Here is a 115,343-nt window from a genome sequence, read left to right on the forward strand (position 1 = left end):
TCCTCATCGTTCAGTTTTCAAAGTTCGTCATTTCTTTCGCGTCGTATTAGCGACTTCAATAGATTAACAGGTTCTTATGATTACGTCAACCATGTTTGAGAAAAAGATTTTTCAGCCCCAACAAACCGTTTATAAAAGGCGTCTCGCTGGAACATTTATTAATATAACAACAAAATTCGACAAACACAAGCATTATTTTAAAAAAACTTTACAAAGGATTTAAAAACCCTTTGTAAAGGATTTAAAGTCTCAACATACTCATCATGGTAAATCCAATGTTAGCCGGTCGTTCCGCCAACCGTTTCATCAGATACGTATACCAGTCGACGCCATGCGGAACATAAATGACGACACGGAATCCTTCTTTCACTAATTCCTGTTGACGCTTCGGCCGCATCCCCTGAAGCATTTGAAACTCAAACTGTTCGGATCCGATGCTATGCTGGTGAACAAAGCGAACGACTTCCCGGATCATATCTTCGTCATGTGTCGCAACTTGCGTATAACAGCCTTGCAAAAGATTTTGTTTGACGAGTTGCAGATATGTTGCATCAACCGTTTCTTTCCGCTCAATATAAATATCTGCCGGGCCTGTATATGCTCCTTTAACGACACGAACTGTCGACTGCAATCGTTCAAGATCAAAGCGCGTCCGATATAGGTTGGCTTGCAAAGCAATCCCGACATTTGAAAAACGACCGTGCAACCGTTCAAAAACTTGAATGATCGCTTCACACACCGCTTCTTCTTCCATATTAACGGTCACACGCATGTCGAACAGTTCTGCCGTTTCCAAAATCCTTGTCATCTGCTTCTCCGCGATTTGCGGATTAAGCCGTAATCCGACTGATGTCAGTTTTAAAGAGACTTGGGCATTTAACTTTTCTTCCGCAATGCAGTAGATGACTTTGATGCATTCGTCAGCAATCCCGATTGCATCTTGTTCTGTTTCGATGAATTCACCGAGACAATCAACCGTTACCGCCCGTCCGTCTTTATTTAATTCCCGGACCGTTTGAATCGTTTCTTCCGTTTCCTGCCCTCCGACAAAAAAGGTTCCGCCTAACGGTAGACCGATTTTCCGTGCCGTCTGAATCAATCCATTGTGCTCGGCTAAATATTCAAAAACCGGACCTGTCGGGTTTTTCATCATACGAACACCTCCTCTTAATCCCCTTTCCCTCCTGCATAAAAAAAACGCCTCTCTTCTATATAGAAGAAAGACGTCATGAGCAATCAAAAAATTAATGTAACCAGATGAAGTAAGCCAGGAATCCGAGTGACATGGCGTACATGATCGGATGGACTTCTTTCGCGCGTCCTTTTGCAATCATCGTGATCGGATAGAACAGGAATCCGAAAGCAATCCCGGTTGCGATCGAATACGTCAGCGGCATCATGATGACTGTCAAGAAAGCCGGCACTGCATATTCGAACTTTTTCCAGTCGATCTGGAGAAGTGATGAAGCCATCAACACACCGACGATGATTAACGCTGGCGCCGTGACCGGTGCTGTGATAATCGCGAGCAACGGTGAGAAGAACAAAGCAAGTCCGAAGAATAATCCTGTCACGATCGCCGTCATACCTGAGCGACCACCTGCTGCAACACCGGCACTTGATTCAATGTAAGAGACTGTCGTTGACGTTCCGAGAATCGAACCGGCAACTGTTGCTGTTGAATCCGCAATCAAGGCACGACCGGCACGCGGGACTTTATTTTCTTTAATCAGTCCTGCTTGGTTAGCGACCGCAACGAGTGTTCCTGCTGTATCGAAGAAATCAACGAAGAAGAACGTTAAGATGACGACTGCCATTTGAACCGTAAAGATTTCGTTAAAGTGTAAGAACGCTTGACCGAATGTCGGGGCGATACTTGGCGGAGCTGAGACGATTTCACCGAGACTTGACGGCACCGGAATTAAACCAAAGATCATACCGGCGATTGCTGTGATGATCATTCCGAAGAAGATCGCCCCTTTAATGCCACGTGTCATTAAGATAGCTGAGATGACTAAGCCGAAGACAGCAAGTAATGTTGTCCCCTGACCAAGGTTACCGAGTGAGACGAGTGTCGCTTCGTTGGCGACGACGATGCCGCCCGTTTTTAAACCGATGAAAGCAATGAATAAACCGATTCCGGCAGCTACTGCCATTTTAAGAGGTTCAGGAATTGCATTGATGATGGTTTCCCGAATCCCAGACGCTGTTAACACCATGAAAACCAGACCGGATACTAAAACACCGGATAAAGCTGTTTGCCACGGGATACCCATTCCGATAACGACGCTGTAAGCGAAGAACGCGTTTAGTCCCATACCGGGTGCCAGGGCAATCGGATAATTGGCGAGTAAGCCCATCGTGACCGAACCGATGATCGCAACGAGTGCTGTTGCACCGAAGACCGCTCCGGCATCCATTCCCGCTTCTGCGAGTGTGTTCGGATTGACGAACAAGATGTAAGCCATCGCGAAGAACGTCGTCATACCGGCGATGAACTCTGTCCGCATATTCGTACCGAGTCCATTAAAGTCGAAGTAACGCGCAATCGCATTCTCCTTTTGTTTTGGTTGTTGCGGTTTCATCTGTGTGCTCATGGTTGCCCTCTTTCCAAATAAGCCGTCTCAAGAAACGAAAAAAACGGCAGTTACCTAAGCGGTAAAAGCCGTTTCTTTAAGCGCACACCGGAAATCAGTGCACGCCGTAGTAGGAACCTTTAAGGTGTTCCTGTAGAGACTTCCGGGCCATATCCCCAGAATTATACGGCATTATTTTTTGTTTTTTTAGTGGATGATTAAGATAAGAACAGACACATCGTAGCACGCTCTAAATCACCGGTCAACCATAAAAGCGAAATTTAGTCGTTTAAATAAACCGAACGTTCGGTTTTGGAAGCGTTTTTTCGATCAGCTGACATTTCCTAAGTTTTTTTGATTATGCTTGTCGTTCTTAAAAATAATCCGTGATAACTGAAACCGAAGCGGAACTCTCCCTAAGACCACTACAAGCAAGAATGCCAAAAACGGCAGGAGTAATACTCTCTCTACGGTAAGCTCATTAAAATATGCAGCGGCAACAAGTCCTTTGACGATGAATCCATGAAGAATATATATGGTCAACGTCTTTGTTCCAAGATGAGAAAATAAGAACGGTTTTCGCGGCACTAGTGTGAAGAACGCTACAATCATGACGCACTGCACCATATACAGAACAAGTCGTACGATTGGTCCTGTATCGGTTAATCCAATCTTGGAATACGAATTCGCTCCACTCAGCAAACCAAACTGAAAAAGGTTCGGCCAAATCCACATCATCAGAGCAACGATCATCATGACACTTACAGCTATTTTACGATTCGGGAATGCTTGATAGATTTTCCAACCTTGACTCTTGAAATAATAACCGAGTACAAAAAACGGAAAGAACACCAAAATCCGTGACAAACTGAACATCCAGCCGATCTGTTCGACGTAACCGGCAACTAAAGCAATCAGAACACTGATGACCACGATGTGTCCAACTCCGAGTTTAGTAAATCGCGCCAACTGAAGAACTGCTGGCAGCATTAAACTCCAAGCGAACATCGCAAACAAATACCAATAAATATAAGCCGGTTGGAAGGTCAAAAATTGATATTGATCCATTCCGATTTCCTTCATGACTGCCACAAATATCAGTTGAATAAGTACGAACAGTACGAGGTAATCAAAAAAAAGTTTTAGTCCGGTTCTGACGGTTAATTCCGCCTTTGAAAAATAACCGGAAATGAAGATGAAGGCCGGCATATGAAACACGTAAATAAAATTAAACACACCTTCTAGCATTCGGCTTTTCACAATAAAAGGTTCGATTAAGTGACCCAGAACCACCAAAAAAATCAAGGTCAATTTGGCGTGATCATAAACCGGATTTCGTCCGTTCATCTTCTTCCAACTCCTCTTTCTATCTGTTAATCATCGGACTCTTTTTTACGTTACTAAAATCTACACTTAAACACACGTTTTTTTAAAGAAAAGAAATAAAAACGCGATATATCGTATCGGATCAAAAAAAAAGAGAGTAGCTGATGAGCCACTCTCTTTTTAGCAATTAGCTATAGAATTATCTTCTATCTCCTTGATCAAGTCCGTTGTTTCGATCAAGATTGTTATCTCGTTCAAGTCTTTCATCTCGATTATTATCCCGATCAAGATTGTTTGTCGTATTCGTACCATCATCGATGTCTGCCTCTTCATGACGTACTGTTTCCGAGACAGTTTTAGTATCTTGAACTTTCCGTTTACCAACAACAATTTCTTCAGAAACAACATCTTGTTTTGAAACGACAACGCGTTCTTCAGAAAGCGGGACATGAATCGAGTCATTTTCATCTACAAACGCATCTGTTCTTGTTTCACTTTCATTGACAGGCCGACGTTCTACATACACTTCTTCACGCTCAATCGGGACTTCAATGGATTGCTGATCTTCGACTACACGTTTGCTGACATTTACTTCTCCAGTCTGTACTCTTTCTTTATCAACATTCAAACGTTCCTCATGCAGGCGAATCCGTTCTTCTTCTGTCCCGACATCTGGTGCAGTAGTAGATGTCCGATCCATTTCTGAAGAATTATTGTAATCTTGATTCCGGTCCACTCCTGAAGTTGCGCCGTATTTTTCATCCTCGTTCACATCCGAAGCAACGCCGTACCCTTGACCGTAACTCTGATTGTGTTTTTCGTAAGAATCCCCATAATCACTGTCTACATATAATACTAATTTGCCGTTTTGTACTTGACGACGGTACTCTTCCGATTCAGTACGATCAAGTCCCATACCACTGAATGCTTCCGTAGAAGAATCTTCAGAGAAGGCGGCCATGAATTTTCCCATGAATCCTTGATGCTGCTCTTCACCCGTAGTATCCACATGGACGTCTGTCTGGTCTTTTAACATAGAAAACGAATCTTTATCTTGTGCGACGACATACATATCGCTTTCATTATAACCCTGTGCCTTTAATTCATTCACTTTACTTAACACTTCCGCTTGGGTATTGAACACGTCGATAAATGTATTTTCTCTTCTACTCATGACCTTTTCCTCCTTTGGGATAAACAGCGTTTAAAATTCAGTTTTAAAATTGAATATCAAACGCTTACAAATAATTTTAAATGCCAACATTTTGAATTTCCCCTACTTCTTTTTCAATTAAACATTTTTTATGCATGTTTTAACAAAAAGAAAGTCCGCGCTGGTTTAGCGACAGACTTTCTTCTGGAATTCCATGTTTTTGATTAATCAACAAAAAAACTAATATTTCGTTTTAACCCTCTATACTTCTACACATTTTTTATACATCAGCTTTTACGTAAAAAAAGTAAGGATTAAAAACCATCTGGCATGTTAGCTAAATACACTTTTAAAGTACTCAGACAGTAGCCCTTCTCCTCTAAATTGATCTTCTAAAACAGATTTTACCTGCTTTAATTCATTCTTACGTGTTCCATAAGTATTCGGTAAAGATCCTAAGTAAGAATATTTATATACAGGTTCCTCAGGATACAATTCATAAGCACGTTTTAACATGGAATCCCCTTTTTCTTCCCACTGTTCATAGTCTCCAAAGTATTCGGGAAACATGGAAATCATATAACCAAAACACCAGAGAAAATCTTCCTCCGCCATAAAATGAGCCAAACCGAAATGTGTCACTTCAGTCAATATAGACTCTAATTCACCTGTGTCTATATCTGCATCTGTAATTCCCAGCGGTCCTTGTTCGACTACGACATACCAACAAAAAAAGCCAAGTCGTACAGTCATTTTTAAGTCCGTCGGTTTTTGTTGCCATGCTTTTAAAAGATATTCTTTTGCTTCATTCCAATTCTCTTGATGCTCTAATCGATCAACTTCAGGCCATATCCAATCAATCATAATAATTCGCCACCTATTCCATTTCATTACTCACTTCATACTATATCAAGTGTCCGACACCCAGTTCGATTTGTCTTATTTTCCTTCTTAGAAATTATTGTTTCAGTTTGACGTCACTCAACAGCTACATGATTTTGGTCACGAAAAAAAGCCCCCTTCCACTCACAAATCATGTGAACAAAAGAGAGCTTCGTTTTGAAATACAATTGTTGAAGGTGAAACAGACTTCCTTTCACCTGTCCCCTTTAACACGTTGGTAAGACAGGCTTCATGAGACGATTCCCCTCATCAAGTCTAATACTTATTCCCACTCAATCGTTGAAGGTGGTTTCGACGTCACATCGTACAGGACACGGTTGACGTTCTGAACTTCGTTGACGATCCGGACGGAAATCTTCTCGAGCACGTCCCACGGGATGCGTGCCCAGTCCGATGTCATCCCGTCGATTGACGTAACGGCACGGATTCCGACGGCGTAGTCGTATGTCCGCTCGTCACCCATGACACCAACTGAACGAAGTGGCGGCAAGACCGTGAAGTACTGCCAGATTTCGCGTTCGAGACCGGCTTTTTTGATTTCATCGCGGAGGATGAAATCGGATTCGCGGACGATTTCGAGTTTCTCGTCTGTGATTTCACCGAGGACACGGATCCCGAGACCCGGTCCAGGGAACGGTTGACGCCAGACGATTTCGTCCGACAAACCAAGTTCTTTTCCGAGTTCGCGGACTTCGTCCTTGAACAGCGTGTTGATCGGTTCGATCAACTTGAACTGCATGTCTTCCGGCAATCCACCAACGTTATGGTGCGACTTGATTGTTTGCGCCGTATCCGTTCCGCTTTCGATGATATCCGTATAGAGCGTTCCTTGAGCGAGGAAGTCCATATCCGTCAGTTTCGATGCTTCTTCATCGAAGACGTATACGAATTCGTTTCCGATGATTTTACGTTTTTCTTCCGGATCCGAAACGCCTTTTAACTTGTTCAGGAAACGGTCCTGTGCGTCAATCTTGATGACGTTCATGTGGAAGTGATCCGCAAATGTCTTCATGACACTTTCGGCTTCCCCTTTACGCAAGAGACCGTGGTCGACGAACATACATGTCAACTGGTCACCGATTGCCGCGTGAATGAGTGCTGCGACGACAGATGAGTCAACACCGCCTGAAAGGGCACAGAGGACTTTTTTATCGCCGACTTCTTCTTTAATTTTTGCAATTTCGATTTCGATGAAGTTTTCCATCGACCAGTCGCCCGTACACTGACAGACTTCAAAGAGGAAGTTCTTCAGGAGTTCTTTCCCGAACATCGTGTGGTTGACTTCCGGATGGTACTGGACGCCGTACATCTTCAGCTCTTCGTTTTTGATTGAAGCAATTGGGCACGAGACGTTTGTTCCATCGACGACGAAACCGTTCGGTACCGATGTGACCAGGTCACTGTGGCTCATCCAAACCGTTTGTTCGAGCGGCAGGTTCGTGTACATCGGTGATGGATCGTTGAGTGTCAACGTCGCTTTTCCGTACTCCCGGTGTCCGGCACGTTCGACCGTTCCACCAAAGTGTTGCGACATTAATTGCATACCGTAACAGATTCCAAAAATCGGAATGCCGAGGTCAAAGATTTCAGGATCACAGCGGTACGCGTCTTCCGCGTAAACACTGCGTGGTCCACCGGAGAAGATGATACCGGCCGGTGCGATGTCTTTTACTTCTGCTGCAGTGATCTTATGCGAATGCAGTTCACTGTATACTCCGAGATCACGGATGCGGCGTGTGATCAATTGATTGTACTGACCTCCAAAGTCGAGGACGAGGATCATTTCTTGGTCCAAATGTGCTTCCAAATCTATTCCCGCCTTTCCAATTTCATGCGTACCCTAATGAAAAAAGCCCGCTCTTCACCCATAAGAAAAATGGAAAAAGAGCAGGCCGCTTCACAAAAAGTGTATACGAAGGGTCTGCTCCTTCATAGTCAGGTCGTTTAAGGTGACCCGGTAGAGACTCTCACGCCATATTCGCGAGTATATACAAAGGAGATGCATGTATGATTTACGTTGTTCCCATTGTAACTGTATCAATTCGAAAATATCAACCCTCTATCCGTCGAATGATATTTTCGAAATATTCACGTTTTTTGTCGGCGGATAAGGATTCGCCGCCGTAGACCATCCGTTCATAGGCATCCGTCAACGGACGCATCGCATACGTTTCGTAATAGCCGTCGACCTCTTGCGCCAGTTCCGTCAAGGTCCGGCCATCTTCGTAGTGGAACCCTTGTTTATCGAGTCGGCGTAACAAGAAGCGGTACATCCGCTTAAATCCTTCCGGTCGACCGACTTGATTGCGGAAGAGTAAAATCGCCGCCGTCCGGATTAACGGTTTCCGGAACAGATAGAGGAAGACCAGTCCGACGATGGCAATGACGACCGGCCAAATTGGGAACGACTGTTGCTCGGTTTGCGCCGCTGTCGTCGTCTGTTCTTCATCGAGCAGATTTTCCTGCGGACGGTTCGGCGTTGCCGTTTCGGTATCTGTCTCCGTATCCCGTTGCGGATTGGCTTGTTCGGTTTGATTGTTCGTTTCCTGATCGATTGTATATTGCCCGGCTCCGTCAAAACTGACAGTCGGCTCAAGCGGAACCCAACCCGGACCTTCGATATACACTTCGACCCAGGAATGGGCATTTTTATTGCGGACCGTATAACTCGTCACGGCTGCCCCGATGACATCCGATTCACCGCCCGTAAATCCTTTTACCCAGCGGGCCGGCAGACCGGCGGCACGAAGCAGAACGGTCGCTGATGTCGAGAAATTATCACAGTAGCCGAGTTTCGTCTCGAATAAAAATTGATCGACATAATCCTGATTTTCTTTCGGGACAGCAACTTCTTCCGTATTGTATTCGAAGTTTTCCTGTTCGAAATAATTTTCAATTGCCTTCGCTTTATCCCACGGACTGTCCTCATCCGCGACAATCTCTGTCGCGAGATCGCGGACGCGGTTCGGCAACGTATCCGGTAACTGTAAATACCGGTCCTGCTCCATTTCGGTCAACGTAATCGGCTCATCCGTCTGAAGCAATTCCTCCGTAAATAACGGATAGGTGTATTGAATCTGATAATTTTGCTGACGTTCCGCGTCATCCAGGTACGAGACCTTTTGATTTTCCGGATCGATTAACAGGTTTTGGCGTTGTTTATCGACAGTCAACCGGACGTTGTCCCCGTTATATGGGACAAACGGTAACTCCCGTGACAGCTCAAATGTCGCCTGTTCCTCCCGTGTCTTGACATCGTCTCCGAAATGCGAGAAGAATCCCCGCGCATCGATTTCCGGTTCCGATTTCGACAGCACCCAGCCTTTGCCGGTATAGATGTCTTTTGTCTCGACACGCCAGTAGCGGCTGCCTTCACTTTCAACCTGGAAGACTTCCCGGTCGTCCATTTGGAACGGACCGCCGAGTTGCTCGTCGTTGTTGCCGTATCCGACTTTTTGGATCTGGCTCGACGACGTGCCTTCACTCTCAAAACCATCCGTCCAGTCGTACCAGCTGTCTTGCCATGTCGCCGTGATGACGGGACTCTGAACTGCGGCAACCACCGTCGCTCCAATGATCAGCAAGGCGCTGAACGGACGGACATACGATGCCATCGGCCGTTCACTGACTTCTGTCGCATATAACAAAAACAGAGCCAGCACAATCGGGTAGATGATGAACTGTTCGCCGGAGTAATCCGTCCACGTGTCGCAATAGGCAATGAACCCGATGACTCCAAGCGCCAGTCCGAAGACGAATCCGCGGTTTGGAAACGTCCGCCGCGCCAGATAACCGATCAGAAAACTGATCAGTCCAATCGAGAACGCAAATGCCGGACGTCCCGGTAACTCCCCGTTGATGACACGGTTGATGTCACCGGCAATTTCACGGAACAGGTTCCACGGTGCTTCGCCGGGAATCAAAATCAAATAGAACGAAACGAGCAATGCCAGTAAACTGCCGAGTAAAAACCAGCTGCGTCGGACATGCGACAGCAAAAGTGGTGTCAACAGAAGCGGCAGAAACGGAATGACACTCTCAAACGTCGTCAGCTCAAGCAGCGGCGGCATGAAACTCGCGAACAGCAGCCCGGCGAGCAGATTCCAAATCAGTCGTCGCATCATCCGGTCGTCCTCCTCTCTGGTGTATAGACATGAACGCTTGCTTCCTGCCGGATTTTCGAAATCCACATTTCATTGTTGGATTCAAGGTCCGGTGTGATGAACAGGACATTTCCGCTCAGTCGTAACGCTTTTGAAGAATATTCCCAGGATTCAATGAACGACCGGGTCCGGCTCGGTTGCGCCGTCATCAGGTAATGCGTCAGTTTTGCGCCTTCAAGCGGCAACGATAACGACTGGACGCCATGTCCGACAAGATGAATCCGGTAATTCAGATGACGTTTATTCAATTGATCCGTTGCGGCAGCCAGCATGGAAATACTTTTTTCGAAGTTCTCATCGCTGACGGTTCCTTCGTCAAAGACGATTGTCGTCTCGCGTTCCTGTTCCCGCTCAAACGTTTTCGTCATCAATCCTTGGCGTTTCGCGGTTGATTTCCAGTCAATCTGATTCATCCGGTCTCCGCTGACGTACTCACGGACACCGACGACCGTAAAGGAGGATTGCCGGAGATCCAGTGAAACGGGAGAAATCCCGCCGTCGCCGCGATCGTCTTCATGCGGCAGTTGGACCGCTAACCGAGCCGGTTCGACGGCCAGATACGTTTCGACCGGATAGAGTTTTTTCCGCATGAACAAGCCGAACGGATCACGGATTTCGAGCACACAGCCGGGAATTTGATACAGTCCCCGGCGGATGGAAGGAATCAGATAATCGATGTGCTCGACTTTCCGGTAATGTGCCCGGAGCGGATGCCGGATATCGAGCGGTTCTTCACTGAGTGTGTCCGGTACGGCTTCCGTGACATCGACGGCACCGATGAGAAACGGATATTTCCGCCGGACTCGAAGTGAAACCGGAAGATCGGTTCCGGCAATCAACATCTTATTTGAAACTTCCCGCGTCGCGATTGCTTGTGTGACCGGCCAGATCAAAAACAGCGTCCAGTAGACGGTTAACCCTGCCATGATATAAACCAACAGTGAAGCGACGTTTCCGCCGTCAATCCGGGCATAGATCCACAGAGCTGTGACTGTAATCAGCAAGACGGCGTAACGCCAACCGATTTGCCATTTTGTCATAAGGACTCCACGTCTTGCCGGATCGGCACGGCGACTTCTTTTTTCACTTGTTCCAGAATTCGTTCTGCCGTCTGCCCATGATAGCGGGCATCCGCCGTTAAGATCAAACGGTGCGAGAGTACGGGAGTCAGCAGTTCCTTGACGTCATCCGGTAAGACGAAGGACCGTCCTTCCATATACGCCCAAGCTTGTGCCACTTTCATCAGGGCAATCGAAGATCGTGGACTGGCTCCGAGATAAAGCGAGGCATGGGTCCGGGTCGCCTGAACCAAATGAACGATATATTTTTTGACCGGTTGCGAGACATGCACAGCCTTGACGTCTTCTTTCATCCGTAACAATTCGTCGCGTGTGATGACGGACTCCAGCGTCTCGATCGGTTCATCCCGCTCGAACCGTGTCAGCAGCTTCATCTCCTGTTGAAAATCGGGATACCCCATCTTGACCTTAATTAAAAACCGGTCGAGTTGGGCTTCCGGAAGCGGATAGGTCCCCTCGTGTTCAATCGGATTTTGGGTCGCCATGACAAAAAAGGGATTAGGAAGCGTGTGAATTTCTCCATCCACCGTTACGTTCGCTTCCGCCATCCCTTCGAGTAAGGCTGATTGTGTTTTCGGTGAGGTCCGGTTGATTTCATCTGCCAGGACAATGTTTCCCATCAAAGGACCCGGGCGATACTCAAATTGACTCGTCTTCTGGTTGTACATCGAAACCCCCGTCAAATCGGACGGCAGCAGATCAGGTGTGAATTGGACACGCTTAAATGTCAAACCGATCGAACGGCTGAATGCACGAACGAGCATCGTTTTCCCGACACCCGGTACGTCTTCCAGTAAGACGTGACCTCCGGCAAGTAACGCGGCTAAAGATTGTGTAATGACATTCTCTTTTCCGATAATGACTTTTTCTACGTTGTCGATGATCGCTTGAATCTCCTTCGTATATGTTCGCATTGTCTGGCCCCTTGCTGTTTAGTAGTTGAATTTTCTGACTTTTTATATCATCTCATATTTTTCAATGCTTTTAAAGGCATGGGGGTAGCTGAATACGCACAAAAGGGGGCGCCGCTGTTCGCGACTCCCCCTTCCTGCTTTCAGGAACGATCACATATCGTAAACCGTTCTTGAGCCGTGCAATCTGCACGTAAAACACGAATCACTTCGTGTCTATTGTCATGTTGCGTCCGTCAAGTCCGGTGATCCTCTTCTTCTCGAAGCGACATGCGATCGTTCCCTATACATTGATAATCATTCATGTGCATCACCATCCTTTCATATACTGAATATTACCTATTCTATTAGAACTTAAACCACTTTTTTTAATTTTTTTTGAAACGGTAATAGGTCGACGCCAAAGCAATCGCCAGGACGGCGCCTTTGATAATGTTCAAGGAATAATACGGGACCGATAACATGACGAGTCCATTCTCGAGAATTCCGACGAGACAGGCACCGACGAGTGTGCCGAGCGCATTCGGTTTCCCTTGGCCGGCAAATGAGGAACCGATGAAGGCTGCTGCGACAGCCGGCATCAAATAACCCGATCCGGCGTTAATTTGGGAAGAACCGACTTGTGACGCCAGTAAAATACCGCCGACGGCCGCCAGTAATCCGGCAATCAGATACGCGACTGCGCGATACCGGTTCACCCGGATTCCCGTCAGATGCGCTGCTTCCGGATTTCCACCGATGATATACAAAAAACGTCCGTGCCGTGTGTGGTTCAAAAAGACATGTGTCACCGCTACGACGACAAGCATTATGAGGATGATCCAAGGCGCCTGACTGATTTTTAAGAACGATTCCGGGATCAGTCCGACCGTTGGTGTCCCGTCAAGACGTGGCATCCCGGCACTGATCGAGCCGCCGCCGGTATACGTCATCGCGACACCTTCAAAAATGAACATCGTCGCAAGCGTTGCGAACAAATCCGGAATCTTGAACTTCACGATTAACAGAATGTTGACGAGTGCGACCGCCAAGGCAATCACGAGAGCCAGACCAATCGATACGCCGAGCGGCAGACTGTACCAGACAAAAAACGAGACGACTAGTGAACTGGCAAACGTCGCGGTCGAACCGACGGATAAGTCAAACCCGTTGACTGTCAACGAAACCGTCAAGCCGATGGCGATGATCGTCACAATTGAAATGCTTCGTAAAATATTGACTAGATTCGTCCCCTGTAAAAAGTTCGGTGCCGTCATGGAAAAAAACAGGATCAGTGCAAGAATCGCGAGGACGATGCCCCAGTCATTCAAGAAACGCAGCACCGGTTTTCCCGCTGCTGTTCGCGGCGCTTCCGGCTGTGCAGCCGGTTCGTGCAATACATCATTCATGTTGTTGTCCTCCTGTTGCATACCACAATAATTGTTCTTCGGTTGTTTCCGAAGTGGTCGCCTCGAATACGATCTGTCCATCATACATGACATAAATCCGGTCGGTCACTGCCAGCAGTTCATCCAGTTCACTCGAGGCATAGATGACGGCTTTCCGTTCTGCTGCCAGTTGATCAATCACTTGGAAAATTTCCGCTTTCGCCCCGACATCGACCCCTTTTGTCGGTTCATCCAATACGAGGATGGAAGCGTCGGCCAGCAACCATTTCCCGATGGCAACTTTTTGCTGGTTACCACCGGACAACTCAGCGGCACGTTGTCGGGTATCACTGACTTTAATCGACAGTTGCTGTACGATCCGGTTTGCCGCTGCCCGTTCTTTTTTCTTCTCTACAAACCCGAATCGGTTGACGAATTGTTTGAGGCTGGCCGCCGTCATATTTTGTTCAATTGGATCCGCGACCAAAATCCCTTCTTTCCGTCGTTCTTCCGGCACGAGTCCGATGCCCAGCCGAACCGCATCATACGCCGAACGGATACGCCGTGTTTCTCCCGCAAGACGCATCAATCCCGAAGTGACCGGAATCGATCCGAAAATCGTTTTACACAGTTCTGTTTTTCCGGCACCGACCAATCCGGCAATCCCGATTACTTCTCCGGCACGGACCGTTAACGAGATCTCGTCCAGTTGTCCCGCGACCGTGATACGGTCAAGCTCAAGTGAGGGGGCACCAGCCGGACGCGCCTCGCGGCTGCTTTTTTGCAAACGCCGGCCCAGCATCTGTTCGACGACCGTTTCTTTCGTTTGTCCGGCAAGAAGTTGCCGCGATACCAGCTTGCCGTCGCGCATGACGGAAATCGATCCACAAATCTCAAACAACTCCTGCAGACGGTGAGAAATGAAGATGACACCCAGATGTTCCTTCTCCGCCAACTCGCGAATGATCCGAAACAGTTGTTCCGTTTCCCGGCCGCTGAGTGGAGCGGTTGGTTCATCCAAAATCAAAAACCGGCTTTCCTGCACGAGGGCACGGGCAATCAGGACGAGTTGTTTCTCGGCCAACCGTAACTCACTGACCCGTTGGCGGACATCAATCGATGCTTTCAATTTTTGTAAAGCACGCTCGGCGATTTCTTCATACCGCCGGCGTCGGATGACTCCTTTCAACTGTCCGCTCGCCAGCATATCGAGACAGATGTTTTCGGCGACGGTCAAATAATCGACCAGTGCCGTATCGACTTCCTGATAGACGATTTCAATCCCGGCCCGTTTCGCGGCATTTGGTGAATCAATCGCAAGCGGTACACCGTCGAACAAAATCGTTCCTTCGTATGACGCATAGGCGCCGGCCAAGACTTTCATCAGCGTTGATTTACCGGCTCCGTTCGCTCCGACAAGCGCGTGGATTTCCCCGCGTTTCACGGAAAAGTGAACGTCATCCAGCGCCTTGACACCGGGGAATTCCATTGAAATCCCCCGCATTTCCAGTCGTTGTTCGTTCACCGGAGGCGTCATTTCCCGTCATTCGCTTTCCGCAACTGATCCATCCACGGCTCATTGAATTTTTCGGATGTACTCCAGCCTTTGATGATGGTATCGAGATTGTACATCGTCGTATCCGCCTTGAGTGCTTTTTGTTCGACCAGTTTGGCATCGAGATCAAAACTATCCGGTGTTTTTTCGCCGGCCAGCTTTTTCGCAAGCAGGCGCATATCCGTCTGCCCGATCAAATGCGGATCAACGGCACTCGTTGAGACCCAGTTACTGCCCTTTTCACGCATCAGATTGATGTCCTGATTCGAGACATCGATCGAAATCAGCGGAATTTCCTGACGCTTGTTGTCTTTTAAAGACTTATAAGCTCCTTTGGCGACTTCATCCCAGGCGCCCCAGACGGCATCGATGCTGCCCTTCGGGTACTTGGCGAGAATCGCGTTCATCTTCGTCGCAATATCCCCTTGGACATCCTGGAAGTTCGTGGGTCCGACGGTTTCAAGCGTCTTGATTTTGCCGTCCGCTTCATACGTTTTGTAGATTTCCTGCCGGCGGTCAAGCGGGGCAAATCCCGGACCAAACCATAGTTTGATGACACGGACCGGCTTGTCGTCCTTCAATTTCGTCACTTCATCGAGCGACAGCTGGGCCAGTTTATGGTCATCCTGGAATGTCTCTGTGATACCTTTTAATGTCTGATCTTTTTTCTTCGTCACCGTATCAAATGTCACGACTTTGATGCCTTTGTCGATGGCCGGTTTGATCATGTCATAGGCATAATCCTCTTTGCCGTGCGAGATGATCAATCCGTCATAATCCTGCTGAACGGCTTGGGCGACCAACTCCTTGAACTTGACGTCATTCCCTTCCGAGATGAACGTGTTGACTTGAAAACCAAGTGCTTCCCCTTCCGAGCGGGCGCCGTCCAAAAACTGTTTTGTATGGTCGTCGGAAGCAAGGTTACGGATAACGGCAATCTTGACATCACCCTGAACCCCTTCCGGTACACCGCTGATTTTTTTCACCGGTGTTGCTTCACTGTTCGCGCAAGCAGCCAGTAAGACCGCTGGTGCCAGTACAGCCAATGCTAATTTCTTCATCTCGATCTCTCCTGTCTGTTTAGTGTGTATGTTGTCCGATTGTCTGTTTGATTGTCTCCACATCCGGGTGTTCAATGACTCCGAGCTCCGTAATGATGGCGGTGATAAGGTCATGCGGCGTCACGTCAAACGCCGGATTAAAGACCGATACGTCTTCCGGTGCCGTCGCTTTTCCGGCAAGCTGTGTCACTTCACGGGCGTCGCGTTCTTCAATCTCGATCTCATCTCCTGACAGACTTGTAAAGTCAAACGTCGACAGCGGTGCGGCGACGTAAAACGGAATTCCGAAGGCACGTGCGAGTAATGCCAGCTGAAACGTCCCGATTTTATTGGCCGTATCCCCGTTCCGGGTAATCCGGTCTGCTCCGACGATGATGGCGGTGATCTGCTTTTCCTTGATCGTATGCGCGACCATATTGTCCGTGATCAAGGTGACGTCAATCCCTGCCCGTTGCAACTCCCATGTCGTCAAACGTGCACCCTGCAACAAAGGCCGTGTTTCCGACGCATAGACGGATAACGGGATGCCTTGCTCCTTGGCAAGATAAAACGGAGCGAGCGCCGTTCCGTAAGCTGCCGTCGCAATTGATCCGGCATTACAAATCGTTAGTACCCGGTCACCGGACTCGAACAATTCCAGTGCATGAACCCCGATTTGACGGGATGTTTTGGCATCCGTCTGATAAAGTTCCAGTGCCTTTTGTTCGAGACGTACCGGCAGTTCTTTCAGCGTCGTAGCGGAAACAATCAGCTGATTCAGCTCATCGAGGACATTTCGCAGATTGACGGCCGTCGGACGGGTCGCGAGTAATTGTGCCGACACCTCCAACAACTCCTGTTTTGCTTCAGCCAGCGTCCCTGTCGTCCGAAACGCTTCCTGAACTAGGACGAATCCGCCGAACAGACTGATGGCCGGTGCACCACGAACTCGCAATTGTTTGATGGCGTCAATCGCCTGCGCCAAGTCATGGATGATTTCATAATGTTCTTCTTCCGGAAGACGGGTCTGATCCAAAATTGTCACCGTCCGGTTTTCATAGATGATGCTCTGAACGAATTGGCTCATCGGCTGAGTTCCTCCGTCACGTCAAAATTCCGCAGATCGGTAAACGTCTTGCATTCCGTCCGGCGTTTAATCAAAGCAGCACCAAGCCGCAATGCATGGCGTTTTCGTTCAAGGCGAACGGTCGAATCCGAAATTTGCTCCAAGTCTGCAACTAATGCCAATCCAATCGTCCGGCGAATCAGTTCACAACCGGCAAATCCGAGTGCGTCCTGTAAAATCGTGCTAAGAACATCATCGACCAGTCCGTCTGCCGTCCGGAACGGCTCGACCGCTTCCCGTTCCCATAACGCTTTGAACGTCGAAGCAAACGTCAGCCAGAATGTATCGATATCCTTGATCCGCTCATCCCGCAACCGGTCATAGTCCGGATACGCGGCAAAAAACAGATGTGCGATAAATTGACCGACATCAAATCCGAACGGTCCATAAAACGCAAATTCGGGATCGATGACTTTCGTTTCTTCCGCCGAGGCAAAAATACTGCCTGTATGTAAGTCGCCGTGCAACAATGCGTCGCCCTTCGTGATGAACAAGGCTTCAAGCTTCGCGACTTCCCGTTTCAGTTCCGCGTCGTTCCAAATCCGGTCAACTTCCGCTTCGAGACCTGCTTCAATCGCATTCGTTTCTGCATCATAAAACGGATCCGTGAAGATTAGTTTTTCCGTGATATCGCACAGATCCGGATTGTAGTACTGACGGGCAATCTGTTTTTTCGCGACCGGTCCGACGGCAAAATCCGACGTATAAAACAGTGTCCGCGCCAAATACGAACCGATGTGTTCCGCGAGCAACGGATACTTTTCCCCTTCAAGCAGTCCGCCCCGGACGATTGTCAGATGTGACAAGTCTTCCATCACCGTGAACGCTTCTTCTTTGCTCGCATGGTAGACATGCGGGACAAACGGAACGGCGACTTTCGCGAATTCTTTTAAGGCCGATTGTTCAATCCAGGCCCGTTCGAGCGACAGCGGCCAGCTTTCCCCGACGACTTTTGCATAAGGTAACGCCTGCTTTAAAATCAGCCGTTTTTCCCCTGCCTGAATCCGGAAAACGAGATTTAAATTTCCATCTCCGATTTCCTCTGCCGTCACCGGTTCATTGCCGATCAATCCGAGTGTCCGGACCCGTTCAATCGCGTCCTGTACTGTAAATGCTTGATATCCCATTCTGTTTTCCTCCTTGGTGATCACACGAAAAAACGCCTCTTTTCGTCAAAGAAAAGAGGCGCGGTAGAATATTCCGTCCTCTTATCTCTCAGACGAATGTCTGTTGGATGTAGCACCGTGCCGGATGGTCGGTTGCTGCGGCGTCTTCGGGCCAATTCCCTCTGCCAACTCACGATAAGAGTCATATGTAGTTGTCGTGTGATTGATGTTGATTTGAATACTACGTGCGTTCCTGGGGGTCTGTCAATTCCATTTTTTAGTGAAACAGCTTCAAAAACGGAACCCTCTATAGAAGAAGTATTTTCAAAAAAATAAATTTTCAAAATATAGTTTGACAAGTGACGAATCTCATGTAAAAATTGCAATTAGATTTCACAATTTCATCCAATTCTTATCAAGAGCAGACGGAGGGACGAGCCCTACGATGTCGCAGCAACCGACCACTTGGCACGGTGCTAATTCTTGCAGCTATTACGCTGACAGATAAGAGTCCACGCGCAATTTTTCATGGTCTCTTGTCATTGACGAGGGACCATTTTTGTATTCTTCAACAAGGGAGAGACAGTCGATATGACGTATATTACCGCAACATACCAACTCGGAACGACGGATCAGTTACCAAAACGGGCAGAACAAATCGCGCTCGGCTTGACCGTTGGTTCGTGGACCGATTTAAATCATTTGGAGCAACAGCAGCTTGAATCGTTCAAAGGACAAGTCGTCCATACGGAAGAACACGACGGGAAAGGCTACATCACAATCCGTTATCCGGAACACAACGTCTCCCGTGACTTTGCAGCAATCTTAACGACCGTCTTCGGCAAACTGTCGCTCGACGGACAAATCAAATTAACGGATTTACAGCTTCCGGCTTCATTCACCACTGACTTCCCCGGTGCCAAATTCGGCATCGAAGGCGTCCGGCAGTTGATTCAAGTCCACGACCGTCCTCTGTTGATGAGCATTTTTAAGGGCGTCATCGGCCGGGACCTCACCTTTTTACGGGAACAACTCGAAGCGCAGCTTGCGGGCGGCATCGATCTCGTCAAGGATGATGAAATCTTGTACGATAATCCGTTAACACCGGCACTCGACCGGGCACGGATCGGACGTGAAGTCCTGAATGCCCATTATGAAAAAACCGGCAAACGGGCGCTTTACGCGATTACGTTGAGTGGTCCCGTCTTCGGCTTAAAGGATCAGGCGAAACGTTTGATTGAAGCCGGTGCGACTGCCTTCCTGCTCAATACGTTTACATATGGACTCGATGTCCTGCGCGAATTAGCGGCTGATCCGGACATTTCCGTTCCAATCTTTAATCATCCGGCCTTAAGCGGAGCCTTAATCGCAAGCCCGGAATACGGCATTGCAGCTCCTGTTTTACTGGGGACGTTACCGCGGCTGGCCGGTGCCGATTTGACGTTGTTCCCGTCGCCTTATGGGAACGTCGCCCTCGCCAAAGACTTGGCGCGCGGAATTGCCGTCGAAGCCACGCGAATCGGAGAAACAAAGACGATTCTTCCGGTTCCCTCGGCAGGCATTCATCCCGGTCTCGTCGCTCAGCTCGTTCGTGATTTCGGGACCGATTCCGTCATCAATGCCGGCGGCGGCGTTCACGGTCATCCGCAGGGCGCGGCAGCCGGTGTGCTTGCTTTCCGCCAGGCCCTCGACGCAGCACTTGCCGGCGAATCTTTGACGAGTGCCGCAACGCGGCAGGAAGAACTTCGGGTCGCACTCGACGCCTGGGGGATTACGAAATGACGATTCGGATTTTATGTGACTTTGACGGGACCGTGACCGAACACGACAACATCATTGCGTTGATGAAAGAATTCGCTCCCCCGGCAGCGTTTGAACCGTTGAAAAAAGGTGTCCTCGATCAATCATTGTCCATCCAGTCCGGTGTCGGACAGATGTTCCGGTTGCTCCCCTCGGATCGCAAACAGGACTATATTGATTTTTTGGAACAGCGGGCTGTCATCCGTCCCGGCTTTAAGACCTTACTCGCCTTTGCGAAATCAAACGGGATTGACTTTGCGATCGTCAGCGGCGGAATCGACTTTTTTGTCCAACCGATTCTTCAAGAGTTACTGACAGATGAAGCGATTTACTGCAACGGCAGTGACTTCAGCGGGGAGACGATTCGTATTGAGTGGCCGCACACTTGCGATGCAGCATGCAACAATCAATGCGGGTGTTGTAAAACGTCGATTGCCCGGAAGCTCAAGCAGGATGGCGATATTATCGTCGCGATCGGTGACTCCGTGACGGATTTTGAACTGGCGAAACAAGCGGATCATGTCTATGCCCGCGATTATCTGATTACGCTGTGCGAACAGCACGGGATTGCATACACACCATTTGAAACATTTTACGACATTGTTGATCATCTGCAGACAACGGAGGTGTACGCATGACCTTTTTGAAACGATACGAAGAACTCTGCGCCATCAAACAGGAGTTCGCAGCGCGGGACTGGTTTCCCGGTACAAGCGGTAACCTCGCTATTCGGACAAACAGCAGTCCGACGGAATTCCTTGTGACGGCAAGCGGGAAAGATAAACGGCAGGACACGCCGGACGATTTTGTCCATGTCGACGCGACCGGTCAATTGATCGGCGACGAGCAAAACGGACGTCCTTCCGCCGAGACGTTGCTGCATGTCGAAGTGTTTAACCGGACGACAGCCGGCTGCTCGCTTCATGTCCATACCGTCGACAACAACGTTATTTCGGAACTGTACGGAGACCGCGGGGAAATCCGATTCAGCGGTCAGGAAATCATCAAAGCACTCGGCCGCTGGGAAGAAGATGCGGAAGTCATCGTGCCGATCATCACGAATCATGCCGACATCCCGACCCTTGCCGCCGACTTTGCCAAACACATCCGGACTGAAAGCGGCGCCGTTTTGATTCGCAATCATGGCATCACGGTTTGGGCATCGACTGCTTTTGAAGCCAAAAAACAGTTGGAAGCTTTTGAATTTTTGTTCAGCTACACCTTAAAACTGCAAGCGTGCCGACAGGCGATTTATTAAAAGGAGGAATTTACAATGGCAACAGTACTTTTCCAGAAAACAAACGAACGGTATACGGATCAAAACGAGGTATCTGCTTTTCTCGCTTCACGTGGTGTCCTGTATGAACAATGGGATGTCTCGAAGCTTCCGGCTGAACTGGTCGACACATATACGTTGACGGATGCGTACAAACAAACGATTCTTGATACATTTCAACCGGAAATCACCGATGTTTCGGAACGACGCGGCTACCAGACGGCTGATATCATCTCCCTGTCTGACGCGACACCGAACTTGGATGAGTTGCTCGTCAACTTCCAAAAAGAGCATCACCACACGGATGACGAAGTCCGGTTTATCGTCAGCGGGCACGGTATCTTTGCCATCCAGGATGATGAAGTCGGCTATTACAACATTGAGTTGAATCCCGGCGACCTGATTTCCGTTCCCGTCAATACACGCCATTACTTCACGCTCCAAGAGGATCGAAAGGTTGTGGCGGTCCGGATTTTTGTGACGACGGACGGTTGGGTTCCGATTTACGAAAAGGATCCGATTGAAACAGCAAACTAAAAAAACATTTTGAAGACAGACGGTCCGGATCATCCGGCCGTCTGTTTTTTCGGTCCCATTCCTATCCTACAAACATACCGCTTGTTTCCCCTTCCTCCTATATAATGAAGAAAAGACTTATTTTAACTGGAGGTCACGTGTATGATGATTCGCCCTGTTAAGGAAGACGACTTAAAAGACATCCTTGCCATCTATAACGAAGGCATCGAAGACCGGATCGCGACGCTTGAAACGGATACGAAGGAATTGTCTTTCATGGAAGACTGGTATCGGGAACGGACACCCCGTTATGCCGGTTTTGTGGCGTATGAAGGAACAACGATTCTTGGCTTCATCTCACTTGACCCTTATAACCCTCGTCCCGTCTATCAATCCGTCGGTGAACTGTCGGTCTACATCACCCGGACCCATCGCGGACAGGGTATCGGGCGTCAGCTGTTACATGTCATCGAAGAACACGCGATTACACAAGGTTTCCATAAGTTGATTCTGTTTACGTTTCCCTTTAACAAAATCGGTCAAAAACTGTACATCCGGTCCGGCTTCCGGATTGTCGGAACGTTTAAGGAACAAGGTATGCTCAACGGATATTATGTGGACGTCCTGGCGATGGAGAAACTGCTCCCGAAAACCATCGACGATCAAATATGATTAACACGGCGTCTGAATGGGAAATGAACGAACAGTGAAACATTCCCAATCCGAAAGGAAGACTGCCCGTGGATATTCAACAGATTCGTAATGCAACACTCGTCGTTACCTACGCCAATCAAGTATTTTTGATCGATCCGTTTCTCGGTGAAAAAGGATCTCTTCCGCCGTTCGGAGAGACGCCGAACGCCGTTCCGAATCCGCTCGTCGACTTGCCCGTTGATGTCTCGACACTGCTTGATCCGGATGCGATTTTCGTCACCCACCTCCATGCCGATCATTTTGATGAAACAGCAAAAGAAATTCTTCCGAAACAGATTCCCTTGTATGCACAAAACCAGGCGGATGCGGCGACAATCCGCGAAGCCGGATTCACGAACGTCTCGTCGTTTGAAAACGGACTGGCGCTCGGTGATATCCACGTTTACCATACGTCAGGCCGGCACGGTGTCGGGGAAATCGGTCAACGGATGGGCACCGTCTCCGGTCTCGTCTTGACGCACCCGGACGAACCGACGCTTTACATCGCCGGTGACACGATTTGGTGTGAAGAAGTTGAGACGGCAATCGAGCAGCATGCGCCTGACATCATCATCGTCAACAGCGGCGCGGCACAATTTTTGACCGGCGAACCGATTACGATGTCCCAGCGTGATTTGCTGGCTGTTCATCAGGCGGCGGCTGAAGCGACCATCATCGTCTCTCACCTCGAGTCCGTCAACCACTGTCTGTTGCGCCGCGATATGATTGCCGATTTTTTGGCCGCCCACCATCTGTCTGCTCATTTCCTCATCCCGGATGACGGTGAAACCATTTCCTTTTAAACGAAACGAAGTCCACTCTCCCGAATATGACGGGGACAGTGGACTTCGTTTTTTTTTTACTGGTTAACCATGACTTGGAATGACGAGTCCGAGTAACCGGGCAAAGGTGATAGCCTGGCTTTCCGTAACGATGGCCCCCGGCAAAAAGCGTGGATCAATCGTGATGCCGGATAAGTCGGCTTGTCGCAAATCCAGTCCTTTTAATGCCGTCTCGACCCATTGACTTTCCGACAAATCAACTTCATGCAGTCGGAAATCGATTGGCTTCATTTCAAAGAAATGACTTTCCCGCATCGATGTCTGTTCCAGTGTGACATGACGCAACGCCGTCCGGATGACTTGGGCGTAATTGGCCTGACAGTCTTTGATTGTTACGTGATCGATCGTGTTCGACTCAAAATGAATTCCGGTCAGGCGGCAATCCTCAAAAACAACCCGATGAAAACGACTGTCCTGAAACTGACAGCCTGTCAGGTCACATTGTTCAAAACGGACATTTTCAAATGAAGCCCGCTCAAAGACCAGTCCTGCAAACGAGACATTCCGAAAACAGACTTGATTGACGTCGAGCCGTTCCGTCAGTTCGACCGGCAACGTCTCTTTCTCATACAACGTTTGATACAGATACGGATCATCGATTTCAACATCCGCAAAGGTTTCCGATGTCAACTGTTGCGGTAACTCGGGTAATTGAATGATTTGTTTTTTCATGTACTTCCCCTTCTTTCCTTTACATCGCATTTACCTTTTCCAGTGTAGCAAAGATTGACTCTTTTTTTATTTTTTTGATTTGAGACCGGTTGAGACCATGATATAGTCAAATCAAAAATAAGAACAAACGTTCTTTTATGTAGTAAGGAGTGTTTTCTATGAATCCGATCCTACCTTTTCCGGACCGACGGATTTTTTGTGTCGACAGTGTCTCTTTTTATGCCAGTTGTGAATGCCGTTATCGAAATTTACCTCCTTTAACGACGAAACTTGCTGTCGTATCGGACTTAACCCGATCCGGATCGGTTATCCTTGCGGCCAGTCCCGCTTTAAAACAACTCGGAATCAAGACAGCTAGTCGTCTTTATCAGATTGAGCAGTTGCCTTATCGTGAGCGGAAACAGATTGTGCTCGTCGAACCACGGATGCTGGCATACATGAAAACATCGATCGAAGTGCTGGACGTCTTGCATCAGTTTGCGCCGCCCGACGCAATCCGGATCTATTCAATTGATGAAAACTTTGTCGACATGAGCGGAACGGAACGGCTTTTCGGATCAGACACGGAAACAGCCTGGAAAATTCAGACGGCAATCTGGCAACAGACCGGCATTCCGGTCCGGATCGGAATCGGTCCGAACAACGTCATTGCAAAGCTGGTCCTCGATTTACGCGGAAAACGTGAAGGTATCGCACAATGCGGTTATGCGGATGTCTCTCGGTTGTTGCATGATTTTCCGGTCCGCAAGATGTGGGGCGTCGGACGGATGATGGAGCAACACTTGTCGGTAATGGGAATCCACACCATTGGGGACCTGGCAGCAGCCCCGGTCGAAGATCTGCACGAACGGTTCGGCGTAATCGGGGCAGAACTTTGGCACCATGCCTGGGGAATCGACGGTTCTCCGACAATCATTGATCCGATGACCTTGTTCCGGACTGCACCGGATACCAAACGAACGATCGGACATGGGGTGACCCTGATGCGTGACTATTACCAGTACGAACAGATTCGTTTAGTTCTCGCCGAATTAGCAAGTGATGTTGCGGCACGGGTCCGTTTTTCCAATCAGGTCGGTTGGACGGTCCATCTTGGCGTCCGCTACTCTCGACATGTCGCCCGTGACGGCTTTTCAAAACAGCTCCGATTGCCTTATCCGACCGCCGATGAACGGCTGTTATTACGTCATATTCTTCAATTGTTCGAACCGAATTGGCTCGATGGTGAACCGGTCCGCTTTTTATCGGTCGCCCTCGGACAACTCACCCCGGATCAGGGAACGCTTCAATTGTCCTTGTTTGAAGACAATACAAAGGTCTGGCGCCGAAAACGGTTATTAAAAGCCATCGATCACGTCAATTTACGTTACGGTAAAGGAACGATCCGTTTGGCGGTGTCATTCCTCGATACAAGTGTCGCGAAACGCCGGCTCCGATTCGTCGGCGGACATCCGGGAGGTGATTTACATGACACGTTATCGTGACCGCGGAAATCTCAAATGGCTTCCCTTTTTGATGCCGGAACACATTCAACTCCTCAAAGCCTACTATCTTGAAACACATCAAATCGATTTTCCTGTCATCGATGAACAATTGCAGTATCCTTGGCAGTTCTTACTCGAACAAGCATTAATAGAAGGAATCGAGCTCGAAATCACGTACTATAGTGAAAGGGGCTATGTCACGACATCCGGTTTCATCGAGCAGGTGCATCGGGAACGCGCGTATCTTGTTTTGCGCGGATCCTCACGGATTGAAATTCCGTTCGGACGAATCATCCGGATTGAAAACGGGTAGAAGAGACAGAAGCTGCTGTACGATACGCACTTATTTTAAGAATTGGCATTGAAAGAAGGATTGATTGATATGATGGAATGGTTTACCGGACTTCCGGTCGTCGTGCAAGCTTTGCTTGCCGGCATGATGACCTGGGGATTAACGGCACTCGGGGCCGCACTTGTCTTCGTCTTTACGACGATTGAAAAACGGGTCATGAATATGATGCTCGGCTTTGCAGCCGGTGTTATGATTGCGGCTTCGTTTTGGTCATTGCTTGCCCCGGCAATTGAATTTACGGAAAAAGACGGCGGGATTGCCTGGTTGCCGGCTGCAATCGGTTTCCTCGCAGGTGGTTTTTTTGTCCGCTTGCTGGACTTCGTAACTCCCCACCTCCACTTATCCGCCCCGCTCGAAACCGCTGAAGGTCCTTCGACCGGTCTGAAAAAGACGACGTTGCTGTTTCTCGCGATTACGCTCCACAATATCCCGGAAGGACTCGCGATCGGGGTCGCTTTCGGTGCTGCCGCCTTGAACATGGATGGCGCGACCGTTGCCGGTGCCTTGACACTGGCGCTTGGAATCGGGATTCAAAACATGCCGGAAGGGGCGGCCTTGTCGATTCCGCTCCGTGGAGAAGGTATGTCACGCCGGCGGGCCTTTAACTACGGACAATTGTCGGCAATCGTCGAACCGATTGCTGCCATGGTCGGTGCTGCTGCCGTCTTCTTTATTCAACCGCTTTTGCCGTATGCCTTGGCGTTTGCCGCCGGCGCGATGATTTTCGTCGTCGTCGAAGAATTGATTCCTGAATCACAGGCTGAAAACGGATCCGACTTAGCCACACTTGGTCTGATGGTCGGTTTCACGGTCATGATGATTCTCGATGTCGCTCTCGGTTGATGTAACACGAAGAAAACCTCTCCCATCTTTACGCGGGAGAGGTTTTTATTGTGCATCCATTCTTATTTTCGTAAAATCCGCATCGCGTTTAAGACCGCGAGCACGGTTACACCGACATCGGCAAAAACAGCTTCCCACATCGTCGCAACACCAAAGGCGCCAAGCAATAAGAACACGCCTTTGATACCAAGCGCAAATGCAATGTTCTGATAAACGATCCGGCGTGTCGCCCGGGCAACCCGAATCGCTTCAACGAGCTGTTTCGGTTCATCCGTCATCAGGACGACGTCTGCCGCTTCAATTGCGACATCACTTCCGAGTCCACCCATCGCAATCCCGACATCCGCCCGCGTCAACACGGGAGCATCGTTGATTCCGTCGCCGACAAACGCGACCCGGCCGTTCGCTTGATACAAGATAGCTTCTAATTGTTCCACTTTTTGATCCGGTAACAGTTCCGCCTTCACTTGCGTTATCCCGATTTGTCGCCCGATCCGCTCCGCCGTTTCCCGGCGGTCGCCGGTCAACATGATTGTCTGACGAATTCCGAGTGCTTTCAGCCCGTCCAACGCTTCTACCGTCGTGTCTTTAATACGGTCGGCAATCCGGATAAACCCAAGGTAGCTGTCATTTTGGGCCACATGTACGTAGGTCCCGTCCTCGGTCTGAGCGAGCGGCGTCAAGCCGAGCTCTTTGAACCACCGGGCATTTCCGGCCTGAATTTGATCTGTCCCGAACCGTCCGGTGACACCGGAACCGGCCACTTCCTGATAGTCTTGAACAGCGGTCGAAACAGAACCGTGTGATGCATACATTCGCTGAATGGATTTAGCAATCGGATGGTTGGAATGTTGCTCGACGGTTGCCGCGGCACGCAATAATTCATCTTCTGATCCATGAACTGCCTGCAACTCAACGACTTCAAAAACCCCTTCCGTCAACGTTCCCGTTTTATCAAATACGACGGTATCGAGTTGTTGTAACGCTTCGAGATGATTTCCGCCTTTGACGAGAATACCGCGTTTCGAAGCAGCACCAATTCCACTAAAGAAGCCGAGCGGAATTGAAATGACGAGCGCACACGGACAACTGATGACAAGGAACACCAGCGCCCGGTAAATCCAGTCACTCCACGTCGCTCCCGTCACGAAAAGCGGCGGCACGACGGCAAGCAGTGTTGCCACCAGAACGACAATCGGTGTGTAAACCCGTGCAAATCGTGTGATGAATTTTTCCGTCGGTGCCTTATGGCGTGACGCATTTTCCACTAAATCGAGAATTTTAGCGACGGTCGACTCATTGTACGGCCGGTCGACTTGAATCAACAGATGACCGTCAGTGTTGATTGTTCCGGCTAAAACCGGCTCGGTCGGACGGACACGCCGCGGGACGGATTCCCCCGTCAACGCGGTCGTATCAATGAACGCTTCTCCTGTCAGAACCGTTCCATCGAGTGGAATCTTCTCCCCTGCCCGGACAACGATCCGTTGACCGATATTGACCTGTTCCGGACTCACACGTCGTCCATCCTCAAGCGTCGCAATATCCGGCCGGATATCCATCAGCGCAGCAATCGATTTCCGCGACTGATCGACAGCACGGTGTTGGAAAAACTCCCCGACTTGATAAAACAACATGACCGCGACGGCTTCCGGATACTCTCCGATTAAAAAAGCACCGACCGTCGCAATGACCATCAAGAAGTTCTCGTCAAACACCTGACCGTGCCGGATATTTCTGACAGCGGTTCGAAGGACATCCCAACCGATTAAAAAATAGGCAACCGCAAAAAATAGAAGGTCAATTGATCCCGGAACAAAAAAAGCACTGATGAACGAGATCATGCCGACACTGTATTGTATTTTTTTCGTACGGTTCAAAAATGGACCATGATCGTGCGGATGGCTGTGGTCATGTCCCGCGTGCTCATGCGGATCGACGGCTTCTGTGGACGCCGTCCGGACGAGGTGGACATCCGGTTCAAGTTGCTGAATCCGTTCGACGACTGCCTGATACGTATCGTCGCTTGCAGCGCCCTTTTCATATGTCAGATAGAGTTTCTGACCGGCAAAATCCAAATCAGCTTGCTCGATGCCTGCCACGCTCGCGACACCCCGTTCCACCTTCGCCGCACAGTTGGCACAATCAATTCCTGTAATTTTCAGACGTTCTGTTTTCGCTTCCATTCCCTCACCTCATTCAAACATTTGTTTGATTATAAGTTCAGTGTACTCTTTTTTGATGCTTGCAACAAGCCGGATTTCTCTCAGTCCTCCGCCCGATATTTCGATTCGTTCTATCTCAGAAGAATAAAACATGATATGTTTTTATTTAGAATAATATAGAAGGAGAATAACATGACTATCATTGAATTACTTAAAGCACTTTTACTCGGTTTCGTCGAAGGAATGACGGAATTCGCCCCTGTCTCCTCGACCGGACATATGATCATCGTTGATGACATGTGGCTTCAAACAACGGACTTCTTAGGGAAGTACTCGGCGAACACCTTTAAAATCGTCATCCAACTCGGTTCGATTTTAGCCGTCATCGTCGTCTTTTGGAAACGGCTGTTCAGTTTAATCGGTCTTTATAAAATCGAAGGTGAACACGATGCATCGGGTACGCATAAATTAAAATTACGCCACGTCCTGATTGGTTTACTCCCAGCAGCCGTTCTCGGTCTGTTGTTTGAAGACTTCATCGACGAAAATCTTTTCTCGATCGATACGGTTATCATCGGTCTTGCCGCCGGTGCGATCCTGATGATTGCCGCCGATAAACTCGGACCAAAAGAACCGAAGACAACGTCGCTTGATCAAATTTCGTATCGTCAGGCAGCACTCGTCGGTCTGTTCCAATGTATCTCGCTTTGGCCGGGATTCTCACGGTCCGGCTCAACGATTTCCGGTGGTGTTTTCCTCGGAATGAATCACCGGACAGCAGCCGACTTTACGTTCATCATGGCGGTTCCGATCATGTTCGGGGCAAGTGCCTTGTCACTCGTCAAGAACTGGGAATATATCAATGTCGGAGATCTTGGATTTTATGTAGTCGGTTTCATCGCTTCGTTCGGCTTTGCGTTATTGTCGATCCGCTTCTTCCTGAAACTGATCAATAAAATCAAACTCGTTCCGTTTGCGATTTACCGTCTTGTCCTGGCAGCGGTTCTTGCCGTTATCGTCTATATGTAATCCCAAAAATCATCAGCTTTTCGCTGATGGTTTTTTTTATTTCTTGAAACTTATTGTTGCGGATTAGGGTATAGATAGTTGAGATACAGAAAAAAGGAGTGGTCATCAATATGGCTCGTAGAAATCGTGGAGGTTCCAAGTTACCTCTCATCATCGGGATTGCAGTCGTCGTCCTGATTGCCTTTTTAGCAATCGGACAGTACAACAGTCTCGTCAATGTCGAAGAAGATGTTTCGAATAAGTGGTCGCAAGTCGATAATCAGATCAAACGCCGGGCGGATTTAATTCCGAATCTCGTCGAAACCGTCAAAGGGGTCGCCGGTCAGGAACAAAAAGTTTATGGCGATATCGCCGAAGCACAAGCCGGTCTTGCCCGTGCCGCTTCGACGGAACAACGAATTGAAGCCGATCAACAGGTCACGTCTTCACTTCGCGGATTGATTGCGTTGCAAACGACATATCCGGAATTAAAATCAAGCGAACGATTCCAATCGTTGATGGATACACTAGAAGGCACGGAAAACCGTTTGGGTATTGCCCGGAAAGATTATAATGATGCCGTGACCGTTTACAATAAAAAACGTCGCAGCTTCCCGACTTCGCTTTATGCTTCGGCATTTGGTTTCGAGAAAAAACCATATTATGAAATCTCGGAAAGTGACCGTGAAAATCCAACGGTCGACTTCAATAGTGACTCGAAATGATTTGGCGGCGAACGCGACTGCTTTTTACCGCGTTCCTCGTCTTCTTCCTTCTGACTCCGACTGCCGAAGCCGTGTCAGAACGCACGGGCGCAGCGTTCTTCATCCAGGATGATGCACAGCTGCTGACCGCGTCGGAAGAAGCGGAGCTCGCTCGTCTCGGGCAAGAACTCGAACAATACACGACGGCACAGGTCGTTCTCAAGACGGTGCCGGATTTAAAAGGACAGGATTTAAGCACGTATGCCAATGAAACGTTCCGGACTCAAGGCATCGGGCAGGCCGGAAAAGATAACGGGATTCTCGTCGTCGTGGCACCAAACGAAAAAGACCGGAATTTTCGGATCGAAGTCGGCTATAAGCTCGAAGGAATTCTGACCGACATCACAGCGGGACGGATTCTGGACAAATACGCCGTTCCGTACCGGGATCAAGGTGATTATGGCAAAGCAGCATCCGAAACGTACAAAGCGGTCGTCAGCGTCGTGTCAAAAGAACAGTCGCTTGAATCACAGGATCCTGTCAAGAAAAGTTCGGACGGCGGTTTGAGTACTTGGGCAAAAGTCCTGATCGGTGCCGGTCTTGTCCTCTTGCTGTTCCTCGACATGAAGTTCACCGGGGGCATGTTCTTCTTTGCCATCATCAATATCTTTTCCGCCATCATGCGTGGCGGTGGAGGTGGTGGCGGTGGCAGCCGGGGTGGCGGCGGAAGTTCCGGCGGCGGCGGCGCGGAAAGGTAATAAACAGACATGACTATTTTTTCAACTATCGCTGCCTTTTACGGCATCATGACCGTAATCGGATTTATCTCGATGTGGCGGGATAAACGTAAAGCCCAGCAACATGCCTGGCGGACACCGGAAGCCACCTTGTTGACGATTGCTTTTTTGGGCGGCACACTCGGGACGCTTTTAGCCATGCAGCTCGTCCGGCATAAAACACGAACCGCCAAATTCCAACTTTTCGTACCGCTTGCAATTTTACTGCATGCGACGTTTTGGATTTTGTGGATTCGATCGTAATCCTTTAGATTGTATACCGATTAACCGATAAGAGAGACAGGATGATTCGTCATGCGGCGAACACACCTGGCTCTTTTTTTAGTTTGGTCAATAGAAGCGCAAATAGTTGATATCAGGTTTATCGATAGATTACGTTCGGGTAAAGACTTTAACCAATTTAACAAATACATGTTTAAACATGTATTTGAATCAGAAAGGTGGACATCCATTCATGTGGCATCCTTGCGCCGAATGTACAACAACAATCCGATTTATCGAAGCAGGTTCTTTACATATTCAATCGCCGACACCGGAAGTATTTTCTTACAGTTCATTTGAGCAGTTGGAACAAATCCTGAGCGCTACGCTACAAATCGCGGATTTTCCGGTCTCCTGCCGGGCGAATGGTTCGCGTCTCGTGACACCTGTTCTGGCTGCGTCTGTTTTACTCGAACAGCTAAAGAGCCGTCAGGCCATTGATTTCATTCAAAATGGAGTCATGACGAGTCATCTGCAACCCATATTCAATATCCAGGACAACAGCTTATTCGCAAACGAAGCTTTGCTCCGGGCCGCCGATCAAACGATTCCGATGTCTCCCGGCCTCCTCTTTTCGACGGCTTCAAAAATGGGACTTCATTCCCGCCTCGATCAACGGGCGCGAGAAGAAGCCATTCGGGCAACACATTTGGTCGGAGGAACACAGAAAACATTCATTAATTTCCTTCCTTCAACCATCTACAATCCGGAATATTGCTTGCGTCATACGTTCGAAATCGTCGAACGGTATAACGTCGATCCAAGCCGGCTCGTGTTCGAAGTCGTCGAAACCGAAAAAATCGAAGACGTCAATCACTTGAAACATGTCTTCGAACAATATAAAAAACAGGGCATTCAAGTCGCACTGGACGATGTCGGTGCCGGCTTCTCGACGCTTGATATGTTGTCGTTACTCCAACCGGATTACGTTAAAATTGACCGCGCCTTCATCTCAAACTGTGACACGGTAGCAGAAAATGAAGCGTTCCTGCGAAAAGCACGTCATTTAACAAAAGAGATGGGTATTCAAATTCTTGCAGAAGGGATCGAACGTCAGGAAGAACTTGAGCTCTGCCGCGAACTTGGATTTGACTTCGGTCAAGGTTATCTGCTCGGTCGCCCTGCCCCTTATTCGGAGCTGGCAAAAGCACAATGAACGTAAAGTCCCGCTCCTTAAAAACGAGGAGCGGGACTTTGTCTTATATCACCTTCAAGGTATGAGAACGGCTTCCCGGTCATTTTTCATTAAAGTCGAAAGAACGGTCGCTTTCGACCAATCCGTCTCAATCAATTGACAGAGTGGTTCTCGACCAATTCGTTGCGCCAAGTCGGCTCGCTCCGCTTCCGTCAATCCAAGCGCTGCACTCGTCGTCGGTTGTTTGTTTTCCATCAAATACTGTAGCAACTCGTTATAGGACGCCGTTTCATCTAACAACAACTCTTGAATCAATAAGCCGTAACCGACTTTACTTCCGTGTAAAATCCGTTTCGTCGACGGAAACGGCGATAACGCATTATGGACGCCGTGACCAATCGCCCCGCGTGTCGCTTCGTCACCAAATCCACCGACACTTCCGGCAAGTGGAATGACCGTCTCCACCAGATGTTGAATCGAGACCGGATACTCCTGAAATTGTTTCGGACTGATCGGCGTCTGCAAAATCAATTGTTTGCAGTGTTCTGCCATCCGTAAGGCGGTTTCGACGACCGGATTATCAGAAGTCGCTCCACTCAGTGCGCGAGCTTCATACCATTTAGCCAACGTATCGACCAGACCGGCAACAAAATAATCGTATGGACTGGCTGCTAAAATCCGGTGATCAAGCAACAAGGCTTCGATGACGACAGGAATCGTGTCAAAACGAAGGTACTGTCCCCGTTCGTCGTACATCACACTGAGCGGTGTCCATGGCGCACAGTTCGAGACGAGCGTCGGAATGACGATCAAGGGACGGTTTAGTTTGAAGGCAACTTGTTTTGCCGTATCGATGACGGAACCTCCGCCAAGAGCGATGATGATGTCATACGAGGCACATCGTTCTGTCAGCTCGGCTACCTGCTGGTCGGTACAGTGTCCGGAAAATAACAGCTTCGGCAGTTCCGGCAAGTACTGCCTGGACGATTTCAACGCCTGTTCGCCGTGAATCAGGACAGCTTTTCTCCCCCTTACTACTTCTGAAAGTCGATCGACAGCATGTTCTTCGTGTATGTATTGTAAAACGGCTTGACGAATCATCCTCATCCCTCCCAATATTTGTTAACGCTCAGTATACGGATTTCCCTGCGCCAATTCAACCCTTGCTGTGATTCGATTTTCGAAAGTGAAAAGCGTAAACTGGTTAAGACAGGATTATCATCATAAGGGGGAGTTCAAATGGAGTTCGTCACATTGAATAATGGACTGGTCATGCCGCAACTAGGTTACGGTGTGTTTAAAGTCCCGGAACAGGAAGTGTATGAAGCGGTGCGGGAAGCTTTACGGGTCGGCTACCGTTCCATCGATACGGCAATGATTTATGAAAATGAAGCCGGTGTCGGTCGTGCATTAAAAGATTCGGGGATTCCACGGGAAGAGATTTTTTTAACGACGAAGGTCTGGAATAAGGACCAAGGGTACGAACAGACACTTGCCGCCTTTGAAACAAGTCTTACAAAACTTGGTGTCGATTACGTCGATTTATACTTGATTCATTGGCCGATGCCGGACGAGGATTTGTATATGGATACGTGGCGTGCTTTAGAACAGCTGTATCGGGACGGCAAAACAAAAGCCATCGGGGTCTCGAATTTCCACATTCCGCATTTAACACGGGTACTGGAAGAAGGAACCGTCGTCCCCGTCGTCAATCAAATCGAGCTACATCCGTTCTTGAGTCAGGAAGCCATCCGTGAATTTTGCCAAAAGAACGGGATTGTCGTCGAAGCATGGAGTCCGTTGATGAAAGGCCGCGACGCCTTAACAGAACCGGTCATCACAGAGATTGCAGCACGCCACGGTAAGACACCTGCTCAAGTCGTTCTCCGCTGGCACCTGCAGCATGGCATCATCGCGATTCCGAAATCCGTCACACCAAGCCGGATTCAGGAAAACCTGGACATCTTTGAGTTTATGTTGTCTCCAGACGACATGCAGCAAATCGATCAGCTCAATCGCAACGAGCGGACCGGATCGAATCCGGACGAGATGCACAAAAAATAAGACGATGCCCACATCACTGTGAACATCGCCTGATGCAAAGAGGCTGACACGTCCGTCAGTCTCTTTTTTTAGATTAACGATCCAAATCGTTTCCGTGATCCTGTTTCGCCACATCATCGGAGTGATCCACAGAACGGGTCGGACGGTGCAGTTGTTCTTTTTTCTCATCCGAATGTTCCTCATGACGTTCCTTTTGTTCTTCCCACTCCGGACGTTTAAAATCGTCGTCCCGGCGCATCGCAATGTCCGGTTCACGGTTACTGTCCAGTTTGGCATGCTGAATGGCCTCTTCGTCTTGCGGCATCTTGTCGGTTCCGGCACGATGCAAATCGATTTCCGCATGCTCCTCTTTCGAATCCTTATCGACGTCAAGCGGATTTCCCGAACCGAGTTGTGCATTTGAATTGGCATCGTCTGATGTATGCGTTTCTTCGTAACTGCCGTAACGTACTTTGACGTCCGGATGTGTATTGTCCGTATTTAAATGGGGATCAAACTGGATGTCCTGAACTTCCAGCAACAGTACGAACCCGCCGCCTTCGACTTCCGTTTTATGGACTTCAACTTGATCTTCCGGTAGATCGAGCGAACCAAACAGATCGTCCACTTCCTGATCGCGTCCGTGATTTCCGCGGATCCGGTCGATCCATGACGGTTTCGTCGTCGCGATTTCCGCATCCATCTGACTGCGGACAAGTTGAAGATTCGATTTCTCTTTGACGATGATATAAAAGTCTTCTTCGCGATGACCTTGCTGATGCAACTCATCCATTTTCGAAATCAGTTCTTCCTCTTTATAAAACGTTCCGATATACTGTTTCGTTTTCATATCCATCCATCCCCTTATGCACGATTTTAATGACGTACTTGTCTTATAAGGAGTATTTCCTTTTTTCAGCTAAAATATGCCACCAAGTCGGCTCGGACAGGAAAAGTAATCTAAATGATATGTTTATTCACCGACCAGCTTCAAGCCGATCGTCGCACTGAGAATCAAACCGATACAGACAATCCGTTTCCAGTCCTTCGCTTCGTTGTAAAAAATCATACTGAGAATCGTACCGCCTGCCGCTCCGATGCCAGTCCAGACCGCATAGGCCGTTCCCATCGGCAACTCATTCATCGCCAAGGTCAGGAATAAAAAACTGAACCCAAAACCGGCAAACATCAGCAGCAGATTTTTAACGTTTTTTTGTTGATTGTACGTATTGATCAAAACGACACCAAGCATTTCAAACAACCCGGCCAAAATCAAATAAAACCAACTCATTGTTTTTCACCCTCCCCGCTGACTAATTTCAAACCGATCACCCCTACGAGCAAGACCGCGATCAAGATCAACTTGATGACGGATGCGGACTGATCAAACAAGACGATATCCGTCACGACCGTTCCTGCTGTGCCGAGTCCGACGAAAACGGCATAGACCGTTCCGACCGGCAGATGATTGCTGACCTTGATTAAAACCGTGAAACTGATAATGATACTGACCACAGTCGCCGCCCATTCAAGTGGTGTCGTAGCGTGCTTTAAGCCGATGACCCAGCCGACTTCAAAAAAGGATGCCAGAATGATGCTGAACCAATATTTTGCCATGTCATTTCCTCCTTCAGTTCGAATCAAACAAAAAAGCCCGGGAGCAAGCGTAAAAACGCTTTACTCCCGGGCTTTTATCCCTCCGTTGCATAAGGTTTCCCTTATGTTCCTCCCTTGGTCCAGCCGAACGGAACCCTAGAGGATACTTATACTGTTCATTCGATACACCGACTTTAGCACGCTTGATTTTGCCTGTCAAACAGGAAAATCGGGCTGAACAGCTAATATCTTATAGAGAGTCCACTACAGAGGAGGAGTCCATCATGCGCTATAAAATCAACGAGCAACTACGAATCCGTCGTTTCACTCCAGAAGATTTAGAAGCTGTCCATGCCTATGCCTCAAAACCGATTGTCAGTCAGTATCAATCGTGGGGACCCAACTCCGAAAGCGACAGTAAACAGTTTATTCATGATGCTCTCGAGAGCGAACTTGAAAATCCACGCCGCCGTTATGTCTTTGCCGTCACCTTCCCGGACGACCGTGTCATCGGAGCCGGTGAACTGGTAATCACCGATACCGAACACAAGATTGCTGAAATCGGTTATATCCTGTCACCCGATGAATGGGGAAACGGCTATGCAACGTCCGTTGCGGCATTTTTACTCGAATTCGGATTCGAAAAACTGGAGTTACACCGGATTACTGCCACGTGTGACCCGCGAAATGTCGCTTCCGAACGTGTCCTTCAGAAAGTTGGGATGACGAAAGAAGGACAGCTGCGTGAAACCGTCTATCTCGAAGATCATTGGCGCGATTCCCTCATTTACGGCATGCTCGATTGGGAATGGCAAGTCGATCACGAAGACGATCCCGCATAATTCAGACGGTGCCTCTTTAACACGAGGTACCGTTTTTTTAACGTCATACCGTCTCTTGTATCATTTGGGTGATGATTTACTTTTTTTGATATCTTTTTACACCATTAAAAATGAACATGGTAAACTTAGTTTTAATTGGAGTAAAAATTAATTTTCTATAGAAATGGAGTTTTATATACGATGCCTCTTTCAAAAAAATGGTTCACATCACTCGCTGCTTCCGTCATGCTGTTCAGTTCTTTCCCGATTAGTCCGCTGGCAGAAGGAAATGATTCAGCCGCCGTTGTCGACGAGCAAACAGAAGTAGCGACCGGTAAACAGTTTACCCAGACTGCTACCCCGGTCTTTGAAACAACGGAAAGTACAGCCGTAGTCAGTACCCTGCCTGCCGCTACTGAAGTCGAGACGTTCGGAGTCGAAGGTCTCTTTACCCGCATTAAACTCGACGGTGTCTACCGTTTTGTGAAGACAGACCAGTTGGCGGATACTCCTGTTTATCCGAAAGTCGGAAGTCACTATACAAATAAAGTGACAGTCCTGTATTCATCGGCAGATTCGTCGGCAGCAACCGCTCAGACATTTGCGCCAAACAGCAAAATCGATACATATGGTCAGGTCGGTCTCTTCACCCGCGTCAAACAGGATGCCGATTATCTGTTCGTCCTGACGGCAGATTTAAGTACAACCCCTGTCTATTCGGTGACAGGAGAACGGTTTGTCCAACAAAAAACACCGGTCTATCCGACCGCCGACACCACACAAAAGCCGCTTGCCACTTTGACACAAAATGATGCCATTCAGACATTCGGTACTTCAGGAAACTTCACCCGGATCGAGTTAAATGGTACGTATGCCTTCGTCTTGACGGCTCATCTCGGAACAAAACCGGTTATCTCGTATACAGCAACCGGCAAAAAATACAGCCAACAGCTTGCAACTGTCTACCCGACCGCCGCGACGACAGGGACACCGCTCGGTACGTTGGCTCAAAATCAACTCGTCGACATTTACGGTGTATCCGGTGCCTATACACGCGTCCGCTTAAACGGCGTCTATGGATTTGTCCTGACAGCTCAGTTAGGCGATCTGGAGTTTTTTGCGCAGACAGCCCGACTTTATGTCCAGTCACCTACTCCAATCCGCCAAGCACCTAACGCATCGAGTCCCGTCTTAAAAGAACACCAGACAAATACCTTGCTGACGGTATATGGCACAAGCGGTGCCTACAGCCGGATTTTATTCAACGGACAGTATGCCTATGTCCTGACGAGCGCACTTGCTCCTTTAAAAGTCTATGCCAAAACAGCTCGTTTATACGTCCAGAAACCGACGGCAATCCGTTCCGCACCTAATGCATCCAGTCCCGTCCTCAAGCAGCATCAGATGAACACGCTGTTAACGGTCTACGGAACAAGCGGTGCCTACAGCCGGATTCTGTTCCGCGAACAATACGCCTACGTCTTAACGAGTACGCTTGCTCCGACAAAAGTCTATGCCAAGACAGGTCTCCGGTATGCGAGCAAATCAACAGCGATTTTTAAAGACACGACGGCAAAAACGATTGTCCGTACAATGAAGCGCGCAGAACAGATTGACATTTATGGCACAAGCGGTTCCTACACACGCGTTAAGCTTGGTTCCGTCTACGCTTACGTCAAGACAGCCGATCTCGTGACGAAAAAACCGGATTTGTATGATGTCACCGGAATCCGTTACGTTCTCGATGATAAAGTCGTCGTTCATCCAAAAGCCAGTCTGACAGGAAAAATCGGCACCCTGAAGAAAAATGCACAACTGTCGATTTACGGTACAAGCGGCTACTACACACGGGTCAAAATTGGAACGACATTCGGCTTCGTCGACTCGAGCAGACTTGGCTTAAACAAACCGGTCGCGCGCCCGAAAGTCGGCACCGTCTTTTATGTCCACTTTGATCAGACACCGCTCTTCTCAGCCGATGTCGCTTACAGCCGCCCTGCCGGTTATTTGAGTAAAGGCACAAAGTTGATTGGTCTGAAAGCAATCGACGATGACTTTTGGCAAGTCCGCTTGCCGAACGGAACAACCGGTTATGTCATCAATCCGTACATCGGAACAACAAAACCGGATATGCGTTACACCCAACAAGCGATTAACCGTCAAAAAATCTATACGGTCAAAGCAACATCGTCTTATTTTGCGACACCGGTCAGTCCGAAAAGTGCCGGATTGGTGGAACAGGGAAAACGTGTTTATCCCCGGTACCGGGTCGGTAATTTTTATGTCATCCAGTCCGGCTGGTCCCCTGTTTATCTGCCGGTCAGTGCCGTCACGGTCAAGACGGATACACGGATTGCACAGAAAAATACATCGCGCGGTGAAAAGTTGATTCAGGCAGCCGCCAAACACTTAGGAACACCATATACATGGGGTTCGCAAACAGCAGCTAACGGCGGGTTTGATTGTTCCGGACTGATTCATTACGCAACGAATGAAGCCGGGAAATACGGCGGCCGGACGAACGTCAGCGGCTACTGGTACGGTGCGTTCTTTACGAATCGACGGACGACAATCAGCAGCGGGAAACGGTCGGATATCGTCTTCTTCGAAAATACGTACACGGACGGACCGTCACATATCGGTATCATGCTCGATAATGAATATTTCATTCATGCCGGCGGCTCACAACTGCAGATCAATTCGATTTACGAACCGCGTTGGCGGGAACATTTCCTCGGCTTCAAATCGATGTAATAACGAAAAAAGGCGTATGGACCCTTGCGGATCCATACGCCCTTCTTTCCTTGATTCAGAATGTCATCTCGACGTATTTCGTCACTTGACGGTCTTCCAAGTATAACTCGATTTGTTCCCGGTATGCTTTATAGTGGTCCGATGCAATATGTGCTTCCAGTGCTTCTTCATCCTGATAGACTTCATAGAGCATGAACTGATGTTCATTTTCAATCGATTGATGTAATGTATAACGCAAGCAACCCGGTTCATTTTGTGCTGCTTTGTAGACTGTGCTTAAAATCGGAAAGACTTGATCGGCTAATCCTGCTTTGACTGTAAGAACGGCATTGACGATGATTTCACCCATATGTTGATTCCTCCTCTGATTGATTACCTCTATCTGTACCCGTTTTTACTCAAGACATACCGAAAAGGATGATTTCGATGCAAGAAAATTTATTCACGTACTTAACTGAGTATGAATCAGAGATGATTCGTTTACGCCGCGACTTTCACCGCCATCCGGAATTATCGTTTCAGGAAGTCCGGACGCCCGCTAAAATCGCTGCTTTTTACGATGGACTCGGTATTCCGTACCGGGCAAACGTCGGCGGCAGCGGAATCGTCGCGACGCTGACAGGAACACGTCCCGGGAAAACAATCGCCATCCGGGCCGATTTTGATGCGTTACCGTTGCAGGAAGAAACCGAGTTATCGTTCCGTTCGATTCGTCCCGGTGTCATGCATGCCTGCGGACACGACGGTCATACGGCGATTGTTCTCGGACTGGCCGCTGCTTTTCATGCCATACAGGATGAACTGGCAGGTACTGTCGTCTTCATTCATCAACACGGTGAAGAAGTGTTCCCCGGCGGTGCCATCCAGATGATTGAGGACGGTTGTCTCGACGGTGTCGATGCCATCTTCGGCACCCACCTCGAAAATGATCTTCCGGTCGGATCAATCGGCTATCACAGCGGTCATACGTTATGTGCGATCGATGAATTTGAAATCGTTGTTCATGGTCAAGGCGGTCATGCCCAGGCCCCGCACCGGACACAGGATGCGCTCGTCGCCGGTGCCCAGCTTGTCTGCAATCTCCAGCATCTCGTCAGCCGGCGGGTTGATCCGTTTGAGCCGGCTATCGTTGCGATCGGTTCGTTCCACGCCGGAACGGCTCCGAACATCGTCACCGGTGAAGCCCGGATCGTCGGAGAAATCCGGACGTTCAATGAACAACTCCGGCACCAGTTACGTCAACAGGTGGACCTCGTCGCCCGGACGACCTGCACCGGAGTCGGCGCTGATTATTCGATCGATTTCACGACCGGTTATCCGTCGCTTTGGAATCATCCGGATGAAACACAGCTCGTCCAGGAAGCCGCCGGTTTTTTACCGGAAGCACAGGTTCGCGAGATGAAACCGATGATGGCAGCGGATGACTTTGCCTATTACCTCGAAAAAGTACCGGGCAGTTATTTCTTCACGGGCTCTGCAAAAACGGATGGGCGGACGATTTATCCGCAACACCATCCGAAATATGAAATCGATGAGCGGGCTCTACTAATTGGAGCGAAAACGTTAGGAGCGACCGTTCTTCGTGCCCTGCAAACATAAGGATTGACTTTCCACTTTTATGAATGGTATTATCATCCCAATGATAACGAACTTACATCAACTTCATATAACACTTATCAAGAGTGGACCGAGAGATCTGGATCGATGACGTCCCAGCAACCTGCGCACAGCAAGGTGCTACGACCAGCAAAGCGAAAGCTTTGGTTGATAAAAAGCGGCGACTCCTTTTGCAACCAAGCAAAGGAGTCGTTTTCGTTTTCTCACTGTCAGACATGACAGGATTAAGGCTCAAGCAGCCAAGGGAAAGGGAGAGATGACATGGAAAAAGCAACATTTGCAGGAGGATGTTTCTGGTGCATGGTGACACCATTTGAGGAACTGCCGGGGATTCACAGTATCGTATCCGGCTATACAGGAGGACATGTCGACAACCCGACATACGAGCAAGTCAAAACCGGAACGACCGGACATTCCGAAGTCGTCGAAATTACATTTGACCCGGCGCTGTTCTCATACGAACGGTTACTCGAACTGTACTGGCCGCAAACGGATCCGACCGATGCCGGCGGACAATTCCAGGACCGCGGGACACAGTATGCTCCGGCGATTTTTTATCATACGGAAGAACAACGCCTTGCAGCAATTGCTTCGCGTGACGCCTTAGCGGCGACAAACCGTTTTAAACAACCAATCGTCACCCGGATCGAACCGGCACACGCCTTCTATCCGGCGGAAGAATACCATCAGGACTTCCACAAAAAAAATCCGACGCACTACAAAAAAGACCGGAAAGCATCCGGTCGCGATGCCTTTATCGATGTCGCCTGGAAAGAAGAAGTCACTGTCTGATTCAGCTTCAAAAAGAGATCACCCTTTCACGCACTTTACCAGTAGAAGTGGCGTGAAAGAAATGATCTCTTTTTTTATATCTTTTTTTCTTCAGGAAATGACTTTAACATCTTCCACTTCTTCTGTATCCTCTGCGACTTGATACCGTTTCAGGACAAAGATGCCGCTGAGCATGACGGCCAGACCGATGATTTGACCGAACGACAACTCGACTTTCGGTAAACCGAACCAGCCAAAGACGTCGACACAGAGCGCAAAACTGAGTTGCGAAATCAGGACGACGGAAATCGCAATCGACGGTCCGAGCAACTGAATTCCCCGCATGACACAAAACACAACCCCGACACCAACGAAACCGCCAAACAGATACAGCGGTTCGACTTCGGCCAGCCCCGCAAGCGTTCCACCCCGAAAGAAGATCAAGGCGAGCAACGATCCGAGCAATCCGACAAAAAAGACTAACGTCGTCGTCGCCCAGGCACCGAAGGCATGACTCATCCGTGCATTTAAAACGGTCTGTAAACTGATCATCATTCCTGCGACAATCGCACAAAACATTCCGAGTCCCATTCTAATTCCTCCTCCTATTCCATTCAGGCAAATGAAAAAATCAAGACGCCGGTCAACATCAAGCCGACTCCGACCCACTGTCCGGTATTACTGCTTTTTTTAATGACTCCAAACCAACCGTTCAAATCAATGACAAAGGCACACAAAATCTGGGCGACAAGCAACAGCGACATCGCCCAGGTCATCCCGAGCAATTGAATCGACGTCAGTTCCGTCACGACGACGAGGACACCAAGCAATCCGCCGCTTGCGTAAATCAGCGGCAAGGTGCGGAAACCGCCGATTTTCCGGTCCCGGACAAATCCGTAAATTAATAAACAGCCGATCAGACCGACGAAATGGACGATCGTCACGGAGAACCACGGTCCTACCGCGTCACCGAGCCGGGCATTAAAGATCCCTTGCAATGCGATGAACAATCCGCTGAATAAAGCAAAAACGATTCCTTGCATCTTCATCCTCCTTTTTCTCTAATTATGAGTAGAACGTATTTTACACTCATTTGAAAGGACAAATGTCCTGAACAGCAAAAAAAGAAGCGGACCACGTCGGTCGGCTTCTTTTACTTATATGCTACTCGAGTGTCCGGTACATCCGCTCAATCCGTCCGAACGCATCATCCATCATCCGGTTAAACAGTTCCGCGACGGTCGGAACATCGTCAATCAAACCGGAGATCAGACCGGCATTGACGTATCCTGCCGTCTCGTCCCCCTCAAGGGCTCCTTTGATATGAAACGATTCGTTTGTCTGTTCCTGAAAAGCCGTGAGTGACGTCGGCTGCAATGCCTCGACATACGGTCCGTTCAACACCCGCCGGACCTGTCCGACTTCACGGCCGATGATTCGTGTTTCCAGATCGTCCGCCTGCACAAGATGTTGTTTATACTGCTCATGCACACGGGATTCCTGTGTCGCAATCAATCGGGTGCCGAGCTGCACACCTTCTGCTCCGAGCATCCAGGCAGCGGCAAGACCACGCCCGTCGCCGATGCCGCCGGCGGCAAGGACAGGAATCGTGACATGATCCGCAATTTGTGGAATCAAGGTCATCGTCGTCAACTCAAGCGGTGAATTGATGCCCGCCGCTTCGACGCCTTCCGCCACCAGTACATCAATCCCTGCCTGTTCAGCTTTAATCGCCTGTTGGACCGAAGCAACGACTCCGATCGTCTGGATCCCCGCCTGCTTTAACTTGGACAAAAAAGGAGCCGGATTACCGGCCGACAAGGATACGACCGGAATCCGTTCCTCAATCGCCAACTCAACCAACTGTTCGGCATGGGGCGAGACGCGGATCGCGACGTTGAGGGCAAACGGACGTGATGTCAAACGGCGTGTTGCTTCGATTAACTGTCTGACTTCAGCAAGTGTCATCGTCCCGCATCCGATCGTTCCAAGCCCTCCGGCATTTGAGACGGCTGCGGTCAGTTCGGCATGGCTGATATTCCCCATCCCGCCTTGAATAATCGGGACATCAATCTTTAATTTGCTGCATAGACGAGACATGGTCTCCCTCCGTTTCCGTTGTCAGGAATGGTATAATAAGTAAGATTGAATTTTAATTCATTTTTTAGAAAAGAGGCGTTTTCATGAAGATTCCGTACCGTGATAGTTCTCCGCAGCTCGCCACAAATGTCTTTGTCGCTCCCGGCGCTTTTTTGATCGGCGATGTGACCGTCGGAGAAGAGTCGACGATTTGGTTTAATGCCGTCCTCCGCGGCGATGAAGGTCCGATCACGATCGGCAAACGTTGCAGCATCCAGGACAATGCGACCATCCATCTTTACGAGGGAGCACCGGTCATTGTTGAAGATGAGGTGACGGTCGGACACAACGCCATTTTACACGGTTGTAAAATCGGCCGGCGCTCAATCGTCGGGATGGGGGCGACGGTTCTCGATCATGCCGATATCGGGGAAGAATGTATTATCGGTGCCAACACCTTAATTCCGTCCGGCAAAAAATTCCCGCCCCGTTCGCTCATTATCGGGTCACCGGGTAAAGTCGTCCGTGAGCTCACGGCAGCCGATCTCGAGATGATTCAGGAATCGATCGATTCCTACGTCGATAAAGGGTATGCCTTCCGAAAACAGCTTGCTGACAATTAACGATCTGCACGAAAACGCTCATCTCGTTTCTTCGGGATGAGCGTTTTTGTTTTAGCGTTCTGCGAACAACGGATGTTCCGAAGCATCATAATCGGCACTTTTTTGCGTCACATCGTGGGTTTCACGAAAAATGGATTCAAAAAACCGGCTCGCCGGTTCTGCGAGCAGCCGGTAGTATTGTTCAAACAACAAGGCCGCGTGATGACCGCTCCACTCATCCGGCAACAGCTCCTGCGGCAGTCCGGGATCCGTAAATAAAAACTTCCGGTATTCATGGACGAGTGTCGTCCGTTCGACAAAACACTGTTCCTCATCCATTTCACCGAGCTGGATCCGGCTTTGATGGACGATGTAACGTCGGCTGTACTCAGCAATGAACCGTTCATATCGTTCCTGTAATTCATCGAGCGGAAAGGCCCGTTCGACCAGTGATTGATCCTGTTGCGGTCCGTGGTATTCGCCGACAAAAAAGTCGACATACGCCTTGATATCATAAGCTTCAATCAACCGTTCCGCTTCTTTTTCAAGTGGGTTCGGCGAAATCCAGACACCGTTCGATAAATTTCCGAATCCGCTCCACGACAACTCTTTCCGCAATTCATCACGGATTTGCCGTTTGTCTTCCGGAATCGTGTACATCAGCGTCCGCCATTTTCCGTCCCAGACATGAGGTGTCGATTTATAAATCCGCCGGGCGGCTTCTTCCATCCGCTCGACACCACGCGGGGTCAACGAATAAAAACTTTTCGTGCCTTGTTTTTGTGAGGTGAGCCACCCCTGTTTAACCATCCGGGAAACCGCGACCCGGACCGCCTGTTCATTATGACCAAACTCTTTGAGCAGACGAATCAGACTGCCGACCCAGATTTGATTGCCGTAATGACGGATGTAATCCCCGTAGACCGTAAAAATCATCGATTGTGTATTCGCACTCATGTCATTCACTCTCTCTTTAATATAACGTTTTTTTGTGTACCGTTAGTATACGTGTTATTTCAGAGAACGACCATCCTCATTTTCCTTGAAACTGCGGTGTCCGTTTCTCAGCAAAAGCACGTAACGCCTCCAAGCGGTCTTCCGTCGGGATGACGGTTTCATAGGCAGCTGTTTCAAGTTTCAAGCCTTCTGAAAGCGTATGATCAAGCCCTTGGTCGATTGCCTGTTTCGCCTGCCGGATGGCAATCGGTCCGTTGCGCAGCATCTCGTCGGCAAAAGCCAGACAGACTTCCATCAATTCTTCGACGTTCGGGACGACACGCGAGACGATGCCGTACTGTTCAGCGGTCTTTGCATCGATTTTTTTTGCTGTGAAAATCATTTCCTTTGCCCGGGTCTCCCCAATCAACCGGGGCAGACGTTGTGTCCCGCCGGCGCCGGGAATGATCCCGAAACTGGTTTCCGTTAAGCCGACGAGCGCCCCGTTGACGATGATCCGGAAATCACAGGCGAGCATCCATTCGAAGCCTCCTCCGAGCGCATGACCGTTGACGGCAGCAATCGTCGGTTGCGGCAAACGGGCAATATCTGCGAAGACGTCACGAATCATTTCGACGTTCCGTCGGACTTCCGTTTCGTTTAACGTCACCCGTTCCTTTAAATCCGCTCCGGCACTAAATGCTTTCCCCGTTCCCGTGAAGAGAACGACCCGGATATCCGGCTCGCGACGGACGGTTGCGACGAGCTCTTTCAATTCGACCAGCGTCGGATAATCAAAACAGTTCAGCCGTTCCGGCCGGTCCACCCGAATAACGGCGACGTGATCCAAACGTTCCAAATGAATCATATCAGTCCCTCCCGTTCAACGATGAGTGCAATGCCTTGTCCGACTCCGACACACATCGTTGCGAGACCATATGTCTGATTCGTCCGGCACATTTCGTGGATTAACGTCGTCAAAATCCGTGCCCCGCTTGCGCCGAGTGGATGACCGAATGCGATCGCACCTCCGTTAACATTAACTTTTTCCGTCGGTAATCCAAGCTCGTTCATACAGGCGACGCTTTGTGCCGCAAACGCCTCGTTGAGTTCAATCAAGTCCAGTTGTTCCACCGTCAAACCGGCCCGTTTCAAGACTTTCCGGGTCGCGTCGACCGGTCCGATTCCCATGACAGCAGGCTCGACACCGGCGACGGCACTGGCCCGGTAATAGGCAAGAGGCTTCAGACCAAGATGTTCCGCCGTTTCTTCGCTCATCAACAACAGCGCAGCTGCCCCGTCGTTGACACCCGATGCATTTCCCGCTGTAACAGTACCGTTCGGAAACAGGCTTTTGAGCGTTCCAAGCTTTTCACGGCTTGTGTCGGGACGCGGATGTTCGTCCGTATCGACTTCGATGACCTGACCTTTACGTGTCGTATACCGAACCGGCACCAGCTCGGTTTGAAAACGATGTGTTTCCATCGCCTGCTTCGCCCGTTGCTGACTGGAAAAGGCAAAATCGTCCTGCGCTTCCCGCGAAATGCCGTACCGGGTTGCAACGTGTTCCGCCGTTTCCGGCATCGAGTCCGTTCCGTACATTCCTTGCAGCTTTTCATTGACGAACCGCCAGCCGATTGTCGTGTCATACAGCGTCGGATTCCCGCGGGCGAAACCCGTTTCCGGTTTGCCCATGACGAACGGAGCCCGGGTCATGCTTTCCGTTCCGCCGGCAATATAAATATCGCCTTCGTTCATCGCAATCGCCCGGGCTGCCGCAATGACGGCATCCAGTCCGGAACCGCACAGCCGGTTGACGGTTGTTCCCGCGACTTCTACCGGCAGACCGGCGAGTAAGCCGGACATCCGGGCGACATTCCGGTTATCTTCTCCCGCCTGATTGGCATTTCCGAAAATCACTTCTTCGATTTGCTTCGGATCGACATTCGGATTGCGGTCAACGAGGGCTTGAATGACACACGCCCCTAAATCATCCGGGCGGACGTCTTTCAGTGCCCCGTTATACCGGCCGATTGGTGTACGGACCGCATCAATGATCGCTACACGTCTCATCGTGTCTTCACCCCGCTGTCGGAATACTCATAGACACCGCGTCCGGTTTTTCGCCCGAGCCGTCCTGCTTTGACATACTGTTCGAGCAGTGGTGCCGGCCGGTATTTTTCACCCAATTTTTCATGCAGATACTTCAGATTGTTTAAACGGGTGTCGAGTCCGACGAGATCCCCGAGTTCAAACGGTCCCATCGGATAGTTCAGTCCAAGCTTGATCGCTTTATCAATTTCTTCCGGTGTCCCGAGTCCTTCCTGGAGCATATAAAACGCTTCATTTCCGACAAGGGCACTGATCCGTGACGTAACGAATCCGGGAAACTCCTGAATGACGACCGTCTCTTTTCCCATCTGTTGCGCAACGGTTTCGCAGATCATTACCGTTTCGTCCGATGTCTCAAGACCCCGTGCCAGTTCGACGAGCGGCATCCGGTGGACCGGATTAAAGAAATGCATCGCCATTATCCGTTCCGGACGTTTCGTAAACGACGCAATCTCGGTCGGGCTCATCGTCGACGTATTGGTCGCAAAGACACACTCCACCGGCGCATGACGGTCCAGTGTCTCAAACACCATTCGTTTGATTTCGAGTCGTTCCGGAACAGCTTCGATTACGAGATCTGCTTCTTTGACCGCCTCTTCTAAATCCGTTGCATAACGCAAACGGTCGAACAGTTGACCGACTTCTTCCGTCGTCATTTTCCCACGGCTGACACCTTTATCCGCAATCGTTTCCAGTTCTTGCTGCGCTGACGCAAGCAGTTGTTGCTCCACATCGACGAGCGTCACGTCAAATCCGCTTGCTGCTGCGACGTACGCAATCCCTCTTCCCATCACACCTGATCCTACGACAATCATCTGTTGAACCATCATCTGATTTCCCCCTTTAAAAAAAGCGTCCGGACGAACGTCCGCACGCTTTGGTTTTACAGTCCGAACGGATTAAGTGGACGACTGCCGTAGTACGACAGGATACTTTTCGTTTCCGTATATAAATCAAGCGTCTCGATGCAGAGTTCACGACCGAAACCAGATTGTTTGTAGCCGCCGAACGGTGTGCCCGGGAAGGCCGAGAACGGACAGTTGATCATGACGATACCGGCTTTGATTTGATTCGCAATCCGTGTCGCCCGCGCTCCGTCTTTTGTCCAAATCGCTGATCCGAGTCCGAACTCCGTATCGTTTGCGAGACGGACGGCTTCTTTTTCGTCCTTGAACTTCATCACGACGACGACCGGTCCGAAGATTTCTTCCTGGACGGCTTTCATGTCGTGTGTCACATCGGCAATGATCGTCGGTGCATACCAGAAACCTTCTTCAAAGCCGGCTACTTTCTCGACTTGACCCCCAGTCAAAATCGTAGCGCCGTCCGCTTTCGCCGATTGGACATAACCGTCGATGACATCGAGTTGCTGTTGATCGATGATCGCTCCGACGTGTGTGCCTTTGTCGAACGGATTACCGAGCACCAATTGTTTCGTTTTCGTGACGAATTGTTCCATGAACGTATCGTAAATGTCTTCATGAATATACAGGCGTGAGCGCGCTTCGCACGACTGACCGCTGTTGTAGAAGATTCCGAACAACGAACCGTCGACGGCTGCCGTGATATCGGCATCCTCAAAGACGAGGTTCGGTGATTTACCGCCAAGCTCGAGCGTGACGCGTTTCAGACTTTCCGACGCCCGGCCCATGATATCTTTTCCGACTGGTGTTGAACCGGTGAAGGCCACTTTATCAACATTTGGATGCTCTACCAAATGGTTGCCGATTTCACGGCCCGATCCCGGAATGACGTTGACGACGCCCGCCGGTACACCGGCTTCGAGACAGATTTCACCCAGGATAATGGCTGTCAGTGGTGTCAGCGTCGCCGGTTTCACGACAACCGAACAGCCGACGGCAATCGCCGGTGCGACTTTCCACGCCGCCATCATCAACGGATAGTTCCACGGAATGATTTGGGCACAGACGCCGACCGGTTCTTTTTCCGTGTAGTTATGGAATTGACCCGGCACGTTATTGACGGATCCGCGGTGACCGACGATGGCACCGGCATAAAATTCAAAGTCTTCAATCGCTTGCGTGATTTGTCCCTGTGCCGCAGCGAGTGATTTCCCGGTATCCAGAATCTCAAGTTCCACGAGCTCATTAAAACGTGAACGCATGATGCCGGCAATTTTATTCAGGACTTGTGACCGGCGACCGACCGGCCACATTTTCCACTTCCCGTGATCAAAAGCATCACGCGCCGCCTGGACAGCACGATCGGCATCGGCTTTTGACGCTTTTGCGACTTCCGCGATGACTTCGCCCGTCGCCGGATTATAGGTTTTGAATGTCTCGCCTGATGTCCCTTCGACCTGTTCGCCGTTGATGACCAGATGATAGACGGAACGTTTCATCTCCATTGTTTTTTCATGTACCGTTGACATAGCTCCCACTCCTTTTAGTTTCCTTTGAATGTCGGTTGGCGTTTTTCAACGAAAGCTTGCATGCCTTCCGTTTGATCGTTCGTCCCGAATAGTAAGTAGAAATTGCGTCGTTCATGATCCATGCCGTCTTGCAACGACAGATTCCCTGCTTTATCGACCGCATCTTTAATCAGCCGTACGGACATCACCGGTTGCGCTGCAATCCGGTCAGCCACCGTCAACACATGTGCTTCAAGCTGATCCGCTTCCACGATCCGGTTGATGATCCCGAGTTGCTGTGCTTCCGATGCCGGCATCCGGTCTCCCGTCCACAACCATTCCAGTGCCCGTGTCCGACCGATCCGTTTCGTCAACCGTTGTGTCCCGCCGGCTCCCGGCATGACGCCAAGTCCGACCTCCGGAAACGCAAACTGCGTCTCGGGTGTCGCATAGATTAAGTCGCAGGCGAGAGCCAGTTCAAACCCTCCGCCGAGCACAAAGCCATGAACGGCCGCAATCAACGGTTTATGCAGCCGGCTGATTCGGTCCCAATCCGCAAACGGATCAAGCAATTCCATCGAAACCGGGGTTGCGTCGACCATCTCCTCGATGTCTGCTCCGGCGGAAAAGGATTTTCCTTCACCGTTCAGGACGATGACCGCAACCGTTTCATCCTGATCGAACCGCTCCATCGCTTCGACGATTTCCCGGATCATTGCCCGGTTTAAGGCATTGTAACGCTCCGGACGGATCAGCCGGATCCGGCCGATCCGACCATCGATACTCGCCTTAACGTACTGTGGCGTCAGCATGGACTTCTTCACCAATCATCAGCGTCACAAGATCTCCCGCAAAGCCCATCAAGTCTTTCCCGGATGCTTTCCCTTCAAGCGAACGCATGCCGGCTTTCATCGTTTCATGGCTTTCGTAGACCATTTCGCACATCAGATAATATTTCCCGTCTCCGCCCATCGGTGAACCGACGATTTTCGTGACCGTCATCTGTTGCAAACCGGGAATCTTGGCCGTCAGTGGACCATGGACATTAAAGTAATGCTCGTCAAACTGTTCCTTGTTTTCCGGATGTGTATAAAGCGCGATTAGTTTTACCATAATGATTACCTTCCTTCACATGAGAGTAGAGACGGGTTTCATCGCCTCGAATGGATTTTTGCATGATTTACAGTATAAAATGCTGCGACAAGCTGTCGGACCAAACAGATTTTCAATCGAGACGAACGTCGATCCGCAGTACGGACAGTCGATTTCCCATTTCCCGTCGACGACCCGCGGCGGGGCAATCCCAAACGACTTCAGACCGGCAATCCCTTGTTCCGTAATCCGGTCCGATGTCCAGGGTGGATCAAACAGGAAGACGACATTGACCGTATTGACCCGAGGTACTTGCAACAACGCGGATTCCGTATTTTTTTGAATGATATCAAGCGCCGGACATCCTAAAAATGTCGGCAGCAGTGTCACCCGGACATCATATCCGAACGGTGTCTCCGTCCATTCCGTCGCTTCGACCATCCCGAGATCCAGGATACTGACCGCATCGATTTCCGGATCCTTGACCATATCGAGTGCCTGCCGGATCTCCTGTTCTAAACGTGTCGTCATCTGCCGTTCCCCCTTCACCATACCGCTGACTGATCGAGCAGATACACTTCCCCGAGCGTCGATAAGGCATCGTTCAAATCAGGCGAGTGCTCACCGTTTCGTCCGTTGTAGGTCATCTTCATTTCCGGCAACGTGACGTTTAGATCGACGAGCACCGGCGTCAGTGCCTGATACCAGCGATCCAGTAAAATCCCCTGACCTTCAATCAACCGCATTTCATCAATCAGTTCTGACGCTTCCCCGTAATCAAACAAATCACCGAAGTCTGCCAGCACCCGTTCAAGCGCCGCATCCATTTTCTGACGGGCTGTTTCCGTCGATTGATACAGCTGGGTGAACCACGTCTGCCAGTGCAGCAGATGATAATACAACTCCATGTTGACCTTGACGGCGAGGGCCGCAAGCGGCGTATAACTGCTTTTTTTCAACGAATCAATCCGAACCTTTTTCGCGAGCGTGTAACAATAGTTGCGGACAACGGCGTAGGCCCAGTCGTATTCCGGGTTTTCCATATAATAGCCCGGTCCGTTGACGCGTTCGACGAGAACGGAGTTTTTCCGTTCGTGCGCAAGCCGGACGTGTGCGAGTGCATCGGCTTTTCCTTCTCCGATTTCTTCAAGCAGCTGATAGTACATCGCCGCATGCCCCATCGAATCCTGGGCAATCGAGGAGGACGCGACATCTTCTTCGATATGCGGAGCGAGCCCTAACCACTCTGATCCCCGGTAGGCGTATAAAAAGTCATCATCCGCCAGTTGATAGAGCAGTGAAGCCAACGCTAAACGTTCTGTTTCCGTCATTTCGAATCGCCTCCTTGCCAGGACATGATTTCTTTTTCATCGAGCATCTGTTGCTCATAATGACGCCATTTTTTCTTCAGGTAACCGTACCCTTTCGTCGTCCGGTAATCTTTGTTGTCGAGCCGTTGCAGCATCAGTTTCTCATCCGGTGTCATTCCCCGGATATCAGCCCGTTTGACGACCCAGATATCGACGACCGGTTCCCGGCGCATGAAATTTTCCTGCGCCATCAGTAGAGCCATCTCTTTATTCGGTGCCAGTAAACTGAACTGATGCGTAAAGGCTGCATTCGGCGTCCGTTTACTGAACACTTCGAACTCTTGATAAAACGTTTCCGTCATGGTCTTTCCTCCTTCAGCCGATCGTCTCAGCAAGTGCCTCGCGCACCCAGGCATTGTTTTGATATGAAGTTTGGCGTAAGGCGAGCCGTTCCTTCGAACGGGGACCGCCGCCCTGAATGATTTTCTTGAATTCCGTCCAGTCCGGCTGGGCGTAAATCCATTGTCCGGTTTCCTCATCAAACCGTAATGTCGGATCCGGAATGATGAGACCAAGCGAACGGATACGGGGAACATATTTCGTAAAGAAATTTTGCCGCAACTCTTCGTTTGTCTTCGTCCGGATTTTATAAGCGATCGTCACGTCCTGTTTGGACGTACCGGTCGTTTCTTTTGATGCCGGACCGAAGAACATCAACAGGGATTCCCACCACTCGTCCAGCGATTCCTGAATCATTGCTTTTTGTTCCGGTGTCCCTTCTGCCAGAGCCATGATGATCGATTCGCCGTGCTGGGCATGGAACACTTCTTCGGCACAAATCCTTTGCAACGCCCGTGCATACGGTCCGTAGGAAGCTCCGAGCATGTTCGTCTGGGTAATGATTGCTGCCCCGTCGACGAGCCAGCCGATTGTCCCGGCGTCTGCCCAGGAACGGGTCGGCATATGGAAGACGTTATGGAATTTAAGACGTCCCGTGAATAAGTCATCCATCAGATCCGCCCGTGTTTTTCCGTACGGTTTCATCAAGTCCTCAACGACCCGAAGCAGGAGTTGACCGTGCCCCATCTCATCCTGGACTTTTGCCATGATACCGAGTTTCCGGCGTAAGGATGGCGCTTTCGGCACCCATTCTTTTTCCGGTAAGGCGCCCATGATTTCACTGATGCCGTGCATCGAAATCAATTTGATCAGCGTGTCCCGGTAGAAATCAGGCATCCAGTCGTCGGCTTCAATTTTTTCCCCGTTTTCGATCCGTTTTTTAAATCGTTCTAATTTTTCCTCTTCGGTCATGACCGGTGGTTCAAAAAGATGCGTCGCATCGTACATTTCATTTCCTCCTTTGCTTAAACAAACTTCTTCTCAGACTCTGTGCGACGGTCGATGATTCGGACGGCCTTGCCTTCAGACCGCGGAAGTCCATATGGCGGGTGACAAATCAGATCCACTGATATCAGACATTCTGTTTTCATCGCATGACAGATGACCCGCTTCAGCTCTTCGGTAACCGTCCCAGCTTCGAGCTCGATGTGCAGTTCCAGTGCTTCAAGTCCGGCCCGTTGAATCCGGTGAATTTGATAGTGCGGTGTGACACCCGGTTGTTGCAACAGCACCCGTTCGATTTCGGACGGGAAAACATTGACGCCCCGGATAATCATCATGTCGTCCGTTCGTCCTTTGACCCGTGACATCCGGGTCGTCGTCCGGCCGCAGGCACAGACTTCTGTCGTCACGGATGCCAAATCCCCGGTCCGGTACCGGATGATTGGAAGCGCTTTCTTTTTTAAGCTTGTAAAAACGAGTTCCCCGACCATTCCTTCTGGTAGCGGTTCGCCCGTTACGGGATCAATGACTTCTGTGATGAACAAATCATCCATCAGATGCAATCCATTTTGTTCCTGACATTCCATCGCGACACCCGGACCCATGATTTCGCTGAGACCATAGATGTCAAATGCCCGAATCCCCCACTTGTCTTCGAGGGTCTGCCGCAGCTCTTCCGACCATGGCTCGGCTCCGAAAATCCCGTACCGGAGGCTGCTCATCTTCGGATCGAGACCCTTCTCTTCCATCCGTTCCGCAAGATGCAACATATAAGAAGGTGTTCCGCAAATTCCGCGCGGCTGAAAATCTTCAATCAATGTGATTTGCCGATCCGTATTACCGCCGGACACGGGAACAATCGTCATTCCCAGCTGTTCAGCTCCGCTGTGCAAGCCAAGTCCGCCGGTGAACAGACCGTAGCCGTAGGCGTTGTGCAACAAATCGGTTTTTTCAGCACCGATGGCGACCAGACCACGTGCAACAGCGGTCGACCAGTCATCGAGGTCACTTTGTGTATAACCGACGACGGTTGGTTTTCCGCTTGTTCCGGAGGAAGCATGAATCCGGACCGCTTCATGCGGCGGAACGGCAAACAATCCGAACGGATACTGTTCCCGAAGGTCACTTTTATACGTGAACGGCAACTTTTGGATGTCTGCCATCGTTTGCAGTGCTTCGGCATCAAGTCCCCGTTCCTTGAAGCGGGTTTGATAAAACGGAACATGTTTCATCACATGACGAACGGTCTCTCGTAGACTTGTCAGTTGTAAGCGGGTCCGTTCTTCCGCTTCCATCGTTTCCAGGATTTCGTTATACAAGTGGCACCCCTTCCCGCGTCTATATAACACAATAAATAAACGTTCGTTTTAAAATGGTTATACCATTAAACTACGATACGTTCACAATGTTGTCAATCCTTCATTTTGTTAAAAGCTCCCAACTTTCTTAAGATCCGTCTTTATTTCGATTAAATATGTGAATAAAGACCTTTCCTATAGAGAAACTCAAAAAAAGATATTTCTTTTTGGAAAATATTCCTGAAATTGTTTGCTCATTTTGTAACTGATTGATAAAATATCGTGTGACAAGTGTTATACTGTTTTTGGTAAGACCAGCTCTGGTCAGGGGTAAGGGGGAATCGACGTGAAAAACGGTTTGTCGCTCGGCGACTCTGCGGTGATCGAGACGACTGTCACAGAAGAAATGTTTGCACAGTTTGAGGGTGTGGTTGTCCATCCCGCCTATTCGACCGTCTCGATGGTCTATCATATGGAATGGGCCGCCCGAAAACTCATCCTTCCTTATCTGGAAGAACAGGAGGAAGGTGTCGGTGGATCTGTTTCCTTAAAGCATGTAGGAATGGCGACACTCGGATCGAATATCCGGATTGAAGCCGTTGTCAGCGAACTCACACCCGGCCGCGTATTGGCAAAAGTCGAAGTCAGACACGGCAATCGTGTCATCGGTCTTGGGGAAGTCAAACAGATTATCTTAAATAAGCAGCTGATTCAGGAAAAGTTGACGCCGCATGTTTTTTGAACTTAAAAATGAAAGCGCTTACTAAAGTCAGGAGGATGTTTTTATGAACATGTTGAACCCATCCACAAATCCATCGCTATCGATCATGGAAAAAATCTCAGGTCACGAGCAGGTCGTTTTTTGTAACGATCCCGTGTCCGGTCTGCAAGCGATTATCGCCATTCATGATACGACACTCGGCCCTGCCCTCGGTGGTTGCCGGATGGCACCGTATTCGACCGTCGACGAAGCACTCGACGATGCCTTGCGGCTGTCACGCGGCATGACGTATAAATGCGCCGCAGCCGACGTCGATTTCGGCGGCGGAAAAGCCGTCATCATCGGCAATCCGGCGACGGACAAAACACCTGAATTGTTCCGTGCTTTCGGACGATTCGTCGATTCGCTCGGCGGACGGTTTTATACCGGAACGGACATGGGCACGACGATGGATGATTTCGTGCATGCCAGCCGCGAAACGTCACGGATCGTCGGGATTCCGGAAGCATTCGGCGGCAGCGGCGATTCATCGATTCCGACGGCAGAAGGTGTCATTTACGGTTTACGGGCAACTGTCGAAACCTTATACGGATCCGATGACTTGAGCCGGGCCAGTTATGCCGTCCAGGGACTTGGAAAAGTCGGCTATAAAGTCGCCGAACAGTTATTATCCGCCGGCGCGAATCTGTATGTATCCGATTTGAACGAAGCCGTTCTCGCTGCTCTCGTCGAGCAGGCGGAAAAAACACCGGGAACGGTTCGTGTCATTTCCGCTCATGAAATTCACCTGACGGATGCGGATATCTTTGTCCCGTGCGCCTATGGCGGTGTCATCCAGGCGGCGAATATCGGACAGTTGCAGTGTAAAGCCATCTGCGGGTCGGCCAACAACCAGCTGGCCGACGATGCGCTGGCACTCGAATTACAGCAACGCGGCATTTTATATGCGCCCGATTATATCGTCAACGGCGGCGGTCTGATTCAAGTCGCCGACGAACTGTACGGGGCGAACCATGAACGTGTCCTGTTAAAAACGAAACATATCTATGATGCGGTGCTCGAAGTGTTTAACGAGTCGCATGCAGAATCGATCACGACACTCGAAGCCGCCAACCGGATGTGCAACAAACGGATTCAGATCCGTTCCCGTCATAACAACATCTTTACGAATACGATCAAACCGAAATGGAACATCCGTAACGACTAATGGAGGTGACACCAATGGAAACCGAATTTCCGATTTACCGGATCCTTGATGATGCGGGACACTTGATCGATACATCTAAAACCGATTTGCTGACAAAAGACTTGAGCCTCGCCCTGTTCACACATATGAACCGAATTCGGACGTTTGACCGGAAAGCGATCAATCTCCAACGTCAAGGACGGCTCGGCACCTATGCGCCGTTCGAAGGACAGGAAGCGGCACAGGTCGGCAGTGCTTATGCGTTGCAGGACAAAGACTGGGTCTTCCCGACCTACCGGGATCACGGAGCGACACTGACGTTTGGCGCCGATATGGTCCGGACGTTCTTATATTGGAACGGGCGCGTCGAAGGCTGTGTGCCGACGGATGAGCTGCATATCTTCCCGCCCGCTGTTCCGATCGCCACACAAATTCCGCATGCCGTCGGTGCGGCCTGGGCGGAAAAACGAAAAGGATCGACACAAGTCGCTGTCGCTTACTTTGGCGACGGAGCGACGTCGGAAGGTGATTTTCATGAAGGTATGAACTTCGCCAGCGTTTTCCAGGCTCCGGTCATCCTGTTTAATCAAAACAACGGCTATGCGATTTCCGTCCCGATTCAAAAACAGATGCATTCGGAAACGATTGCCCAAAAAGCATTGGCATACGGTATGCCAAGTGTACGGATTGACGGCAATGACGTGTTCGCCGTGTATTTCACGATGCAAAAAGCACTAGAGCGGGCTCGTTCCGGTGGCGGTCCGACATTGATCGAAGCCGTCACGTGGCGCTTCGGTGCCCATACGACTGCGGACGATCCGTCGAAATACCGCGATCAGGAACGCTCCCGGGACCGAGTGGATCCTCTCGAGCGACTAGAAGCATTCATGAAAGAACAGGGCTTTTATGATGAGCAGGAGATCGAAACGATTCGGTCCCGTCATCAGGAAGAAGTCGAAGCCGCCGTCAAGACGATGGAATCCTTCCCGCCGCCTGACGTCAATGATTTATTTGACCATACGTTTGCAACATTACCGGACGATTTAGTCCGTCAAAAAACGGATTATCTGACTGCAAGGGGGAATTGACATGGCGACACCTATCAATCGGCAAACAGAGATGACGCTCGTCCAGGCTGTCACCGATGCTTTACGGACAAAACTGACGGACGATGAGACGACGCTCGTACTCGGAGAAGATGTCGGAAAAAACGGCGGTGTCTTCCGGGCAACGGACGGTTTGCAGGAAGAGTTCGGGGAAGACCGGATCATCGATACGCCGCTCAGTGAAGCGGGCATTGTCGGAACATCGATCGGTCTCGCGGTCAACGGATTTAAGCCGATTGTCGAAATCCAATTTCTCGGTTTTATCTATCCTGCTTACGAACAGATCATGACCCACGTCTCACGGATCCGGATGCGGACAATGGGACGTTACGGTGTACCGATGGTCATCCGTGCACCTTATGGCGCCGGCATTCGGGCACCGGAAATCCATTCCGACAGTACGGAAGCGCTGTTTACTTCGATGCCCGGCCTGAAAGTCGTCTGCCCTTCGACGCCGTATGATGCGAAAGGATTATTGATTGCCGCCATTGAAGATCCGGACCCGGTCCTGTTCCTCGAGTCGATGCGGAGTTACCGGGCCTTTAAGGAGCCGGTTCCGAGTGAAGCGTATACGATTGAAATCGGTAAAGCCAACTGCATCACCGAAGGGCAGGACGTGACCCTGATTACCTGGGGAGCAATGGTTCAAGTCGCACAAAAAGCCGCGACGGAAGCCGCGACCCGTGGTATCTCCTGTGAAGTGATTGATTTACGGACCCTTTATCCGCTGGATCGTGAAACGATTTCAGCATCGGTCCAAAAAACCGGCCGGGCCGTGATCATTCATGAAGCCCAGGCAACGGGTGGTCTTGGAAATGATCTGCTTGCGCTGATCAACGATACTTCGTTCTTATATTTACGGGCACCGGTTGCCCGCGTCACCGGGTTCGACGTTCCTGTTCCATTATTCGCCCTGGAGGACCATTACATCCCGACGCCGACGCGTGTGCTTGAAGCGATCCAGCGTACGGTCGATTTTTAAGGAGTGAACGTGATGATTGAAGTAAAGCTGCATGACGTCGGTGAAGGGATGACGGAAGGTGAAATCGCGAACTATTTGGTCCGGGTTGGGGATCGTGTCACAATTGATCAGCCTGTCGTCGAAGTGTCGACCGATAAAATGGTCGCTGAATTACCGGCACCGGTTTCCGGTGTCGTTACGGACCTCATCATCCCTGTCGGTCAAACCGTCTCGGTCGGTACGGTCCTATTATTGATTGAAGCCCTTGAAACAGAAACGGCCGTAACTGCGGAACAACCGATCCAGCAGACGACGGAACAAATCAAAGTCCGGCCGCCTGTTGTCACACCGGCTGTTCCGTCAAATAATCGGCGTGTCTTGGCTACACCGTACACGCGTAAAATCGCACGTGATCATGGAATTGATTTGGAACAAGTTCCGCCTTCCGATCCGTCAGGTCGTGTGACAGAGGAAGATGTCCGGCGGTTCCTTGATGCCGATACTTCCGTCGAGAAAACCGATGTCGTCGAACAGACAAGTACACTTTCCGCTAACCCGGTCGAAACGATTCCGTTCCGAGGCATCCGGAAGCAGATCGCTAAAAAAATGACACAGTCGCTCTTTACGATTCCGCATGTCACGCATTTCGAAGAAGTCGATATGACCCGCCTGCTCGCCTTACGCGAAGAATTAAAGACGGCCGGTAAACCGATCAGCGTCAACGCCTTTTTCATTAAAGCCTTGATCGTCGCACTGAAAGACTTCCCGGTCTTTAACGCTAAACTTGATGAGGCCAACGAACAGATCATTCTCGAGCAACAGTTTCATATCGGCGTCGCAACCGAGACGGCAGATGGACTGATTGTGCCGGTCGTCCGTGACGCTGACAAATTGACGATGCAACAGTTGCACACGCGTGTCGCAGAACTGTCGGCCCGTGCCAAGACAGGCGATTTACGCGCTGCAGACCTGAAACCAAGCACGTTCACGATGAGTAATGTCGGTCCCCTCGGAAGTACGGGAGCGACGCCAATCATCAACTATCCGGAAACTGCTTTGATTGCTTTCCATAAAACAAAAAAACGGGTCTGTGTTGACGACCACGATCAAATCGTCATCCGTTCGATGATGAATCTCTCGATGTCCTTTGATCACCGCGTCGCCGACGGCGCAACGGCCGTTGCTTTTACGAATCGGTTCGCCGGATTGATCGAACACCCCACTACTTTATTGATGGAGCTGATTTAAATGGTCGTAGGTGAACTGACGCAAGAACGTGATTTAGTGATTCTTGGCGGTGGTCCAGCCGGTTACACCGCTGCGATCCGTGCCAGTCAACTGGGCCGGACCGTCACTTTGATTGAACAGGCACAAATCGGCGGACTTTGTTTGAACAAAGGGTGTATTCCGTCTAAAGTCGTTGCTCATGCCGCAGAAGTCAAACTGCAAACGAAACATATGACTGCTCTCGGCTTCTCGTTTCATCCGACACATGATTTCAGTCAATTGGTCGAGTACCGGGAACGGACCATCCGTCAATTACGAACCGGAGTCGAAGCGCTCTGTCAGGCCAACGCAATTGAAGTCGTTCACGGAACGGCTTCCTTCTTGGCGGATGACCGGATCGGTGTCGAGCTCGGGCATCAGTTTGATACGTACCGGTTTAACGATGTCGTGATTGCGACCGGCAGTCACAGCATCAAGCAAGATGCCCCTTCCGTACTGAATGCCGAACAGTTATATCAATTGACCGAGTTACCCGAACGTCTCGTCATCATCGGACAGGACTATATCGCGATTGAAGCCGCCATGAATTTTCAAGCCCTCGGGACGTCAGTCACACTGATTGCAGATGCATTCGATTTTGATCCGAGTCTCGACAAAGAGTTGCGGCGTCTCTTTAAAAAACAAAAAATCCAGTTGGTCACCGGTACCGTCACGGCAATCGAAGCTCAGGAGGACGTGACCGTGACTGTTGTCAAACAGGGGCAGGAAACGACCTGGTCCGCTTCTTTCCTGTTTCACTCGTTACCCCGGGTTCCGCATACGTTGGAGCTTGGGCTTGAACGAATCGGTGTGACGTTAGCAGAAGACGGAACGATTCCCGTCGATCCATTCGGACAGACGAACCGTCCTCACATTTATGCCATCGGCGATGTGACACCCGGTCCCGCTATTGCAACACGTGCCATCCACGAGGCAAAACGGACCGCTGAACATCTGAGCGGACAGTCGGCTGATACGACGGTTCCCTATTATCCGACCATCATCCGCTCCCTTCCGCCCATTGTCTCGATCGGCTTGACGGAACAAACGGCGACAGACGCCGGTCATTCGTTCCGGACCGCGCAGTTCGCACTTAACGCCAATGGAGCGACGACCATCGAAGGAGGCAGCGGGTTCATCAAAGTGATTTCCGATGCGACGACCAGTCTCATCCTCGGTATTCATATGATCGGCGAAGGTGCGATCGAACTGGCCGGTGTCTTTGCTCAAACTCTTGAACTGCATGCGAAAGAAGAAGACGTCCGCTTCCCGGTCATGCCGCATCCAAGTCGGAACGAAGCCTTTACGGAAGCCGTCGAAGCTTTGCTCGGACAGGCGATCCATTTACCGCCTCGTCAGCAGGATGTCTTAACGAAGTCGTAAGTTGCAACCGGACCGTTCCTTTTCCTGGGTAACGGCCGGTTTGTTGTTTGGATTTTTAGTGCGAAGGAGGTTAGACGATGGAAGTCTACTTTACACGGTTGAACTGGAACGACACATCCTTTCCCATTGCGGCATCGGAAACCGGACTCTGTTATGTTGGTGCGTTAAATGAACCGTCGAACTTATTTGACGACTGGATCCGAAAGCATTTACCCCGGGCTGAACTGATTGAGCATCCACGTATCATGCAACCGTATCAAGAACAACTCCTCGAATACTTAGACGGGACACGCACCCGGTTCTCGCTCCCGCTTCATTTGATCGGCACCCCCTTTCAATTGGACGTTTGGCAGGCTTTATGTCAGGTTCCATACGGTGTGACGGTAACGTATTCAGATATCGCCCAACAGATTTACCGGCCTAGTGCGACACGTGCTGTCGGAACCGCCATCAGTAAAAATCGTGTTTTGATTGTCGTTCCCTGCCACCGCATCGTCGGCAAAAAAGGCGACTTAACCGGTTACTGGGGCGGTCTGAACATGAAACGTCAGCTGTTAGAGATCGAACAGGTCTCGTCCTCGAAACTCCCTTTCCTGTGATTGAAGAATATCGGGAAACACTTGGTTCATACACAAAAAGGGACTGACTCAAAAGTCACTCTCTATAAAAATCAGGGTGGCGGAATGATAGTCCGCCACCCTGATTCCGTAAAAAAAAGAATCACTCGCCTTCACGCGACTCCTACAGAAAAAAGCGCAAACTGGCCGGTGTCTCACCTGAGGAAAAGGCGTGAAAGAAACAGTGTTTGTTCGCTCGAAATCGCTTCCTAGGGAAAAACAAGCAGGAGCGACCCAGCAGCAAAGCGATGCGGCGCGATGCTTGTCCCAGGAAAACGATTCGAAGCGAACAAAAAAGCGGTTCTTCTCGATCAAGAGAAAAACCGCTACTTTGTCTTCAGTCTGAGGCGCCGGATTTTACTCCGACGCCCCTGCTATGAAAAAAGATAATCCAGGGTATCCCGTTGGTTCAATCGTTATTTACACCAAACCGGTAAGTCGTTTCCCAGTGGTAGGTCTGATTTGGTTTAACCAAAATATCTGGGAAACTAGGTTCATTCACTGCATTCGGATGAACCTGCGTTTCAAGACACAGTCCGAGTGAAGGACGGGAACGGACACCGCGGATTTCATAATCCGTCTCGAGTTGCGTCCCGGTGTAGAGGATGACGACGGGTTGATTGGTTGTCACTTCAAGAGACCGGCCACTTACCGGGTCTTCCAACCGAATCGGCTGTCCGGATAAAAGAAACGGATGATCGTAGCCGTTCCCTGCGGCTGCCGTTTCCGGATGACCGGATTCCGCTCCGCTTCGAATCAGTCGTCCCGTTCGGAAATCAAGAGGTGTTCTTGTCACGTCCTGCAGCTGACCGGTTGGCAGCAAATCCGCTCCGACAGGCAAGTACATCTCACTTGGAATCGTCAATTGATGGTCGAGGATATCCCGTTGTAAGTTCCCCGACAAATTCCAGTACGTATGATTCGTCAGGTTTAACGGTGTCGTCTGATCCGTCGTCGCGTGCATCGTCAACGTCAAGACGAGACCTTCGAGCTGATAGACTGCATCGAGTGTGACGTTGCCGGGATACCCTTCCGCTCCGTCCGGACTGAACAGACGGAGATGAAGGCGATCCGTCGCGGCCTCGACGACCTCAAAAAGCGCTTGATCAAATCCGTGGATTCCTCCGTGCAGATGATGGGTTCCATCGTTTGCCGCGAGCGGATAGACGGTTCCTTCGACTTCCATCTGCGCTTGTCCGATCCGTCCTGCGACCCGTCCGACGATTGCCCCGAAGTACGGGGAGTGGTCCTGGTATTCCTTAACGGTATCAAAACCTAAGACGACACTCTCCATCCGCCCGTTTCGATCTGCAACGCGGATATCATTGATGATGCCGCCGTAGTTCCAAATTTCGACTTCGATTCCCGGTTGCGTCAGCGTGTGACAAATGAGATCCGTCTCCCGGATCAATGCTGTCTGTTTCGTCATCGTCGATCACCTGCCACTTGGCGGCTGACCGTTTCAAGAAAGCGGTCAAGTCCCGCCTGCCCGTCCGGCGTCTGTTTAAAGACACCACAATCTTCGAGTCCGCGGACAAATTTTGCTGCGACCGCTTGCCGGACATAGTCCGTCACGTCTTGTCCGGTGTACGCCGCTTTCAATTCCGTTGCCCATTCTTGATGCGACGGAGCCGTCGAATCAGCCGTCCCTACGATGAACTGTTCGACTTGCTCAAGTTCATTTAACAGACGGGCCGGCAGCACCGCAAGGCCCATCACTTCAATCAAACCGATGTTTTCGCGTTTGATATGGTGAATGTCGGCATGCGTATGAAAGATGCCGTCCGGATGTTTTTCCGATGTCCGGTTGTTACGCAAGACGAGATCAAGTTCAAAGCGTCCGCCGCGCATCCGGGCAATCGGTGTCACCGTATTGTGGCGGACACCGTTCGTCGCCGCAAGAATCTCATGCTCGGCATCTTCGTATGTCAACCAGGTCTGATAGACCTCGTCCGCCGCATTAAGCAACGCGGAAGCGTCTAGACTGCTCAGACGAACGACCGTCAACGGCCAATGCAACGTTTCACCGGTGACGTCCGGGTGATCCGGTAAGCCAAACTTCTGTAATGTCTTTGCCCGATCCATCGCAAATTCATACCGGCCGCCCTGATAATGATCATGCGTCAAAATCGATCCGCCGACGATCGGCAGATCAGCATTGGATCCGGCAAAATAATGCGGGAACTGCGCGACGAATTCAAGCAATCGCGCAAAGGCTTGGCGGTTAATGACCATATCCCGGTGCTCCTGCGACAGGATGATGCTGTGTTCGTTGTAATAGACGTACGGTGAATATTGTAACGCCCAAGATTCGCCACTGAGTGACAGCGGTACGATCCGGTGATTCGCACGGGCCGGATGATTGCTCCGTCCGGCATAGCCGACGTTTTCAACACACAAGAGACAGGTCGGGTACGTTGATTCGACGGCTTCTGTCTGGGCTGCCGCAATTTCACGGGGATCTTTTTCAGGTTTTGACAGGTTAATCGTAATATCGATTTCCCCGTAGACCGTGTCCGCCTGATACTGAATATTTTTAGCGATGCGTTTTGTCTGGATGTAATTATTCGCTTGACTGAGCTGATAAAAATAGTCAGTCGCCTGTTGCGGATGTTCCGCGTACAGCTGACGGAAAGTCGAAGTGATCTGAGACGGGCGATCGACGAACACATCCATCAATTCTGCCGCTAACCGTTCTTTTTCGTCCAGACGCGGTGCCAGCTTCCCGGCCGTGATCTGTCGTTCAATCATCTCGTCCAAAAGATCAGGAATCGGACGCGTCCCGACAGTTCCCGGATCCACGTATGCAGCTTCCCCGAGCAAGGATAAGAGCCGGTTTCTTGCATAGACCGTATCTTCCGGCTCGATTAACCGTTGACGGACCGCCTGCTCTGTTAATTGTTTGATGAGTTCATTCATCGCCATTCACTCTCCTAACTCTCTCTTTAGCGTACAGGTGTTTTGTAGCCTTGCGGACGCTGTTCATGCCAACGCCATGCATCTTGAATGATGGTGTCGATTTCTGTCCGGCGCGGTGTCCAGCCGAGGACCGTTTTCGCTTTATCAGAACCTGCAATCAACGTACTCGGGTCTCCGGCGCGTCGTGCGACCACCTGTTCCGGAATCGCATGTCCCGTTACGCGGCGGGCCGCCTCAATGATTTCCCGGACCGAAAAGCCGCGGCTGGAACCGAGATTAAAGACGTCACTCGTGTTGCCTTGTTTTAAATATTCCAGTGCCAACAGATGAGCATCGATTAAATCCTCGACATGGATGTAGTCGCGGATACACGTGCCGTCTTCCGTCGCATAATCATCACCGTAAATCGAAATCACCGGCCGCTGACCGTTGGCGACTTCGAGGACAAGCGGAACGAGATGAGTTTCCGGTGTATGATCTTCTCCGATTTCACCCGTTGCGCGTGCTCCGGCAACATTAAAGTAGCGGAGCGCGACATAGTTCAGACCATATGCCGTTTCACACCAACGCATCATCTTCTCCATCATCAGCTTCGTTTCACCGTAAGCATTCGTCGGATTCGTCGTGGCCGTCTCAAGAATCGGCATCTGTTCCTGTTCACCGTATGTCGCAGCTGTCGACGAGAAGACGATTTGCTTCACGTCATGTGCCATCATGGCTTCGAGCAACACTTGTGTGCCGTAGACATTGTTATCAAAATAAGCGAGCGGGTGCTCCATCGATTCGCCGACTAACGAAAAGGCCGCAAAATGTACGACCTGATCGATGGTTTCCTTCTCAAACACCGTGTCAAGGAAAGCACGATCCCGAATATCCCCTTCGTAAAAACGGGCTTTCGGATGAACCGCTTCCCGGTGTCCCGATTTTAAATGATCGATGACAACAACATCTTGTCCGGCATCGACCAGTTGATAGACTGCGTGTGATCCGATATATCCTGCTCCACCTACTACGAGTACTGCCATTTAGATGACCTCCTGTTCGACTTCTCGTGCTCCATCGCCAACGGTTGCCGTATAAAACGATGCCGGATAACCGATTTCGGTCTCATACGCGTGTCCGACTGCCGTCATGAATGTTTCCACTGTGTCGTCTTCAACGATTGCAATCGCGCAGCCGCCAAAACCGGCACCTGTCATCCGGGCACCGAGAACTCCCGGTTGCGCCCAAGCGGCTTCGACCAATGTATCGAGTTCTTTCCCCGTTACTTCATAATCGACCCGTAACGAACGGTGGGAAGCGTTCATCAGTTGACCAAATGCTTCGAGCCGGTCTTCTTTGAGTGCATCCAGTGCCTGCAATGTCCGTTCATTCTCAGAAATCGCATGCCGGGCCCGTCGTTCCAATCGTTCGTCCTCAAACGAAACCGTTTCGAATTCATTCATCGACCATTGACCAAGCGTTTCATACGGACGGTACTGTTTCAGATAAGCGAGCGCCGCTTCGCATTCCGAGCGGCGTTCATTGTATTTTGAATCTGCCAGTTCACGGCGTTTGTTCGTATTCATGATGATGATCGTATAACCGGACAAATCAAGCGGTGCATACGTGTACTCAAGCGTCTCACAGTCAAGCAACAGTCCGGATCCTGCTTTGCCCATACCAATTGCAAACTGATCCATGATGCCGCTGTTGACGCCGATGTACTGGTTTTCGACCTGTTGACCGTATTTAACGAGGTCAATCCGATAGATATCCAGATTGTACAGTTTATCGAGTAAGACACCGATGACGAGTTCGAGTGACGCGGACGAAGATAATCCGGCACCATTCGGGATATCACCTTTAATTAAAATGTCGCACCCTGTATCAATCCGGTAACCGGCTTCCCGTAAGACATGAATCATTCCTTTGGCATAGTTGGCCCAGCCGTGGGCAGATTGAGGCGTCAAGTCATCACCTGCGACTTCAATGATCCCGTCATCTTCAAAATTCAGCGAATAAAACCGAAAGACCGCATCGTCCCGTTTTCGGGCGACCGCATGGGTGCCGAGCGTCAAGGCACACGGAAAGACATGACCACCGTTATAATCTGTATGTTCTCCGATCAAGTTAATCCGGCCCGGTGCAAAAAAGCGGTGGGTCGACGATTGACCGAATTGTTGTTCGAAAATCTGTTCTAATGTCTGGTCTGTCATACGATCGGCTCCTTTGACTCTGATGTAGGGATGCTGCGATGAACCGGTTGGATCCGCAGGCAACGTGCTTCATAATCGTTCGTGTAGTTCCAGGTCAAACCTTGTTGCATCAAATAAGCACCGCTCAGTTGACGATCTTCAACCTGATAGAGTGTGGTTTCCTCAAGGCCGGCTAACCGGAAACGGTAGTGACCGATTCCGTGTTTACGCATCGGGGCGACCGCCAGGATCACCGTTTGATCGTTTGATGTATACTGCATCAGCGAGGTCGTCACGCGGTCCGCTTTCAACCGGTACTGACGGCCGAATTGAACGGTTTCCCGAATCGTTTTGTACGTCGCAATCCATTCCGCCGCTTCCGCCAATTCTTCCGTTGTCCATTCGCTTAAGTTACCGCCGATGCCGAGCGTTCCCTGCATCGAAGACACGAAGCGTGTCGCAAGCGATAAGTTCCGACCGTTGAGCCAGTTCGGACCATCCGTCACCCAGCAACTCATCATCTTCGCATTGTAGGCAAAGGAGAAATCGTGTTGGATTGTCAAGCGATCCAGTGGATCCGTATTGTCACTCGTCCAGACTTGTTCCGTCCGTTTGAGAATTCCGAGATCAATCCGTCCGCCGCCTCCGGCACACGCTTCAAAATCAACTTCCGGATGACGGACGCGCAATCCGTCAAAAATCCGGTACAGCGCATCGACATGCCGCTTCCATAATTCCTGTTGTTCTGCCGGTGTCGCACCCGGGAGAGCCGGTTCCGAAAACGCACGGTTCATATCCCATTTGATGTAATCAATGGCGTGGGTTGCGAGCAGTTCATCCATCATCCGGAATACGAATTGTTCCACCTCCGGCAAGCCGAGATTCAAGACAAACTGATTGCGTGATGTCGTCCGACGGGCACCGGGACTATGATAAATCCAGTCAGGATGGGTCCGGTATAAATTTGAATCCGGATTAACCATCTCCGGTTCGACCCAAAGTCCAAATGACATGTTTTGTTGTTTCACATAATCAATCAACGGCGTTAATCCGTTCGGAAACTTCTCCGGATTGACGACCCAGTCGCCAAGACCGGCTTGATCGGAGTTTCGTTCACCGAACCAGCCGTCATCGACGACAAACAGTTCACAGCCGATGGCAGCGGCTTGATCCACCAGTGTCCGTTGACCATGTTCCGTCACGTCAAAATAGGTCGCTTCCCAGGAGTTATAGAGCACAGGCCGGACCTTGTTCCGGTCCGATTCCGGCATGATGATGTCACGCTGGAAATCATGGGCGCGGGCACTCATTCCGGCAAAGCCGTCTGCCGCGTATCCGATATAAAATTCCGGTGTCGTAAGATGCTGACCGGCTTCAAGTCGCCAGCTGAAATCAAACTCATTCATCCCGCCCGATAGTTGGACGAATCCGAAGGCATCCTGCTCGAAGTGCATCGACCAGTTGCCGGAATAAGCGAAATGTCCGTAAATGACTTCGCCGGCTGATTCCGTTGCGCCGTGTTCCAAAGCGAACCAGGGATTTGCCTGGTGACTCGTCACACCCCGTCGGCTGTCAATCGTCTTACGTCCCGGTGTCAGCGGTGTGACTTGTTTTTGGAATTCACCGGTCCATGTTCCCGCGAAGTGGTGTAAGTTCAAGTCCGGTCGTTGTAAAATCCCCATCGCAAACGATTGGGCCGTCGTCAACCGGACGGATTGTGTTCCTGTGTTTTCAATCACGAGTGATCGCCCGATCATATCGTACGTTTCGTACAAGTCGTATTTGATACCGACCCGGAGTTCCTGTAACGAATCAAACAACCATAAGATCAATCCATTGCCGGATTGTTCGGCGCGTTCAAAAACGAACTGACTGATTCGTTGCCCGTCCTCCCGTTCTGATTTTAAAGTCGGTTCTGTGTAGACCATCTCACCAAATGGAATGAAGTCATAGACCGCAACCCCGTCCGGCGATTCAAATGAGCTGTGTGCCAGGACCGGATTCGGTAAGGCTTCATAGTCGGATGGGTACGGCAGACGCGCTCCAAAATACGTATGCAACACTTTGCCGTGCTGTCCGATTGTCACGACATGCGCGACGTGTTGTCCTTCGAGGACGAAACGCTGATTCGGCAGTTCAAGAATGGCCATGGTCGTTCTCCTCCTTACGTTGTCAGAATCAGCGTCTCGAGTGGGGCGAGCGTCACTGTTCCACTATATGTCTCGTTCGTATTCAACTCTTGATAGGCAGCATCGAGCACAACGTCCCGGCTTGCTTTCGTATCGTGATTCATCAGGAAGAGGAAATCACGTGTCTCACCATGACGGCGTACAATCTCGACTTGATCCGGTGCTTCAAACGTTTGAACACCGGCATCGAGAAACGCTTGACGGTAAATCGTATCGATCATCGCATCGTCAATCGATGCGCCGATATAGGTAATCATTCCTTTGTATTCGTTGCGTGTCACGGCAGCGACGCCGTCATAAAACGTATCGCGGTAGACAGCAAGCGGTTCGGCTGTCGTCGGTGTAATCAAATCACACCAGAGACGGGCCGGTGAGCCTTGTCCCGCGAATTTTCCGATCCCTTCCACCCGGTTTTCCTGCACGGCTTGCAACGATTCGTACTCATCGATTTCAATCCCGGCATACGTTGCGAACTGACCAGGCAACGTCAGCGGCAGGACATTGTTGTGCGGATCCTTGACGCCGGTCCGGTACGTAAAGATGACGTGTCCGCCCTGCTCCATGTACTCAATTAATGACTGGTCGAATGTCGGATTCGTCAGGAAGTACAGCGGCACGATGATTAATTTATATTGATCCAGCTTGTCTCCCGGGAAGACGATATCCGTCGACGCTTGACGCCGGACGGCACCACCGTAGAAACGGACGAACTCGGTCCGGAAATCAAACGCATCACTGTGCGGCTGATGGGTCCAGGCCCAGACGTTTTCTTGATCGAAATAGACGCCGACTTCCGCCCGATAGCTACTCGCGTTGATTTCGTCACCAAACGTGTTCAGTTCGGTCATAATTTGTTTGACTTCGTTGAATTTACGCTTCGGTTTTCCGTCGTGATCGATGATTCCATGACAAAACTCTTCCGTTCCGAACAACGCCGCCCGGAAGCGGAAATAGACGATGGCTTCCGCACCGCGGGCGACCGCCTGGTACGTCCATAAGCGGATATGACCAGGGCGCGGCAGGTAACCGATTTTACTCCAGCCTTGTGCTCCGCTCAGTTGTTCCATGACCCAAAAACCTTTCCCCTGTTTCGAGGAGCGGCAGAGATCGTGGTCACTTGCCATCTTCTCGAATCGGTTCGGCTCCGGCAGACCTCCCCAGACCGGATAGTTATCAAAGGCGACATAATCAAGATCCTGTGCCATCTGTTGCTGATTGACGGCCATGTCGCTGTATACGAGGTTATGGGTAATGAAGGCCTCCGGATGGATATGTTCCCGGAGCGCATCGACTTGCAGTTTGTTGTAATGGTTGTAACCGTCGGCACAGAAACGGTCGAAGTCGACAAGTAACGACGGGTTATGTTCCTGATAGACTTTCCGCGGCACCGGGATTTGCTCCCATGCCGTATAGGTCTGACTCCAGAAGACGGTTCCCCATGTTTCATTTAACGCATCGAGCGTGCCGTAACGGTTTTTGAGCCAAACCTGGAAAGCAGACCGGTCGACATCGCTGTAGGAACGGTCTGATTTCTCATGACCGTATTCGTTGTCCGTCTGCCAACCGATGACACGCGGGTGTTTTCCATAGCGTTTCGCCATTTCTGTCGTGATGGCAACGGAAAAATGTTGGTACGTTTCGCTGTGAACCGTATAGTGGCGACGGGCTCCGAAACTGATTGTCACGCCGTGCTCGTCTGCTGGAAGAATCTCCGGATACTTGTGACACATCCACGCCGGTGGTGTTGCCGTCGGTGTCCCGAGGACGATGTCAAAACCGGCGGCACTCAAGCGTTCGATGATATCGTCCCAAAACCGGAAATCGTAAACTCCTTCTTCCGGCTCCATCATCGTCCAAGCAAATTCCGCCAACCGAACGACGTTGACACCAAGTTCTTTCATCAATCGGAAGTCTTCCTCCCATAACGCACGTGGAGTTTGTTCCGGGTAATAATCGACGCCTAAATACATTGTGCTCCCCCTGACTCAAAACAAATTATTTTACTGCACCTGCCGTCATTCCTTTTTGGAAGAAACGTTGGAAGAAGATATAGAAGACCATTGTCGGTAAACTGATTAATACGAGTGACGCATAGATTTTCCCCGGATCACCGCCGAGCGCATCTTTGAAGAAGCTTGGTGCCATCGTGACCGTTTGATAAGCCGGATCCGTCATGAACGTCAAGACCATCAAATACTCATTCCACGAGTTGAGGAACGCATAGATCAACGCTGTCGCAAGAGCCGGTTTCGCGAGCGGCAACATGACTTTAAAGAAGACTTCCAAGATCGTTGCGCCGTCAATATACGCGGCTTCCATTAATTCGTTTGGTAATTCGTCAAAATATCCTTTGATCAGCATTAAACCGAACGGGAGGAAAAACGCGACTTCTGCCCCGATCAAACCCCAGTGGTTGTTGAGACCGTCAAACGAACGTAACGTGAAGAACAGTGGCACAATCATCGAAGCGACCGGTAACATCAGACCGGCGAGTACCATGTTGAACAACAGACGTTTGCCTGCAAATTCAAGTTTCGAAAAGGCGAATGCGGCAAACGCAAGAATCGTGATCGAGATGATGATCATGAAGAAGGCGACGAAGAAACTGTTAAAGACGAACGTCGGGAAGTTCGGGTTTTGCAGCGTTGCGATATAGTTTTCAAATCCGTTGACACGTAAGCTCTCCTTGAACATGACAAAGATCGGGAACAGCCAGACGATCGAAGCAAGCATCAGGACAAGGTTGATTACCCAACGGCTTTTTTTAGATTCTACATTCATGGGACGTTCCTCCTTAGTTATCCATTTTCTTTTGAACACGTAACTGGATGTACGTAATCAGTAAAGCGATTGTCAGCAAGATGATGGCAACGGCACTTGAAAAACCGACTTCTTGTTGCAGCATCGATTTACGGAACAGGTACGTCGAGATGAATTCTGTTGAAGAACCGGGGCCACCGGCCGTCGTGATCCAGACCAGGTCAAACGTCTTCAGACCACCGATGACTCCGAGAATCGATAACGTGAACGTCGTTCCTTTTAAGTTCGGGAAGACGATACTCCAAAGCGTCCGGAAGAATCCGGCACCATCGATTTTAGCGGCTTCAAAGATTTCTTTTTCAATTGTCAGCATCGCCATGTAGTACATGACCATCGATGAACCTGTCCATTGGAAGATGTTGATGGCGATGACCGAATAAAGCGCGATATCCGGGTCGCCGAGCCAGTTTTGCTCCAGGCTGCCGAGACCGATTGCACGGAGAAACTCATTGATGTATCCGAACTGGAAGTCGTAGATTTGTGAGAACGCGGCTCCAAGAACAACCGGACTCAGGACAACCGGAAAGAAGAAGACCGATTTCATCGCCGTGCGCAACGGTCCCTGTGTGTGCAGGAAGTACGCGAGAACCAAACCGATGAAGGCTTGAATCGTAACCGTCAAGATCGTGAAGATGAACGTATTTTTAAGCGAGAGGTAGAAATCCGGATCACGGAACATTTCCGCGTAGTTTTCAAACCCGACGAAGACTTTATCAAACGAAATGCCGTCCCACGAGAAGAACGAGTTATAGGCGTTGTAGAAAATCCCGTAATAGATAAACGCGACGACAAACAGGACGATGGGACCTACGAACGCCCAACCGACCATGTTTTGCTTCATTTTGCCTTTTTTCTTCTGTTTCGGAACATTCGGACGTGGTGCTGCTTTCAGCGTTTCCGCTTTCGGTTTGATCGGCAATTCTTGTTGCTCTGTCTGCATAACGATTTCCCCACTTTCTTGATCTTTAAAAATCAGGAAGTGGCACGCTGGGCGCACCACTTCACTGTATCGTTCTTATTTTTTCGATTGATCGGCTGCATCCTGAACACGTTGGAGTGCTTCTTTCGGATTTTGACCCGTCGCGATGTTTTGAAGTTCCTTACCGAGGATATCGTTCAGTTTCGTATCACGGATACCACGGCTTGCTACAGCTTTAGAAAGTGTTTCGTTCAGCATTTTGTACGACTCTTTTTCCCCTTCAGATGTGAAGGCAGCATCTGAATCGATTTTGACATCCTTGATTCCCGGTGCCATTTCGAACTCGCCCATGTAAACTTCCTGTCCTTCACCTTGGCTCATGAAGGCAACAAATTCAGCTGCACCTTCTTGTTGTTTTGACTCTTTATTGACGGCAAGTGCCATATCGATGGAAGCGATGATCGGCTGTTCTGTTCCGCCTGCAAGGTTTGGAAGTGGTGTGAAGCCAAGCTCATCTTTGATTTTCCATTTGTCTTTTTTCTCAGCTGTCGTCATCGAGTGGGCTTCCCATGAACCGATGACCCACATCGCTGCTTTTTTATCGAAGAACTGGTTCATCCCGTCATTGTATGTCGCAAGTCCGAGTGCCCCTTCTTGGAAGACTTTATCTTTGAAGAGATCCTGCCAGACCTGAGCAGTCTTGACCATCTCGTCGTCTGTCCATTTCGCTTCGCCGGACAAGACTTTTTGGATGTAACCCGGTGCGACCTGGTGGCTTAAGACGTTGTAGACATCAATGTCGATCCAGGCATCTTTTGCACCGAGCATCAAGGGAATGACTTTATCGCCGGACGCTTTGATTTTCTTGACAGCGTCGACTGTTTCTTTGTAGTTTTTCGGTGGTGTTACGCCGTATTTATCAAGCATCGTTTTGTTGTACATCAAGTAGGCTTGCCCCGTAAATCCGATTGGAACTGCATATTGTTTGCCGTCAATCGTCGTTTGATCAATTCCGAGCTCGACGAATTTATCTTTCCATCCTTTGCCCGCTGCTTTATCCATGTAAGAATCAACTGGTACGACACGGTCTTTGTACTGCTGGATCATTGGTTCTTTCAGACCGATGATGTCTGGTCCCTTACCAGATAACATCGCGACTTGAAGTTGTTTTTCATAGTCTTCACTGTACCGTTTGAATTCGACGACATATTTGTCTTGTGATTTGTTGAAGGCATCGACGACTTCCTTACCGGCTTCAGGCTGAGGTGCCCAGCCCCACCAGGAAATGATGGTTTTGCCGTCTTTTGTTGTCGCCTGTTTTTCATCTTCGCCGCCACAAGCGGCAAGTAATGCCGATAATGTCAGAACTGATGCCGCTGCAAGTACTTTGGTTTTTTTAAATTTCATGTGAGTGATCCCCTTTTGTATGTGAGTGGTCAAGCGTACTTTCTTAGCTGTTGCCCTTCAAGCTGTGCGTGTTGACACCATTGTTCGATGACTTCCATGCCAATCGGCATCCGTTGGAGTTGAATCAAAACTCGTGCAATCAGTCGCAGACGATAGTCGAGCGTGTCCACTTCCGGTGTCACGAACAGATAAAATTCTCCACCGAGCGTCAAACAACCTGCGGTGCGCATGTGTTGCATCAACACGCGTAGTTCAATGTATCCGTTCTCATTTTTTCGAAGATGAAGTTCTGAAGACCGAATCGTCAGTACCCCTTGTACGGACGACATTCGGAATTGAAAGACTCCATCTTGTCGTGGCCGAACGAGAACGCCGTCTTGATCTGCAGACCGCTTATCTCCCGGCTGTTGTTCCGTCATCTCTCCTGTCAAACGGTTCACGTAAAAGCCACGGATTGCTCCGTAACGCCCGAAAGCTTCACGGTAGGAAACCCATAAGTCCTCTGTTTCCATCTGCGCGACGCCCCCTTCTTTTTGTTTCAGCTTAACCGGTCCCTGCCGGTCTGCATCCACCTCCACTAGTTGATGAAAACTTAGTAAATTAAATTTATTATCTAACTTTAAGAAAACTATAGCACATGCTGTTTTGATTTGTAAACGGTTTCAAAAAATATTTTTTTCTTCGCTCTTTTTACAAAAAAAAAGCTTGTTGGATCCGGTGAAAACACCGTCATCCAGCAAGCTGTGTTTTAAATGGTTTGAAAAATACTGTTGGTTGCGAGTGCCGCTGCACTGAGTGCCCCCTGTTTTTCACTCCAGGGAACCATTTTGACATCGGTTTCACGTGAAGCGGTCGTCAAGGCCGTGTGCTCAACCCGTTCTTTGATTTGATCAACGATGGAAGGAGCCAGTTCGAACATCGGTCCTCCAAGTAAAATCCGTTTCGGATTGATCAGATGAATCGTATTCAGGACACCAATCCCGATGTATTCGCCGGCCCGTTGATACGCGGTTTTCGCATTCGGATCCCCGTCCGTCAGACGTTTTCTCAGTTCCGTCAGTGTTTTGACTTGCGGGTCAATGGCTTCAAAATCACGCAACAACGCTTTTTCCCCAGCCAATGCTTCGAGACATCCCCGATTCCCGCAGGAACAGATTGGTCCGTCCAAATCAAGCCGCATATGCCCGACTTCTCCTGTAATGTGATTTTCGCCGTCAATCAGCTTCCCGTCCAGGACATACGCCCCCCCAATTCCTTCTCCGGCATACAGATAGAAAAATTGATCGACTCCGACCCCTTCTCCGAATAACAATTCGAAGGAAGCGAGAGCCCGGACATCGTTTTCGATAAAAACAGGGTACGCAAACCGCTTTTCCAAATGCTCTTTTAAGGCGACATCATGGAGATGAAAACGAGGGGCAAACAGAATCACCCCGGTCTCCGGATTGACCATCCCGTGAACGGATATGCCGATACCGTGAATCGTCCCGACCTGCTCCGTCGCCTCAATCAGTTCTTCACACAACAGAACGACAGCCTCCATTAATTCTTCGTTTGTATCAAATTTTCCCATCGTTTCCACTTCATGAATCGTATTTCCGCTTAGATCCGCAATGACCCCGATAAAGCGGTGACTTGTCGCATCAATCCCGATGACATATTGTTCTTTCGCCACGAGTTCAAGCAAAATCGGCTTTCGTCCTCCGTTTGAGACGCCGAGTTCACGCTCTGTCACGAGTTGGTCGGCAATCAGTTCTCCGACGATATTTGAAACAGTCGGTTTCGTCAGTTTTGTTTGTTGTGCCAGTTCCACCCGTGAAATCGGTTGATGCATCCGAATCAAACGTAATACCAGTGCCCGATTGTAGGAACGCATCCACTTGGAATTTCGTGGCATCTCTTTAACCATGTTCGTCCCGCATCCCTTCCATTCTTGTCTCTATTTCTATTCTCGCATATTTTGTAAGGGATTTCATGGTTACCTGAAGATTCGTCCGCCATAACTTTTCCTCGAAAAAATTACGCTTCGTCATACGGTTGTTCGATGACAAGAACACGGCTTCCATCCGGATTTTCTGTCAGTTCCATTTCGATGATCGCTGTTCCGACTAACACGACGACCGGGAGATCCGGATCAGTTTTACGGAAAAATCCGACATGTCCCTGATACGTGTCCATATAATCCGCGAACAAAAATGTGCCGTTGACATGAATCTCATCCTGACTCGGATTAAATTCCAGATGAGGCACTCCAAAACGGGCTTCTCCGTTTAAATACAGCAAAGGTTTTTTTCCGATGACTTCACTTGATTCCCGCCGCATCTCAATCGCTCCTTCAGTCTCATAGTACAATCGGTCGGTTCCCCTCGTCGCAATGACGATCGGATTTCCTTGATATAAAACGATTTCTAAGATTTCATCTGCCTGTTCCACGTAATATCCGGTGGCGTCCGCCATCGCAAAACTGATCGTGTAGAGTTGCATCCACGAGACAATATCCGAAACTTCAACCGGCTTTAAAAAAAGGGCGGATACGAGATTCGTACCTTCTTCAGTCATGACAAGATTGACATAGATATCCGCCAACTGGATTGTCCGTACTTGGGTTGAAGGATATGATTCATCATAGTTTGATACCAATACCGCTTCGTAATAATCATCCATCTCTCGCAGTTCGAGTGGCGGCATACGACGATCAAAGTCGGCAATCTGGATGCGTTTCATGGGGAAGTGCCTCCTTTTTGTGAGTTCTCTTTTTGTCCTCAGTTAAGGATTACCCAATATCTGGTTCGCTTGCACTCCCCTAAAACAAAAAAATCACCCTGCAACCCAGGGTGATTGAATCATTTCCAATACAATTGATACAGCAGGTATAGGGCAAATCCAATGACTAAAATGACAGTAAAGATGTTGGCTGTTCCGAAAAAAAACGCGGTTGGCCGTTTCATTCCGATCTTCCGGTTTACGGTCCATCATGAGAACTCCTTTGCTAAAATCCATTTTTTTCTATCTTATACATAAGGAATTCTCGGGTTGACCGGAAAGAACCTGCCCGTTTAATTATTTTTTTGTACCGTTCGCAAAAAAGACAAGCGTTTCTTCTTCATCTGTCGTTAGTTCCCGTCCGACCAGTTCCCCATACAGCCGCTGCATCTCCGATAAATGGCCTGTCGCTTGTTTGGTCACTTCGATGATTTGGCGTAAGACGTACACTTCTTGCTCAAACGCCTCTTTTGCCATCGCTTCGCCGTGCGACCAGACATAGTAGTCCGCTTCGTATTCACCAATCGTATCCAACAACCGTGTCGTCTGATTGACCGTATAGTTCCATTCGGCGGAGAAAATGTCCGCATACATCGCATCTCCTAAAAACAAAACCCGTTCTTCCGGAATATAAACCAGCGCACTCCCTGGTGAGTGGTCATTCTCGACTTGACGCAACAGACACGTCACGCCTCCGAGATTGATTTCCAACTCCCCTGTGAAACGAATCGTCGGCAGGATGACTTCGATGTCCCGATCCTTTCCGAACTCCAGTTTGATGGCATCGGCACAAAACGGAATTTCAATGCCCTGGTGGATTCGTTCCTCCAGTGCCTCATCCGACCATTCGTAATCGACTATTTTCTGCATTTCTTCGACTGTCCGGTTCGTTGCAATCGTTGGTACAGCCATCTGTTTCATGCCAAAAATATGATCCCAGTGCCAATGTGTCAACACCACGAGATCCGGTCGTCTCAATCCGTGTTTTTCCACCTCATCCAAAAAGAGTGCCGCGTGCTGACTTGAGTTTCCGGCGTCAATCACAAGACTCCGCTCATCCCCCGTAATGACGGCAACGATCGGCCGGTCCGTCTCACTGACCGGCGTTTGATACCAGATCCGGTTCGTCAATTGTTTAAACTGTTGCATCCATATCGCCTCCTGTCTCTAGTATAACGAAACAGTCCATCCGGATGATGCCCGGATGGACCAGTCGAATCGACTTACTTCTTATTTTGCTTTTGACGGAACGGCCACCAGACACCCGGTCCAAACGATACTGTGATCGCCGGAATCAGGAGCGGTAAGACAATCAATCCATACAGGAGCAGACCTGTGATAACGATGGTTGCGATTTGAACGAGACTCAGGACACCGGACGGCATCATCGCGCCGAACGTTCCGGCAAGAATGATGGCAGCCGTGATGATGACGGATCCCATTTTCTTCATCGAGACGTACATCGCTTCCTTCGTCTCGAGTCCATTGATCGTTTCTTCCCGGAACCGGTCAAGCAGGAAGATCGAATAATCGATCCCGAGCGCGACGAGCATGACGAACCCGAAGAATGGAACGGCCCAGCTGATGCCGTCATAACCAAGACCGTTGACGAAGATCAGTTCAGCAATCGATACCGACGTATAGTACGTCAATAAGAGCGAACCAATCATAAACAGCGGCATGATCAATGAGCGGAACATGATTGCAAGGACGATGAACAAACTGATGATCATGATAATGACCGTCCGAGAGAAATCGGCTTTGGACGTATCATTTAAGTCACTATTGATGCTTGAGATTCCGCCGTACGCAACCTGCGCCTGTTCGAGCGGCGTATCTTTCAGTGTACTCGCTGTCGTTTTCTTGATGGCAGCAACCGTTTCGATCGCTTCCGGTGAATACGGATCATCATCCAGAATGACTTCGAATTTCAGACCGGTCTTGTCATCAATCGTATAACGGTCGATGACAGGCTCAAAGTCCTTACTCGATAAGGTATCTTCCGGAATGAACATCCCGGTACCGCGAATCGTTTTGGAGTTACCCATCTCTTTTAGGAAATCGGCAGCTTCTTTCAAACCGTCTTCGATTTTACCAAGCCCATCGTTAGCAGATCCGACACCATCCGCCAGTTGGGTTAATCCGTTACCCAGTTGACCGGCTTGTGCGCCTTGCGTTTCAATTCCGGTTGCCGCTTGTGCAATTCCCGTTTGAATTTGTGTCAACTGACCGGATAACGCTGTCAATGTTCCGACAGTTTGCGGAATGTTTTCCGCTGACTGTAATCCTTGACCGACAAGCGTTAACTGCTGATTGATTTGGCCGAGACCGTCTGCAGCCTGCTGCAATTGTGCTGCACCTGCTGACGCCTGGTCACCGGCCGGAAGCTGACCGCTGATTGTCTTCAGATTATCTTCCACAGTCTGTAGACCTTGGCCGACTTCACCGAGTCCGTCTTTGGCATCCGTCAGACCGGATGCGACTTGTTTCAGTTGTTGATCGACGTATAAATCGTCGATCACTTCACCAGTCGGACGCGAAATCGAGCGAACGGCTTTGACCCCGTCCAGTTTAACGAGTTCACGGCTCAACTGTTCTGCATATGGAACCGTTTTTTCAGTCACGATATTTTGATCGTCCTTCAGGATAATATTGACCGGCAATGACTCACCTGCACCAAAGCCGTCTGAAATGGCATTTAATCCTTTGACCGTTTCATATTTTGCACCAATCTCATCAACGGTGTTGAACGACAGATCGTCATCATATGTGAACAAGGTCGGAATCGTCACTACCGCGACAATGGCCATCGCAAGTAATGGACGACGAATCGATAATCCGCCGTACCGGGCCCACAAACGGCTGTCTTGGTGACTCGCCGCATTTTTAGACGGCCAGAACAGTTTCTCTTTTAACGTTGCCATGAAAAACGGTACCAGTGTAAAGAGAACCAGTAACAAGACTGCAATCCCGACCGCAACGGCGACCGATGATTTAAAGATCGGGAAATCAGCGAAACCGATCGCCGAGAAGCCGACGAGGACGGCAAGACCACTGATGAGCAGCGTCCGTCCCGCTGTTTTGTACGTGTTGACGATGGCTGTCTCGACATCGTGTCCGGCAGTCAATTCTTCTTTGTACCGGCTGAGGAGCAAAATACAGTAATCCGTCCCGATCCCGAAGAGAATCGCAACAAGGAAAATCTGGGTGAAGTTCGAGACAGGGAATCCAAACCAATCAACGAAAAAGGCAACAAACGATTGGCTCATTAAATACGTGACACCCACAGCAAATAACGGAACGAATGGTGTGACAATCGAACGGAATACGATTAACAACAGACCAAAAATCAGACCGACTGTAATCAATTCCGTTCGTTTCAGTCCTTCTTGTGAACTTTTATTGACATCGGCATTGATCAACGATTCACCGGTCAGATAAATCGTCCGGTCGTCCGGTAAAAGATCACTCCGGATGTCCTCGGCAAGTGCCGTGATTTCTTCCTGCGAACCATCGACGGTAATCGGAACGAGGACCGTTTTTTTATCTTTTGAAATCAATTGTCCTTCCGTTTCCTTACTTTCAAACGGATCGAGGACTCCCGTCACCGGTTTATCCAGTTTCTCCAAATCTTTGACGATTTGACCGATTTCGGTCCGATCTTGTTTCGTGACGGCTTCCTTTAACGGAATAACCAGCGAAATCGTTTCTTCACTTGCACCGGCTGCCTTTAAAATATCGGCTGCCCGTTGTGAATCCGTGTCACTCGCGAGCTGAATGGCACCCGCATCTTCCGCCTGTTTTGATAAGTTTGGTGCCGCTAAAAATAATCCGACTGTCGCAAGCAACAAGACGATTACGATTGGCCAACGCCATTTGACGATTTGTCGCATTCCCGTTCCACCTCTTCTTTGTCTGTTTTTCTGACTTAATCTTCAATCTTTAAAATGGCTTTGACTTTTCGGAACGTCTCGATGAATTGTTTAATTTCGTCATCGTCGACCTTTCCATCAATCAACTGTTCCAAATAACTGTAAATCGCTTGATCGGAAGCTTCGACGACTTCTTTTCCGGCATCCGTCAAAATAATCCGCTTGGTCCGGTGATCATCTTCTGAACGTTCGACTTCCACCAAGCCGTGTTCATTTAACTTTTTCAGACGATTGGAAATCGCACTTTTATGAACTCCTTGGATGACGGCAATCCGCCCGGAAGCAATCGGTCCATATTTACCGACCAGCTTTAACAAATGCAGCTGCTCCGGTGAATAGAGACGCCACACCGGTGAATCGACTGATTTCAAGACACGTTCCGTCCCGTGAATCATCACTTCTTCAAATAACTGAACGGCTTCCCGAAGATTTTCTTTCATGATTAGTTTACCCCCTAAACTCTTATCAGTAGTTTAGCCCCTAAACCAGATGGCGTCAACTCCAAACTGTCACAAATACTCTGACATTTACACCCACTTTTCGTTATGATGAAAGAGAGGATTCATCCGAATGAAGGAGGGCTGAATATGACCATATTATTTTGGATTGCTTTAGTAATCTGTGTACTTGGACTTATTTTTACGTTAATGGTCGGACAGAGTCGAAACGAAGAAACGTACAGCAACAGCCAGACTGCCAAAAACATGTCCTGGATGTATTTAGTTTTGTTGCCGGTCATTTTGATCATCTTAGGAATCTTTTATTATTTATTGACGTAAAACAATCTGATAGGACATCAAACAGGCTGCTTCGATAGATGATCGAAGCAGCCTGTTTACGTTTTGATTCAGTTGAGTGTTTTTGGGCGAACGATATAGATATCACACTTTGCATACCGGGCAATGTTTTCAGAGACACTTCCGATCATAATGCGTTCCATTGCATTCATTCCGACGGCACCGCAGACAATCAGTCCCGCTCCGACACGCGGCGCGATGACTTTCGGAATCAGCGTTTTCGGCGATCCGCTTTCGATGACCAGTTCGACTTCCGGTACTCCTTCTTCGATTGCCCGTTTTTGATATTTATCGAGCAATTCCTGGGCGTATTCCGTGACATTTTGATCGATGAATCGTTGATTCGCACGGACATTCGCAAACGTTTGAATATCGATGACATGCGTGATGACGAGTTTCGCTTGATCGAGCTTTGCGAACTGGACGGCTTTTTCAAAAGCTAAATCCGCGGTTTTGGAGCCGTCGACTGCAACTAAAATCGTATGATAATGGCTATCCATCGTCGTTCACCCTTTCCACTCTGGCACGATTACAACATCTGGTCGTTTTCGTTCTCAAGTGCCCGGTTTTCGTGGTCAAGCTTCCGCTCGGCCTCGATGCCTTCCGGTTCACTCTCTAAAATACTTTGGGGTTCCGGTTTAGGACGTCTTGCCCCTTCTTCATCCGCCAGCAAAACATAAGCTCCGTGTTTGACGCTTGCCACATGCCGTTCCATGTCGCCTTCAGCCAGTCCTAACGATTCAAACGCTTCACGGGTCTCTTCCTCTGTCACCGGCTTCCCTGTAAACCGTTCAAATAAAGTCCGTTTTCCCGAAACAAGCTGAGCTGCCGATTGACCACGTAACATCGCCATATCGGTTTTATCCTGCAGGACGACATATAAATCTTCTTCCAGGTATCCGGCAAAGTGTAAATCTTCAATCTGACGAATCAAATCCGTCTCATTCTCGTATGTTCCGATCAACTGCTTTTTCCCCATTGGTCATTTCCCCCTTTTATACTTCTATAAGGCATATACCCCAAAAACCGAAAAGCAATGACACCAACTGTCGCTTTCTTAAGAAACAGGTCTTTTTTCTTCGGCAAACAGCCGGTCGCGTTTCCGAAAGACCAGAATAACCGCTGCCAGGACTGCTATGACGCTCAGGACTGTCACGCCTTGCTGAAAGTCCGTCAACCGACCATTAAAGAACAGACCGACGTAATACCAAATCATGACGAGACCAAATACCCAATCGGTGTGGACGAAAATAAAAAATACGATGCCACAGGCAAATAAAATCAACATGATCGTCACCCACTCCGACGTCGTCAGTCCAAACAAATCTTCAAACCGGAAGTCACGCAAAATACGAAATGGTAAGATTAAAATCTGGATGCTCGACCAGGCGAGAAATACGGAAAATGGGGATCGCATCCACGGGGAACGGTTCGGATGATGTTGTACTTTCATATAGATGATACATAAACTGATGAACGAAATCGTCGTCAACACCAGTTCCCACGGCGGACCGACGATACTGCTCGCCCCGTATCCGAGCATCGTCAGCACAAACCAGCCGCTGATATCAAAAATCAATGTCCGGTCAGTCGGATAGGCTTGTACAGGCCGGATACACCAAATCAGCAAAGTCGTATAGACAACACCGAAGATCGCATCCGTAAAAGATGCCGGCACAATAGCAAGAGGTTCTCCGGTCGGTGCCTCATACCAGACGACACGTGCTAAGAGGACAAATAAAAAGCTGATTAAATTTAACAGGCGCAGTCCGGTCAATGCTTGCATTCCTGTACACCTCCTCAGGTATTTATTTCCCGTGCACTGCTTGAAGAAAACAAAAAAATGCCGTTTCGATGAAAGTGTTTTCGTGAATACAGAACTATAAAGGAGCGATGGAAAATGGAACCTTTCATTCAGCCATTTCAGTATAATTTTATCCGCAGCCAGGTCGACTCGATGATTCAACAGTTAAGCGCTGTCCATGATCCGGACGTCCGGGAAGCTGTCGTCTACAGTGCCGCCAAAAAAATCTTTGATCTGCTTCCTGTTTTGACTGCTGAACAGGAAGAGTTATTAATGAAAGTTCGAACCGTTCAAACCGAGGCAGATTCCACCTCGTATCTTGAGGATATTCAACCAGTCGTGCGGTCTTTCCCGTCGATTACCGAGACGCAACTGCAGCAACTGTTCCGAAAAACGAAGAAGTTACGACACCCGCCCCTTCACTCGATCGATTTTCTTAAGACGACCTATTTAAGTTGGAACGATACCGGGAATAAAAAGAAATTTTTCGTCTATCCTTTGAAAGGAGAATGGATCGGAATCGAAGGCACGTATCTGCCGACGATTCAAAAAGGCATCTGTACCATCTGCAATCAATACAGTGATGTCACTCTCGTCTCCGCCCGGACGAATCCATCCGCTGATCAATACCGGGCAATCGGAAACTATATTTGTATCGACAGTGACCATTGCAATGAGCAGGTGACTAACCCGACCGCTTTGGAAAAATTACTAAGTAAGATGAAATGAGTCAAAAAGAGTCCGCGACGGTTGTCGGGGACTCTTTGCTTGATTCAGACTTCCACATGAAATTGATTTTTCCCGCGCCGCTTCGCTTCATACATCGCAATATCTGCTTGTTCAATCAGGGCCGTCCGGGAAGTGGCATGCGTCGGATAAACCGCACCGCCAATGCTTGCCGTCATGAAGACCGGCGTGTCCCGAAGAATGAACGGTCGTTCGAATAACTGAACGATCTGTTGACCGCACGCTTCGATGTCCAATTCGTCTTTAACGTCAAACAACAACAAAACAAACTCATCTCCGCCTTGTCGTGAGATGACTGTATTGTGCGGTAATTTTTTTTCGAGACGGCTCGCGATATCGATGATCAACTGATCCCCGATTTGATGGCCGTATGTATCGTTGACTTGCTTGAAATGATCAATATCAATGAAAAACAGACCGACAAACCGTTGATGAACTTCCGCCCGGCGCAATTCCTCTTTAAACAGGCGAGCAAACAAATACCGATTCGGTAAGTTGGTCAACGCATCGTGATACGCCATATGCTCCATCTCTTCCAATGCCTGTTCGAGCGCTGCCGTCCGTTCTTCGACTTTCGCCTCAAGATTTTCCCGCAACCGCTGATTGTCCATTACGATTCGAACCTGTCTTGAAATCAGTAAAGGAACGGCAATCATCAGACCAATCGTCAATCCATTCCAACTGACGGCCTGACGTGCCATCGTCACAAACAAAATCAACAGGAAAACATACGGTGTTACGAGACGAATCCCGTCAAGAATCCGCCGGTTAACGTTAAATCCAAGCGGCCGTTCATCGGTATCAAACAACATGCCCGCTCCGCCAGTCAATAAGACGGTCGCAAGCCAAATCGGATCGAGCCACATCACGGAAACTGGAAAATCGGTTCGATACAAAACGACATATAATAAATCCGCAATCAGTTGTAGGTGAAAACCAATCAAAATCATCAACAACGGAATGCTGTTTCCTCGTTTCATCACACCAAAGAACAAAATCAGCATTCCACCGAGTAACAGTAAATCCCCTAACGGATAACGAAGTAACAGCAGTGTCTCCATACTAAACAGTTCAGCCTGTTCCAAGTACGGCGTGACAAGATAATGCCAGGAAATCGCACCTGTCACAATCAAAATAATTAATTCATCAAATAAGAAAAACCGCAGATTGACTTCTGAACGGCGACTGATCAAAAAATAACAAAAAGCCAGCAAATAAAATCCGATTTGCAGACTGAAGACTAGGTCGATTCCGTCAAACGTTCCGGAACGTTCCAAATGCTGTTGGGAGACGATCAATTCTGCCGTTTCGCCAATCGCTAGTGACATATTTCCGAATAAGAGCAATAAAAATAGACGTTGTGTAAAGGGACGATCCGGATGACGCCGCGCTGCTACTACCAACATGATCGTCGAGACAACAGCACCGAGAATCATAAACAGGCTGTTCCCTGTTTTCGAAAGGTCCGATGACGTACCGATGATTCCTAACCATAACAAGTGAGCCAGAACCCATCCGCCGATGATCGTATAGATTAGTTTATACATCGTTCACGCCCTTTCCTTTGTCCTAGTTCGTTTGTCCTATATAATTATCGGCAAATCCTGCTGTTTTTTTACTATCTTTTCATTATATTTAAATATTCTTTAGACGTCTCGTTTTTTATTCGCTAATTGAAAAAAAATTGTAAAACAAAAACAAGTACCGTTCGCAGAAAGCAAACCGGTACCTGCTTATATTAGACATTTTCCATGGCATGCAACGGCAGGACAACCGTGAAGGTACTTCCCTTACCGACAGTCGATTCGACATGAATGACACCGTCATGTTCCTTGACGATTTCCTTACAAATCGAAAGTCCCAACCCCGTACCACCGATCCGCCGTGTATCTGAATTATCCACACGATAAAATTTATCAAAGAGGTGGGCAAAAGCGTATTGCGGAATCCCGATCCCGTAATCGGTAATCTGAATCGTTGCGTTTTCCTGATCCGTACCGATTGTGATGTCAACCGGTCCGCCGTCCGGGGAATACTTGATGGCGTTATTGACCAGATTGTTCAACAACTGCTTAATCCGTGTTTCGTCTCCGATGATTGTCGGTCGATCTTCACTCAACAAACGAAGCTGAATATCGTGAAGTCCGTTTGAGGCATTATAAACACCCATCACTTGATCAACGATTGAATACAAATCAAGATGAGCCATTTGATAACGTTGTCCACCGGACTGCATCCGTTGAACATCCAGGAAATCGGTCACTAAATTCGACAATCGTTCTGTTTCATTATGAATCGTCGATAAATATTTCCGTTGTTTCATCGCATCAATCTCCCGATTGAGCATCAATTCCGTGAATCCGTAAATCGAAGACAGCGGAGTCCGCAATTCGTGAGACACCGTCGAAACAAGTTCCGTCTTCAGACGGTCCGCTTCTGTTTCCCGGGTAATATCACGGATGACGAGAATGACACCTTTCCAGCCGCCTTCAATATCGATTCGTTCTGCATATACTTCGAGATGCGCCGAATTACCGCGGACATCAAATTGGACTTTATCCGGAGACACTTCTCCGGACCGAATCAATTCCAGGTACGCATTGAACCCTTCGACATCATCGACGACACGACGCATCACTTCAATCACGTAACTGGCCGATGATAAAGTCCGATCCTTTGTAAATTCTGATTGTAATTCCGGAATCAGCTCAAACAACGGACGGTTGACGTATAACTCATCGTTTCCGTCTTCGAGATAAATGATGGCTTCTCGGATTGAATCAAGAACCTGCTCGGTCTTTTGTTTTTCCTGTTTCATCTCATCATATGAACGTGTCCGAAGCAGTGATAACGTCATCTGTTGCGAGAATTCACGCATATCCATCAACTGTTGCGGCTGATAAGCCGACTGATATCGAACCATATAGACAGCAGCCATCAGCTGTTTCGTCGAAGGATCGTAAATCGGCAAGGCGACTTCATGTGTACTGAAACTGTACGGAGCATCGTCCGTCCGTGAGACCCGTTTTTCGGACTGAACAACTTCTGTCCCTAACCGCATCCGGTTCAGTAAGGAATTTTCATCCTCAAGCAAGGATTGAATCTGTTGAATCTTCATCCCGTTCGTCGTCGCTCCGATGTAGACACCGTCATCATACAATAATAACGCGCCGTACTCGGACGATGTAATATCAATCATTTTTTCGACAATCGCCGGATACGATTCGACCGTTTCCCGGACTGCCAGTGCTTCCGTTAATTCACTGCGCATTTTCAGCTTTTCTTCATTTTGTTTCGTTGCCTGGTATGCTTCTTCCAGTTCTTCTTGTTGCGATTGCAATTCTTCTTGCTGCGCCAGCAATTCTTCACTCTGTGCCTGCAACTCTTCATTTTTATTCTGCATTTCTTCTTTATGCAGATTGGTCGTCACGGCCATCTGATTAAACGACGAACGCAACATGCCGATTTCATCTGTCCGGTGCTCCATGACATCCAGTTCTATCGGTTCGTTTCGTGACAATTTCCGATTATCCTCAATCAGACGTAATAACTGTTTGGTCATTCGTTTCAGGAAGGGATGGACAAACAGTAAAATAAAGATAATCAAGGCAACGATGCTCGAAATCCAGACCCACTTCGTCTTTGCGACTTCGCTTCGCAGATTGGCAACCGCCGTATCCTGCTGTTGTTGCAGGTTATCACGGTATTCATTTAATGCCGAAGAGGCTTTTTCGATATCCGGTTCGACATCAATCGAACCGTCGGCTGTCTGTTTTAATTGACCTTGTTCCACTAATCGTTTGGCAATCGGTAACGAAAACAGACTGTCACCTTGTAAAAAATCTTCATTGATTTTGTTTGCTTTTTTTTCATTCACATACGACTGGGTTAAAGGAAACAAGGCCCCGTAATACAAGTTATACATATTCGTCATTTGAGCGGCAAACTCTTCTTCTTCATCCGTTTTCGCTTTACGGGTAAACCAATCCGTTTCACTTTTGATTTCTGTCCGCAGCTCCTGGATTTCATCAAAGCGTTCCTGGTTTCCGAAGATGACGAATCCACGCAAACCAAACTGGACTTTCTGCCAGTTGTCCCATAAGTTATCCGCACGACGATTTTGTTCGCTGATGATTTCTAAGTCACCGCGTGATGATTCGATTCGATCTTCCATGTAACCGTAAACCAAAAAGGAAGTCATCGAAACCAAAAACAGTAAAACATAAAATACTGCCAATAGTTGTCGTCCGATTCGTCTCCGAATCCAATTAATCATGAAATATCCTCCTCATCATCCGATTCGAATGATGCTTTTTTTTAAAAAATATAATCAATTAAAAATAGCATATTTTCAAAAAAAATACTTTAAAAGTAAGACAACTCCTCAAAAAAAAGCAGCCTTTTTCGTTTTACCCGAAAAAGGCTGCTTTCAAGACTTATTTCTTCGCTTTTTTAACGACAACTGTTGTTTTAGTACTTGTTTGTTTCAAGTCATTTTTAAGGTAGACATACAGCTTCGCTCCTGCTTTTTGTTTGGCAATCTTCACAGAGAACGTGCCTTTAGTCGTGACTGTTCCTTTGGCGATGACTTTTTTCTTTGCATTTTGGATATAGACATGCGCTTTCTTCTCACCAGTACCGGTTACTTTCGTTTGACCAGCTGTTACCGGCTTCACTTTTGGCGCGGCCGGAGGAGCAAGAACTGTTACGACAGTGGCTTTACTCGAACGGTTGGCAATGTCTTTGACCGTGACGGCAAGACGGGTGTTTGGTTGCAGTGCTTTAACTTTAACCGCGAACTTCCCTTTGCTGTCGACGACCGCTGTTCCGACTACTTTGTTTTTCGGATCTTTTACCGTAATCTTACCGTTCGCAATCGCGGTACCGGTGACTTTCGTCGCTCCGGCCAATACGCGGTTCACTTTCGGGGCAGCTGGAGCTTTCCCTGGCAAGACTTCCGTCCGTTCCGATGTGACATCCAGACCGTTCGTGTAATGAATCGTCAACACAGTCGTCTTTTCCTGACGCGGAATCGTCACACTGTATTTACCGGATTTAGCTGTTGTGTTTGCTAAGGTAATCGTTTCTTTCTTTTCTTTACCGTTTATCATTGTTGTCTTGATTGTCGTAATTTTAACTTTTGTTCCGGTTTTGACTTGTCCGCTGACAACAAGCTGATTGTCATAGACCGGATTGACTTTTCCGTTTAAATGCAATTGCGAGATGGCACGTGTGATGTTGACTTTTCCGTATCCCGATACCGGACTGACGAAAGCCGGGAAGTCTGGTGTCCGTTCTTTCTCATAACCCGGTGGATACTCATCTTCCATATCGTCTTCTTCATCGTACCAGTCATTTGGATTTTCAAAGGCAAGCGGCTCAGCACTTGTCCGTAAGATCGTCTCGATTTGTTTTGGTGTCAATTTAGAATCGAGTGATGCCAAAATGCCGGCAACCGCTGCAACGTGCGGAGCTGCCATGCTTGTTCCGTCCATGTAGACCGTATTTCCGTCCGGAACAAGACTTGCGATTTTTGAACCTGGTGCGACGACATCAAGTCCGATGCCGTAGTTCGAGTAATCAGCGACCATACCGAGCGGATTCGTTGCTCCGACCGAAATCGCGTACTCTGAGCTCGCCGGGAAGCCGACCATTGAATCGTATTCGTTACCTGACGCCGCGACGACCGTTACACCGTGATCTGCCGCATATTTCATCATGTATGCCATTGTCCGGCTTTCCCCGCCGCCAAGACTCATGTTGATGATTTTCGCTCCGTGATCGACCGCGTATTTAATTCCGAGGGCAATCGCATCCGTTTCCCCTTCACCGTTGGCATTCAATACCTTAACAGGAAGAATTTTTGCCGACTGATGGATACCACGGATGCCGTAATCGTTTTCGAGAGCGGCTGCAATGACACCCGAGACGTGCGTACCGTGACCGTTATCGTCAATGGCATCACCTTTTCCATTCACATCAACGTAGTTCTTTTCCTGGGCAATATCAACTTTCCCTTGGAGATCCTTGAGGCGGTAATCGACTCCTGTATCAATGACGGCAATCGTGACAGGCTTCAACTTTTGACCAGCATTGTTTTTCAGGAATTTTTCGAATCCAATTCCTGCATCCGGGAACTGTTCAACCGTCGACTTTTGATTGAGCGACCATTGGTAGTCATAGTTGATATCTCCTGTTGCCCGGTATGTCTGGACTTGTTCGACATACTCAACAGCACTTGATTTTTTCAATGATTGTTTCAGGACTGCTGCCGACTGATTTTTAACTGTCGGATCTTCCGTGACGATGACGAATTCGCCTGTTTTACCCAGCGATAACTTCTCAACGTCTGTTGCCTGTGTACCGGCGATTTTCATCGTCCGCTCGGTATGACCCGGTTTCAACTTCACGATGAACCGTGTTTTCGCTTCTGATTTAACCTGAATACCAAACGGTTTAAACGCTTCTGTTAAGTCTGAACCGCCGATCGTTTCAATGTTCGCCGTTTTCGCGACTTGATTGATTTCCGTTGCGATGACTTCCGGTGATGCGTCACGTGTCAATGCGTATAAGCGATTGACCGCTGCCTGATCGGTTTTTGTCAATGTGTACGCTGTACCGTTGACGAGAGCTGTCATAGCCGGCTTCAACGATTTCAAATCCTCGTAGGCTTGTGTCCGTTTATCTTTGTTGAACAACAACGTTTTAACGACGTATGGTGAAGCCTTATAGTACAACGAAGTTAAGTTGCGACCTTGTTCCGATTGGCTCAGTACTTGTTTTTGAATGGCGTGCATCAAGGCAAGCATCGGTTTTTCATCTGATGTTTGTTTGAGTGCTTCTTCCGCCATACAGCTCATATCACTGATCGGCTCGTATTCGACCGCCAGTTTGACATTGTTGTATGTCAACTTGACGTTGGCTGGTTTGACCGACTTGTCTTCTTCGATTTCTGGATAATAATCGACCTTGACGTAGTATGGTCCGTCCCAGGCATAAGGAACAGCAATTTTTGTAACCTCTTTATCGTTAGGTTCTGCATATCCGCGGTAACGGTCAAAGGTCTCGTCTTTTGATGCCATTTCCTGACTCGGGTAAGCCGTTACTTCAATCGGCTGATCCGTATCGATTGATAATTCAAAGTGTGTCGCCGTTTTTTCAATCCCGGCCTGGTGTTCGACCTTGTACCAGTATGTATTCTTTTTTTCGGCTCCGGTTTTAAGAACCGTTTCCTGACCTGCTTTTAATAAGACGGCTTCCGACAATTCACTTGCCGCTGCCGTTTTCACAGCTGACGGTCCGATTCCGAGTGTCAGAATCAAACAGCTCAGCATGAGCCAAATCGTTAACTTTTTCACGATGTTCCTCCTCAAGATATGATCTTACATTGTTTACAGTATAAACAATATTTGGATAAAATGGATAGTTATTTTCGGAGCGGCTACCTTACATTTTCGAAAGAAAAAGGGATTTTTCACGAAAGTGAAAAATCCCTTTTTAGCTGATTATTTAAATTCAGAAGCATACTGACCGTACCCTTCTTTTTCAAGGTCGGCTTTCGGCACAAACCGTAAAGCAGCCGAGTTCATGCAATAACGTAAACCAGTCGGCTCGGGACCGTCATTAAAGACGTGACCAAGGTGGGCATTTCCGTGCCGGCTTCTGACTTCCATCCGCTTCATTCCTAAAGCAAAGTCGCTTTTTTCAATGATATTTCCTTTTTCTAACGGTCGGATGAAGCTCGGCCAGCCGGTTTTCGAATCAAATTTGTCTTTTGATGAAAATAACGGTTCACCGGAAATCAAATCGACATAAATCCCGTCTGCTTTTAAGTCATGGTACGGATTATCAAAAGCAGGCTCCGTTCCGTCTTCCTGGGTGACTTTATACTGAATATCCGTCAATTTTGCTTTGATTTGATCGTCGGTCAATTTTGAATACTTCGGTAGATCGAGTTTTGGCTGATCATTCCAATATTGATTGATGAACTCATCACGTCCGGATGCAGCCCGGTAGAATTTATATTTCGTTTCACTCTTCAAGTAATAGTCTTGATGATACGCTTCCGCCTCGTAAAACGGACCGGCTTCAATCAACGGTGTGACAATTTTTTTATCAAAGATACCGCTCGCAGCCAAATCCTTCTTCGACTGTTCCGCAATCTGTTTTTGTTCCGCATTCGTATAGAAAATCGCTGTCGTATACGACTCCCCCTGATCGACGAATTGACCGTTCGGATCGGTTGGATCGATTTGACGCCAGTACACATCCAGCAGTTGTTTATACGAAATGACATCCGGATCAAACGTAATCAGGACCGCTTCCCGGTGACCGGTTGTCTCCGCCGATACCTGGTTATACGTCGGATCTTTCACCTCTCCGCCGGTATAACCGGAAACTACTGACTTCACCCCTTTTAACTCTTCAAACGGCGGCTCCATACACCAGAAGCAACCGCCTGCAAGAATGGCTGTTTCTTCTTTAGCATATGTCAGCTCTTTACTGCCGCTTGATTTTGCCTGTTGCTGCTGAAAGATAAAGTAGCCGCCAATCATGATGGCAATCAATGCCACGACTGAAAGAATCGTCAACATCCGTTTCTTCATCTCCCTTCACCCTCCTTTTTTAAGCTTACGTCCCCCACACCCGGACGGATGTCTTTTTTCTAATGTACCTTGATTTCCCACAGTTTGTCGCCCGGTCCGCTCTCATTCGGCACATTCAAAATAGACGATTCATCTTGTTGAAAAAGGGAAATGAATCTAAGATACTAAAAAACCGGGAGGGGTATTTATATTTGATTACACGGTCACGTCGAACTACTCAACAAAAGAAACAATCGAACGTTTAAAAGAAGAACTTAGTCAGGTGTCATTTGGTGTTTTGTGGGAATTTGATTTAGCAAAGAAATTTGCCGAAAAGGAATTACCATTTGACGATTTATACCATATCCTCGAAGTTTGCAATCCGAAGGAAGCCCACCGTGTCTTATCGGCTGAACGACGGGCCGGCTACTTCTTACCATGTAAACTTGCTATCTATACGGAAGGTGGGCAAACGAAGATTGGCATGCCGCGTCCGACGGCACTGATTGGTCTGGTCGAAGAAGACGAACTGAAGCAAGTCGCACTGGACGTCGAACAGCAACTCGTCGATGTCATTGAAAAGAGCCGGCTTTAATTGAATGGCAAAAAAACGATACTTTGCTGACGTACAAGCAAAGTATCGTTTTTGTTTTGTTCTTTTACAAAATATCAATCCAGATTTTAATCGCTGTCGCTAAAATCAAGACCGCCAAAATGATTTGTAGAATCTTCGTATTCATCTTTTTTCCGGCAATTGCGCCGAGTGGTGCCGCAATCAGACTGGCGACAACCATGATGGCTGCCGGTCCCCAGTCGACCTGCCCTGTCGTAATCTTGCCCACTGTTGCGCCGATCGACGAGATAAACGTAATCGCGAGCGACGAAGCAATCGTCATCCGGGTCGGGATTTTTAAGACGACGAGCATGATTGGGACAAGCAGGAAGGCTCCCGCCGCTCCAACGATTCCTGCCCCGACACCCACGATGAATGCGGCACTCGCTGCAATCCCTTTATTGAAGCGGACCTGGTCAAGCGGAATATCATCCAGTCCTTTTTTCGGGACGAACATCATGACCGCTGCCGTTAAAGCGAGAATTCCGTAGACGAGGTTAATCGTATTTTCCGCGAGCACATTCGATCCGTAAGCACCGATGAAACTTCCGATCAGAATGGCACCACCCATCGTCACAATCAACGACTTATTCAGGTATCCGCCTTTCCGGTACGCCCAGACACCGCCGATCGTCGCGAAAAAGACTTGGATCGCACTGATGCCGGCGACTTCATGGGCTGAAAAGGCGGCAAATCCGAGCAACGGTGGAATGTATAACAGCATCGGGTATTTGATGATTGAACCACCGATTCCGAGCATTCCTGAAATGTATGATCCAACGAATCCAATCAAAAAAATGGTAATGATAAATCCAATTTCCATTTAATTCACTCCTTTAAAAAGGAGGACTGTCGCCAGCCCTCCTTCAACTTGAATTACCCTTTTTGGATCCAGAATTTTAAAACGCTGGCATCTTCTTCGTGTTTGACGAGCTCATGGCCGCCTGATTTTGCCCATGCCTGTAAATCGTTTTTAGCCCCTTTATCGGTTGCATGGATTTCAAGAATCTGTCCGGATTCGAGTCCGGCGATTGCTTTTTTTGTTTTAACGATCGGCATTGGACATGCAAGTCCTTTTGCATCTAATACGAGTTCTGATTTCATAATTGTAATTCCTCCTGAAGTGATTTTTTTAGTTTAGCGAACGGCACATCGGTTTGGACCGACTTCCATCTCACGTTGTGCTTCGAGATCCGGTGTCTGTTTCCCCATGTTCGTCTCACGGATTTCCTGGTACGCATTCGGTTGCAGCGGCAAGTTTTCTGTCACCATTTTCCGGAATGTTTCTTCGTCTTCGATGTTCAAGCCATGATTGTTGGCAAGTAATACATCGAGTTTCTCCGCGACACTTCCGTCTTCGTTTAACTCTTCAATCAACATGAAGTGCGCCGGCAATACGACAAGGTCTTTTGATAGTTCCCGGTACGTGTTGTAAAGCGAATCCCGTAAGTCGCCGACCCAGTCTTCTGCAAGTCCGGCTAAATCCGGACGCCCGATTGAATCAATAAACAAAATGTCGCCCGTCAGGAGATAACGATTATCGACAACGAACGAAGTCGATCCGATCGTATGTCCCGGGGAATAAAGTGCCCGGACATCAATTTGTGTATCTCCTACTTGAACGTGGCTTCCATCTTCGAGCGCTGCATAATCAAACGTGACGTCTTTAGCGTCTTTTGGTGGCAGCCAGTATGTCGCACCTGTTTTTTCCGCAATTTCACGACCACCTGAAATGTGATCGGCATGAAGATGTGTATCAAAAACATGTGTGATTTCAAGCTGACGTTCTTTTGCATAGTCCAGGTAAACATCTGTCATGCGTGTGGCATCCACGAGGACGGCTTCGCCTTCCGAGATGATCATGTAAGACAGGCAGCCTTTCCCGATCCGGACAAACTGAACGACTTCGCCACGATCTGCACCGGTTTCATTTAATGATCCAAGTGAGATCGGCTCGAGGTGTTCGCTCCAGGCTTTCATTCCGCCTGCAAGATACGAGACCGTCCGTCCTGCTTCTTCCAATAAATCCGCGACAAAAATGGACGATCCTTCTTTCGCACAGACGACGAGCACGCCCTGATCGGTCGGCAATTGATCTAAAATATCTTCCACACCATCAAGTAAATCAAAATATGGAACATTCAAAAAAGAAAACTGTTCGCCTTCAATTTTCCAATCTTGAAACGCGTCTTCATTCCGGACGTCCAAGATAAATAATTTCTCGCGGCGAATGATTTTTTGGGTGACTTCTTTTGTAGTCATTGCTTGTGCCATCTGTCTGATTCCTCCTGATCGTAATTTACGAATTAAACGGTTTGATTTGTGTCGTATTTCCAGTCACTCATACCCGGAACGACGTTTTGAACGTTAAATCCTTTAGCGTCGAGTTGTTGGCAAGCTAAGTCACTGCGGTTTCCTGTCCGGCAGACCACATAAATTGTTTTCGACGAGTCGAGTTCTTCGATACGTTCTTCCAGTTCACCGAGCGGAATGTTGACGGCACTCGGGATATGTGAAAACGCGTATTCCGCCGTTTCCCGAACATCCAGAATCATTGTATCCGCGTTGCCGCGAACGGCTTCGACCGTCTCGTTATTGACGACTTTTTGAAATGCCGGCGCTTCCTGATCATTACCGGAAGCTTTCCGGACGTAATGACGCAGAACATCACCCTCTTCAATCGTTCCGAGGTATTGGTTGCCTGTACTGTTGGCCCAAGCCCGAAGATCAGCCGTCGATCCTTTATCTGTCGCTTGAACCTCTACGACTTGACCCGGTTCCAGTGTCTTCATCGTTTTTTTCGTCCGGACGATTGGCATCGGACAAGCTAAACCACGTGCATCAAGTACGATATCTGTTTTGATTGTCTGCAAAAGTATTCGCTCCTTTTACCTCTAGGGGTATAATTAAAATTAAAAAAATTAGTTGGTTTTACCTTCGTACGCCATCATCCCGCCATCCATATTGATGACATCAAATCCCTGTCCTTCGAGATAAGTTGCGGCACGGCCACTTCTTGCACCAGAACGACAGACCATGACATATTGTTTTTTCTTATCGAGTTCGTTCATTTTAAACTCCACAAGACCGAGTGGAATATGAATCGCATTTGGAATTTTACCTTCTTTGACTTCATCCACTTCACGGACATCAATGATGTTAAGTTGTTCTCCGTTCTCTAGCTTTTCCTGTACTTCTTTTGCTGTGAATCGTTTCATTTGTTATTCCTCCTCGTGTTTTTTAACGCCAAGCATTCATTCCGCCTGACACTTCCGTTACTTGCGTATATCCGGCTTTTTTTAATTGTTTGACCGCTTGTTTACTGCGCATGCCACTCTGGCAGATTACGATGACTTCTTTGTCTTTCGGAATCTTATCGAGTTGCGTCGGCAAGACTTGGAGCGGAATGTTCTTAAATCCTTTAATGTGATTTCCTTTGAACTCACCCGGTGTCCGGACATCCAAATAAAACCGGGTCCGGTCACCTAACCGTTGCTTTAAGTCGGACGCCGACAATTTGTTGACACCTTTTGTCGGGGCGAACATCCGGTAAGCGAGAAAAGCGACAATCACTAGAAATACGATGTTCAAGATATCCACTTGCATCAATCCTCCTCGAAATTAGATGAACAGGTTGACGTTTCCGTCTTCAGCATCAGCAAGATACGCTGCCACGCCGGCATATTCGATCCCATCATGCAGTTCTTCCTGCTTTAAGCCGAGCAGATCCATCGTCATCGTACAAGCGACCAGTTTTACATCCTGCTCTTTTGCCAGTTCGATTAAATCGGGAAGCGGCATCGCATTGTGTTTTTTCATGACGTTTTTGATCATCTTTTGACCGGCGCCACCGAAGTTCATTTTTGAGAGCGGCATTTTGTCGGCACCGCGCGGCATGAATTTGCCGAACATTTTTTCAAGTAATGTTTTATCCGGTTGAATCGGTTCATCTTTACGCATTGCGTTTAATCCCCAGAATGTATGGAAAATCGTCACCTCATGGTCGTAAGCGGCTGCGCCGTTGGCGATGATATACGCTGCCATGACCTTATCGTAATCTCCACTGAACAAGACAATCGTTGTTTTTTTAATCTCTGACATCTGAAAAATCCCTCCATCTATTTTACCCTAAGGGGTATTAATCGTTTTAAATTTTTTTATCTACTCTTTAATAACAGTTGAACAGCTTCTGCTACAGACTGTTCGTGGTTATCAGCTGTTTCGTCATTCGTGACACAATCGATGAGATTTTCACTCACGACAAGTCCAATGACACGATCAATCGCGCTCCGTGTCGCACTCAGTTGAGTGACAACATCTTTACAGGATGCCTCTTCTTTCATCATCCGGGTAATGCCGTGAAGCTGACCTTCAATTCGGTTCATCCGATGAATGATTTTGTCTTCGTATACTTTTTCCATGTGAAGAACACTCTCCTTTTTACCGTGTGACCTGTGTCATATCTGTTGGCTACATTCCATACAATAATACCTATAGGGGTATATGTCAACGAAAAAGTTTTTATTCGGACTTACTGTGTTGATCGATCCATTTTTGAGACAGACGGGTCGTCTCTCCTTTAAGTGTAATGAATTGAAACATCCTTGGATCAATCTGCGAATCATCGTGTGTCTGAAACCGTTCTGATTCGAGCAGGCTTCCCGCCAAGCGTTCCGAAAGAATTGAGATTCCCGTTCCATTTTTGATTAACTGTTTGATTAAGCGGTTGGAATATACCGTGATGATCCGCTTCGGAACAATCGCTTGTGTCTGCAGCCACGTTTCCAGTGCCAAACGTGCCGCTGATCCTTCTTCCCGGTAAATCCACGTGGCCTGTTCCGGAACCAGCTGATGCTGACCGATGATGCGTAATCGATCTGTCGCAAAAGGAATGGCTTCGATTTGATGTGAGCGATGCACTCCTTCTACCATTCCTAAATCGATTTCGTAATGAAGCAAGGCCTGTTCGACTTGTTCCTGATTCATGACGCGCGCATCGACGGAAACATCCGGATAGACCAACAAAAAGTTGTGAATCATCTCTTCTAACATCGCCTCGTAGATCGTATGTGTCGCTGCAATTCTAAGCGTCCCGCGTGTAATGCCTTCCAACTCATCCATTTCCTGCTCGAGTCGGATCGCTTGGTGCAGAATTTCCTTGGCATGCCGGTACACAATCCATCCCGCTTCCGAGATTTCAATCGTCTTATTAAAGGTATGGCGATGAATCAAACTTTGTCCGAAATGTTCTTCCAGATGTTTTAAATGGAGACTAACCGTCGGCTGTGAAATGTATAAGCGGTCCGCTGTTTTCGTAAAATGTTTGGTTTCGACCAACGCGACGAAGGTCTTCAGTTCATTAAAATTCATGGATTCACCTCATTTATTTTTCTAATCGTTACCATCAGTATAATTCATTTTCCTAATCATTACTTTCCCCGTAGAGTCATCTGTATCACTTCACAGAAAGAAGGAATATGCTTGGATTTATTACTTTTTCTCGTACTTGGAGCCGCAATCGGCATTCTCTCCGGTTTTTTCGGAATCGGCGGAGGCATCATCCTGACCCCTCTTTTATTGATCTTAGGATACACCCCAAGCACCGCAATCGTCTTAAGTTTACTTTTGACACTCGGTTCGACGGTAACAGGCACCTTTGCCCATCTCCGTCAAAATAACTTTCACCTGCGGGATGCTGTTACGATCGGCGTTTCCGGTATCATCGGCTCCGCAGCGATTACGCCTGTCGTCTTTTGGATGGAACGGCACAGCGGTGCGGATACGGTCATCTCCACCCTTTACATCGTTCTGCTCCTGCTGTTTGCCATCCAGTTTTTGAAACCGGCTAAAAAAGTCATTCGGGAGACACCTGTGCCGCACGCCTCGTTCTATAAACTGGTCGCGATCGGAACCGCTGCCGGAATCCTGTCGTCCTTGATGGGCGTCAGCGGTGGATTCTTATTGACACCGCTTTTGATGGGATGGGTGCGTTTCCCGCTGAAGCAAGCAATCGGAACAAGTATTGCGGCAGCTACGTTGATTGTACTCGGCGGCGTTACGAGTTATTTCATGTCAGGTACCCAGGCACCGCTTGCTTTAGGAATCGCTCTAATCATCGGAGCACTCATCGGCTCACCGCTCGGCGCGTCATTCCTCAATCTCTTCAGCAGTCAATTCGTCAAAAAGAGTCTTGGCAGTTTTTATGCCGCTGTTGCAGCGAGCGTCTTCTTAAAAACCACGCATTTTGAACAACTCTCGTTACTTCTGCTTGCCTTGTTTACGACCGGTTTAATCGGTGTATTTTTCTATCAAAAAGTAAGTCAACGTCAAACAAAAGACTGCCCTTAACGGACAGTCTCTTGTTTGATTTTTTCGGGTTTTAAGACCTTTGCTTCTTTCTTTTGCCGCATCCGTTCAGCGTTCATCAATCCACCGAGCATCAGGACGACAGATGACAAATAGAACCACGTCATCAGGACGATGATTCCGGCCAGTTGTCCATACAAACGGTCGTAACTGCCGAATTCCGCGTAATACGAGAAGAATTCAGAAACAGCCTGCCAGGCGATTGTCGCAAACAACGCACCCGGTAAGACTTGACGGACTGTCAACCGGACACTCGGTAAAACACGATACAGCAGAATGAAGAAGACCAACAGGAACAGTGATCCGAGTCCCCAACGGAATAAAAACCAAATCCAGGAGTAGTTCGTGACGACATCATTGACGATCGCAAAATTCGTGATGAAACGCCGCGTTAACTTTTCAGCAACCGGAACGAGAAGCGACATCGGTAAGATAATCATCATTCCGACCGTAAAACCAAAGTCCTGCAGTAACCCTCTCCAAAACGGCACTTTCCGCGTGACTTCCAGCGCATCATTTAACGAACGGACCAGTGACTGGACCGACATCGAAGCGAGCCAAAAGGCTGCCAGGAAGCTGATCGAGGCCAATTTCAGACCCCCGTTATCAAAAATCCCGACGACATTTTTCCGGATTAAATCATAGGTTTCCGCCGGAGCAAACGGACGGATCAAATCGAGGACGTCACCCGATGTGAACGGTAAAAAAGACACAAGGCCCACTACGAATAATAAAAATGGGAATAAGGACAACATCAGATAATAAGCAAGCTGAGCCGATTTATCAAAAAAGGCTTCGCCAAAAAATCGGGCAAATACAGGTTTTAATAATGACATAACAATTTCCTCACTTTCGAATAGTTCTTTCCTCTATCCCCCTTTCCGTACACTTTTTAAACTTTTAACGTCTTTTGAACTTGTAAGTAAGCGTTTAACGATTATCGTTTGTCACAAAGCGCAAGCAAACGGTACACTGAAGCAAGAACCATCGTCGTGTTGGATGAAGAAAGGATTTACGCCGTGTCTACTTTACTCACTGAAGCCGAACGCTTTTTTCATGACTATATAGAACAATACCCGCAAGACAGCTATCGCCTGCATGAAGTGCGCGAAGAAATTTTGCGGACCGGTACGTATACGCAAACGCTTCAAGAACTTACGTATGGAGCTAAACTCGCTTGGCGGAACAGCAACCGCTGTATCGGACGCCTTTTTTGGGATCAACTTCACGTCATCGATGCCCGGAGTGCGCTGACGGTCGAATCGATCCGGGATGCCTTGTTCCGTCATATTTCGTATGCGACCAACGAAGGCCGGATCCGTTCGACCCTTACAATTTTCGATCCTGACCAGGTCCGTGTCTTGAACCATCAATTGATCCGTTACGCCGGATATGACACCCCGGACGGTATCATCGGGGATCCGGCTTCAATCGCCTTCACTCAGTTGTGTGAGTCGTTCGGATGGAGCGGATCTAAAACCGATTTCGATATCTTACCCTTACTGATTGAACTCGACGGCCAAGTCAGTCTGCATCCGATTCCGGATGAACTGGTGCTGGAAGTCACGATTCAACATCCCGAGCAAAATCTGTTTGGGGACCGGACAATCAAATGGTATGCCGTGCCGATGATTTCCGATATGCGGCTTGAAGTCGGTGGTATTTCCTATCCGTGTGCTCCATTCAACGGTTGGTACATGGGAACAGAAATCGGTGCCCGAAATTTGGCCGATACTGACCGCTACGATCTTTTGCCGCTGGTCGCGGAGCAGCTTGGACTGAATACGTCACGGGAGCGGTCGTTATGGAAGGACCGAGCACTCGTCGAGCTCAATTATGCCGTTCTTGATTCGTTTGAACGGAGCGGTGTGACAATGGTCGATCATCATACGGCAACGAAACAATTTGCCCGGTTCGAAAAAAATGAAGCGGCCTGTGAACGGGACGTAACCGGAGAATGGTCCTGGCTCGTACCGCCCATGAGCGGTGCCGCGACGCATGTCTTCCACAAAGATTTCGATCCGACCGTCAAACGACCGAATTTCTTCGCCCGTTCTGCTCCTGCGGAAGAACCAAGCGTTCCAAGCGGCTGTCCGTTTCATCAGGAGGTGTCCCGATGAACTACGTGGAAACACTCCGTAAACAGGTCGGACATACCCCGCTAATTCTCGTCGGTGCCGTCGTTCTCGTCGTCAAGGACGGACATATTTTGCTCGAGCAACGGAATGAAACACAGGCCCGGTTCGGACTGCCGGGGGGTCTGATGGAATGGGCGGAATCAACAGATGAGACGGCACGCCGTGAATTGCTGGAAGAGACGGGACTTCTCGCCGAAAAACTGACTTTGCTTGGTGTCTATTCCGGAAAAAATTATGTCACGACGCTTGCGAACGGCGATGTCTTTCAAAGCGTTTCGCTCGCTTACGTTGCTTCCGAAACGACCGGCACCTTACGCATCAGCGAAGAAAGTGTTGCGTTAACGTATTTCCCTCTGACCGATTTACCGGAGCAGATCGTCGGCTCGCATCGGGTGATGATTGAGGACTACTTAAAACAGATGTGACTGTACATTGCCATGAAGTGATTGACCATGCGCCTTCTTCAGAAAACGAAAGAACGGCGTTTTTGGTTTTAATTTTTATTTTTTAATTTCTCAACAGCTTCATATGTTATAAAATGGAATTAAAATATGATGACTTGGAGATGTATTATGAAAAAATTACTTGTATCCGCTTGCTTATTTTCGGTTTTGAGTATTCAACCTCTACATTCTGAAGCTGCCTCTTACTCTAAAAAAATCAAACAAGACTTTACTATCTATGATCAGGCTAAGAAAAAGTATACTGTTTCAATGCGTTCATCTAAAGCAAGTTGCCACAAAGCTACTTCAAATGATATTTGGTGGATTAAAGGTAAGGACGAGTTATGTAGCGGAAAATTTGTTCTTTATTTGAACGGGAAATCTACCAATTACAAATATACGTATACCAAATCAAATCCTTATGTATTCAGTACGACAGATGCCAAAACAAGTGCCGTTCTCAAAAACAAAACAGGATACCCTACTGTTTTTTCGCTGACAAACAAAGAAACTTATTCGTTTCTTAACCTAAAAACATATACAGTTTTAAATAAAAAACTCACAAAACAAAGTAACACTCTAACGTCGTATGCAATCAAACCAAAGATGAACGGCAATTTAGTACAGGCTCCTATTTATGATAATGGTGGTTATGGATTCGGTTACGTCTTTAATGACCTTACAGTAAGCGGTACAAAATGGATTGATGAACGTTCACACGATTACATCTCACAAGATCCAAACAGTAAAAGATATAAAAATGGTGTAAGCGAAATGAAAAAATATCAAAATTCATTGAGTTATTTTGTAAAATAACTGTTAGGGGAAGAATTGAGGTTTTTTTAATGATGAACAAAATCATGCTCGTCATGCTTGGTGGCACAGGGATCTTATTTGTGATCTTTGCCGTCATCGTCATGATCAGCTTATGGATGTAACAAAAGACGGGATCTACAGAGTCGCCTCAAAGGCCGTTCTGTAGATCCCGTTTGTTTAGACACTGATTGGTTTTTGCATGATGAATTGTTTGAGGTCCCGTTGTTGCCACCCGGCTTTAAGTAATTCTTCCCACACCTGCTGATTCGTTGATTGTAGATGGTAGAGTTCGCCTGCCAATCGGCGTGTCGCTTCGGTCGCGACACGGGCCACTTCTTCCTCATCTGTCAAAATGGCAAAAATTGATTCATTGACTGCGGCAATAAAGGCACCATCAAGTTCGTAGTAACGGGCTTTCGCCAGTTTCATAACACCCGGATCCTGTTGCCAAATGTATTCGTCCTGCTGTATGTACCGCCGTTCAAAAGCCACTTGATCAATTTCAACAAGCGGTTCAACCTGTCCCGATTCTTCTTTATGAAAATAACCGAGTTCACTGACAGTTTGATAACCGAAACTCTTGTATAAGGTAATCGCCGGATCATTACCTTGAATGACTTCAAGCATCAAACAGTCGACATTTAACGACTTGGCATAACTCAGTTGCGCATCATATAAGGCTTTGGCAATTCCAAGGCGCCGGTACTGCGGATCGACCGCCAGTCCTCCGCAACGCATGACCGTTTTTTTCTTGATCGTCTTCAGCCCGTTCAGCCAAATCGCGACCGGTCGTTCGCCGTGATAGGCAATAAAAGAATGCTCCAACTGATTGAAGTCCCGTTCCAAAATCCGGGTTTGAAATACTTCGAGTGACAAACCCAGCGGAATGATATAATCGCTGAACCCTTCCTTCATGACTGAATACGCCGTTTCTACATCAGGTGCACGTTTAATGTGAATCACTTCGGATCGCCCCTTTCTCTACAATTGTTCGCCTTTTCGGCTGTTCATTCCTGCTGGCAGTAAACAAAAAAACCATCCAGAAACAATCCTGGATGGAATGAATGTCATTGGTGTAATTTCGAACGTGATCTTCCGTATCCGAAGTAAACGAGCAAACCGATTGCTGTCCAGATGAAGAAGGCAATCCATGTGAATGTTTGAAGGTTCAACATCAACATGATACAGGCAAGGACGGAAAGAATCGGTAAGAATGGAACGAGTGGTACTTTAAACGCCCGCTGTAAATCAGGACGTGTTTTCCGTAAGATGACGACGGCAATTGAAATCAATGCGAATGCTGCGAGCGTCCCGATATTGATCAATTCTGCCAGTGTACCAAGCGGAACGAATCCAGCAATCAAACCGGCTGTCGTTCCAAGAATCCATGTTGCTTTGACAGGCGTATGTGATTTTTCATTCACGTCCGAGAAGACTTTCGGCAATAATCCATCACGGCTCATTGCGAACAAGAGACGAACGAGACCGAATGTCATGACGAGGATAACCGTCGTCATACCGACGATGGCACCTAAGTCGACGAATCCTGCAACCCAGTCTTGACCCGCGACTTTTAGTGCTAACGAAACCGGGCTGTCGACCCCTTCAAACTGTTTGAACGGTACGATTCCGACCATGATGGCGGATACGACGACGTACAAGACGGTAACGATGGCAAGTGATCCCAAGATCCCGATTGGTAAGTTACGGCCCGGATCTTTTACTTCTTCTGCTGCTGACGTAACGGCATCAAAACCGAGGTAAGCGAAGAAAGCGATGGCTGAAGCCTGAAGGACACCACTGATACCGAATGGTGCGAACGGTGTATAGTTACCCGGTTCGACGTACCAGATTCCGACGACGATGAACAAGACAACGACGGCTACTTTTACAAGAACCATGATATTGTTGACGCGTTTTGTTTCTTTAATACCCATTGAGAGCAACAGCGTGATGACCATCAAGATCAAGAACGCCGGTAAGTTGAAGAATGTTTCGCTTCCCGGTACAGCACCCGGTGCTGCCGTTAACGCTGTCGGCAGACTGATTCCGAATCCGGATAATAGTGATTGGAAATAACCGGACCAACCTGTTGCAACGGCACTTGATGCCAAACCGTATTCCAGGATCAAACACCATCCGATGATCCAGGCGACCAGTTCCCCGATCGTGGCATACGTGTACGTGTACACACTGCCCGAGACGGGAATCATCGATGAAAACTCAGCGTAACAGAGAGCAGCTAATGCACAGACGATAGCAGAAATAATAAAGGCAACCGGTAATGCGGGTCCTGCATACAATGCTCCTGTTCCGGTCAGGACGAAGATCCCTGTCCCGATGATTGCACCAATCCCAAGTAAAACTAAATCAAAGCCTGATAAATGCCGCGCCAGCTTGGAATGGCTCTTTTGATCCATCATCACACTGACATCTTTCTTACGAAGCAAACTCATAAAACACCCTCCGAACTTTCTCTTTTTTCTGAATATTCAAATCATTTTTCTAATTGACCTTTTCATCATAACAAAGGATGTCAGCTTTTATAAGCAAAAGTTTCTGTTTTTTTTCACAAATTGGTCAAACCAGTTTTGTTATTTTACTACAATACAAACATGTACATATGCATTAACGCACTAAAAAACTCCTTCACCGGCCGGTGAAGGAGTTTTATTAATATTACGGACGATCATTCGGGTGATCTAAGTTCGGACCACGATGTGTGTCCGGATCGATCGGGTAATCGTCTTGTTGTGCTAAATCATTTTCAGGAAGTGCCCCTTTTGGTGTACCATGTGTCGGGTTAACGTTCGTAGAAGATGATGGTTTAGAAGCTTTTGGTGCTTGATCTGGTGTGACGTCATCTGCTGCTTTAGACGCGGCACCTTTTGCTGCTTCTTTTAAGCTTGGCTTCGTTGAAGCAGACGACGTGTTGTTTGACGGCAGGTTCGATGTGTCGACATCTGTCTCTTCTGCTTTTTTCTGAAGACGGTCGAGGTAACGTGATGCATTATCACGGCCACCTAAGCCAAACGCGAGTCCGAAAGCAAGAGCAACAGCACCGAGGATTAAGATGAACGCTGAGTTAACGATTGTAGCAGCAACACCAAGTTGATCAAGTGCCATGAAGACAGCAAGAGCAAGGATGGCATATTTCGCGACGCTTGAAAGAACTTTTAAATCCGAGTTCGCAAACAGGCTGTCCATTGTACGTTTCACCAAGTTGCTGATGATGATACCGATTGCCAAGATGATGATCGCTGTCAAGACGCTTGGAAGGAAAGCAAGAACCGCGCGACCGAGATCAACCATGAAGTTAAGACCGATTAAGTTGAAAGCTTCAACGACGAACAGGACGACGATGACGATTTCAACAAGTGATCCGACGATTGATGATGGTGATGTCGATGCATTGTTTGCATCCCAGTTACCGATTTTCAAGTGGCGTGTTAAGTTGTTGAATCCGAGGCGTGACAAGAGGTCTGCAACGAATTTCTTAACGAAACGACCGACATAAAGACCGACAAGAATCAAGACGATACCGACGATAATGTTTGGAATCATACCAAGAACATCGTTGAGCATGTTGATGGCTGGTCCTGTGATACCTTTAATGTTGAGTTGGTCAAGTGCCGAAATCGTGATCGGGATTAAAATCAGGATGAAGACAACTGTTCCTAAGATTGAAGAAAGTGATTTTGTATCTTTTTGTTCGTTTGTACCGATGTTGAAGCGTGAAGCAAATTTGTCTGTACCGACTGCATGCAGGAAGTTCGTAACGATATCGCGGACGATTTTCGCAACGAGGAATCCGACGAAGAAGATCGCTGCTGCAGCAATCAGACGTGGAATGAAACCAAGGAACGACGAGAGTAATTGACTGAACGGTTCAGAAACACTTTCGATGTTAAGTGCACCAAGTACACCCGGTAGGAACAATAACAAGACAAGATAGAAGACGATTTCGCCTGCAATCTTCGGATAACTTGAAAGATCCGTTTGACCTTGAAGCATTTTGTTCGAACGGACTTTTTCGTTCGACATCAGCTTCGTTCCGCCTTTGACGATGACCATGCGGAGTACAACCGCGATGACATAAGCGAGAAGAAGAATCAATGCTGCTTTCAGGATATTCGGGATCGCTGCGAGCAATGTGCTCATCGTATCCGCAAGTGGTCCTGCGATGATGTTCAAGTTCAAGATGTTAAAGACTAGGATTAGAACAAATACCATCAAGACCCAGAAAATGACTGTCCCGATAATTTTTTCAGGCGTCCACTTTTTCTTTTGTGGTGGTGTACCTTCTTTTTGTGGTGACAATTTGTTGACGACACCCGATTTTTCTAATGCTTTTTGAATACCGTTTGCAATCAGTTTCGCAATCAGCCATCCAATCAAGAAGACGATAAGTGCTCCTAAAATATTTCCGAGAGTCCCTAGAATCCCGTTGACGTCAAAGGACGTCGTGTTCCAAAAGTTGTTCATCCTGCCACACTCCTTCATCTCTAAATAATATATTTCCGACACTTCTTTAATTTCCCCAGCTAAAGGAATTACTAAACCACTTTTAACCTGAAAGTGGCAGTTTGTGAATAGTATTTAAAAAAATGGATGATTCTGATCAGAACCATCCATTTTGGAAAAGCTATTTATTTTTTAGTATTCCGCCGTCATGGTTTCGCCGACGTACCGAAATAATTTGACCGCGTCCATCTTAAACGACTTCTTTTTCCGAGAACTGACTGTTGTAAAGATCAGCATAAAAGCCGTTCGCTTCGAGCAAGGCTTCATGTGTGCCCTGTTCAATGACCCGCCCTTGATCCATGACCAAAATCAAATCGGCATCTTTAATCGTCGACAGACGGTGGGCAATGACGAAACTGGTTCGCCCTTCCATCAATCGTTTCATCGCTTGTTGAATGAAGATTTCCGTCCGCGTATCAACGCTTGACGTCGCTTCATCGAGAATCATGATCGGCGGATCGGCGAGGACCGCGCGGGCAATCGTCAACAACTGCTTTTGCCCTTGTGAGATATTCGATGCTTCTTCGTTTAAGACGGTATCGTAACCGTCCGGCAACGTCCGGATGAAGTGATCGGCATGAGCCGTTTTTGCCGCTTCGACGATTTCCTCTTCCGTCGCCCCGGTTTTTCCGTACGCGAGGTTATCGCGGATTGTACCGTTAAAGAGCCATGTATCCTGCAGGACCATACCGAACGTCGTCCGCAAATCTTCGCGTGACATCTGGCGTGTATCGATCCCATCGATCCGGATGACACCGCGGTTTAACTCATAGAACCGCATCAACAGATTGATCAGCGTCGTTTTACCGGCACCGGTCGGACCGACGATTGCCACCGTCTGGCCCGGTTTGACATCGATGTTCATATCTTCAATCAACAGCTGTTCGCCGTAACCGAAGTCGACATGTTCAAAGGCAACCGCGCCGTCGGCTTTTGTTAAGTGATGCGTCGTCACTTCTTTAACTTCCTCTTCTTCGTCCAGCAATTCAAAGACGCGTTCGGCCGCTGCGACCGTCGACTGAACGATGTTCGCGATATTAGCCGTTTGGGTAATCGGTTGTGTGAATTGGCGTGTATAGGTGATGAACGCTTGAATATCCCCGATCGAGATGCTGCGCTGGGTGACTAAAATCCCGCCGACGACACTGATCAGAACGTAACTGATATTCCCGATGAACATCATCATCGGCATGATGATCCCGGAAATGAACTGGGCTTTTCGTCCCGCTTCATATAACTCTTCATTCACGGCATCAAACTGTTCGACCGCTCTGCGTTCATGACCGAATGCTTTGACGACCGGATGACCGGTATACATCTCTTCGACATGCCCGTTCAATTGTCCGAGTGTCCGTTGTTGATCGGCAAAGTATTTTTGCGACCGTTTTAAAATCGGACGAATCGCAAAAATCGAGATTGGTAAAGAGACAAGTGAGATCAACGTCAATAGCGGACTGATCGTCAGCATCATGATTAAAATCCCGACGATCGTCACGATCGACGTAATGAACGACGTCACGCTTTGTTGCAAGGTACTTCCGATCGTATCGATGTCATTCGTGACTCGGCTGAGCGTTTCCCCGTTCGGTCGGCCGTCATAATACTTGAGCGGCAACCGCTCGAGCTTCTGATTTACATCTTCCCGTAAATCATAGACTGTTTTTTGCGCGATGCCCGACATCAGATACTGTTGCAGGTAACTGAACAGACTGCTGACGACATACAGTCCCGCGAGTAACAACAGGATCTGGCCGATTTTCGTAAAGTTGATTTCCGCTCCCGGTACGCCCTGGAATTTCGCATAGGCGCCTTCAAACAGTTCCGTGATCGCCGTCCCCATGATTTTTGGACCGGCAATCATGAAGATTGTACTGAGAATAGCTGCGACGAAGACGGCGATGAGGGCATTTCGGCGTGGTTTCAGATAGCCGAGCAACCGTCGGAACGTCGCTTTGAAGTTTTTCGGTTTTTCACCCATCATCATCATGTTCCCGCCGCCGGGACCACCACCCGGGCCACCTGGAGGACCGCCGGCAGGTCGTTTTGTATTACTGGTACTCATGCGATTTCCTCCTCTGACAGTTGGGATTTGACGATTTCCTGATAGACTTCGTTTGTTTCATAGAGTTCATCATGCGTTCCGATGCCGGCAATCCGACCTTCTTCGAGAACGATGATTTGATCGGCATCCATGACAGTACTGACGCGTTGCGCGACAATCAGAACGGTTGCGTCCTGTGTCTCCTGTTTTAAAGCTTTCCGTAACGTGGCATCCGTCTTGAAATCAAGCGCCGAGAAGCTGTCGTCAAAGACGTAGATATCCGGTTTCCGGACCAGTGCCCGGGCGATCGATAAGCGTTGTTTTTGACCACCGGATACGTTGGAACCGCCTTGTTCAATCATTGATTCATATCGGTCCGGCATCCGTTCAATGAAATCCGTTGCTTGAGCGACTTGTGCCGCATGCTGGATTTCTTTGTCCGTCGCGTCTTCTTTTCCGAACCGGATGTTATCCGCAATCGTTCCCGTAAACAGCAACGCTTTTTGCGGGACAAAACCGATTTTCGAACGCAATTCTTCCTGCGGGACGGCTTGGCTGTCGACGCCGTTGACTTGGATGCTGCCTTCCGTCACGTCATAAAAGCGGGGAATCAAATTGACGAGCGTTGATTTCCCTGAACCCGTTCCACCGATGACCGCAGTGATTTCACCCGGTCGGGCAGTAAAACTGATATCCGATAAGACCGGTGCTTCGGCTCCCGGATAACTGAACGTCACCCGGTCAAAGACGAGCGTGCCGCGTTCTTTATCCGCAGAAGCGGTTCCGGCATCGACCATCGTCGGCTCCATCTCGAGGACTTCATTAATTCGTTTCGCTGAGACCGCTGCCCGAGGAATCATGACGAACATGACGGACGCCATGACGAGAGCAAACATGATTTGCATGACGTATTGAATGAACGCCATCAAATCCCCGATTTGCATCCCGCCGTTATTAATCCGGATACCGCCGAACCATATGACACCGACGACCGTCAAGTTCATCACGAGCATCATGACCGGCATCAAAAAGGCCATGATTTTATTGACTTTGATCGAGACGTCCGTCAAATCGGCATTCGCTTTTGTCAGCCGGACTTTTTCCTGGGATTCCCGGTTAAAGGCCCGGATGACACGAATCCCGGTCAGGTTTTCCCGTAAGACGAGGTTCAGGCGGTCGAGCCGTTTCTGGACTTGGCCGAACAACGGGACCCCTTTCCAGAGAATCAACAAAATCGAGACGACCAACACCGGCATCGCCGCGACGATGACAAGTGATAATTTGGCATCTTTCGAGACGGCCATGATCAGTCCACCGACAAACATGATCGGCGCACTGACGACCATCCGGAGCATCATGATGACGACCTGTTGGACCTGCGTAATATCGTTTGTCGTCCGTGTGATCAATGAAGCCGTTCCGACCTGATCAAACTCCTGTAACGTAAACCGTTCGACGTGGTTAAAGACTTTCCGGCGAATGTCGCGGCCGAGTCCCATCGCGGCTTTCGAGGAATAGTAGCTGGCAGCAATCGCCGCGAGCGCGCCAAGTCCGGTAATCCCAAGCATGACGGCCCCGATTTTCCAAATGTAGGCCGTATCCCCCGTCACGACTCCTTTATCGATGATGTCGGCCATCAACGTCGGTAAATATAAATCCGACATCGACTGGGCGAAGACGAGAATTAAGACGGCAAAAACTGCCCATTTATAGGTCGTCAGATTTTTGAGTAGCTTAATCATCTGTACAGCCTCCGTTTCCTGGTGACAAAATTTCTTTTAATCCTTCTGCAATCTGCGCATGAGTCTGCAACATCTGTTCAAAAACAGCAGGGTCAATCTGATCGAGGACCTGCTCGAGCCGTTGTTGCATCCCCGCTTCCTGCCGTTTGATCGTCTCGACGAATTGCCGTCCGTGATCACTCAAACGTAAGACGACTTCCCGCCGGTTGTTCGGATTCGTTTCCCGGATCACCCACTCCGACTGCACCAATCCTTCTATCGATTGACTGAGCGTGCTTTTCGGTAAATGCGTATGCACGGCCAGTTCTTTTTGCGTAATCGGACTTCGTGGGGCAATCGTCATCAAACTGTGAAATTGCGGCAAACTGAGTCCGTTTTCCTGCGCCGTCTGATGCGCCGCGCGGACAAGATGACGCTGCACATTCCAAAACGACTGCATCATCGCCGTTGAACGGACCGGCTCTTTTTGTTCTGTTTCCATGCTTTCACCTCCGTGTTCCATTTTGAATCGTTCCATATCGAACGATTATCTATGTAAACTAAATTACGCTCATTCAGATCGAATGTCAACGCAGAAACAATGTGAAAATGCACATAATTATATTCAGTACATGATTCATCTCACGTATAATGAAAGAGACATAAAATTGAGAGAATCGTGAGGAAGGAGCGGATCATTATCTTTGCATCCATTAAACGTTTCATTGATCAGCAATATGCCCATCCGACAGGACGGTTCGGAACTTATATCGGGGAAAAGATGGTCAGGCAACACCAACCTGAAACAGAATGGACGATTAATTTGTTGGCAGTTCAAGAAGAGGACAGCATCTTGGAATTAGATTGCGGCGCAGGTTATGCCATCGAACGACTTGTACATCAAACAGACGCCAAACAGATTACCGGTATGGATTCTTCTTCTGCTATGTTGCGGTCGGTACAAAAAAGAAACAAAGAGGCGATCCAATCCAATCGGGTCAAGGTACTGTATGGCGATTTAAATCAATTGGCGTTTCAAAATGAACAGTTCGATAAAGTATTTACGATACATACACTTTATTTTTGGGAAAACATCTCCGACACCTTGGCTGCTCTCTATCACGCCTTAAAACCAGGCGGTCATTTTGTTATCACCTTTTGTGATGGTAAGAATGATGTCATTTGGGCCGGCGTGAGAGATCTAGTCCAAGACGAACTCCTTCCTGCCGCAAGAAAACACGGATTTTCCGACATTTCATTCATCGAAGGTCCTGTTTCAAGGCAATTCCGTAACGTTGCAGTGATAGGCTATAAACCTTTCCATTAAAAAAGGAACGGTCGTCAGAAGACGAGCGTTCCTTTTATCTGCTTCATTCCGGCTCAACATGGACATGAATATCGTAGACACCATATTCATCCGTCAGCGTATCTTCGACTTTCGTCGCGATATCATGGGCTTGATGGACGTTCAATTGCGAGTTGACGAGAATCACGACATCCACGACTTCATTATTTCCATAATTCCGTCCCTTGATCGACTTGATTCCTTTGACACCCTCTAAATCAAAAATCACATCTTCGTACATCTTTAGCTTCTGTTCATCAAACCCATCCGACAATTCGTGGGAGGCTTCCGAGAAGATATCCCACGCCGTTTTACAGATTAAGAATCCGACGACAATCGCTGTTACAATATCGAGCCACGGCATCCCGAACTGGGAACCGATAATCCCGATCGTTGTTCCGATACTGACCCAGGCATCGGATAAGTTATCTTTTGCAGCCGCCATGACCGCTTTACTGTTAATTTTCCGTGACAGGCTTCGATTGTAACGATAGACGAAATACATCACAACGGCGGAACCGATTCCGACATAAGCCGCGACGATATCCGGTGACTCCTGTTTTCCTTCGAACAACGTGGAAACGGTATCGATCAGGACCTGTAGTCCGACGGCCATCATAATGAAGGACGCGACCATCGAGGCAATCGTCTCACTTTTCCAGTGTCCGTATTTATGATTATCATCTGCCGGCCGTCTTGAAATCCGTAATCCGATCAAGACGGCAATCGAAGCGATGATATCGGTCGTATTGTTTAGACCATCCGCCCGTAAGGCCGCTGAATCCGCCGTGTAGCCGACAACTAATTTAATAATTGATAAAACAATATAGGCAATGATGCTGATGATTGCACCACGCTCACCGAGCTTTAAATTATCGTATTTTTGTTGATCCATTTCTGTCGCCCCCACTCGCTCTGTCGATTAGCAAACCTCATCGTAACAGGTCGAAATCAAGTGGGTCTATAGAAATCATTTTGCTTAAAACTAGTTAATTAACAAATGACCAATAGTTTTGCCTTAAAGCAAATCATATTTAAACGTGTATTGGCGCTTCTTGTGCAATTTGCGCATACTTCTCTTGCTTTTCTCTACAACATTTTTGCAGAACCCGGTTCCTTTTCAATCATAATCCGTGCATCTTGCGTCCCGAATCAGTAGACTGAAGATACACACCAACAACAGGGGGAACTAACACATGAGTAACTACATTAAGAGTGAAAATACATTCAAAGAGTTAATCGCAAGCGAAACACCGGTCATCATCAAGTTCGAAGCAGACTGGTGCCCGGACTGCAAACGGATGGACTACTTCATGCCGGATGTCGAATCACAATTCAGCGAACTGCCGATCTATACGATCGACAAGGATGAATTCCCGGAAATCGCTTCTGACAATGTCGTCATGGGGATTCCAAGTTTACTCGTCTTCCAAAACAACGA

General features: G+C 48.7%; 111 protein-coding genes and 5 riboswitches (1 of these 116 running past the window's edge). Of the genes, 36 read left to right on the top strand and 75 right to left on the bottom strand.

Features of this window, described 5'->3' with window-relative positions; translation table 11 throughout:
* Positions 1–241 precede the first annotated feature (241 nt).
* The 14 genes from N7U64_RS14025 to mtnK form a co-directional block, all read right to left on the bottom strand.
* Positions 242–1,153 (bottom strand): proline dehydrogenase family protein, encoded by a 912-nt coding sequence (locus tag N7U64_RS14025; protein ID WP_318930282.1) that lies wholly within the window; start codon positions 1,151–1,153, stop codon positions 242–244.
* Positions 1,154–1,244: 91 nt separating this feature from the next.
* Positions 1,245–2,549, bottom strand: a complete 1,305-nt coding sequence (locus N7U64_RS14030; protein ID WP_026829315.1) for an NCS2 family permease — start codon at positions 2,547–2,549, stop codon at positions 1,245–1,247.
* 135 nt (positions 2,550–2,684) lie between these two features.
* Positions 2,685–2,786, bottom strand: a riboswitch (purine riboswitch).
* Between the two features lie 120 nt (positions 2,787–2,906).
* Positions 2,907–3,923 carry an acyltransferase family protein gene (locus N7U64_RS14035; protein ID WP_214767838.1) on the bottom strand — a complete coding sequence of 339 codons (1,017 nt, stop codon included), beginning with the start codon at positions 3,921–3,923 and terminating at the stop codon, positions 2,907–2,909.
* Between the two features lie 178 nt (positions 3,924–4,101).
* Positions 4,102–5,076 carry a YsnF/AvaK domain-containing protein gene (locus N7U64_RS14040; RefSeq protein WP_290829513.1) on the bottom strand — a complete coding sequence of 325 codons (975 nt, stop codon included), beginning with the start codon at positions 5,074–5,076 and terminating at the stop codon, positions 4,102–4,104.
* Positions 5,077–5,388: 312 nt separating this feature from the next.
* Entirely contained in the window at positions 5,389–5,919 is a 531-nt protein-coding gene (locus N7U64_RS14045; RefSeq protein WP_318930285.1) for a hypothetical protein, read from the bottom strand.
* 301 nt (positions 5,920–6,220) lie between these two features.
* On the bottom strand, positions 6,221–7,741 hold the full coding sequence (guaA, locus tag N7U64_RS14050; protein ID WP_290829531.1) for a glutamine-hydrolyzing GMP synthase: 1,521 nt from the start codon (positions 7,739–7,741) through the stop codon (positions 6,221–6,223).
* 129 nt (positions 7,742–7,870) lie between these two features.
* Positions 7,871–7,972, bottom strand: a riboswitch (purine riboswitch).
* A gap of 37 nt (positions 7,973–8,009) precedes the next feature.
* Positions 8,010–10,082, bottom strand: a complete 2,073-nt coding sequence (locus tag N7U64_RS14055) for a DUF3488 and DUF4129 domain-containing transglutaminase family protein (RefSeq protein ID WP_318930287.1) — start codon at positions 10,080–10,082, stop codon at positions 8,010–8,012.
* Entirely contained in the window at positions 10,079–11,161 is a 1,083-nt protein-coding gene (locus N7U64_RS14060; RefSeq protein WP_214767830.1) for a DUF58 domain-containing protein, read from the bottom strand. Before N7U64_RS14060 ends, N7U64_RS14055 begins: the two co-directional genes overlap by 4 nt.
* Complete coding sequence (locus N7U64_RS14065) at positions 11,158–12,114, bottom strand: MoxR family ATPase (RefSeq protein ID WP_318930289.1); 957 nt, start codon at positions 12,112–12,114, stop codon at positions 11,158–11,160. Before N7U64_RS14065 ends, N7U64_RS14060 begins: the two co-directional genes overlap by 4 nt.
* 365 nt (positions 12,115–12,479) lie before the next feature.
* Entirely contained in the window at positions 12,480–13,499 is a 1,020-nt protein-coding gene (locus N7U64_RS14070) for an ABC transporter permease (RefSeq protein WP_214767827.1), read from the bottom strand.
* The gene (locus N7U64_RS14075) at positions 13,492–15,015 is read right to left on the bottom strand and encodes a sugar ABC transporter ATP-binding protein (RefSeq protein ID WP_318930292.1); all 1,524 of its coding nucleotides are present in this window, start codon (positions 15,013–15,015) and stop codon (positions 13,492–13,494) included. The genes N7U64_RS14070 and N7U64_RS14075 overlap by 8 nt, the downstream gene beginning before the upstream one ends.
* Entirely contained in the window at positions 15,012–16,094 is a 1,083-nt protein-coding gene (locus N7U64_RS14080) for a sugar ABC transporter substrate-binding protein (RefSeq protein ID WP_318930294.1), read from the bottom strand. Before N7U64_RS14080 ends, N7U64_RS14075 begins: the two co-directional genes overlap by 4 nt.
* A gap of 19 nt (positions 16,095–16,113) precedes the next feature.
* A complete protein-coding gene (gene mtnA / locus N7U64_RS14085) occupies positions 16,114–17,160 on the bottom strand; it encodes an S-methyl-5-thioribose-1-phosphate isomerase (RefSeq protein WP_318930295.1) in 1,047 nt (348 codons plus the stop codon).
* Positions 17,157–18,326, bottom strand: coding sequence for an S-methyl-5-thioribose kinase (gene mtnK, locus N7U64_RS14090; protein ID WP_290829500.1), 1,170 nt, complete (start codon positions 18,324–18,326; stop codon positions 17,157–17,159). Before mtnK ends, mtnA begins: the two co-directional genes overlap by 4 nt.
* Positions 18,327–18,404: 78 nt before the next feature.
* Positions 18,405–18,507: riboswitch (SAM riboswitch) on the bottom strand.
* 207 nt (positions 18,508–18,714) lie between these two features.
* Positions 18,715–18,816: riboswitch (SAM riboswitch) on the top strand.
* Between the two features lie 80 nt (positions 18,817–18,896).
* Here mtnK and N7U64_RS14095 point away from each other — a divergent pair.
* The 6 genes from N7U64_RS14095 to N7U64_RS14120 all read left to right on the top strand — a co-directional run bounded on the left by N7U64_RS14095 (position 18,897) and on the right by N7U64_RS14120 (position 23,393).
* Positions 18,897–20,087, top strand: coding sequence for a 2,3-diketo-5-methylthiopentyl-1-phosphate enolase (locus N7U64_RS14095; RefSeq protein WP_318930296.1), 1,191 nt, complete (start codon positions 18,897–18,899; stop codon positions 20,085–20,087).
* Positions 20,084–20,743: a 2-hydroxy-3-keto-5-methylthiopentenyl-1-phosphate phosphatase gene (locus N7U64_RS14100; RefSeq protein WP_318930298.1), complete on the top strand. Its 660-nt coding sequence runs from the start codon at positions 20,084–20,086 to the stop codon at positions 20,741–20,743. Before N7U64_RS14095 ends, N7U64_RS14100 begins: the two co-directional genes overlap by 4 nt.
* Positions 20,740–21,363, top strand: a complete 624-nt coding sequence (locus N7U64_RS14105) for a methylthioribulose 1-phosphate dehydratase (protein WP_318930300.1) — start codon at positions 20,740–20,742, stop codon at positions 21,361–21,363. The genes N7U64_RS14100 and N7U64_RS14105 overlap by 4 nt, the downstream gene beginning before the upstream one ends.
* A gap of 15 nt (positions 21,364–21,378) precedes the next feature.
* Complete coding sequence (locus N7U64_RS14110; RefSeq protein ID WP_318930301.1) at positions 21,379–21,918, top strand: 1,2-dihydroxy-3-keto-5-methylthiopentene dioxygenase; 540 nt, start codon at positions 21,379–21,381, stop codon at positions 21,916–21,918.
* Between the two features lie 141 nt (positions 21,919–22,059).
* Positions 22,060–22,569, top strand: a complete 510-nt coding sequence (locus tag N7U64_RS14115) for an arsinothricin resistance N-acetyltransferase ArsN1 family A (protein ID WP_012369332.1) — start codon at positions 22,060–22,062, stop codon at positions 22,567–22,569.
* Positions 22,570–22,637: 68 nt separating this feature from the next.
* On the top strand, positions 22,638–23,393 hold the full coding sequence (locus N7U64_RS14120; RefSeq protein ID WP_318930303.1) for an MBL fold metallo-hydrolase: 756 nt from the start codon (positions 22,638–22,640) through the stop codon (positions 23,391–23,393).
* Between the two features lie 63 nt (positions 23,394–23,456).
* Here the strand turns inward: N7U64_RS14120 and N7U64_RS14125 are convergent, their stop codons facing one another.
* Positions 23,457–24,104: a pentapeptide repeat-containing protein gene (locus N7U64_RS14125; RefSeq protein ID WP_012369330.1), complete on the bottom strand. Its 648-nt coding sequence runs from the start codon at positions 24,102–24,104 to the stop codon at positions 23,457–23,459.
* Between the two features lie 158 nt (positions 24,105–24,262).
* On the opposite strand from N7U64_RS14125, the gene N7U64_RS14130 reads away from it, so the two are divergent.
* The 3 genes from N7U64_RS14130 (at position 24,263) to N7U64_RS14140 (ending at position 26,783) form a co-directional block, all read left to right on the top strand.
* Positions 24,263–25,588 carry a DNA polymerase thumb domain-containing protein gene (locus N7U64_RS14130; RefSeq protein ID WP_012369329.1) on the top strand — a complete coding sequence of 442 codons (1,326 nt, stop codon included), beginning with the start codon at positions 24,263–24,265 and terminating at the stop codon, positions 25,586–25,588.
* Positions 25,572–25,901 carry a YolD-like family protein gene (locus N7U64_RS14135; RefSeq protein WP_290829486.1) on the top strand — a complete coding sequence of 110 codons (330 nt, stop codon included), beginning with the start codon at positions 25,572–25,574 and terminating at the stop codon, positions 25,899–25,901. The genes N7U64_RS14130 and N7U64_RS14135 overlap by 17 nt, the downstream gene beginning before the upstream one ends.
* 69 nt (positions 25,902–25,970) lie before the next feature.
* Positions 25,971–26,783: a ZIP family metal transporter gene (locus N7U64_RS14140; protein WP_034770070.1), complete on the top strand. Its 813-nt coding sequence runs from the start codon at positions 25,971–25,973 to the stop codon at positions 26,781–26,783.
* Positions 26,784–26,845: 62 nt separating this feature from the next.
* Here N7U64_RS14140 and N7U64_RS14145 read toward each other — a convergent pair whose 3' ends face one another.
* A complete protein-coding gene (locus N7U64_RS14145; protein ID WP_318930306.1) occupies positions 26,846–28,969 on the bottom strand; it encodes a heavy metal translocating P-type ATPase in 2,124 nt (707 codons plus the stop codon).
* Positions 28,970–29,140: 171 nt separating this feature from the next.
* Here N7U64_RS14145 and N7U64_RS14150 point away from each other — a divergent pair, with 171 nt between their 5' ends.
* From N7U64_RS14150 to N7U64_RS14170, 5 genes are all read left to right on the top strand, one after another.
* Entirely contained in the window at positions 29,141–29,977 is an 837-nt protein-coding gene (locus tag N7U64_RS14150) for an undecaprenyl-diphosphate phosphatase (protein ID WP_214766232.1), read from the top strand.
* 110 nt (positions 29,978–30,087) lie between these two features.
* Positions 30,088–30,681, top strand: a complete 594-nt coding sequence (locus N7U64_RS14155; protein ID WP_012369324.1) for a LemA family protein — start codon at positions 30,088–30,090, stop codon at positions 30,679–30,681.
* Positions 30,678–31,418, top strand: coding sequence for a TPM domain-containing protein (locus N7U64_RS14160; protein WP_318930309.1), 741 nt, complete (start codon positions 30,678–30,680; stop codon positions 31,416–31,418). The genes N7U64_RS14155 and N7U64_RS14160 overlap by 4 nt, the downstream gene beginning before the upstream one ends.
* A 9-nt stretch (positions 31,419–31,427) precedes the next feature.
* A complete protein-coding gene (locus N7U64_RS14165; RefSeq protein ID WP_318930311.1) occupies positions 31,428–31,700 on the top strand; it encodes a DUF1294 domain-containing protein in 273 nt (90 codons plus the stop codon).
* 211 nt (positions 31,701–31,911) lie between these two features.
* A complete protein-coding gene (locus N7U64_RS14170; protein ID WP_318930312.1) occupies positions 31,912–32,874 on the top strand; it encodes an EAL domain-containing protein in 963 nt (320 codons plus the stop codon).
* 54 nt (positions 32,875–32,928) lie between these two features.
* Here the strand turns inward: N7U64_RS14170 and N7U64_RS14175 are convergent, their stop codons facing one another.
* A complete protein-coding gene (locus N7U64_RS14175) occupies positions 32,929–33,954 on the bottom strand; it encodes an iron-containing alcohol dehydrogenase family protein (protein WP_318930313.1) in 1,026 nt (341 codons plus the stop codon).
* A gap of 138 nt (positions 33,955–34,092) precedes the next feature.
* Between N7U64_RS14175 and N7U64_RS14180 the strand changes: the two genes are divergently transcribed.
* Positions 34,093–34,917 (top strand): aldo/keto reductase, encoded by an 825-nt coding sequence (locus N7U64_RS14180; protein ID WP_318930314.1) that lies wholly within the window; start codon positions 34,093–34,095, stop codon positions 34,915–34,917.
* Positions 34,918–34,990: 73 nt separating this feature from the next.
* Here the strand turns inward: N7U64_RS14180 and N7U64_RS14185 are convergent, their stop codons facing one another.
* The 3 genes from N7U64_RS14185 to N7U64_RS14195 all read right to left on the bottom strand — a co-directional run bounded on the left by N7U64_RS14185 (position 34,991) and on the right by N7U64_RS14195 (position 36,513).
* A complete protein-coding gene (locus N7U64_RS14185) occupies positions 34,991–35,746 on the bottom strand; it encodes a general stress protein (protein ID WP_290829471.1) in 756 nt (251 codons plus the stop codon).
* 123 nt (positions 35,747–35,869) lie between these two features.
* Positions 35,870–36,187, bottom strand: coding sequence for a multidrug efflux SMR transporter (locus N7U64_RS14190; RefSeq protein WP_318930315.1), 318 nt, complete (start codon positions 36,185–36,187; stop codon positions 35,870–35,872).
* Positions 36,184–36,513, bottom strand: coding sequence for a DMT family transporter (locus N7U64_RS14195; protein WP_290829467.1), 330 nt, complete (start codon positions 36,511–36,513; stop codon positions 36,184–36,186). Before N7U64_RS14195 ends, N7U64_RS14190 begins: the two co-directional genes overlap by 4 nt.
* A gap of 263 nt (positions 36,514–36,776) precedes the next feature.
* Here N7U64_RS14195 and N7U64_RS14200 point away from each other — a divergent pair, with 263 nt between their 5' ends.
* Positions 36,777–37,334, top strand: coding sequence for a GNAT family N-acetyltransferase (locus N7U64_RS14200; protein WP_012369315.1), 558 nt, complete (start codon positions 36,777–36,779; stop codon positions 37,332–37,334).
* Between the two features lie 180 nt (positions 37,335–37,514).
* On the top strand, positions 37,515–40,067 hold the full coding sequence (locus N7U64_RS14205) for an SH3 domain-containing C40 family peptidase (RefSeq protein ID WP_318930316.1): 2,553 nt from the start codon (positions 37,515–37,517) through the stop codon (positions 40,065–40,067).
* 55 nt (positions 40,068–40,122) lie between these two features.
* On the opposite strand, the gene N7U64_RS14210 is transcribed toward N7U64_RS14205, so the two are convergent.
* Positions 40,123–40,416, bottom strand: a complete 294-nt coding sequence (locus tag N7U64_RS14210; protein WP_214855623.1) for a putative quinol monooxygenase — start codon at positions 40,414–40,416, stop codon at positions 40,123–40,125.
* Positions 40,417–40,493: 77 nt separating this feature from the next.
* Here N7U64_RS14210 and N7U64_RS14215 point away from each other — a divergent pair, with 77 nt between their 5' ends.
* Together N7U64_RS14215 and msrA are read left to right on the top strand one after the other, a co-directional pair.
* Positions 40,494–41,666: an amidohydrolase gene (locus N7U64_RS14215; RefSeq protein WP_318930318.1), complete on the top strand. Its 1,173-nt coding sequence runs from the start codon at positions 40,494–40,496 to the stop codon at positions 41,664–41,666.
* A gap of 71 nt (positions 41,667–41,737) precedes the next feature.
* A riboswitch (SAM riboswitch) is annotated at positions 41,738–41,841 on the top strand.
* Positions 41,842–41,945: 104 nt separating this feature from the next.
* Positions 41,946–42,476 carry a peptide-methionine (S)-S-oxide reductase MsrA gene (gene msrA, locus N7U64_RS14220; RefSeq protein WP_214766246.1) on the top strand — a complete coding sequence of 177 codons (531 nt, stop codon included), beginning with the start codon at positions 41,946–41,948 and terminating at the stop codon, positions 42,474–42,476.
* A 90-nt stretch (positions 42,477–42,566) separates the two neighbouring features.
* Here msrA and N7U64_RS14225 read toward each other — a convergent pair whose 3' ends face one another.
* The 3 genes from N7U64_RS14225 to N7U64_RS14235 form a co-directional block, all read right to left on the bottom strand.
* Positions 42,567–43,046, bottom strand: a complete 480-nt coding sequence (locus N7U64_RS14225; protein WP_012369311.1) for a DMT family transporter — start codon at positions 43,044–43,046, stop codon at positions 42,567–42,569.
* Between the two features lie 23 nt (positions 43,047–43,069).
* Positions 43,070–43,498 (bottom strand): DMT family transporter, encoded by a 429-nt coding sequence (locus tag N7U64_RS14230; protein ID WP_290829455.1) that lies wholly within the window; start codon positions 43,496–43,498, stop codon positions 43,070–43,072.
* 121 nt (positions 43,499–43,619) lie between these two features.
* Entirely contained in the window at positions 43,620–44,555 is a 936-nt protein-coding gene (locus N7U64_RS14235) for a nitronate monooxygenase (RefSeq protein ID WP_318930320.1), read from the bottom strand.
* Between the two features lie 83 nt (positions 44,556–44,638).
* Here N7U64_RS14235 and N7U64_RS14240 point away from each other — a divergent pair, with 83 nt between their 5' ends.
* The gene (locus N7U64_RS14240; protein WP_012369308.1) at positions 44,639–45,157 is read left to right on the top strand and encodes a gamma carbonic anhydrase family protein; all 519 of its coding nucleotides are present in this window, start codon (positions 44,639–44,641) and stop codon (positions 45,155–45,157) included.
* Positions 45,158–45,208: 51 nt separating this feature from the next.
* Here N7U64_RS14240 and paaX read toward each other — a convergent pair whose 3' ends face one another.
* The 12 genes from paaX to N7U64_RS14300 form a co-directional block, all read right to left on the bottom strand.
* Positions 45,209–46,093 carry a phenylacetic acid degradation operon negative regulatory protein PaaX gene (gene paaX, locus N7U64_RS14245; protein WP_214766252.1) on the bottom strand — a complete coding sequence of 295 codons (885 nt, stop codon included), beginning with the start codon at positions 46,091–46,093 and terminating at the stop codon, positions 45,209–45,211.
* A 76-nt stretch (positions 46,094–46,169) separates the two neighbouring features.
* Entirely contained in the window at positions 46,170–46,940 is a 771-nt protein-coding gene (locus tag N7U64_RS14250) for an enoyl-CoA hydratase-related protein (protein ID WP_318930322.1), read from the bottom strand.
* Entirely contained in the window at positions 46,937–48,145 is a 1,209-nt protein-coding gene (locus N7U64_RS14255; RefSeq protein ID WP_318930323.1) for an acetyl-CoA C-acyltransferase, read from the bottom strand. The genes N7U64_RS14250 and N7U64_RS14255 overlap by 4 nt, the downstream gene beginning before the upstream one ends.
* Positions 48,142–49,014, bottom strand: a complete 873-nt coding sequence (locus N7U64_RS14260) for a 3-hydroxyacyl-CoA dehydrogenase (RefSeq protein ID WP_413230442.1) — start codon at positions 49,012–49,014, stop codon at positions 48,142–48,144. Before N7U64_RS14260 ends, N7U64_RS14255 begins: the two co-directional genes overlap by 4 nt.
* Positions 49,015–49,067: 53 nt before the next feature.
* Positions 49,068–50,576 (bottom strand): aldehyde dehydrogenase family protein, encoded by a 1,509-nt coding sequence (locus N7U64_RS14265; protein WP_318930324.1) that lies wholly within the window; start codon positions 50,574–50,576, stop codon positions 49,068–49,070.
* Between the two features lie 14 nt (positions 50,577–50,590).
* Positions 50,591–51,367, bottom strand: coding sequence for an enoyl-CoA hydratase/isomerase family protein (locus N7U64_RS14270; protein ID WP_318930325.1), 777 nt, complete (start codon positions 51,365–51,367; stop codon positions 50,591–50,593).
* Positions 51,345–51,668: an EthD family reductase gene (locus N7U64_RS14275; RefSeq protein WP_012369301.1), complete on the bottom strand. Its 324-nt coding sequence runs from the start codon at positions 51,666–51,668 to the stop codon at positions 51,345–51,347. The genes N7U64_RS14270 and N7U64_RS14275 overlap by 23 nt, the downstream gene beginning before the upstream one ends.
* Positions 51,669–51,683: 15 nt before the next feature.
* Positions 51,684–52,178, bottom strand: a complete 495-nt coding sequence (gene paaD, locus N7U64_RS14280) for a 1,2-phenylacetyl-CoA epoxidase subunit PaaD (protein ID WP_318930327.1) — start codon at positions 52,176–52,178, stop codon at positions 51,684–51,686.
* 14 nt (positions 52,179–52,192) lie between these two features.
* Positions 52,193–52,978 carry a 1,2-phenylacetyl-CoA epoxidase subunit PaaC gene (gene paaC, locus N7U64_RS14285; RefSeq protein ID WP_012369299.1) on the bottom strand — a complete coding sequence of 262 codons (786 nt, stop codon included), beginning with the start codon at positions 52,976–52,978 and terminating at the stop codon, positions 52,193–52,195.
* The gene (gene paaB / locus N7U64_RS14290) at positions 52,975–53,319 is read right to left on the bottom strand and encodes a 1,2-phenylacetyl-CoA epoxidase subunit PaaB (protein ID WP_012369298.1); all 345 of its coding nucleotides are present in this window, start codon (positions 53,317–53,319) and stop codon (positions 52,975–52,977) included. Before paaB ends, paaC begins: the two co-directional genes overlap by 4 nt.
* A gap of 13 nt (positions 53,320–53,332) precedes the next feature.
* Positions 53,333–54,304: a 1,2-phenylacetyl-CoA epoxidase subunit PaaA gene (gene paaA, locus N7U64_RS14295; RefSeq protein ID WP_318930330.1), complete on the bottom strand. Its 972-nt coding sequence runs from the start codon at positions 54,302–54,304 to the stop codon at positions 53,333–53,335.
* A 17-nt stretch (positions 54,305–54,321) separates the two neighbouring features.
* Positions 54,322–55,617: a phenylacetate--CoA ligase family protein gene (locus N7U64_RS14300; RefSeq protein WP_413230443.1), complete on the bottom strand. Its 1,296-nt coding sequence runs from the start codon at positions 55,615–55,617 to the stop codon at positions 54,322–54,324.
* A 325-nt stretch (positions 55,618–55,942) separates the two neighbouring features.
* Here N7U64_RS14300 and N7U64_RS14305 point away from each other — a divergent pair, with 325 nt between their 5' ends.
* From N7U64_RS14305 to N7U64_RS14335, 7 genes are all read left to right on the top strand, one after another.
* The gene (locus tag N7U64_RS14305; protein WP_290829436.1) at positions 55,943–56,338 is read left to right on the top strand and encodes a thioesterase family protein; all 396 of its coding nucleotides are present in this window, start codon (positions 55,943–55,945) and stop codon (positions 56,336–56,338) included.
* 43 nt (positions 56,339–56,381) lie between these two features.
* The gene (locus tag N7U64_RS14310) at positions 56,382–57,524 is read left to right on the top strand and encodes a Glu/Leu/Phe/Val dehydrogenase (RefSeq protein ID WP_318930332.1); all 1,143 of its coding nucleotides are present in this window, start codon (positions 56,382–56,384) and stop codon (positions 57,522–57,524) included.
* A gap of 14 nt (positions 57,525–57,538) precedes the next feature.
* Positions 57,539–58,591 carry a pyruvate dehydrogenase (acetyl-transferring) E1 component subunit alpha gene (gene pdhA / locus N7U64_RS14315; protein WP_318930333.1) on the top strand — a complete coding sequence of 351 codons (1,053 nt, stop codon included), beginning with the start codon at positions 57,539–57,541 and terminating at the stop codon, positions 58,589–58,591.
* 1 nt (position 58,592) lies between these two features.
* Entirely contained in the window at positions 58,593–59,591 is a 999-nt protein-coding gene (locus N7U64_RS14320; RefSeq protein WP_318930335.1) for an alpha-ketoacid dehydrogenase subunit beta, read from the top strand.
* Positions 59,592–59,603: 12 nt separating this feature from the next.
* Positions 59,604–60,818, top strand: a complete 1,215-nt coding sequence (locus N7U64_RS14325) for a dihydrolipoamide acetyltransferase family protein (protein WP_318930336.1) — start codon at positions 59,604–59,606, stop codon at positions 60,816–60,818.
* A complete protein-coding gene (locus tag N7U64_RS14330) occupies positions 60,819–62,219 on the top strand; it encodes a dihydrolipoyl dehydrogenase family protein (RefSeq protein WP_318930337.1) in 1,401 nt (466 codons plus the stop codon).
* Positions 62,220–62,296: 77 nt separating this feature from the next.
* Positions 62,297–62,818, top strand: coding sequence for a methylated-DNA--[protein]-cysteine S-methyltransferase (locus N7U64_RS14335; RefSeq protein WP_318930339.1), 522 nt, complete (start codon positions 62,297–62,299; stop codon positions 62,816–62,818).
* Between the two features lie 427 nt (positions 62,819–63,245).
* Here N7U64_RS14335 and N7U64_RS14340 read toward each other — a convergent pair whose 3' ends face one another.
* From N7U64_RS14340 to N7U64_RS14410, 15 genes are all read right to left on the bottom strand, one after another.
* A complete protein-coding gene (locus tag N7U64_RS14340; RefSeq protein WP_318930340.1) occupies positions 63,246–64,265 on the bottom strand; it encodes an aldose epimerase family protein in 1,020 nt (339 codons plus the stop codon).
* Positions 64,262–65,761, bottom strand: coding sequence for a UDP-glucose--hexose-1-phosphate uridylyltransferase (locus tag N7U64_RS14345; RefSeq protein WP_318930342.1), 1,500 nt, complete (start codon positions 65,759–65,761; stop codon positions 64,262–64,264). The genes N7U64_RS14340 and N7U64_RS14345 overlap by 4 nt, the downstream gene beginning before the upstream one ends.
* 20 nt (positions 65,762–65,781) lie before the next feature.
* Complete coding sequence (gene galE, locus N7U64_RS14350; RefSeq protein WP_318930343.1) at positions 65,782–66,780, bottom strand: UDP-glucose 4-epimerase GalE; 999 nt, start codon at positions 66,778–66,780, stop codon at positions 65,782–65,784.
* Complete coding sequence (locus N7U64_RS14355) at positions 66,781–67,953, bottom strand: galactokinase (protein WP_318930344.1); 1,173 nt, start codon at positions 67,951–67,953, stop codon at positions 66,781–66,783.
* Entirely contained in the window at positions 67,950–70,082 is a 2,133-nt protein-coding gene (locus tag N7U64_RS14360; RefSeq protein WP_318930346.1) for an alpha-galactosidase, read from the bottom strand. The genes N7U64_RS14355 and N7U64_RS14360 overlap by 4 nt, the downstream gene beginning before the upstream one ends.
* A gap of 14 nt (positions 70,083–70,096) precedes the next feature.
* Positions 70,097–72,091, bottom strand: a complete 1,995-nt coding sequence (locus N7U64_RS14365; RefSeq protein WP_318930348.1) for a beta-galactosidase — start codon at positions 72,089–72,091, stop codon at positions 70,097–70,099.
* Positions 72,092–72,116: 25 nt separating this feature from the next.
* Positions 72,117–72,902, bottom strand: coding sequence for a carbohydrate ABC transporter permease (locus N7U64_RS14370; protein WP_026829378.1), 786 nt, complete (start codon positions 72,900–72,902; stop codon positions 72,117–72,119).
* Positions 72,903–72,915: 13 nt separating this feature from the next.
* Positions 72,916–73,881, bottom strand: coding sequence for a sugar ABC transporter permease (locus N7U64_RS14375; RefSeq protein WP_318930351.1), 966 nt, complete (start codon positions 73,879–73,881; stop codon positions 72,916–72,918).
* 75 nt (positions 73,882–73,956) lie between these two features.
* The gene (locus tag N7U64_RS14380; RefSeq protein ID WP_318930353.1) at positions 73,957–75,267 is read right to left on the bottom strand and encodes a sugar ABC transporter substrate-binding protein; all 1,311 of its coding nucleotides are present in this window, start codon (positions 75,265–75,267) and stop codon (positions 73,957–73,959) included.
* Between the two features lie 29 nt (positions 75,268–75,296).
* Positions 75,297–75,779, bottom strand: coding sequence for a hypothetical protein (locus N7U64_RS14385; protein ID WP_318930354.1), 483 nt, complete (start codon positions 75,777–75,779; stop codon positions 75,297–75,299).
* A gap of 236 nt (positions 75,780–76,015) precedes the next feature.
* On the bottom strand, positions 76,016–77,176 hold the full coding sequence (locus tag N7U64_RS14390; protein ID WP_318930355.1) for an ROK family transcriptional regulator: 1,161 nt from the start codon (positions 77,174–77,176) through the stop codon (positions 76,016–76,018).
* A gap of 110 nt (positions 77,177–77,286) precedes the next feature.
* On the bottom strand, positions 77,287–77,991 hold the full coding sequence (locus N7U64_RS14395; RefSeq protein WP_290829407.1) for a hypothetical protein: 705 nt from the start codon (positions 77,989–77,991) through the stop codon (positions 77,287–77,289).
* A 336-nt stretch (positions 77,992–78,327) separates the two neighbouring features.
* Positions 78,328–79,179, bottom strand: coding sequence for an MBL fold metallo-hydrolase (locus N7U64_RS14400; RefSeq protein WP_290829403.1), 852 nt, complete (start codon positions 79,177–79,179; stop codon positions 78,328–78,330).
* A 74-nt stretch (positions 79,180–79,253) separates the two neighbouring features.
* A complete protein-coding gene (locus N7U64_RS14405) occupies positions 79,254–81,923 on the bottom strand; it encodes an MMPL family transporter (protein ID WP_318930358.1) in 2,670 nt (889 codons plus the stop codon).
* A gap of 35 nt (positions 81,924–81,958) precedes the next feature.
* On the bottom strand, positions 81,959–82,402 hold the full coding sequence (locus N7U64_RS14410) for a MarR family winged helix-turn-helix transcriptional regulator (RefSeq protein WP_318930361.1): 444 nt from the start codon (positions 82,400–82,402) through the stop codon (positions 81,959–81,961).
* 147 nt (positions 82,403–82,549) lie between these two features.
* On the opposite strand from N7U64_RS14410, the gene N7U64_RS14415 reads away from it, so the two are divergent.
* Positions 82,550–82,741, top strand: a complete 192-nt coding sequence (locus tag N7U64_RS14415) for a hypothetical protein (protein ID WP_318091340.1) — start codon at positions 82,550–82,552, stop codon at positions 82,739–82,741.
* A 68-nt stretch (positions 82,742–82,809) separates the two neighbouring features.
* Here the strand turns inward: N7U64_RS14415 and N7U64_RS14420 are convergent, their stop codons facing one another.
* The 3 genes from N7U64_RS14420 to N7U64_RS14430 form a co-directional block, all read right to left on the bottom strand.
* Positions 82,810–83,259 carry a universal stress protein gene (locus N7U64_RS14420; protein ID WP_318930363.1) on the bottom strand — a complete coding sequence of 150 codons (450 nt, stop codon included), beginning with the start codon at positions 83,257–83,259 and terminating at the stop codon, positions 82,810–82,812.
* Between the two features lie 29 nt (positions 83,260–83,288).
* Complete coding sequence (locus tag N7U64_RS14425; protein WP_318930365.1) at positions 83,289–83,738, bottom strand: general stress protein; 450 nt, start codon at positions 83,736–83,738, stop codon at positions 83,289–83,291.
* Positions 83,739–83,816: 78 nt separating this feature from the next.
* Positions 83,817–84,545 (bottom strand): hypothetical protein, encoded by a 729-nt coding sequence (locus tag N7U64_RS14430; protein ID WP_318930367.1) that lies wholly within the window; start codon positions 84,543–84,545, stop codon positions 83,817–83,819.
* Positions 84,546–84,659: 114 nt separating this feature from the next.
* Between N7U64_RS14430 and N7U64_RS14435 the strand changes: the two genes are divergently transcribed.
* Positions 84,660–85,292 carry a FusB/FusC family EF-G-binding protein gene (locus N7U64_RS14435; protein WP_318930368.1) on the top strand — a complete coding sequence of 211 codons (633 nt, stop codon included), beginning with the start codon at positions 84,660–84,662 and terminating at the stop codon, positions 85,290–85,292.
* A 44-nt stretch (positions 85,293–85,336) separates the two neighbouring features.
* Here the strand turns inward: N7U64_RS14435 and N7U64_RS14440 are convergent, their stop codons facing one another.
* The 4 genes from N7U64_RS14440 to msrB form a co-directional block, all read right to left on the bottom strand.
* Positions 85,337–86,857: a GGDEF domain-containing protein gene (locus N7U64_RS14440; RefSeq protein ID WP_318930370.1), complete on the bottom strand. Its 1,521-nt coding sequence runs from the start codon at positions 86,855–86,857 to the stop codon at positions 85,337–85,339.
* Positions 86,858–87,048: 191 nt separating this feature from the next.
* Entirely contained in the window at positions 87,049–89,586 is a 2,538-nt protein-coding gene (locus N7U64_RS14445; protein WP_318930371.1) for an ATP-binding protein, read from the bottom strand.
* Between the two features lie 160 nt (positions 89,587–89,746).
* Positions 89,747–92,668, bottom strand: coding sequence for a S8 family peptidase (locus N7U64_RS14450; protein WP_318930373.1), 2,922 nt, complete (start codon positions 92,666–92,668; stop codon positions 89,747–89,749).
* Positions 92,669–92,815: 147 nt separating this feature from the next.
* Positions 92,816–93,916 (bottom strand): peptide-methionine (R)-S-oxide reductase MsrB, encoded by a 1,101-nt coding sequence (gene msrB, locus N7U64_RS14455; protein ID WP_318930374.1) that lies wholly within the window; start codon positions 93,914–93,916, stop codon positions 92,816–92,818.
* Positions 93,917–94,103: 187 nt separating this feature from the next.
* Here msrB and N7U64_RS14460 point away from each other — a divergent pair, with 187 nt between their 5' ends.
* Positions 94,104–94,490, top strand: coding sequence for a DUF302 domain-containing protein (locus tag N7U64_RS14460; RefSeq protein ID WP_318930422.1), 387 nt, complete (start codon positions 94,104–94,106; stop codon positions 94,488–94,490).
* 64 nt (positions 94,491–94,554) lie between these two features.
* Here N7U64_RS14460 and N7U64_RS14465 read toward each other — a convergent pair whose 3' ends face one another.
* The 9 genes from N7U64_RS14465 to N7U64_RS14505 form a co-directional block, all read right to left on the bottom strand.
* Entirely contained in the window at positions 94,555–95,331 is a 777-nt protein-coding gene (locus tag N7U64_RS14465; RefSeq protein WP_318930375.1) for a sulfite exporter TauE/SafE family protein, read from the bottom strand.
* Between the two features lie 53 nt (positions 95,332–95,384).
* The gene (locus N7U64_RS14470) at positions 95,385–95,612 is read right to left on the bottom strand and encodes a sulfurtransferase TusA family protein (protein WP_012369262.1); all 228 of its coding nucleotides are present in this window, start codon (positions 95,610–95,612) and stop codon (positions 95,385–95,387) included.
* Between the two features lie 33 nt (positions 95,613–95,645).
* Positions 95,646–96,782, bottom strand: coding sequence for an MBL fold metallo-hydrolase (locus N7U64_RS14475; protein WP_318930377.1), 1,137 nt, complete (start codon positions 96,780–96,782; stop codon positions 95,646–95,648).
* A gap of 32 nt (positions 96,783–96,814) precedes the next feature.
* The gene (locus N7U64_RS14480; protein WP_318930378.1) at positions 96,815–97,381 is read right to left on the bottom strand and encodes a sulfurtransferase TusA family protein; all 567 of its coding nucleotides are present in this window, start codon (positions 97,379–97,381) and stop codon (positions 96,815–96,817) included.
* 48 nt (positions 97,382–97,429) lie between these two features.
* Entirely contained in the window at positions 97,430–97,726 is a 297-nt protein-coding gene (locus N7U64_RS14485; protein ID WP_114597033.1) for a rhodanese-like domain-containing protein, read from the bottom strand.
* Positions 97,727–97,748: 22 nt separating this feature from the next.
* Positions 97,749–98,114 carry a rhodanese-like domain-containing protein gene (locus N7U64_RS14490; protein ID WP_012369258.1) on the bottom strand — a complete coding sequence of 122 codons (366 nt, stop codon included), beginning with the start codon at positions 98,112–98,114 and terminating at the stop codon, positions 97,749–97,751.
* Positions 98,115–98,129: 15 nt separating this feature from the next.
* Positions 98,130–98,609, bottom strand: a complete 480-nt coding sequence (locus N7U64_RS14495) for a DsrE/DsrF/DrsH-like family protein (RefSeq protein ID WP_014969361.1) — start codon at positions 98,607–98,609, stop codon at positions 98,130–98,132.
* A gap of 56 nt (positions 98,610–98,665) precedes the next feature.
* Positions 98,666–98,929, bottom strand: a complete 264-nt coding sequence (locus tag N7U64_RS14500; protein ID WP_318091325.1) for a metal-sensitive transcriptional regulator — start codon at positions 98,927–98,929, stop codon at positions 98,666–98,668.
* 100 nt (positions 98,930–99,029) lie between these two features.
* Positions 99,030–99,878 carry a LysR family transcriptional regulator gene (locus tag N7U64_RS14505; protein ID WP_318930380.1) on the bottom strand — a complete coding sequence of 283 codons (849 nt, stop codon included), beginning with the start codon at positions 99,876–99,878 and terminating at the stop codon, positions 99,030–99,032.
* Between the two features lie 111 nt (positions 99,879–99,989).
* Here N7U64_RS14505 and N7U64_RS14510 point away from each other — a divergent pair, with 111 nt between their 5' ends.
* On the top strand, positions 99,990–100,856 hold the full coding sequence (locus tag N7U64_RS14510) for a sulfite exporter TauE/SafE family protein (RefSeq protein WP_318930382.1): 867 nt from the start codon (positions 99,990–99,992) through the stop codon (positions 100,854–100,856).
* Here N7U64_RS14510 and N7U64_RS14515 read toward each other — a convergent pair.
* A complete protein-coding gene (locus N7U64_RS14515) occupies positions 100,853–101,710 on the bottom strand; it encodes a YihY/virulence factor BrkB family protein (RefSeq protein WP_318930383.1) in 858 nt (285 codons plus the stop codon). The genes N7U64_RS14510 and N7U64_RS14515 overlap by 4 nt on opposite strands.
* Before the next feature lie 183 nt (positions 101,711–101,893).
* Between N7U64_RS14515 and N7U64_RS14520 the strand changes: the two genes are divergently transcribed.
* From N7U64_RS14520 to N7U64_RS14530, 3 genes are all read left to right on the top strand, one after another.
* On the top strand, positions 101,894–102,994 hold the full coding sequence (locus tag N7U64_RS14520) for a nitric oxide synthase oxygenase (RefSeq protein ID WP_318930385.1): 1,101 nt from the start codon (positions 101,894–101,896) through the stop codon (positions 102,992–102,994).
* Positions 102,991–103,437 carry an NUDIX hydrolase gene (locus N7U64_RS14525; protein WP_318930387.1) on the top strand — a complete coding sequence of 149 codons (447 nt, stop codon included), beginning with the start codon at positions 102,991–102,993 and terminating at the stop codon, positions 103,435–103,437. The genes N7U64_RS14520 and N7U64_RS14525 overlap by 4 nt, the downstream gene beginning before the upstream one ends.
* Positions 103,438–103,584: 147 nt before the next feature.
* Positions 103,585–104,271: a hypothetical protein gene (locus N7U64_RS14530; protein WP_012369250.1), complete on the top strand. Its 687-nt coding sequence runs from the start codon at positions 103,585–103,587 to the stop codon at positions 104,269–104,271.
* Positions 104,272–104,448: 177 nt separating this feature from the next.
* On the opposite strand, the gene N7U64_RS14535 is transcribed toward N7U64_RS14530, so the two are convergent.
* The 6 genes from N7U64_RS14535 to N7U64_RS14560 form a co-directional block, all read right to left on the bottom strand.
* Complete coding sequence (locus tag N7U64_RS14535) at positions 104,449–105,234, bottom strand: GNAT family N-acetyltransferase (RefSeq protein WP_290829363.1); 786 nt, start codon at positions 105,232–105,234, stop codon at positions 104,449–104,451.
* A gap of 104 nt (positions 105,235–105,338) precedes the next feature.
* The gene (locus N7U64_RS14540; protein ID WP_318930389.1) at positions 105,339–106,727 is read right to left on the bottom strand and encodes an amino acid permease; all 1,389 of its coding nucleotides are present in this window, start codon (positions 106,725–106,727) and stop codon (positions 105,339–105,341) included.
* A 223-nt stretch (positions 106,728–106,950) separates the two neighbouring features.
* A complete protein-coding gene (locus N7U64_RS14545) occupies positions 106,951–108,756 on the bottom strand; it encodes a mechanosensitive ion channel (RefSeq protein ID WP_318930391.1) in 1,806 nt (601 codons plus the stop codon).
* Positions 108,757–108,985: 229 nt separating this feature from the next.
* Positions 108,986–110,857 carry an ABC transporter ATP-binding protein gene (locus tag N7U64_RS14550; protein ID WP_318930392.1) on the bottom strand — a complete coding sequence of 624 codons (1,872 nt, stop codon included), beginning with the start codon at positions 110,855–110,857 and terminating at the stop codon, positions 108,986–108,988.
* Positions 110,854–112,578: an ABC transporter ATP-binding protein gene (locus tag N7U64_RS14555; protein ID WP_318930393.1), complete on the bottom strand. Its 1,725-nt coding sequence runs from the start codon at positions 112,576–112,578 to the stop codon at positions 110,854–110,856. The genes N7U64_RS14550 and N7U64_RS14555 overlap by 4 nt, the downstream gene beginning before the upstream one ends.
* The gene (locus tag N7U64_RS14560; RefSeq protein WP_318930395.1) at positions 112,571–113,059 is read right to left on the bottom strand and encodes a MarR family winged helix-turn-helix transcriptional regulator; all 489 of its coding nucleotides are present in this window, start codon (positions 113,057–113,059) and stop codon (positions 112,571–112,573) included. The genes N7U64_RS14555 and N7U64_RS14560 overlap by 8 nt, the downstream gene beginning before the upstream one ends.
* A 279-nt stretch (positions 113,060–113,338) precedes the next feature.
* Here N7U64_RS14560 and N7U64_RS14565 point away from each other — a divergent pair, with 279 nt between their 5' ends.
* Positions 113,339–113,884 carry a class I SAM-dependent methyltransferase gene (locus N7U64_RS14565; protein ID WP_318930424.1) on the top strand — a complete coding sequence of 182 codons (546 nt, stop codon included), beginning with the start codon at positions 113,339–113,341 and terminating at the stop codon, positions 113,882–113,884.
* 43 nt (positions 113,885–113,927) lie between these two features.
* Here the strand turns inward: N7U64_RS14565 and N7U64_RS14570 are convergent, their stop codons facing one another.
* Positions 113,928–114,797: a cation diffusion facilitator family transporter gene (locus N7U64_RS14570; RefSeq protein WP_318930396.1), complete on the bottom strand. Its 870-nt coding sequence runs from the start codon at positions 114,795–114,797 to the stop codon at positions 113,928–113,930.
* A 301-nt stretch (positions 114,798–115,098) separates the two neighbouring features.
* On the opposite strand from N7U64_RS14570, the gene N7U64_RS14575 reads away from it, so the two are divergent.
* Positions 115,099–115,343, top strand: the 5' portion of a protein-coding gene (locus N7U64_RS14575; protein WP_318930397.1) for a thioredoxin family protein. It continues 79 nt past the right edge of the window; the window shows 245 of its 324 coding nt (coding positions 1–245); it begins with the start codon at positions 115,099–115,101; the stop codon falls past the right edge of the window.

Origin of the sequence: Exiguobacterium sp. K1 (assembly GCF_033721435.1) — a bacterium.
In the GTDB taxonomy this organism is placed as follows: Bacteria; Bacillota; Bacilli; order Exiguobacteriales; family Exiguobacteriaceae; genus Exiguobacterium_A; species Exiguobacterium_A artemiae.

Bases quoted from the DNA above. Each gene is read 5' to 3' on its own strand.
- N7U64_RS14250 (WP_318930322.1), bottom strand. From the start codon at position 46,940: ATGATTCATTTGGAACGTTTGGATCACGTCGCCGTTATTCGGGTGGAC.
- N7U64_RS14270 (WP_318930325.1), bottom strand. From the start codon at position 51,367: ATGCTGACGCCACAGTACGTTAAGGCGAGTATCGATGGTCGGATCGGC.
- N7U64_RS14155 (WP_012369324.1), top strand. From the start codon at position 30,088: ATGGCTCGTAGAAATCGTGGAGGTTCCAAGTTACCTCTCATCATCGGG.
- N7U64_RS14530 (WP_012369250.1), top strand. From the start codon at position 103,585: ATGAAAAAATTACTTGTATCCGCTTGCTTATTTTCGGTTTTGAGTATT.
- N7U64_RS14060 (WP_214767830.1), bottom strand. From the start codon at position 11,161: ATGACAAAATGGCAAATCGGTTGGCGTTACGCCGTCTTGCTGATTACA.
- N7U64_RS14500 (WP_318091325.1), bottom strand. From the start codon at position 98,929: ATGGAAAAAGTATACGAAGACAAAATCATTCATCGGATGAACCGAATT.
- N7U64_RS14095 (WP_318930296.1), top strand. From the start codon at position 18,897: ATGACGTATATTACCGCAACATACCAACTCGGAACGACGGATCAGTTA.
- N7U64_RS14200 (WP_012369315.1), top strand. From the start codon at position 36,777: ATGCGCTATAAAATCAACGAGCAACTACGAATCCGTCGTTTCACTCCA.
- N7U64_RS14490 (WP_012369258.1), bottom strand. From the start codon at position 98,114: ATGCAAGTGGATATCTTGAACATCGTATTTCTAGTGATTGTCGCTTTT.
- msrB (WP_318930374.1), bottom strand. From the start codon at position 93,916: ATGAAGAAACGGATGTTGACGATTCTTTCAGTCGTGGCATTGATTGCC.
- N7U64_RS14040 (WP_290829513.1), bottom strand. From the start codon at position 5,076: ATGAGTAGAAGAGAAAATACATTTATCGACGTGTTCAATACCCAAGCG.
- N7U64_RS14265 (WP_318930324.1), bottom strand. From the start codon at position 50,576: ATGTCAACGGTACATGAAAAAACAATGGAGATGAAACGTTCCGTCTAT.
- N7U64_RS14330 (WP_318930337.1), top strand. From the start codon at position 60,819: ATGGTCGTAGGTGAACTGACGCAAGAACGTGATTTAGTGATTCTTGGC.
- N7U64_RS14145 (WP_318930306.1), bottom strand. From the start codon at position 28,969: ATGGAAGCGAAAACAGAACGTCTGAAAATTACAGGAATTGATTGTGCC.
- N7U64_RS14105 (WP_318930300.1), top strand. From the start codon at position 20,740: ATGACCTTTTTGAAACGATACGAAGAACTCTGCGCCATCAAACAGGAG.
- N7U64_RS14115 (WP_012369332.1), top strand. From the start codon at position 22,060: ATGATGATTCGCCCTGTTAAGGAAGACGACTTAAAAGACATCCTTGCC.
- N7U64_RS14205 (WP_318930316.1), top strand. From the start codon at position 37,515: ATGCCTCTTTCAAAAAAATGGTTCACATCACTCGCTGCTTCCGTCATG.
- N7U64_RS14445 (WP_318930371.1), bottom strand. From the start codon at position 89,586: ATGATTAATTGGATTCGGAGACGAATCGGACGACAACTATTGGCAGTA.
- N7U64_RS14125 (WP_012369330.1), bottom strand. From the start codon at position 24,104: ATGAAAAAACAAATCATTCAATTACCCGAGTTACCGCAACAGTTGACA.
- N7U64_RS14410 (WP_318930361.1), bottom strand. From the start codon at position 82,402: ATGAAAGAAAATCTTCGGGAAGCCGTTCAGTTATTTGAAGAAGTGATG.
- N7U64_RS14190 (WP_318930315.1), bottom strand. From the start codon at position 36,187: ATGAGTTGGTTTTATTTGATTTTGGCCGGGTTGTTTGAAATGCTTGGT.
- msrA (WP_214766246.1), top strand. From the start codon at position 41,946: ATGGAAAAAGCAACATTTGCAGGAGGATGTTTCTGGTGCATGGTGACA.
- N7U64_RS14065 (WP_318930289.1), bottom strand. From the start codon at position 12,114: ATGCGAACATATACGAAGGAGATTCAAGCGATCATCGACAACGTAGAA.
- N7U64_RS14165 (WP_318930311.1), top strand. From the start codon at position 31,428: ATGACTATTTTTTCAACTATCGCTGCCTTTTACGGCATCATGACCGTA.
- N7U64_RS14325 (WP_318930336.1), top strand. From the start codon at position 59,604: ATGATTGAAGTAAAGCTGCATGACGTCGGTGAAGGGATGACGGAAGGT.
- N7U64_RS14185 (WP_290829471.1), bottom strand. From the start codon at position 35,746: ATGAAAACGAAACAGTATATCGGAACGTTTTATAAAGAGGAAGAACTG.
- N7U64_RS14340 (WP_318930340.1), bottom strand. From the start codon at position 64,265: ATGACGAAACAGACAGCATTGATCCGGGAGACGGATCTCATTTGTCAC.
- N7U64_RS14345 (WP_318930342.1), bottom strand. From the start codon at position 65,761: ATGGCGATGAATGAACTCATCAAACAATTAACAGAGCAGGCGGTCCGT.
- N7U64_RS14195 (WP_290829467.1), bottom strand. From the start codon at position 36,513: ATGGCAAAATATTGGTTCAGCATCATTCTGGCATCCTTTTTTGAAGTC.
- galE (WP_318930343.1), bottom strand. From the start codon at position 66,780: ATGGCAGTACTCGTAGTAGGTGGAGCAGGATATATCGGATCACACGCA.
- N7U64_RS14135 (WP_290829486.1), top strand. From the start codon at position 25,572: ATGACACGTTATCGTGACCGCGGAAATCTCAAATGGCTTCCCTTTTTG.
- N7U64_RS14215 (WP_318930318.1), top strand. From the start codon at position 40,494: ATGCAAGAAAATTTATTCACGTACTTAACTGAGTATGAATCAGAGATG.
- N7U64_RS14310 (WP_318930332.1), top strand. From the start codon at position 56,382: ATGAACATGTTGAACCCATCCACAAATCCATCGCTATCGATCATGGAA.
- N7U64_RS14515 (WP_318930383.1), bottom strand. From the start codon at position 101,710: ATGTCATTATTAAAACCTGTATTTGCCCGATTTTTTGGCGAAGCCTTT.
- N7U64_RS14240 (WP_012369308.1), top strand. From the start codon at position 44,639: ATGAAGATTCCGTACCGTGATAGTTCTCCGCAGCTCGCCACAAATGTC.
- N7U64_RS14495 (WP_014969361.1), bottom strand. From the start codon at position 98,609: ATGTCAGAGATTAAAAAAACAACGATTGTCTTGTTCAGTGGAGATTAC.
- guaA (WP_290829531.1), bottom strand. From the start codon at position 7,741: ATGATCCTCGTCCTCGACTTTGGAGGTCAGTACAATCAATTGATCACA.
- N7U64_RS14420 (WP_318930363.1), bottom strand. From the start codon at position 83,259: ATGGATAGCCATTATCATACGATTTTAGTTGCAGTCGACGGCTCCAAA.
- N7U64_RS14570 (WP_318930396.1), bottom strand. From the start codon at position 114,797: ATGGATCAACAAAAATACGATAATTTAAAGCTCGGTGAGCGTGGTGCA.
- N7U64_RS14465 (WP_318930375.1), bottom strand. From the start codon at position 95,331: ATGGAAATTGGATTTATCATTACCATTTTTTTGATTGGATTCGTTGGA.
- paaB (WP_012369298.1), bottom strand. From the start codon at position 53,319: ATGACGGAAACGTTTTATCAAGAGTTCGAAGTGTTCAGTAAACGGACG.
- N7U64_RS14335 (WP_318930339.1), top strand. From the start codon at position 62,297: ATGGAAGTCTACTTTACACGGTTGAACTGGAACGACACATCCTTTCCC.
- paaX (WP_214766252.1), bottom strand. From the start codon at position 46,093: ATGAGTGCGAATACACAATCGATGATTTTTACGGTCTACGGGGATTAC.
- N7U64_RS14235 (WP_318930320.1), bottom strand. From the start codon at position 44,555: ATGTCTCGTCTATGCAGCAAATTAAAGATTGATGTCCCGATTATTCAA.
- N7U64_RS14320 (WP_318930335.1), top strand. From the start codon at position 58,593: ATGGCGACACCTATCAATCGGCAAACAGAGATGACGCTCGTCCAGGCT.
- N7U64_RS14505 (WP_318930380.1), bottom strand. From the start codon at position 99,878: ATGAATTTTAATGAACTGAAGACCTTCGTCGCGTTGGTCGAAACCAAA.
- N7U64_RS14470 (WP_012369262.1), bottom strand. From the start codon at position 95,612: ATGAAATCAGAACTCGTATTAGATGCAAAAGGACTTGCATGTCCAATG.
- N7U64_RS14070 (WP_214767827.1), bottom strand. From the start codon at position 13,499: ATGAATGATGTATTGCACGAACCGGCTGCACAGCCGGAAGCGCCGCGA.
- N7U64_RS14370 (WP_026829378.1), bottom strand. From the start codon at position 72,902: ATGAATGTAGAATCTAAAAAAAGCCGTTGGGTAATCAACCTTGTCCTG.
- N7U64_RS14210 (WP_214855623.1), bottom strand. From the start codon at position 40,416: ATGGGTGAAATCATCGTCAATGCCGTTCTTACAGTCAAAGCAGGATTA.
- N7U64_RS14550 (WP_318930392.1), bottom strand. From the start codon at position 110,857: ATGAGTACCAGTAATACAAAACGACCTGCCGGCGGTCCTCCAGGTGGC.
- N7U64_RS14390 (WP_318930355.1), bottom strand. From the start codon at position 77,176: ATGGTTAAAGAGATGCCACGAAATTCCAAGTGGATGCGTTCCTACAAT.
- N7U64_RS14150 (WP_214766232.1), top strand. From the start codon at position 29,141: ATGACTATCATTGAATTACTTAAAGCACTTTTACTCGGTTTCGTCGAA.
- N7U64_RS14025 (WP_318930282.1), bottom strand. From the start codon at position 1,153: ATGATGAAAAACCCGACAGGTCCGGTTTTTGAATATTTAGCCGAGCAC.
- N7U64_RS14140 (WP_034770070.1), top strand. From the start codon at position 25,971: ATGATGGAATGGTTTACCGGACTTCCGGTCGTCGTGCAAGCTTTGCTT.
- N7U64_RS14565 (WP_318930424.1), top strand. From the start codon at position 113,339: ATGGTCAGGCAACACCAACCTGAAACAGAATGGACGATTAATTTGTTG.
- N7U64_RS14180 (WP_318930314.1), top strand. From the start codon at position 34,093: ATGGAGTTCGTCACATTGAATAATGGACTGGTCATGCCGCAACTAGGT.
- paaC (WP_012369299.1), bottom strand. From the start codon at position 52,978: ATGACGGAAACAGAACGTTTAGCGTTGGCTTCACTGCTCTATCAACTG.
- N7U64_RS14110 (WP_318930301.1), top strand. From the start codon at position 21,379: ATGGCAACAGTACTTTTCCAGAAAACAAACGAACGGTATACGGATCAA.
- N7U64_RS14225 (WP_012369311.1), bottom strand. From the start codon at position 43,046: ATGGGACTCGGAATGTTTTGTGCGATTGTCGCAGGAATGATGATCAGT.
- N7U64_RS14385 (WP_318930354.1), bottom strand. From the start codon at position 75,779: ATGGAAACAGAGGACTTATGGGTTTCCTACCGTGAAGCTTTCGGGCGT.
- N7U64_RS14430 (WP_318930367.1), bottom strand. From the start codon at position 84,545: ATGCAAGCATTGACCGGACTGCGCCTGTTAAATTTAATCAGCTTTTTA.
- N7U64_RS14540 (WP_318930389.1), bottom strand. From the start codon at position 106,727: ATGAGTTTGCTTCGTAAGAAAGATGTCAGTGTGATGATGGATCAAAAG.
- N7U64_RS14425 (WP_318930365.1), bottom strand. From the start codon at position 83,738: ATGGGGAAAAAGCAGTTGATCGGAACATACGAGAATGAGACGGATTTG.
- N7U64_RS14375 (WP_318930351.1), bottom strand. From the start codon at position 73,881: ATGCAGACAGAGCAACAAGAATTGCCGATCAAACCGAAAGCGGAAACG.
- N7U64_RS14555 (WP_318930393.1), bottom strand. From the start codon at position 112,578: ATGATTAAGCTACTCAAAAATCTGACGACCTATAAATGGGCAGTTTTT.
- N7U64_RS14415 (WP_318091340.1), top strand. From the start codon at position 82,550: ATGACCATATTATTTTGGATTGCTTTAGTAATCTGTGTACTTGGACTT.
- N7U64_RS14405 (WP_318930358.1), bottom strand. From the start codon at position 81,923: ATGCGACAAATCGTCAAATGGCGTTGGCCAATCGTAATCGTCTTGTTG.
- N7U64_RS14545 (WP_318930391.1), bottom strand. From the start codon at position 108,756: ATGAACAACTTTTGGAACACGACGTCCTTTGACGTCAACGGGATTCTA.
- pdhA (WP_318930333.1), top strand. From the start codon at position 57,539: ATGGAAACCGAATTTCCGATTTACCGGATCCTTGATGATGCGGGACAC.
- N7U64_RS14055 (WP_318930287.1), bottom strand. From the start codon at position 10,082: ATGATGCGACGACTGATTTGGAATCTGCTCGCCGGGCTGCTGTTCGCG.
- N7U64_RS14365 (WP_318930348.1), bottom strand. From the start codon at position 72,091: ATGTATTTAGGCGTCGATTATTACCCGGAACAAACTCCACGTGCGTTA.
- N7U64_RS14080 (WP_318930294.1), bottom strand. From the start codon at position 16,094: ATGAAGAAATTAGCATTGGCTGTACTGGCACCAGCGGTCTTACTGGCT.
- N7U64_RS14400 (WP_290829403.1), bottom strand. From the start codon at position 79,179: ATGCAACAGTTTAAACAATTGACGAACCGGATCTGGTATCAAACGCCG.
- N7U64_RS14230 (WP_290829455.1), bottom strand. From the start codon at position 43,498: ATGCAAGGAATCGTTTTTGCTTTATTCAGCGGATTGTTCATCGCATTG.
- N7U64_RS14380 (WP_318930353.1), bottom strand. From the start codon at position 75,267: ATGAAATTTAAAAAAACCAAAGTACTTGCAGCGGCATCAGTTCTGACA.
- N7U64_RS14175 (WP_318930313.1), bottom strand. From the start codon at position 33,954: ATGATTCGTCAAGCCGTTTTACAATACATACACGAAGAACATGCTGTC.
- N7U64_RS14395 (WP_290829407.1), bottom strand. From the start codon at position 77,991: ATGAAACGCATCCAGATTGCCGACTTTGATCGTCGTATGCCGCCACTC.
- N7U64_RS14100 (WP_318930298.1), top strand. From the start codon at position 20,084: ATGACGATTCGGATTTTATGTGACTTTGACGGGACCGTGACCGAACAC.
- N7U64_RS14475 (WP_318930377.1), bottom strand. From the start codon at position 96,782: ATGGCACAAGCAATGACTACAAAAGAAGTCACCCAAAAAATCATTCGC.
- N7U64_RS14130 (WP_012369329.1), top strand. From the start codon at position 24,263: ATGAATCCGATCCTACCTTTTCCGGACCGACGGATTTTTTGTGTCGAC.
- N7U64_RS14435 (WP_318930368.1), top strand. From the start codon at position 84,660: ATGGAACCTTTCATTCAGCCATTTCAGTATAATTTTATCCGCAGCCAG.
- N7U64_RS14170 (WP_318930312.1), top strand. From the start codon at position 31,912: ATGTGGCATCCTTGCGCCGAATGTACAACAACAATCCGATTTATCGAA.
- N7U64_RS14525 (WP_318930387.1), top strand. From the start codon at position 102,991: ATGAACTACGTGGAAACACTCCGTAAACAGGTCGGACATACCCCGCTA.
- N7U64_RS14560 (WP_318930395.1), bottom strand. From the start codon at position 113,059: ATGGAAACAGAACAAAAAGAGCCGGTCCGTTCAACGGCGATGATGCAG.
- N7U64_RS14275 (WP_012369301.1), bottom strand. From the start codon at position 51,668: ATGGTAAAACTAATCGCGCTTTATACACATCCGGAAAACAAGGAACAG.
- N7U64_RS14160 (WP_318930309.1), top strand. From the start codon at position 30,678: ATGATTTGGCGGCGAACGCGACTGCTTTTTACCGCGTTCCTCGTCTTC.
- N7U64_RS14355 (WP_318930344.1), bottom strand. From the start codon at position 67,953: ATGACAGACCAGACATTAGAACAGATTTTCGAACAACAATTCGGTCAA.
- N7U64_RS14255 (WP_318930323.1), bottom strand. From the start codon at position 48,145: ATGAGACGTGTAGCGATCATTGATGCGGTCCGTACACCAATCGGCCGG.
- paaA (WP_318930330.1), bottom strand. From the start codon at position 54,304: ATGTACGATGCGACGCATCTTTTTGAACCACCGGTCATGACCGAAGAG.
- mtnK (WP_290829500.1), bottom strand. From the start codon at position 18,326: ATGGGATATCAAGCATTTACAGTACAGGACGCGATTGAACGGGTCCGG.
- N7U64_RS14045 (WP_318930285.1), bottom strand. From the start codon at position 5,919: ATGATTGATTGGATATGGCCTGAAGTTGATCGATTAGAGCATCAAGAG.
- N7U64_RS14035 (WP_214767838.1), bottom strand. From the start codon at position 3,923: ATGAACGGACGAAATCCGGTTTATGATCACGCCAAATTGACCTTGATT.
- N7U64_RS14075 (WP_318930292.1), bottom strand. From the start codon at position 15,015: ATGACGCCTCCGGTGAACGAACAACGACTGGAAATGCGGGGGATTTCA.
- mtnA (WP_318930295.1), bottom strand. From the start codon at position 17,160: ATGAGCCAATTCGTTCAGAGCATCATCTATGAAAACCGGACGGTGACA.
- N7U64_RS14260 (WP_413230442.1), bottom strand. From the start codon at position 49,014: ATGATGGTTCAACAGATGATTGTCGTAGGATCAGGTGTGATGGGAAGA.
- N7U64_RS14440 (WP_318930370.1), bottom strand. From the start codon at position 86,857: ATGTATAAACTAATCTATACGATCATCGGCGGATGGGTTCTGGCTCAC.
- N7U64_RS14360 (WP_318930346.1), bottom strand. From the start codon at position 70,082: ATGGCCATTCTTGAACTGCCGAATCAGCGTTTCGTCCTCGAAGGACAA.
- N7U64_RS14485 (WP_114597033.1), bottom strand. From the start codon at position 97,726: ATGAAACGATTCACAGCAAAAGAAGTACAGGAAAAGCTAGAGAACGGA.
- paaD (WP_318930327.1), bottom strand. From the start codon at position 52,178: ATGACGACACGTTTAGAACAGGAGATCCGGCAGGCACTCGATATGGTC.